81 protein-coding genes, 2 tRNA genes and 10 pseudogenes are annotated in these 103,776 nt (G+C 66.0%); 43 read left to right on the top strand and 50 right to left on the bottom strand.

The window, feature by feature from the left end:
• On the top strand, positions 1–213 hold a 213-nt coding region (locus tag XCSCFBP4642_RS29885), incomplete at its 5' end, for a hypothetical protein (RefSeq protein WP_235048275.1).
• A gap of 529 nt (positions 214–742) precedes the next feature.
• On the opposite strand, the gene aceE is transcribed toward XCSCFBP4642_RS29885, so the two are convergent.
• The 4 genes and pseudogenes from aceE to XCSCFBP4642_RS0104170 all read right to left on the bottom strand — a co-directional run bounded on the left by aceE (position 743) and on the right by XCSCFBP4642_RS0104170 (position 7,276).
• Positions 743–3,430, bottom strand: coding sequence for a pyruvate dehydrogenase (acetyl-transferring), homodimeric type (gene aceE, locus XCSCFBP4642_RS0104185; RefSeq protein ID WP_029218679.1), 2,688 nt, complete (start codon positions 3,428–3,430; stop codon positions 743–745).
• 519 nt (positions 3,431–3,949) lie between these two features.
• Positions 3,950–4,962, bottom strand: a pseudogene (locus tag XCSCFBP4642_RS24040) (arabinogalactan endo-1,4-beta-galactosidase).
• A 395-nt stretch (positions 4,963–5,357) separates the two neighbouring features.
• Positions 5,358–6,680 (bottom strand): XVIPCD domain-containing protein, encoded by a 1,323-nt coding sequence (locus XCSCFBP4642_RS0104175; protein ID WP_029218678.1) that lies wholly within the window; start codon positions 6,678–6,680, stop codon positions 5,358–5,360.
• Positions 6,677–7,276, bottom strand: a complete 600-nt coding sequence (locus XCSCFBP4642_RS0104170) for a hypothetical protein (protein ID WP_029218677.1) — start codon at positions 7,274–7,276, stop codon at positions 6,677–6,679. Before XCSCFBP4642_RS0104170 ends, XCSCFBP4642_RS0104175 begins: the two co-directional genes overlap by 4 nt.
• Before the next feature lie 220 nt (positions 7,277–7,496).
• Between XCSCFBP4642_RS0104170 and XCSCFBP4642_RS24035 the strand changes: the two are divergent.
• The 7 genes and pseudogenes from XCSCFBP4642_RS24035 to XCSCFBP4642_RS0104135 all read left to right on the top strand — a co-directional run bounded on the left by XCSCFBP4642_RS24035 (position 7,497) and on the right by XCSCFBP4642_RS0104135 (position 13,680).
• Positions 7,497–9,532: pseudogene (locus tag XCSCFBP4642_RS24035) on the top strand (SpoIIE family protein phosphatase).
• Positions 9,529–9,960 carry an ATP-binding protein gene (locus XCSCFBP4642_RS0104160; protein ID WP_029218676.1) on the top strand — a complete coding sequence of 144 codons (432 nt, stop codon included), beginning with the start codon at positions 9,529–9,531 and terminating at the stop codon, positions 9,958–9,960. Before XCSCFBP4642_RS24035 ends, XCSCFBP4642_RS0104160 begins: the two are co-directional and overlap by 4 nt.
• Complete coding sequence (locus XCSCFBP4642_RS0104155; protein WP_029218675.1) at positions 9,957–10,376, top strand: STAS domain-containing protein; 420 nt, start codon at positions 9,957–9,959, stop codon at positions 10,374–10,376. The genes XCSCFBP4642_RS0104160 and XCSCFBP4642_RS0104155 overlap by 4 nt, the downstream gene beginning before the upstream one ends.
• Before the next feature lie 96 nt (positions 10,377–10,472).
• Positions 10,473–11,096: an HAD hydrolase-like protein gene (locus XCSCFBP4642_RS0104150; RefSeq protein ID WP_029218674.1), complete on the top strand. Its 624-nt coding sequence runs from the start codon at positions 10,473–10,475 to the stop codon at positions 11,094–11,096.
• Between the two features lie 271 nt (positions 11,097–11,367).
• Positions 11,368–11,850: pseudogene (locus XCSCFBP4642_RS26445) on the top strand (integrase core domain-containing protein); the annotation flags it as partial.
• Between the two features lie 116 nt (positions 11,851–11,966).
• Positions 11,967–12,497: a PadR family transcriptional regulator gene (locus XCSCFBP4642_RS0104140; protein ID WP_053329519.1), complete on the top strand. Its 531-nt coding sequence runs from the start codon at positions 11,967–11,969 to the stop codon at positions 12,495–12,497.
• Positions 12,498–12,891: 394 nt separating this feature from the next.
• Positions 12,892–13,680, top strand: a complete 789-nt coding sequence (locus tag XCSCFBP4642_RS0104135; RefSeq protein WP_029218671.1) for a siderophore-interacting protein — start codon at positions 12,892–12,894, stop codon at positions 13,678–13,680.
• 551 nt (positions 13,681–14,231) lie between these two features.
• On the opposite strand, the gene XCSCFBP4642_RS0104130 is transcribed toward XCSCFBP4642_RS0104135, so the two are convergent.
• Positions 14,232–14,948: a YceI family protein gene (locus XCSCFBP4642_RS0104130; protein ID WP_029218670.1), complete on the bottom strand. Its 717-nt coding sequence runs from the start codon at positions 14,946–14,948 to the stop codon at positions 14,232–14,234.
• Between the two features lie 359 nt (positions 14,949–15,307).
• Positions 15,308–15,898: a malonic semialdehyde reductase gene (locus tag XCSCFBP4642_RS0104125; RefSeq protein WP_029218669.1), complete on the bottom strand. Its 591-nt coding sequence runs from the start codon at positions 15,896–15,898 to the stop codon at positions 15,308–15,310.
• A 134-nt stretch (positions 15,899–16,032) separates the two neighbouring features.
• Here XCSCFBP4642_RS0104125 and XCSCFBP4642_RS0104120 point away from each other — a divergent pair, with 134 nt between their 5' ends.
• The 3 genes from XCSCFBP4642_RS0104120 to XCSCFBP4642_RS0104110 all read left to right on the top strand — a co-directional run bounded on the left by XCSCFBP4642_RS0104120 (position 16,033) and on the right by XCSCFBP4642_RS0104110 (position 19,025).
• Positions 16,033–16,980: a mitochondrial fission ELM1 family protein gene (locus XCSCFBP4642_RS0104120; protein ID WP_029218668.1), complete on the top strand. Its 948-nt coding sequence runs from the start codon at positions 16,033–16,035 to the stop codon at positions 16,978–16,980.
• Positions 16,981–17,655: 675 nt separating this feature from the next.
• Positions 17,656–18,375 (top strand): carbon-nitrogen hydrolase family protein, encoded by a 720-nt coding sequence (locus XCSCFBP4642_RS0104115; protein ID WP_029218667.1) that lies wholly within the window; start codon positions 17,656–17,658, stop codon positions 18,373–18,375.
• 92 nt (positions 18,376–18,467) lie between these two features.
• Entirely contained in the window at positions 18,468–19,025 is a 558-nt protein-coding gene (locus XCSCFBP4642_RS0104110; RefSeq protein ID WP_029218666.1) for a VUT family protein, read from the top strand.
• Positions 19,026–19,187: 162 nt separating this feature from the next.
• On the opposite strand, the gene glnE is transcribed toward XCSCFBP4642_RS0104110, so the two are convergent.
• Positions 19,188–22,013, bottom strand: a complete 2,826-nt coding sequence (glnE, locus tag XCSCFBP4642_RS0104105; protein WP_029218665.1) for a bifunctional [glutamate--ammonia ligase]-adenylyl-L-tyrosine phosphorylase/[glutamate--ammonia-ligase] adenylyltransferase — start codon at positions 22,011–22,013, stop codon at positions 19,188–19,190.
• A gap of 394 nt (positions 22,014–22,407) precedes the next feature.
• Here glnE and XCSCFBP4642_RS0104100 point away from each other — a divergent pair, with 394 nt between their 5' ends.
• Together XCSCFBP4642_RS0104100 and XCSCFBP4642_RS0104095 are read left to right on the top strand one after the other, a co-directional pair.
• Entirely contained in the window at positions 22,408–22,923 is a 516-nt protein-coding gene (locus XCSCFBP4642_RS0104100; RefSeq protein ID WP_029218664.1) for a cupin domain-containing protein, read from the top strand.
• On the top strand, positions 22,923–23,846 hold the full coding sequence (locus XCSCFBP4642_RS0104095; protein WP_029218663.1) for an SMP-30/gluconolactonase/LRE family protein: 924 nt from the start codon (positions 22,923–22,925) through the stop codon (positions 23,844–23,846). Before XCSCFBP4642_RS0104100 ends, XCSCFBP4642_RS0104095 begins: the two co-directional genes overlap by 1 nt.
• A 229-nt stretch (positions 23,847–24,075) precedes the next feature.
• Here the strand turns inward: XCSCFBP4642_RS0104095 and XCSCFBP4642_RS0104090 are convergent, their stop codons facing one another.
• The 3 genes from XCSCFBP4642_RS0104090 to XCSCFBP4642_RS0104080 all read right to left on the bottom strand — a co-directional run bounded on the left by XCSCFBP4642_RS0104090 (position 24,076) and on the right by XCSCFBP4642_RS0104080 (position 30,623).
• On the bottom strand, positions 24,076–26,622 hold the full coding sequence (locus tag XCSCFBP4642_RS0104090) for a hypothetical protein (RefSeq protein WP_425480168.1): 2,547 nt from the start codon (positions 26,620–26,622) through the stop codon (positions 24,076–24,078).
• Positions 26,623–26,872: 250 nt separating this feature from the next.
• On the bottom strand, positions 26,873–29,050 hold the full coding sequence (locus XCSCFBP4642_RS0104085; protein ID WP_029218661.1) for a translocation/assembly module TamB domain-containing protein: 2,178 nt from the start codon (positions 29,048–29,050) through the stop codon (positions 26,873–26,875).
• Positions 29,051–29,549: 499 nt separating this feature from the next.
• Positions 29,550–30,623 (bottom strand): 3-deoxy-7-phosphoheptulonate synthase, encoded by a 1,074-nt coding sequence (locus tag XCSCFBP4642_RS0104080; protein ID WP_029218660.1) that lies wholly within the window; start codon positions 30,621–30,623, stop codon positions 29,550–29,552.
• A gap of 622 nt (positions 30,624–31,245) precedes the next feature.
• On the opposite strand from XCSCFBP4642_RS0104080, the gene yjjJ reads away from it, so the two are divergent.
• Positions 31,246–32,622 (top strand): type II toxin-antitoxin system HipA family toxin YjjJ, encoded by a 1,377-nt coding sequence (gene yjjJ / locus XCSCFBP4642_RS0104075; protein ID WP_084624397.1) that lies wholly within the window; start codon positions 31,246–31,248, stop codon positions 32,620–32,622.
• A 60-nt stretch (positions 32,623–32,682) separates the two neighbouring features.
• On the opposite strand, the gene XCSCFBP4642_RS0104070 is transcribed toward yjjJ, so the two are convergent.
• Complete coding sequence (locus XCSCFBP4642_RS0104070; protein ID WP_029218658.1) at positions 32,683–35,496, bottom strand: TonB-dependent receptor plug domain-containing protein; 2,814 nt, start codon at positions 35,494–35,496, stop codon at positions 32,683–32,685.
• Between the two features lie 501 nt (positions 35,497–35,997).
• On the opposite strand from XCSCFBP4642_RS0104070, the gene xopX (XCSCFBP4642_RS0104065) reads away from it, so the two are divergent.
• The 3 genes and pseudogenes from xopX (XCSCFBP4642_RS0104065) (at position 35,998) to xopX (XCSCFBP4642_RS0104055) (ending at position 41,144) form a co-directional block, all read left to right on the top strand.
• The gene (gene xopX / locus XCSCFBP4642_RS0104065; RefSeq protein ID WP_029218657.1) at positions 35,998–38,049 is read left to right on the top strand and encodes a XopX family type III secretion system effector; all 2,052 of its coding nucleotides are present in this window, start codon (positions 35,998–36,000) and stop codon (positions 38,047–38,049) included.
• A 175-nt stretch (positions 38,050–38,224) separates the two neighbouring features.
• Positions 38,225–38,844, top strand: a pseudogene (locus XCSCFBP4642_RS29880) (XopX family type III secretion system effector); the annotation flags it as partial.
• 170 nt (positions 38,845–39,014) lie between these two features.
• On the top strand, positions 39,015–41,144 hold the full coding sequence (xopX, locus tag XCSCFBP4642_RS0104055; RefSeq protein WP_029218655.1) for a XopX family type III secretion system effector: 2,130 nt from the start codon (positions 39,015–39,017) through the stop codon (positions 41,142–41,144).
• 117 nt (positions 41,145–41,261) lie between these two features.
• Here xopX (XCSCFBP4642_RS0104055) and groL read toward each other — a convergent pair whose 3' ends face one another.
• Entirely contained in the window at positions 41,262–42,902 is a 1,641-nt protein-coding gene (gene groL / locus XCSCFBP4642_RS0104050) for a chaperonin GroEL (protein ID WP_029218654.1), read from the bottom strand.
• 135 nt (positions 42,903–43,037) lie between these two features.
• Positions 43,038–43,325, bottom strand: a complete 288-nt coding sequence (locus XCSCFBP4642_RS0104045) for a co-chaperone GroES (RefSeq protein ID WP_003483210.1) — start codon at positions 43,323–43,325, stop codon at positions 43,038–43,040.
• Between the two features lie 453 nt (positions 43,326–43,778).
• On the opposite strand from XCSCFBP4642_RS0104045, the gene XCSCFBP4642_RS0104040 reads away from it, so the two are divergent.
• The 7 genes from XCSCFBP4642_RS0104040 (at position 43,779) to accC (ending at position 51,880) form a co-directional block, all read left to right on the top strand.
• Entirely contained in the window at positions 43,779–45,557 is a 1,779-nt protein-coding gene (locus XCSCFBP4642_RS0104040) for an endonuclease (protein WP_029218653.1), read from the top strand.
• 245 nt (positions 45,558–45,802) lie between these two features.
• A complete protein-coding gene (gene cutA / locus XCSCFBP4642_RS0104035; protein ID WP_029218652.1) occupies positions 45,803–46,126 on the top strand; it encodes a divalent-cation tolerance protein CutA in 324 nt (107 codons plus the stop codon).
• Between the two features lie 16 nt (positions 46,127–46,142).
• Positions 46,143–48,458 carry a protein-disulfide reductase DsbD family protein gene (locus tag XCSCFBP4642_RS0104030; protein WP_029218651.1) on the top strand — a complete coding sequence of 772 codons (2,316 nt, stop codon included), beginning with the start codon at positions 46,143–46,145 and terminating at the stop codon, positions 48,456–48,458.
• A gap of 574 nt (positions 48,459–49,032) precedes the next feature.
• The gene (aroQ, locus tag XCSCFBP4642_RS0104020) at positions 49,033–49,479 is read left to right on the top strand and encodes a type II 3-dehydroquinate dehydratase (protein ID WP_029218650.1); all 447 of its coding nucleotides are present in this window, start codon (positions 49,033–49,035) and stop codon (positions 49,477–49,479) included.
• Positions 49,480–49,576: 97 nt separating this feature from the next.
• The gene (accB, locus tag XCSCFBP4642_RS0104015; protein ID WP_029218649.1) at positions 49,577–50,068 is read left to right on the top strand and encodes an acetyl-CoA carboxylase biotin carboxyl carrier protein; all 492 of its coding nucleotides are present in this window, start codon (positions 49,577–49,579) and stop codon (positions 50,066–50,068) included.
• A gap of 77 nt (positions 50,069–50,145) precedes the next feature.
• Entirely contained in the window at positions 50,146–50,523 is a 378-nt protein-coding gene (locus XCSCFBP4642_RS0104010; protein ID WP_235048274.1) for a four helix bundle protein, read from the top strand.
• Positions 50,513–51,880, top strand: coding sequence for an acetyl-CoA carboxylase biotin carboxylase subunit (gene accC / locus XCSCFBP4642_RS0104005; protein ID WP_029218647.1), 1,368 nt, complete (start codon positions 50,513–50,515; stop codon positions 51,878–51,880). Before XCSCFBP4642_RS0104010 ends, accC begins: the two co-directional genes overlap by 11 nt.
• Positions 51,881–52,066: 186 nt before the next feature.
• Here the strand turns inward: accC and XCSCFBP4642_RS0104000 are convergent, their stop codons facing one another.
• Positions 52,067–52,432, bottom strand: coding sequence for a hypothetical protein (locus XCSCFBP4642_RS0104000; RefSeq protein ID WP_029218646.1), 366 nt, complete (start codon positions 52,430–52,432; stop codon positions 52,067–52,069).
• Complete coding sequence (locus XCSCFBP4642_RS0103995) at positions 52,429–53,355, bottom strand: hypothetical protein (RefSeq protein ID WP_029218645.1); 927 nt, start codon at positions 53,353–53,355, stop codon at positions 52,429–52,431. The genes XCSCFBP4642_RS0104000 and XCSCFBP4642_RS0103995 overlap by 4 nt, the downstream gene beginning before the upstream one ends.
• 290 nt (positions 53,356–53,645) lie before the next feature.
• On the opposite strand from XCSCFBP4642_RS0103995, the gene prmA reads away from it, so the two are divergent.
• Positions 53,646–54,566, top strand: coding sequence for a 50S ribosomal protein L11 methyltransferase (gene prmA / locus XCSCFBP4642_RS0103990; RefSeq protein WP_029218644.1), 921 nt, complete (start codon positions 53,646–53,648; stop codon positions 54,564–54,566).
• 328 nt (positions 54,567–54,894) lie between these two features.
• Here prmA and XCSCFBP4642_RS0103985 read toward each other — a convergent pair whose 3' ends face one another.
• The gene (locus tag XCSCFBP4642_RS0103985) at positions 54,895–55,392 is read right to left on the bottom strand and encodes a hypothetical protein (protein ID WP_033897964.1); all 498 of its coding nucleotides are present in this window, start codon (positions 55,390–55,392) and stop codon (positions 54,895–54,897) included.
• Positions 55,393–55,536: 144 nt separating this feature from the next.
• Between XCSCFBP4642_RS0103985 and XCSCFBP4642_RS0103980 the strand changes: the two genes are divergently transcribed.
• The 3 genes from XCSCFBP4642_RS0103980 to fis all read left to right on the top strand — a co-directional run bounded on the left by XCSCFBP4642_RS0103980 (position 55,537) and on the right by fis (position 57,725).
• Positions 55,537–55,914 carry a helix-turn-helix domain-containing protein gene (locus tag XCSCFBP4642_RS0103980; protein ID WP_029218642.1) on the top strand — a complete coding sequence of 126 codons (378 nt, stop codon included), beginning with the start codon at positions 55,537–55,539 and terminating at the stop codon, positions 55,912–55,914.
• A 264-nt stretch (positions 55,915–56,178) separates the two neighbouring features.
• On the top strand, positions 56,179–57,336 hold the full coding sequence (locus XCSCFBP4642_RS30680) for a DUF3426 domain-containing protein (RefSeq protein WP_084624395.1): 1,158 nt from the start codon (positions 56,179–56,181) through the stop codon (positions 57,334–57,336).
• Between the two features lie 116 nt (positions 57,337–57,452).
• Complete coding sequence (fis, locus tag XCSCFBP4642_RS0103970) at positions 57,453–57,725, top strand: DNA-binding transcriptional regulator Fis (RefSeq protein WP_011035757.1); 273 nt, start codon at positions 57,453–57,455, stop codon at positions 57,723–57,725.
• 87 nt (positions 57,726–57,812) lie between these two features.
• Here fis and XCSCFBP4642_RS0103965 read toward each other — a convergent pair whose 3' ends face one another.
• From XCSCFBP4642_RS0103965 to XCSCFBP4642_RS0103920, 10 genes and pseudogenes are all read right to left on the bottom strand, one after another.
• Positions 57,813–58,787, bottom strand: a complete 975-nt coding sequence (locus XCSCFBP4642_RS0103965) for a phosphatidate cytidylyltransferase (RefSeq protein WP_029218640.1) — start codon at positions 58,785–58,787, stop codon at positions 57,813–57,815.
• Positions 58,784–59,416 carry a lysophospholipid acyltransferase family protein gene (locus XCSCFBP4642_RS0103960; RefSeq protein ID WP_029218639.1) on the bottom strand — a complete coding sequence of 211 codons (633 nt, stop codon included), beginning with the start codon at positions 59,414–59,416 and terminating at the stop codon, positions 58,784–58,786. Before XCSCFBP4642_RS0103960 ends, XCSCFBP4642_RS0103965 begins: the two co-directional genes overlap by 4 nt.
• Positions 59,413–60,057, bottom strand: a complete 645-nt coding sequence (locus XCSCFBP4642_RS0103955) for a CDP-alcohol phosphatidyltransferase family protein (RefSeq protein WP_029218638.1) — start codon at positions 60,055–60,057, stop codon at positions 59,413–59,415. The genes XCSCFBP4642_RS0103960 and XCSCFBP4642_RS0103955 overlap by 4 nt, the downstream gene beginning before the upstream one ends.
• Positions 60,057–61,205, bottom strand: a pseudogene (locus tag XCSCFBP4642_RS0103950) (TIGR04222 domain-containing membrane protein); the annotation flags it as partial. The pseudogene XCSCFBP4642_RS0103950 and the gene XCSCFBP4642_RS0103955, both read right to left, overlap by 1 nt.
• 7 nt (positions 61,206–61,212) lie before the next feature.
• Positions 61,213–62,229: an IS30 family transposase gene (locus tag XCSCFBP4642_RS0103945; RefSeq protein WP_029218148.1), complete on the bottom strand. Its 1,017-nt coding sequence runs from the start codon at positions 62,227–62,229 to the stop codon at positions 61,213–61,215.
• Positions 62,230–62,280: 51 nt separating this feature from the next.
• Positions 62,281–62,598: pseudogene (locus XCSCFBP4642_RS0103940) on the bottom strand (glycine-rich domain-containing protein); the annotation flags it as partial.
• Positions 62,595–63,038 carry a hypothetical protein gene (locus tag XCSCFBP4642_RS0103935; RefSeq protein WP_029218635.1) on the bottom strand — a complete coding sequence of 148 codons (444 nt, stop codon included), beginning with the start codon at positions 63,036–63,038 and terminating at the stop codon, positions 62,595–62,597. The gene XCSCFBP4642_RS0103935 and the pseudogene XCSCFBP4642_RS0103940, both read right to left, overlap by 4 nt.
• Entirely contained in the window at positions 63,035–64,372 is a 1,338-nt protein-coding gene (locus XCSCFBP4642_RS0103930) for a phosphatase PAP2/dual specificity phosphatase family protein (protein ID WP_029218634.1), read from the bottom strand. Before XCSCFBP4642_RS0103930 ends, XCSCFBP4642_RS0103935 begins: the two co-directional genes overlap by 4 nt.
• Positions 64,369–66,123 carry a bifunctional alpha/beta hydrolase/class I SAM-dependent methyltransferase gene (locus XCSCFBP4642_RS0103925; protein ID WP_029218633.1) on the bottom strand — a complete coding sequence of 585 codons (1,755 nt, stop codon included), beginning with the start codon at positions 66,121–66,123 and terminating at the stop codon, positions 64,369–64,371. The genes XCSCFBP4642_RS0103930 and XCSCFBP4642_RS0103925 overlap by 4 nt, the downstream gene beginning before the upstream one ends.
• Positions 66,124–66,210: 87 nt before the next feature.
• The gene (locus XCSCFBP4642_RS0103920; RefSeq protein WP_029218632.1) at positions 66,211–66,825 is read right to left on the bottom strand and encodes a CDP-alcohol phosphatidyltransferase family protein; all 615 of its coding nucleotides are present in this window, start codon (positions 66,823–66,825) and stop codon (positions 66,211–66,213) included.
• Positions 66,826–66,899: 74 nt separating this feature from the next.
• Between XCSCFBP4642_RS0103920 and purH the strand changes: the two genes are divergently transcribed.
• From purH to yccS, 3 genes are all read left to right on the top strand, one after another.
• The gene (purH, locus tag XCSCFBP4642_RS0103915; RefSeq protein WP_029218631.1) at positions 66,900–68,483 is read left to right on the top strand and encodes a bifunctional phosphoribosylaminoimidazolecarboxamide formyltransferase/IMP cyclohydrolase; all 1,584 of its coding nucleotides are present in this window, start codon (positions 66,900–66,902) and stop codon (positions 68,481–68,483) included.
• A gap of 120 nt (positions 68,484–68,603) precedes the next feature.
• Positions 68,604–69,899, top strand: a complete 1,296-nt coding sequence (gene purD, locus XCSCFBP4642_RS0103910; protein ID WP_029218630.1) for a phosphoribosylamine--glycine ligase — start codon at positions 68,604–68,606, stop codon at positions 69,897–69,899.
• Between the two features lie 303 nt (positions 69,900–70,202).
• Positions 70,203–72,416, top strand: a complete 2,214-nt coding sequence (gene yccS, locus XCSCFBP4642_RS0103905) for a YccS family putative transporter (RefSeq protein ID WP_029218629.1) — start codon at positions 70,203–70,205, stop codon at positions 72,414–72,416.
• A gap of 25 nt (positions 72,417–72,441) precedes the next feature.
• Here yccS and XCSCFBP4642_RS24025 read toward each other — a convergent pair.
• Positions 72,442–72,834: pseudogene (locus XCSCFBP4642_RS24025) on the bottom strand (MFS transporter); the annotation flags it as partial.
• Positions 72,835–73,763: 929 nt separating this feature from the next.
• On the opposite strand from XCSCFBP4642_RS24025, the gene XCSCFBP4642_RS28215 reads away from it, so the two are divergent.
• On the top strand, positions 73,764–74,354 hold the full coding sequence (locus XCSCFBP4642_RS28215) for a hypothetical protein (RefSeq protein WP_160170353.1): 591 nt from the start codon (positions 73,764–73,766) through the stop codon (positions 74,352–74,354).
• A gap of 141 nt (positions 74,355–74,495) precedes the next feature.
• Here the strand turns inward: XCSCFBP4642_RS28215 and XCSCFBP4642_RS26430 are convergent.
• Positions 74,496–74,708: pseudogene (locus tag XCSCFBP4642_RS26430) on the bottom strand (MFS transporter); the annotation flags it as partial.
• Between the two features lie 182 nt (positions 74,709–74,890).
• Here XCSCFBP4642_RS26430 and XCSCFBP4642_RS0103885 point away from each other — a divergent pair.
• The 3 genes from XCSCFBP4642_RS0103885 (at position 74,891) to XCSCFBP4642_RS0103875 (ending at position 78,030) form a co-directional block, all read left to right on the top strand.
• Positions 74,891–76,813 (top strand): MFS transporter, encoded by a 1,923-nt coding sequence (locus XCSCFBP4642_RS0103885; RefSeq protein ID WP_029218626.1) that lies wholly within the window; start codon positions 74,891–74,893, stop codon positions 76,811–76,813.
• A 462-nt stretch (positions 76,814–77,275) separates the two neighbouring features.
• Positions 77,276–77,620 carry a CD225/dispanin family protein gene (locus tag XCSCFBP4642_RS0103880; RefSeq protein ID WP_029218625.1) on the top strand — a complete coding sequence of 115 codons (345 nt, stop codon included), beginning with the start codon at positions 77,276–77,278 and terminating at the stop codon, positions 77,618–77,620.
• Positions 77,620–78,030: a DUF2752 domain-containing protein gene (locus XCSCFBP4642_RS0103875; RefSeq protein WP_029218624.1), complete on the top strand. Its 411-nt coding sequence runs from the start codon at positions 77,620–77,622 to the stop codon at positions 78,028–78,030. The genes XCSCFBP4642_RS0103880 and XCSCFBP4642_RS0103875 overlap by 1 nt, the downstream gene beginning before the upstream one ends.
• Before the next feature lie 41 nt (positions 78,031–78,071).
• Here the strand turns inward: XCSCFBP4642_RS0103875 and XCSCFBP4642_RS0103870 are convergent, their stop codons facing one another.
• The 5 genes from XCSCFBP4642_RS0103870 to XCSCFBP4642_RS0103850 form a co-directional block, all read right to left on the bottom strand.
• Complete coding sequence (locus tag XCSCFBP4642_RS0103870) at positions 78,072–78,965, bottom strand: cobalamin biosynthesis protein (RefSeq protein ID WP_029218623.1); 894 nt, start codon at positions 78,963–78,965, stop codon at positions 78,072–78,074.
• A 139-nt stretch (positions 78,966–79,104) separates the two neighbouring features.
• Positions 79,105–80,004 carry an NAD(+) diphosphatase gene (gene nudC, locus XCSCFBP4642_RS0103865; RefSeq protein ID WP_029218622.1) on the bottom strand — a complete coding sequence of 300 codons (900 nt, stop codon included), beginning with the start codon at positions 80,002–80,004 and terminating at the stop codon, positions 79,105–79,107.
• A 365-nt stretch (positions 80,005–80,369) separates the two neighbouring features.
• Entirely contained in the window at positions 80,370–80,756 is a 387-nt protein-coding gene (gene erpA, locus XCSCFBP4642_RS0103860; protein ID WP_029218621.1) for an iron-sulfur cluster insertion protein ErpA, read from the bottom strand.
• Between the two features lie 80 nt (positions 80,757–80,836).
• The gene (locus XCSCFBP4642_RS0103855; RefSeq protein WP_029218620.1) at positions 80,837–81,286 is read right to left on the bottom strand and encodes a bactofilin family protein; all 450 of its coding nucleotides are present in this window, start codon (positions 81,284–81,286) and stop codon (positions 80,837–80,839) included.
• Positions 81,287–81,289: 3 nt separating this feature from the next.
• Complete coding sequence (locus XCSCFBP4642_RS0103850; protein WP_053329518.1) at positions 81,290–82,027, bottom strand: DUF6776 family protein; 738 nt, start codon at positions 82,025–82,027, stop codon at positions 81,290–81,292.
• A 129-nt stretch (positions 82,028–82,156) separates the two neighbouring features.
• Here XCSCFBP4642_RS0103850 and XCSCFBP4642_RS0103845 point away from each other — a divergent pair, with 129 nt between their 5' ends.
• The 4 genes from XCSCFBP4642_RS0103845 to XCSCFBP4642_RS0103830 all read left to right on the top strand — a co-directional run bounded on the left by XCSCFBP4642_RS0103845 (position 82,157) and on the right by XCSCFBP4642_RS0103830 (position 88,426).
• Positions 82,157–82,783, top strand: coding sequence for a DUF4126 domain-containing protein (locus XCSCFBP4642_RS0103845; RefSeq protein WP_029218618.1), 627 nt, complete (start codon positions 82,157–82,159; stop codon positions 82,781–82,783).
• Positions 82,784–82,821: 38 nt separating this feature from the next.
• Positions 82,822–84,780 (top strand): EAL domain-containing protein, encoded by a 1,959-nt coding sequence (locus XCSCFBP4642_RS0103840; RefSeq protein ID WP_029218617.1) that lies wholly within the window; start codon positions 82,822–82,824, stop codon positions 84,778–84,780.
• A gap of 39 nt (positions 84,781–84,819) precedes the next feature.
• Positions 84,820–87,084, top strand: a complete 2,265-nt coding sequence (locus XCSCFBP4642_RS0103835) for an ATP-binding protein (RefSeq protein WP_029218616.1) — start codon at positions 84,820–84,822, stop codon at positions 87,082–87,084.
• 421 nt (positions 87,085–87,505) lie between these two features.
• Complete coding sequence (locus XCSCFBP4642_RS0103830; RefSeq protein WP_029218350.1) at positions 87,506–88,426, top strand: IS110 family RNA-guided transposase; 921 nt, start codon at positions 87,506–87,508, stop codon at positions 88,424–88,426.
• A 523-nt stretch (positions 88,427–88,949) separates the two neighbouring features.
• Here the strand turns inward: XCSCFBP4642_RS0103830 and bfr are convergent.
• The 3 genes from bfr to XCSCFBP4642_RS0103815 form a co-directional block, all read right to left on the bottom strand.
• A complete protein-coding gene (bfr, locus tag XCSCFBP4642_RS0103825) occupies positions 88,950–89,420 on the bottom strand; it encodes a bacterioferritin (protein WP_005990707.1) in 471 nt (156 codons plus the stop codon).
• A gap of 392 nt (positions 89,421–89,812) precedes the next feature.
• Positions 89,813–90,028: a (2Fe-2S)-binding protein gene (locus tag XCSCFBP4642_RS0103820; protein ID WP_029218615.1), complete on the bottom strand. Its 216-nt coding sequence runs from the start codon at positions 90,026–90,028 to the stop codon at positions 89,813–89,815.
• An 80-nt stretch (positions 90,029–90,108) separates the two neighbouring features.
• Positions 90,109–90,726 carry an RNA pyrophosphohydrolase gene (locus XCSCFBP4642_RS0103815; RefSeq protein WP_029218614.1) on the bottom strand — a complete coding sequence of 206 codons (618 nt, stop codon included), beginning with the start codon at positions 90,724–90,726 and terminating at the stop codon, positions 90,109–90,111.
• 118 nt (positions 90,727–90,844) lie between these two features.
• Here XCSCFBP4642_RS0103815 and XCSCFBP4642_RS0103810 point away from each other — a divergent pair.
• Both XCSCFBP4642_RS0103810 and XCSCFBP4642_RS0103805 read left to right on the top strand, forming a co-directional pair.
• A tRNA-Met gene (locus XCSCFBP4642_RS0103810) sits at positions 90,845–90,921 on the top strand.
• A 52-nt stretch (positions 90,922–90,973) separates the two neighbouring features.
• Positions 90,974–91,048, top strand: a tRNA-Gln gene (locus XCSCFBP4642_RS0103805).
• Positions 91,049–91,490: 442 nt separating this feature from the next.
• On the opposite strand, the gene rpsI is transcribed toward XCSCFBP4642_RS0103805, so the two are convergent.
• Positions 91,491–91,883, bottom strand: coding sequence for a 30S ribosomal protein S9 (rpsI, locus tag XCSCFBP4642_RS0103800; RefSeq protein WP_005990700.1), 393 nt, complete (start codon positions 91,881–91,883; stop codon positions 91,491–91,493).
• A gap of 2 nt (positions 91,884–91,885) precedes the next feature.
• Positions 91,886–92,314 (bottom strand): 50S ribosomal protein L13, encoded by a 429-nt coding sequence (gene rplM / locus XCSCFBP4642_RS0103795; RefSeq protein WP_016902424.1) that lies wholly within the window; start codon positions 92,312–92,314, stop codon positions 91,886–91,888.
• Positions 92,315–92,495: 181 nt separating this feature from the next.
• On the opposite strand from rplM, the gene coq7 reads away from it, so the two are divergent.
• Positions 92,496–93,149 carry a 2-polyprenyl-3-methyl-6-methoxy-1,4-benzoquinone monooxygenase gene (gene coq7 / locus XCSCFBP4642_RS0103790; RefSeq protein ID WP_029218613.1) on the top strand — a complete coding sequence of 218 codons (654 nt, stop codon included), beginning with the start codon at positions 92,496–92,498 and terminating at the stop codon, positions 93,147–93,149.
• Between the two features lie 83 nt (positions 93,150–93,232).
• On the opposite strand, the gene XCSCFBP4642_RS0103785 is transcribed toward coq7, so the two are convergent.
• Together XCSCFBP4642_RS0103785 and speD are read right to left on the bottom strand one after the other, a co-directional pair.
• Positions 93,233–93,547 carry a DMT family transporter gene (locus XCSCFBP4642_RS0103785; protein WP_003483069.1) on the bottom strand — a complete coding sequence of 105 codons (315 nt, stop codon included), beginning with the start codon at positions 93,545–93,547 and terminating at the stop codon, positions 93,233–93,235.
• A gap of 164 nt (positions 93,548–93,711) precedes the next feature.
• Positions 93,712–94,506 carry an adenosylmethionine decarboxylase gene (gene speD, locus XCSCFBP4642_RS0103780; RefSeq protein ID WP_005990692.1) on the bottom strand — a complete coding sequence of 265 codons (795 nt, stop codon included), beginning with the start codon at positions 94,504–94,506 and terminating at the stop codon, positions 93,712–93,714.
• A 137-nt stretch (positions 94,507–94,643) separates the two neighbouring features.
• On the opposite strand from speD, the gene crp reads away from it, so the two are divergent.
• On the top strand, positions 94,644–95,336 hold the full coding sequence (gene crp, locus XCSCFBP4642_RS0103775) for a cAMP-activated global transcriptional regulator CRP (protein ID WP_029218612.1): 693 nt from the start codon (positions 94,644–94,646) through the stop codon (positions 95,334–95,336).
• Between the two features lie 369 nt (positions 95,337–95,705).
• On the opposite strand, the gene XCSCFBP4642_RS0103770 is transcribed toward crp, so the two are convergent.
• The 10 genes and pseudogenes from XCSCFBP4642_RS0103770 to XCSCFBP4642_RS0103730 form a co-directional block, all read right to left on the bottom strand.
• Complete coding sequence (locus tag XCSCFBP4642_RS0103770; RefSeq protein ID WP_029218611.1) at positions 95,706–96,422, bottom strand: haloacid dehalogenase-like hydrolase; 717 nt, start codon at positions 96,420–96,422, stop codon at positions 95,706–95,708.
• The gene (gene trpC, locus XCSCFBP4642_RS0103765; RefSeq protein ID WP_029218610.1) at positions 96,415–97,212 is read right to left on the bottom strand and encodes an indole-3-glycerol phosphate synthase TrpC; all 798 of its coding nucleotides are present in this window, start codon (positions 97,210–97,212) and stop codon (positions 96,415–96,417) included. Before trpC ends, XCSCFBP4642_RS0103770 begins: the two co-directional genes overlap by 8 nt.
• A gap of 102 nt (positions 97,213–97,314) precedes the next feature.
• Complete coding sequence (gene trpD, locus XCSCFBP4642_RS0103760; protein WP_029218609.1) at positions 97,315–98,352, bottom strand: anthranilate phosphoribosyltransferase; 1,038 nt, start codon at positions 98,350–98,352, stop codon at positions 97,315–97,317.
• Between the two features lie 117 nt (positions 98,353–98,469).
• A complete protein-coding gene (locus XCSCFBP4642_RS0103755; protein WP_029218608.1) occupies positions 98,470–99,102 on the bottom strand; it encodes a flavin reductase family protein in 633 nt (210 codons plus the stop codon).
• Between the two features lie 169 nt (positions 99,103–99,271).
• Positions 99,272–99,850, bottom strand: coding sequence for an anthranilate synthase component II (locus XCSCFBP4642_RS0103745; RefSeq protein WP_029218607.1), 579 nt, complete (start codon positions 99,848–99,850; stop codon positions 99,272–99,274).
• A gap of 3 nt (positions 99,851–99,853) precedes the next feature.
• A complete protein-coding gene (locus XCSCFBP4642_RS28210; RefSeq protein ID WP_152527212.1) occupies positions 99,854–100,171 on the bottom strand; it encodes a hypothetical protein in 318 nt (105 codons plus the stop codon).
• Between the two features lie 157 nt (positions 100,172–100,328).
• A pseudogene (locus XCSCFBP4642_RS0103740) lies at positions 100,329–101,018 on the bottom strand (hypothetical protein); the annotation flags it as partial.
• Positions 101,019–101,057: 39 nt separating this feature from the next.
• Positions 101,058–101,303: pseudogene (locus XCSCFBP4642_RS29875) on the bottom strand (AHH domain-containing protein); the annotation flags it as partial.
• A 30-nt stretch (positions 101,304–101,333) separates the two neighbouring features.
• On the bottom strand, positions 101,334–101,990 hold the full coding sequence (locus XCSCFBP4642_RS0103735) for a DUF1629 domain-containing protein (protein WP_029218605.1): 657 nt from the start codon (positions 101,988–101,990) through the stop codon (positions 101,334–101,336).
• Between the two features lie 672 nt (positions 101,991–102,662).
• Positions 102,663–103,685, bottom strand: coding sequence for an IS1595 family transposase (locus tag XCSCFBP4642_RS0103730; RefSeq protein ID WP_029218604.1), 1,023 nt, complete (start codon positions 103,683–103,685; stop codon positions 102,663–102,665).
• Between the last annotated feature and the right edge of the window lie 91 nt (positions 103,686–103,776).

Here is a 103,776-nt window from a genome sequence, read left to right as displayed (position 1 = left end):
TGCCACGGCCATGATGCAATCCACACCATGCCCAGAGCCGGTTTTACGTGCAGCGAGCAATTTTCATGGCTGAGAGTCGGGGCTAATCAGGAAGCCGCTTGGGCATACCAGCGCCCTACAATCGCCAATCAGATTGAAGATCTGCAAACATCTGTCCTTGCAGCAGCAGTTGCGACAAGCGTTACTGCCCGCAGCAGTGGCGTTACGCAGTAACTCGCAAGATCACGTCAACTGATGCTTACAATGAGGCGTGCTCTGCAAATCCCGTGGTCTGCCCACCCTTTAAGAACATTGCCGGCAGATACTATATCAAGAGCCTGCTGCCGGATAACCCGGAGATCTGGAACAACTACTCTGCGGAAAACAAGCGAAACCCCAAAGATCATGAATATGATGACATCCGTTCGCGAGGCTTGTATGCGAATCATGTTCAAGCTGACCAGATGATCACCATCCATACGAATGCAGCATCTAATGCAGGTACTCCCCAGACCACTGCTTCAGGTAGTCGCTTATGGGAACCTCTAAAAACCCCAGGATCCTGTCATCATTGACGTAATGCGATGCTAGCGGAGGGTGCTACAGATGATCAGTTTGTTCGCCGGTGAAGAACGTGNCGAGCTGAGAGCTTGGCCAACCATGTCAGAGTGCTGATGTTTCGAAAGCATCGTCACCTCCATGCACGCGCTACATCGGCTCCGGCATGGTTATTCGAGGTGCCCTATACCGATTTTATCTCGCATCAAACCCCAACAGGATTCGCCTTCTCCGGATCAATCTTGTACTGCTTGATCGCCCGGGCCACATCCTTACCGGTCATCTTGCCATCCTTCGCCAGCGCGGCAATCGCCGCGTGTGCGATGTAGTAACGGTCCACTTCGAAGAAGCGGCGCAGGTTCGCACGCGTATCCGAGCGACCGAAGCCGTCGGTGCCGAGGACGGTGTAGGTCATCGGGACGAAGGCGCGGATCTGGTCGGCGAAGGCGCGCACGTAGTCGGTTGCAGCGACGGCCGGGCCCTGGCGGCCTTCCAGCAGCTGGGTGACGTAGGGCTTGCGCTGTTCGGCTTCCGGGTGCAGGCGGTTCCAGCGTTCGACGGCGTAGCCGTCGCGGCGTACTTCGTTGAGGCTGGGGCAGGACCAGATGTCGGCGGTGACGCCGAAGTCCTTGTCCAGCAGCTCGGCGGCGGCAATGGCCTCGCGCAGGATGGTGCCGCTGCCCAGCAGCTGCACGCGCAGCTCGCCCTTCTTGGGCTTGCCGGCGTCCTTCAGCAGGTACATGCCCTTGATGATGCCCTCGGCTGCGCCGTCCGGCATGCCGGGGTGGGCGTAGTTCTCGTTCATCAGGGTGATGTAGTAGTACTCGTCGATCTGGTCTTCCATCATCGCCTTCATGCCGTGCTGCATGATGACGGTGACTTCGAAGCCAAAGGTCGGGTCGTAGCTACGCACGTTCGGGATGGAGCCGGCAATGACCTGGCTGAAGCCGTCTTCGTGCTGCAGGCCTTCGCCATTGAGCGTGGTGCGGCCGGCGGTGCCGCCGAGCAGGAAGCCCCGCGTGCGCATGTCCGCTGCCTGCCAGGCGATGTCGCCCACGCGCTGGAAGCCGAACATGGAGTAGTAGATGTAGAACGGCAGCATCGGCACATCCGACACCGAGTAGCTGGTGCCTGCGGCCATCCAGGATGCAATCGCGCCCGGCTCGCTGATGCCCTGCTGCAGCACCTGGCCGGTCTGGTCTTCGCGGTAGTACATCAGCTGGTCGGCATCGACCGGCTTGTACTTCTGGCCGAACGGGGCATAGATGCCGATCTGGCGGAACATGCCCTCCATGCCGAAGGTGCGCGCCTCGTCGGCCACGATCGGCACGATGCGCGGGCCCAGTTCCTTGTCGCGCAGGGCGATGTTGAGGCTCTGTACGAAGGACATGGTGGTGGAATAGCTGCGCTCGCCGCTGTCCTTGAGCAGGCGCTCGAACTTGTCGAGCGTGGGCGCGACGAAGGACTTGCTGGCCTTGGGGCGACGCTGCGGCAGGAAGCCGCCCAGGGCGCCGCGGCGTTCCTTGAGGTACTGCACTTCCGGGGAATCGTCGCCGGGGTGGTAGAACGGCACCTGGCCGTCTTCCAGCTGGGCGTCGGTGACCGGGATGTTGAAGCGGTCGCGGAAGTGCTTGACCGCCGCGTCGTCCAGCTTCTTGGTCTGGTGGGTGGGGTTGAGCGCCTCGCCGGCCGAGCCCATGCCGTAGCCCTTGACCGTCTTGGCCAGGATCACGGTGGGCATGCCGGTGGTATGCACGGCCTGGTGGTAGGCGGCGTACACCTTGTGCGGGTCGTGGCCGCCACGGTTCAGGCGCCAGATGTCGTCGTCGGACAGGCCGGCGACCATGGCCGCGGTCTCCGGGTACTTGCCGAAGAAATTCTCGCGGGTGTAGGCGCCGCCGAAGGCCTTGCAGTTCTGGTATTCGCCGTCGACGGTTTCCATCATCAGCTTGGTCAGGACGCCATTGGTGTCCTTGGCCAGCAGTGCGTCCCAGTAGCCGCCCCAGAGCAGCTTGATGACGTTCCAGCCGCCACCACGGAACACGCCTTCCAGTTCCTGGATGATCTTGCCGTTGCCGCGCACCGGACCGTCCAGGCGCTGCAGGTTGCAGTTGACGACGAAGATCAGGTTGTCCAGGCCTTCGCGGCCGGCCAGCGCAATGGCGCCGAGGGTTTCGGGTTCGTCGCTCTCGCCGTCGCCGATGAAGCACCACACCTTGCGGTCGGACTTCTCGATCAGGCCGCGGTTTTCCAGGTAGCGCATGAACTGCGCCTGGTAGATGGCGGCCAGCGGGCCCAGGCCCATCGACACGGTGGGGGTCTGCCAGAACTCCGGCATCAGCCACGGGTGCGGGTAGGACGAGATGCCCTGGCCGTCCACTTCCATGCGGAAGTTGTCCAGCTGGGCTTCGCTGATGCGACCTTCGAGGAAGGCGCGGGCGTAAACGCCCGGCGCGCTGTGGCCCTGGATGAACAGCAGGTCGCCCGGATGGTTGTCCGACGGCGCGCGCCAGAAGTGGTTGAAGCCCACGTCGTACAGTGTGGCGCTGGAGGCGAACGAGGCGATGTGGCCGCCCAGGTCGCCCGGCTTGCGGTTGGCCCGCACGACGGTGGCCATGGCGTTCCAGCGGATGATCGAGCGGATCTTCCGCTCCAGCGCGGAATCGCCGGGGTTCTTGGCCTCGTTGGCCGGGGAAATGGTGTTGACGTACTCGGTGGTGGGCGAGAACGGCAGGTAAGCGCCCGCCCGGCGGGTTTGCTCGACCATGCCTTCCAGCAGCTGATGGGCGCGCTCAGGGCCTTCGACGTCGATGACGGCCTTGATCGATTCGAGCCACTCCTGCGTCTCGAGCGGGTTCGGATCGTTGTGCAGCACTTCGTTCAACCAGTTCATTAGCGCTCCCGGGGGGACACACCCTGCGGGTGTGTCGACATCGTGAATTCGTGAACCCCCAAGTGTACCGCACGCACCTGTTGCCATTCCTCGCTACGGGTGCGTATGGAATGGGACGGCGTCGTGCGTGGGTGAGGTACCGATGCAGGCTGGACGACGATCCGGTGCAGCGGGCGCTGCCGGTATACGACCAAAGGATAAGGGCCACCGGCCGGAATGGACCGACACGCATACCCCGTAGATACCGTCTTGCCCCTCATGTGGCAAGGGCCTTCTGCGGGTCAAACGCGGTGCCGGATTTGAGCACGCCGTAGGCCAGATGCAGCAGCTNCGATCTACGATACAAGCTCGAAGCTTCAGGAGCGCATGGACTTGCCGCATCTGCTCCGATGATCAGTCGGAAGACATACCGCTGTTCGGCGGCCATGTCCAGATACAAGGAGCACACCTGGGCGCGACGGGCTGCACCGGTGAAGCCCGTCGCGCCCGGGTGCGCTCCTACGGTGGTGGGGGGGGTGGTCAGAACGCTTGTAGCGCTTCGGTCAGCTGGCCATTGTTGTTGACCGCGCCCATGGTGTAACCCTGCCAGCCCGGGTAGGCGTTGGGCTCCCAATAGAACACGCCGAGCACCTGCTTGCTGTGGGTCTTGTTGATGGCGTCGCTGCGGCTGAGCAGGTTGGTGAGCATGGCGCGGGTGGTGGCGGCCTGCTGCCAGTCCATGCCGACCTCGGCCACGATCACGTCGCTGCCGTAGCGGGAGATCATGTCGCGCATGTTGGTGTCCAGGCGGTTGTTGTAGTCCTGCCAGCTGCCGACCGGCGGGTAATGCGACATGCCGATGACATCCCACTTGCCGCCGGCCGAGCGCAGGTTGTCGAAGAACCAGCGGAAGTTGGCGTTGTCGTAGCCATTGGCCAGATGCACGACGACCTTGGCATTGGGGTACACCGCCGTGGTGGCGTTGTAGCCGCTGTTGATGAACTGGCCCAGGTTGGCGAAGTTGGGCGTCTTGCCCTCGTTCCACAACATGCCGCTGTTGATCTCGTTGCCCACCTGCACCCAGGTGACGGTGATGCCGTTGTCCTTGAGGTATTTGAGGATGCCCTGGGTGTGGCTGTACACATCGGTATTGAGCTGGGCCACGCTGTGGCCGGACCAGGCGGCCGGCTTGGTCTGCTTGCCCGGGTCGGCCCAGCTGTCGCTGTAGTGGAAGTCGATCATGATGCGCATGCCCTGCGCGCGGCACGCTTGGCTTTATCGAGTGTGTCGCGGCCATCGTTCCAGCCGCCGGAGGGGTTGACCCACACGCGCAGGCGAATGGCGTTGCCGCCCACGTCCTTGAACAGTTTGAAGAAGTCGGTGGTCTTGTTTGAGGCATCGCGAAAGACCTGCGGCGGATTGTTCGCCGCCTGTTGGTTGAGCCAGCTGACATCGGCGCCTTTGGCGATGCCCTGGGCGTAGGCGCCGACACTGAGGACAGACAGCAGCAACACCAACAGTACGCGGCCGTAGCTGGATTGAAAAACGCTCATGAGTGCTCCCTTGATCGATGGATGTCGCGCCAGATGGCGCCCGGTTGGGCCCCCCAGATCCCATTACGCGCCTGCGGCGCTGCAAGCGCTGGATCCTGCCTGCCCTGCCTTGTCGCAAACCGGTGGCGATTCAACCACGTGGCCGCAACGCGCTTGAGGCCGCTATAGGTGAGCCGCTCTTGCGGCATAGCTCGGCACAGGAAAATGCTGGCCGGGCAATCGTTCCGTCACCACGATGTTGTGCGGATGCAGCAGGAAACTCGCGCATGACTGCGCGACAAAATAAAAAAACGCCGGGCTGGCCGGCGTTTCTTTGCAGCACTGATGGACGAGACGGCATGACGAGAATTCGCCAAGGTGAGCTGCAAGAACTGGAGAAGCCCATTGCCCCCAGCTCAGCCCATTGCACGTGCACCCTGCTGCTGTTGCTGGGTCTGTGCCTGCTGTTGCTCCAGAGCCACCGACTGACGTGCAGCATTGTCGGCTACACGCTGGCTGCTCTGCTCGAGCGGGGTATTGATGGCCGTCATGGTGTCCACGCTCACGCGCAGCTGTCCGGGATCTTCGGCGCGCCCCTGCACGGCAAACGTGCGCGCGGCGTCCTGGCTCATCATCACCGCATCGATGCGCTGGCCGCCAGCGGCATGCATTTCCGACGCAAGCGAACCAGAGAGCTGGATGCTGTGCTGATCGGGAGTGCGCCCGGCACGCGCATCCTGCGCATGCACGCCGCGCTGTGCATCCTGGAACAGCGCATTGCCTGGGTGCCCCGGTTGGTCGATGCGCAATGACGTGTGATCGTTGGCATCCGCGCGCGCATCGCGCCTGGCCGGCTCGCCTGGTGCGAGCGGGCCGCGGACGGTATCGATCATATCCTGCCCAAGGCCGGGAGCGCTTCGCGTCAGGATGGTGGTGCCGGTGCGCAGCCCATTCACATCGCTGCGGTATTCGTCGATCATCCGCGCGTTCTGTTCGGCGAGCGGACGCGCGTCGGGATCCTTCAGCGCGGACTGCTCGCCCAGGAAATTGCCCAGCTTGTGCGCTCCCAACGATGCCCCCGCGGCCACGAGCGGATCGTCTGGAATCAGGAAATTGGCCTTACTATTGCTGTACCCGGTCGCACTCAAGGTGGAAATTTCGCTGGGCTTGGCATAAATGCGCACTTGCCCAAAATGAGGCGATGCCGCGCTGACCGGATCGGACGCCATGACGTGATTGATCACGCTGTTGCCGCCTTCCGGAATTCGGTAACTCAGGCTGGCTGCACCATAGGCGTTGAAGGTCTCGCCCTTGAGGTCGTAGTGATGTGCAGAAATCTGCGCGAGCGCGCCGCCGAGAGAATGGCCGGTGACGGAGACTTGCGGCTGATGCCCGGTTCGGTTTCCGACATCCCTGGCGATATCCAGCGCATTTTTCGTCAACGCCAGCGCATCGGCGGCCTGTGGGTTGGTCCGCGAGGTAACCATGGTTGCGTCGGTGAGAATGTCGTTGATCGCACCTTCGGTTCCCCGATGCGCAACCACGATTTCGCCGGTTCCTTCACGCCGATAGATCGTACCCTGGTAGCCATTGGCCTTGTTGTTAACATGATCGAGAACGGCATAACGCTGTCCTTGGATCGTTACGATCTCTTCATGTCCAGGGGCGCGCCGGCCTACTGCACGATCCTTGTAGACGTCATCGGATAGACCGGCATATTGCGGAGACGGGACGGTCATGGCGCAACGTCCTTGGCAGCCAGTGTGATGGTGAACAGCTCATCGCGAATGTCGGGTTTGAATTGCTCGGGGCTGAGTTCGCCCGTGTCCGGAAAACTCTTCGATTCCGAGCGCGGGTAACCCTTGACCCAGTAATACTTTGTCTGCGGCTGCTGCGCAGTCATCGTCTTGGCTTCGATAAACGACAGGAAGCGGGTTTCCTCTTCCGCACCGGTCGCCTTGAGCATTACGCTGGCACCACTGAATTCCCAATGGCAGACGCCCCGACCGTAATAGTCTTCGTCCTGCATCAGGTCCAGGTAGACGGTGCCGCGGTATTCGGTATCGGACACCTTCTTCAGCGCAAAGTCTTCCTGGCTGGTGATGCGGCCCGCAGTGCCGGTCTCCGGCTGGATCTTGCCGCACTCGGCTTCGTTGCTGACGTCGTACTGAGCCGCACCCTGCACAAGGCCGAAGGCGCCCGGTGCGTCCTTCAAGGTAAGGGTGACCTCGAAGGCTTTGCGCGGACTGGGATTCAGCTTGGCCAGGCCGCGGCCGCCGGCATCGACATCGGCTTCTGCGACAGCTTCGGCGGCGGGGGATGCGGTCTGGTTCATGCTGGTCTCCGGGGGGCTGCAGGCCGTGCAAAAAAGGGCCAGCAGGCTCGGAACAAGAATCTGGCGCAAGGCCGGCCTCCGTGGCAGTTGGGCCGCCAATCTAGTGCGGCTGCGCCCGCAGGGTCAATGAGGAACAGGTGAGGACGAGGCCGCTTCCACACCTTGCTGCGCGGGGCAAAAGTGCCATGATCGGCGTACTAGCCGCCAGGGAGCGCGTGTCATCGTCACCTCCGTCACCCGCCCCGAGGCCAGCGTTTCACCAGCATCGGTCACGCCACGCGTGCACTGGCGCAACAGCTTGCGCGTGCGGGTGTTGCTGGCCGCCACCGCGCTGCTGGTGGTGTTGCTGACGGTGCTGGGTACGGTGTTCTACCTGGGTGCGCGCGCGGAGCTGGTGGAGGCGGCACGTACCGAGGTGGACGGGCTGACCGAGCAGACCGCGCGCAGCCTGGCGGCGATGCTGGATTCGGTGCAGGTGAGCGGGCGCACGCTGGCGGCCAGCAGCAGCGCGGTGGGGCTAGAGCCATTCAACTTGCGCGCGCTGCTGCTGGCCACGCTCAGCGGCGACCTGGATGTCGGTGCGGCGCGCCTGATCATCGAACCGCGCACGCAGAAGGCCAGCGACATCGGCTTTGTCTGGAACGTGCACCGCGATGGCACGCGCATCGTGGAGCGCTCTGCGCTGGAGGTGGGCTACGACTACCGCGCGATGCCGTGGTACCAGCGCACCCAGCGCGATGGCCGGGCGTGGTGGTCCGAGCCGTATCTCAACAGCAATGGCGGCAGTGCGCTGTACACCAGCTACAACCTGCCCTTGCGGCGGCCCGGCGATGCGCCGGACGCGGCGCCGGTGGGCATGGTGAGCGTGGACCTGCCGCTGCAGCATCTGCACGAAATCATCGACCAGCTGCCGCGCGATATCGGCATCCAGCCGATGCTGCTGTCGCCGGAAGGCATGCTGGTGTTCAGCCCGGACCCGGCGCTCAACCTGCATCACACGCTGGACAGTTACGTCACGCGCTCGCGGCCGGATCTGCGGCCGTTGCAACGCGCGGTGGCGGCGGGCCAGCCGATTTCGTTTTCGCACACGGCGCCCGATGGCGAGCGCTTTCTGACCCATAGCGCGGCGGTGGGGCACAGTGGCTGGACCTTCGTGCTGTCCGCCTCCGAAGCCTATGTGCTGTCGGGCCTGAACTGGCTGGCGACCTGGGTGGCGGTGGCGGCCTTGCTGGGGCGGTGGTGTGGTGGTGGCTGATGCGGCGGATCACCCGCTCGCTGACACGGCCGATCGAAGAGTTGACCGACACCGCCGAGCATTTCCGGCGCGGCGAATTCGAATACCCGTTGCGGCACATCGAACGCGATGACGAAGTGGGGGTGATGGCGCGCGCCTTCGATAGCGCACGCGATGCGCTCCGCCACCATATTGCCGAGATCGGCGAGATGACCGCTGCGCGCGAGCGCATGCACAGCGAGCTGCAGATTGCGCGCGAGATCCAGCAGGCGATGTTGCCGTCCGGGCGTACCTTCGACCGTGCCAGCTCGCACCTGGAAACCTGCGCCTGGCTGGAGCCAGCCAAGGCGGTGGGCGGCGATTTCTATCACTTCGTCGAGACCGAACCGGGCCTGTTGTGGTTCGTGGTGGGCGATGTCTCCGACAAGGGCGTACCGGCGGCGCTGTTCATGGCGCGCGCGGTGAGCGTGCTGGAAATCGCCGCGCGCCGGCACACGCGTCCGGACGGCATCCTGATCGCCGCTTCCACCCGCCTGGCCGAAAACAACGACACCTGCATGTTCGCCACCGTGCTGTGCGGGCTGATCGATGTGGTGAGCGGCGACTACTGGCTGGCCAGCGCCGGGCACGAGCCGCCGTTGTTGATCGATATCGATGGCAAGGCCTACCCGTTGCCGCTGGAAACCGGCGCCCCGCTGGGTATCGAACCGCAGATGGCCTACCCGGTGCTGCAGGGGCGCATGACCGCCGGGCAGACCCTGCTGGGCTATACCGACGGGGTGACCGAGGCGATGGACGAGCAGGGCGCCAGCTATGGGCTGGAGCGCCTGCTCGGTGCATTGCGGCCACGCCGCAGCGCGGCGGCGCAATGCAAGGCGGTGATCGCCAACATCGCCCACTTCACCGGCAAGGCCGACCCCTACGACGACATCACCCTACTGGCGATCCGGCTGCGGCAGGAGCATGCTGGACGGGTGGCAGAGGCTGGCCGGGAGCGTCCCGGAAAGGCAACGACCTCATGAAGCTCGATCTGGCCATCGCCCCGTCGCTGGCCCAACTGGCCGGCGCCAACGACGCGCTGGAAGATTCGCTGACGCGCGAAGGCCTGCATGCCGAGCGGATCGGCCAGGTGCGGCTGATCGTGGAAGAGCTCGGTTGCAATGCGCTCACCCACGGTCAGTGCGCGGAGCAACCGCTACGCCTGCAGCTGCAGCTCGACCCGCAGGCGCTGGTGCTGGAGATGCACGACCCCGGCACCGCCTTCGACCCCTGCGGCGCCGCCATGCCCAATGTGACCGGCGAGCTCGACGATCGCGCCATCGGCGGGCTGGGGTTGTTTCTGGTGCATCAGTTCGCCGATCACATCGACTACCGCCGCGATGGTGCATACAACATCGTGCGCATCACCCTGCTGCACCCGTACGCCCCTGTTCCCGAGGCTTTGTCATGACCACGCTCGCCATTCAGATCGACCCGCCGCAAGACACCCGTCAACGCGTCATCCTGACCGGGCGGCTGGACACCCATACCTACCAGGACCTGGACGCGGCGCTGTCGCCGTTGCTGGGCACCCGCATCACCACCCTGGTGCTGGACCTGACCGCATTGGAATACATCTCCAGCGCCGGCATCCGCAGCATCTTCAAGGCGCGCAAGGCGCTGGCCACGCGCCACGGCAAGGTGCTGGTGAGCAACCCGCAGCCGCAGATCCGCAAGGTCTTCGACATGGTCAAGGCCGTGCCGCTGAGCGATGTGTTCGCCTCCACCGAGGAGCTGGACGCCTATCTGGCGGCGATGCAGCGCAAGGTGATCGAGCAGAGCGCGCACGGAGACGCGCCGATCGTGCCGCACTTCGCCGAAGCCTAGCGCCTTGCATCGCCTGCGCATACACGTGGGGACGTGTGTGCGTAGGAGCTGCGGGGCGGGTTGGTTAGGCTATGGCGCCCTGCCCTGTGCGTTGCCATGCCTGCATTGATCGTTTTCGATTTCGACGGCACCTTGGCCGATTCGTTCGGCTTCTTCCTGAGCACACAGCGCGACCTGGCTGCGCGGCACGGGTTCCGCGCGGCCGAAACGCATGAAGTGGACGCCGCGCGCAGGTTGAGCACGCGCGCGCTGATCAAGCAGTCTGGATTGCCTGCCTGGAAGGTCCCGCTGGTGGCGGCCGACTTCATCCGCCTGATGCGCGCCGCGCCGCCGGCGGCATTGTTTCCCGGCATTGCGCAGACAGTGAGCGCATTGCACGCTGGGGGGACGCGGCTGGCGGTGGTGTCGTCCAACTCGGCAGAGAACGTGCAACGCGTGCTGGGCGAAGAGCTGAGTACGAAGTTCGCCCTCATCGAAGGCGGCGCGCATCTGCTGGGCAAACAGCGCGCCCTGCGACGCGTGCTGCGCGCCACATCGCACACCCCGGCACAGGCGATCTATGTGGGCGATCAGGTCGCCGATTGGGAAGCGGCCCAGGTGCTGGGCCTGCCATTCGCCGCGGTGGGTTGGGGCTATGCGCATCCGGAGGTGTTTGCCGGATTGGCCGGAACGCAGCTGATCGAGCGCGTGGAAGACTTGCTCGTGCTGGGCATGCGCTAGCTGTGATCTCTCGGTTGGTTGTTCATCCGGGGCCGATCTGGAAGATGGGGGTTACCACACCAATCCAGCCCCCAGGAGCCCCGGCTGAACCTGCATAAACCTGCCCGTTTGACGCCGCGAGGTACGGCCTGCGGGACCGCGCTTCGCGCCCACAGCGCTGCCCGCACGCCACTTCGCCGGAGCTGGTCGAGCAGATCGCCGACAACGCTCCATCGACGGGCAAATTGCCGCTCACCTGCAGGTGGGCCGGAGCACCATCGCGCGCATCGTCCGCCGCGCCGGCCTGCATCGCCTGGCCGAACTGGAACCCAAGCCCCCGGTCGTGCGCTACCAATATCCCCAGCCCGGCAGCATGTTGCATCTGGATATCAAAAAGCTCGGGCGCTTCCGCCAAGCCGGTCATCGTGTCACCGGGGATCGTGCCCAGGCCAGCCGAGGAGCCGGATGGGAGTACGTCCATGTCGCCATCGACGATCACTCCTGCCCCCGCACCATCCGGCGCCTCAACCTCAGGCATTACCGCACCCGCCCCTGCACCCCACGCACCAACGGCAAGGCGGAACGCTTCATCCAGACGGCATTGCGCGAGTAGGCCTACGCCCACCGCTATAACAGCTCCGAGCAACGTGCCGCTTACCTGGGGCACCGGCTCCATCACTACAACTGGCATCGGCCCCATGCCAGCCTCGGACACCGACCTCCCATCTCACGGACCCACATCCCACTGAAAAACGTGGTGGGTTTACACAGCTAGCCGCATTGCAGCATGGGCGGCGCCGATGACTGCAGCCGGTCGGCCAGGCGACAGTGGGCGCTTGCGATGCCCACCACTTCGATATATCGTTTCAACATGCTTCGATATATCGAATAATGGTGCGTTCCCGTCGTCACCGCCCACCTGAGCTGGACGCGCTGGCCGACAGCGCGCCTGGGCGCAGCGGCGCGCGGCCGCTGGAGCACGGCGATCTGCGCCTGTTGTTGCTGGCACTGATCGAACAACAACCGCGCCACGGCTACGAGTTGATGCGGCAGATCGGCGCGCTGTTCAAAGGCCTGTACGCGCCCAGCGCGGGTGCGATCTATCCGGCCCTGGCGCAACTGGAAGCCGACGGATGGGTGCAGGCGGATCTGCAACAGGGCCGCAAGCGCTACCACCTCAGCACTGCCGGCCGCCACTACGCCAGCGAGCACCGCGATGCGCTGGATGCCGCGCTGGCGCGCAGCCAGCAACGTGCGCGCGCGTTGATCAAGGCACAGACACCCGCCCCGATCCGCGAGGCGATCCACCGTATCAAGCATGGCCTGTTCGCACGGCACGGGCAGTGGAACAACGCCGAAGCCACTCGCATCGCCGCCCTGCTCAACGCCGCCGCCGACGCCATGGAACAGGACGATGAGTGAGTGCGTGTGTTTGCCGGTTGTGGCTTTCCAGCTTGCGTTGATCGGGGACGCGGTCGGCTGCTGCTGTGGTTCCCCTGGCATGGAATGCGCGCAGGAGGCGCTCTGGTTTGAAGTGATTGCCGCAAGCGGTAGCGCAGCCAGCAACAGATCACTAGTGAAAGTACGAAGCGACGCCTGTGGATCGATCCAACCGCATGAGGCTTCGCGCTTACCCTGATCCGCCGCTGCGCGGCACCTTCTCCCCCATGAAGAAGGACAACGTCCCGAGCGGAGAAGGGATAGACACTGCCTCGGCTGCTGCACCTGTTACGCCACGGATCTCGATCATCATCGTGCTTCACCCCCAACTCCCCAACGCCGTATCGCGACACGGTACCCACAGGAATCGCACTTCATGGCTGCACATACCAACACCCAAATCCGCCGCGACCCACGCCTGCGTTCCGTGCAGGTGGTGCGCTGCGAGTCGGTCACGCCGCAGATGCGCCGCATCGTCTTCGGCGGTAGCGAACTGGCCGGTTTCCAGAGCGAGGCGCCGGACGATCACGTCAAACTGTTCTTCCCCAATGCCGACGGCGCCTTCGTGCTGCCGACGATGACTGCCGACGGCCCGCGCTATGACGAAGGCGCCCTCCCCTCGCCCGGCCGCGACTACACGCCACGCCTGTTCGACCCGCAAACCGGCGAACTCAGCATCGACTTCGTGCTGCATGGCGACGGCGTGGCCTCCAGCTGGGCGGCACAGGCGCAGCCGGGCGATGCACTATGCATCGGCGGCCCACGCGGCTCGTTTCTGGTGGCCGACGATTTCGATCATTACGTGCTGATCGGCGATGAAACCGCGCTGCCGGCGATCGGCCGCTGGCTGGAAGCCATGCCGGCGGACATGCACGCCGACGTCTTCATCGAAGTGGCCAATGCCAGCGAGCGCCAGGAACTGCTGAGCGCCGCCGACATGGATGTGTACTGGCTCGAGCGCAACGGCTTCGACGCGGCCAGCAGCACACTGCTGGAAGACAGCCTGCGCGACTACGAGCCGCACGACGGCGACACGTTCTACTGGATCGGTGCCGAATCGATGCGCGCCCGTTCCATGCGCAAGTTCATCGAAGAGCACATGGGCGTGGACAAGGAATGGGTGCGTGCGAAGGGGTATTGGAAGGCGAGCCCCAAAGCGGAGTAATGGCTTGCGTGCTCACTGCATCATCGCGTGCTGCTCCCCGTGCAGGAGCGCCCCCGGGCGCGAGGGGCTTTGCCGAGACAGCCGCTTGCGTCGGCGAGCCTGCCGATAACGCGTTCGCGGCCAGGGCCGCTCCTACACAGGCTTGCGTGCTTACTGCCATTCACCCACGTGCTGCTCCCCGTGTAGGAGCGCCCCCGGGCGCGAGGGGCTTTGCCGAGACAGCCGCTTGCGTCGGCGAGCCTGCCGATAACGCGTTCGCGGCCAGGGCCGCTCCTACACAGGCTTGCGTGCTTACTGCCATTCACCCACGTGCTGCTCCCCGTGTAGGAGCGCCCCCGGGCGCGAGGGGCTTTGCCGAGACAGCCGCCTGCCTCGGCGAGCCTGCCGATAACGCGTTCGCGGCCAGGGCCGCTCTTACGTAGCGACGGCCAGGAGTGACAGAGCGTTTTGCGCACGCAAACAAAAGCCCGCCAATCGGCGGGCTCTTGCATTGACGCATTGTATTGACGCACCGGCGCGATCGCTCGCGCCGGCATGTCGACAGCCGGCGCTTACTTCGCCGCAGCAGCCTCACCCGCCTTGGCCTGCAGGGCTTCGGTGGTGATGCGGATCTTCACTTCGTCGCTGACGTTCGGGGCGTACTGGCCCAGGCCGAAATCGCTGCGCTTGATCGTGGTGGTGGCATCGAAACCAGCTGCCGGCACCTTCTTCATCGGGTGCTCGCCGGCACCGTTGAGGGTGACGTCCAGCACCACCGGCTTGGTCTGATCCTTGATGGTCAGATCGCCGGTGACGGTGAGCTTGTTGCTGCCGGCCGCTTCCACCTTGGTGCTCTTGAAGGTGGCGCTCGGGAACTTGGCCGCGTCGAAGAAGTCGCCGCTCTTCAGGTGTTCGTCGAACTTGGCGGTGAAGCTGTTCAAGCCGGACAGCGGCAGAGTGACCTGCACGGTGGACTTGGTCACGTCGGCTGCGTCGTACACCAGGGTGCCGTCGACATTGCCGAAGTGCGCGCTGGGGTTGGAGAAGCCGAAGTGACTCCACTGCGCGATCACGTCGGTGTGGCTCGGGTCCAGGGTGTAGGTGCCGGAGGAAACCTGCACGGCCGGTGCGGTCGAGGCCGTCGATTCGGCAGCCGCCGGCGCCGGCGCAGCAGCGGTGGCGGCCGGCGCGGTGGCGGCCGGGGTGGCGGCGTTGTCGGCCGGCTTGGAGCAGGCGGCAATGGCCAGGGTCAGGGCGAGCGGCAGCAACAGCTTGTGAGTGGTCTTCATTGGAACTCCATGTGATGAGAAACGCGTCGGATCAACGCGGATGGGACAAAACGCAGACGGACGAGGACTGCAGGACACTGGAAACGGCAAACCTATCTTGCACGGCAGTGAGCAGACGGCGAAGGACGGCAGGCCCAGAACGCGCAGTGGGGGTGACATCCCCCGCTTCCGGGCATCGACCGCGCTCACCCGTGGGTGAGCGCAATCGCGTCATCGACGACATACGGCCATGCAGCAACACACATCGCAAACGACACCAGGCGGCTCCCATGACGACGCTCACTCACTTCCGGGCAGACACGCTGCAGCGTTGATGTCAGACCCAATGCGTCACGCGCGGCGCGGCGCACTGCCGACGGTCACTCAAAGCGCGCAGCTTCATCGAAGCTCAGGCGCGGCGAGCGCGGGAACAGCCCGGCCGGGTCCCCGTAGCCGAGGTTGACCAGGAAGTTGGATTTGATCGGCGTGCCGGCAAAAAACGCCGCGTCCACCTTGGCGTTGTCGAAGCCGGACATCGGGCCGGCATCCAGACCCAGCGCACGTGCGGCCAGGATCAGATAGGCGCCCTGCAGCGAGCCGTTGCGGAACGCCGATTCGGCGCGCCCTTCGCGCGGGCCGTCGAACCAGCTCTTGGCGTCGGCGTGCGGGAACAGGTACGGCAGCTTTTCGTGGAAATCTTCGTCGTGCGCCACGATCACCGTCACCGGCGCGGCCAGGGTCTTGGCGGCGTTGCCTTCGGACAGCGCCGGCTTGAGCTTGGCCTTGCCTCCGGCACTGGTCACGAACACGAAGCGCGCCGGGCCGCTATTGGCCGCCGTGGGGCCCCACTTGACCAGCTCATAGAGCTCGCGCAGCACGTCCTGGCTGACCGGCGTGTCGGCAAACGCGTTCTGCGTGCGGGCGGTGCGGAACAGCTGATCCAGTGCGGCGGCGTTGAGCGAGTCGGACATGAGCACTCCAGAAGAAGGGATGGTGCGACGGTAGGCTGCGGCGTCGGCACCAGTGTGAAGACCCGCAGTGTAGAGTGGCGCAATTGCCGCCACACGCGTTCAATCTGAAACAAATCTATGTCGGATCTGAAACGATGGGGCTGACCTGGGCGCTGAGCGACGGCCGCGCCGGCAATGCGCGCCAGGCCGAGGCGCTGGCGCGTGCGTTGCACCCCGATGCCTTTGAGCCGATCCATCTGCATACCCACGCGCCCTGGCGCTGGGCTGCGCCGCGCTTGCTGCCCGGTGCGCAGCAGGCGTTTGGCACGGGGTTCGCCCGGCACCTGCAGCAGCCGCCCGCACTGGCCATTGGCTGCGGGCGGCAGGCAGCGCTGGCCACCCGGCTGCTGCGCGCCGGTGGCAGCCGCAGCGTGCAGATCCTGGATCCGCGCCTGGATCCGCACCATTGGGACCTGCTGATCGTGCCCGAGCACGATGCGCTGCGCGGCGAGAACGTGCTTACCCTGCTCGGCAGCCTGCACCCGGTGGACGATGCCTGGCTGGCGGCCGGGCGGGACGCGTTCCCCGCGCTGGGCCGCCTGCCCGGCCCGCGGCTGGCCCTGCTGGTGGGCGGGCCCACCGCGCCGGTGCCGTGGACGCCACCGGCGCTGGCGGCGCTGTGCGCACGCTTGAGCGCGCGGCTGCGCGCAGTGGGCGGCAGCCTGCTGGTCACTCTCTCGCGTCGCACGCCCGCCGACGCCATCGCCCCGCTGCGCGCGGCCTGCGCCGGCCTGCCGCATCTGTTGTGGTGCGACGGGCGCGATGGCCCCAACCCGTATGCCGGCCTGCTGGGCTGGGCCGACGCGATCGTGGCCACCGCCGATTCGGTCAACCTGCTCTCCGAGGCCTGCGCCACGCGCGTGCCGGTGGCCACGGCATTCGGCGACCTGGCAGACGGGCGCGTGGGCGCCTACCTACACGCGCTGCGGGACCGCCAGCGCTTACACGACGCCGATGAAGTTCTCGGCGCCGGCGCCGATATCCCTCCGGTGCGCGAAACCGTGCGCATCGCCAAACAGGTGCGCGCGCGCCTGTCGCCATGACCCACGCGCCTGACAATGCCGCCGGACACAAGGATGCGGGTCGATGAAGACGCGAAGGAGCAGACCGACAATGGGCAGTGCCTGACGGCCTGACTCATCACGACGTCCGCAGCGAACACAGCCACCGCCCGCGACGTGCAGCCACGCAGAGTGACCACCTGACGTCTTGCCTGTACCACCGCACAGCCTGGGTGTCAGCGCGCGCGCCCGCCGCCAACCGATCGCCAACGGCTCCGCGACGCACCGTGCCAAGACCGCCCGCGTGCAAGCGGTTGCGTAACGGCTGGGGCATGCTGGCCTACCCGCTGTTGTGGGTCACGCTGGATCTGCTGATGGCGCGGCTGCTGCCCGATGGCAACTGGGGCAGCCCTGCCTGTACCCAGGCGGGGGTGCTGCCCTTACTGCAGCTCACCTCACTGGCGGGCCTGTCCGGGCTGCTGTTCGTGCTGTGCCTGCTGCCATCGCTGCTGGCGCTGCTGCTGTGGCGTGGTAACCGGGTGCGTCGCCCGGCGCTGCTGGTCGGAACGGTAATGCTGCTGTTGGTGTCGGCCAGCGGCTACGGCCTGTGGCGCCTGCAGACGCCGGCGACGGGCACGCCGATGAAGATCGGCCTGGCCTCCATCGACAAGGCCATCAACGCATCGGCCACGCCGGCCGATCCGCAACCGCTACGACGTGCTGGTCGGCGCGCTGGCCGGGCAAGGCGCACACCTGGTGGTACTGCCGGAAAAGATCGCGGTGCCGCCATCGGCGGAGCTGGCGCGCTGGCAGGCGCACTTTGCGGCGCTGGCGCGCACGCACCGGCTCTGGCTGGTGGTCGGTGTGGGCGAACACGGCGCACATCCCCGCAACCTGGCCTGGCTGTTCGATCCGCAGGGCAAGCCAGTGTTGACCTCCGACAAGCACATCCTGGCGCCGCCGGAGCGCGCGCAGCACTACGCCACCGGCACGCACTACGCGCTGCAGACCATCGGCGATGCGCGGTCTGGCCTGGCGATCTGCAAGGACATGTTGTTCGCGCCGCTGGCACGTGCCAATGGCCAGTGCAACGCGGCGATGATGCTGGTGCCGGCGTGGGACTTCGGCTATCACGATGCCTGGACATCGGCGCACATGACGGTGCTACGCGGCGTCGAAAACGGCTACGTAGTGGTGCGTAACGCGCGCGAAGGCTGGCTGATCGCCAGCGATGCGCAGGGCCGCGTGCTGCTGCAGGCCGACAGCGCACCGATGCCCGGGGCCAGCGCACTGGTCAGTGTCCCGGTGGGCCCGCAGCGCCCCACTCTGTCTCCCCGGGTGGGCGACCTGTTCGGCGGGTTGTGCGTGCTGGCGGTGCTGCTGGTTGCGGCGGCGTATCGCCGCAGAGCGTCTGCACCATTGGTAGCTGCACGCTGAGCGACGCAGGCAGCGCGATTCACCGCAGCCGCTGCGCTGGCCCGGCGGCAGCGGCACGCGGATAATCGGTGAACCACCTGCACGAAACCAGCATGTCCACTGCCCCCACGCCGCAGTTCGCACCGCTCACCGCCCGCGCTCTGACCTGGGCGGTGCTGGCGATGGGCGCGGTGGTGCTGCTGTCCAACATTCTGGTGCAATACCCGATCAACGACTGGCTGACCTGGGGCGCGTTCTCGTATCCACTGGCATTTCTGGTCAGCAATCTGATCAACCGTCGCTTCGGGCCGCGGGCCGCGCGTACGGTGGCCTGGTGCGGGTTTGCGCTGGCGGTGCTGCTATCGGCTTGGCTGGCGAGCCCGCGCATCGCGGCTGCCTCGTGCACGGCGTTCATCGCGGCGCAATTGCTCGACATCACCGTGTTCGACCGGCTGCGTCACGGCCATTGGTGGCGTGCGCCGATCGTGGCCACCACCTGCAGCGCCACGCTGGATACCACGATTTTCTGGAGTATTGCCTTCGCCGGTGCGTCATTGCCCTGGCTGAGCTGGGCCGCAGGCGATCTGGCGGTGAAGCTGGGCATGGGCGTGTTCCTGCTCGGGCCGTTCCGCGCATTGCTCTGGCGCCGTGCGCCGCGCCCCCATGCCTGATACGCGATACAGCGGCGCTTGCGTGACTGCCGGCGCGCGGCCTCCAACGATCCTTCGCGGCGCTCTGCAAAATCCGCCGTAACCGTTGCCCATTCCTGTCAGCGCATGCTGGAAAAGCTGCCTGAAGATCGGACGGGAACGCCTTCCGACAACAACCCGCTCCTACAACGCAGCCACATCCCTGCCGGCGGGAAATTCCAGCCCCTGCGCGCGCGCTGCGTTGAAGATGCTGCTGCGCGCGTGCTGGATGGCGGCGGTCGGCGCGATCAGGCGCGGGCGCCTGTCCAGCGTGCAGGCCAGCCCGGTCTCCACCAGCGTGGCATGCGCATCGTGCAGCGCTTGCGCGGCGGTGCCGGGCAGCCACTGCGCCTGCACCAGCGCATCGATCAAGGCGGGCGTGTCGCACACCTGCAGCAGTGGCGGATGCTGCGCGGCCTGGCCCAGCACACCGGCCTGCAACAGGAATTCCAGATCGACCAGGCCGCCGGCGCCCTGCTTCAGATCCAGCCGCCCGGCATTGCTGCGATCCAGTTCGGCGCGCATGCGTGCGCGCATCTTGCGCACGTCCTCGTGCAGCAGCGCGACATCGCGGACGCGGGCGAGCGTGTCGCGGCGCACCTGTGCGAACGCATCGCACAGCGCGGCATCGCCGGCGACCGCCCGTGCGCGCACCAGCGCCTGATGCTCCCAGGTCCACGCGCGCTCGCGCTGGTACTCGCGGTAGCTGGCCAGCGACGACACCAACGCGCCCTTGCCGCCGTCCGGACGCAGCCGCACATCGATGTCGTACAAGCGGCCGGCGCCGGTTTCAGCAGCGAGCAATGCCATCACCTTCTGCGCAAACCGCGCGAACCAGCGCCCGGCTTCCAGCGGCCGCTTGCCATCGGAGTGTTCGGCCTCGCGCGGGTGGTCGTAGAGAAACACCAGATCCAGGTCCGAGCCGAAGCCCAGCTCCAGCCCGCCCAGGCTGCCGTAGCCCACGATGGCGAATGTGCCGCCCGGCACCTGCCCGTGCGCGGCCACCAGTTCCCTGCGCGCCAGCTGCAGCACTGTCTGCACCACTGCCTCGGCAAGCCAGGCCAGCTGGCGGGTGCTTTCCACCGCCTGCTGGCGGCCGTCGAGCGTGGCCAGCGCAATGCGGAAGCTCAGCGCCAGCCGGCGTTCGTTGAGCTCGCGCAGGGCCGCTTCGGTGTCCTCGATGTGCACGGTGTCGGCGCAGGCGGCCTGCAGCGCGGCGCGATCGGGCAGCGCGCCGCCGATGCGGGTGTCGAGCAGTTCGTCCAGCAGCAGCGGATAGGCCGCCAGGCGCTCGGCCGGCAGCGCGCTGCGCGAGAGCACATCGACCAGCCGCGCAAGCGCACTGGGCTGTTCGTCCAGCAGCGCCAGATAGCTGGTGCGGCGCAAGGTGGCCTGCAGCAGGCCCGGCATGCGCCGTACCGCCGCATCGGGCTGGCTGCCCCGGGTGGCGGCATGCAGCAACGCCGGCACCACGCGATCCAGCCGCGCACGTGCGGTATCGGACAGGGCACGCACGCCGGAGGACTGCGCAAAATCGCCCAGCACCTGGTGCGCACTGCCCGGATCGTGCAACCCGATACCCAGCAGCGGCGCGGCGTCGCCATCGGGCAGCGCGCGCCAGTAATCGGCCAGCGCATCGGGGGCGGTGGTGCGCACGCGCGGTGCCAGCAGTTCGGCGAATTCGGCGGCCACCTGCGTGCGATGCGGCGCCAGTGCGTCCAGCAATGCCTGCCAATCCGCGTAGCCCAGGCCCAGCGCAATGCGCTCGCAGTCCAGCGGCGCCTGCGGCAGGGCATGGGTCTGTGCATCGCGCAGCATCTGCAGGCGGTTTTCCAGCCGGCGCAGGAACCGATACGCCTCGGCCAGCGCCGCGCCGGTATCGGGTTCGATCTGGCCCGCGGCGACCAGCGCCTCGAGCGCGGGCAACAGCCGACGCTCGCGCAGGGCCGGCTCACGCCCGGCGCGGATCAACTGCAGCGATTGCGCCAGAAATTCGATCTCGCGGATGCCGCCCGGCCCGCGTTTGATGTCGTCCAGCCGGTCATGCCGCGCAACCTCGGCGGTGATGGCGGCCTTCATCTCGCGCACGCCATCGAGCGCGGTGAAATCCAGATAGCGGCGGTAGACGAAGGGCCGCAAGCTCTCCAGCCAGGCCTCGCCGGCGGCGATATCGCCAGCCACCGCGCGCGCCTTGAGCCAGGCATAGCGCTCCCAATCGCGGCCTTCGCGCTGGAAATACTGGTCCATGCCGGTAAACGACAAGGCCACGCGTCCGGCACTGCCGAACGGACGCAGGCGCAGATCCACGCGGTGACTGAAGCCCTCGGCGGTGGTTTCGTCCAGCAGCTTGGCCAGTTGCTGGCCCAACCGCGCGAAATATTCCTCCGCCGCCAACGGGCGCGGTCCGTCGGACTGGCCGCCCTGCGGGTAGGCGTACACCAGGTCCACGTCCGACGAAAAATTCAGCTCACCGCCACCCAGCTTGCCCAGGCCGAAGACCACCAGCCGCTGCACGCTGCCGTCGTCGGCAATCACCTGCCCATGGCGGCTGGCGAACTGCTGCTCCAGCGCCTGCAAACCGATCTGCAGGCAGGTTTCGGCCAAGCCGGTGGTGCCGGCCAGGGTGGCCTCCACGCTGTCCAGGCCAAGCATATCGCGCCACACCAGGCGGGTGGACGCGGCGGCGCGGTAGCGACGCAGCTGCACCGGCCAATCCTGCGGTTGCGCCGGGTCCAGGATGGGCAGCGGCAATGGTGGCGGGTCGGCCTGCGCCAGCTGCACAAGCAGCGCTGGCTGACGCGCCAGGGTCTCCAGCGCGAAGTCGCTGGCGAGCGCGAGCTGCGCCAGCTGCTGGCCGACAGCCTCATCGGGCTGCGGCTGCCCGGCGGGCAGCGCCTGTCGGACACGCGCCACGGCCCGTTCGATCAGGGCGGTCAACGCAGGAGAAGCCGATGCGGTGGAAAGCGACATGTGCCGATTCTGGCATCCCCACCCTGCAGCAGCACGTCTACGCCACTGCGTGGACGTTTGATCGTCTGCAAGCATTGCTCGCAATGGATGGATGCAGGATTGCAACGAGATACCTGAGCGTTAAAGCATGCTCGCCTGCACCGTGCATTGCGCGACACCTGCGGCCGATGCCCGCGCAGGCTGCATATGGCCCTTCCTGCACGCATGCAGCTGCATGCACGGCACACGATAGGGCGTCCCGGCCCCAGAACGCCTTGGCCGCCTGCAACGCAGAATGCACGTAGATCAAACGCAAGGTCGCAACGCCACGCGCGTTTTCGCTGCAGTGAACAGATCGCTTACGCCGCCCTGACGATGCCCGTGCTGCACTGCGGTTTTCGCACGAGGCCCTGCCATGCCCACGCTCCTGCCTGCCGCGTTGCTGCCGTCACAGATCCCGCTGGACAACGACGGCAACGATCTGGATCTGCCGCCCAGCCTGCCGTTCCTGCATCTGTGGACCGGCCCGGACGGCAAGAGCCGGCTCAACCCCTCGCAATTGCCCGGCTTCGGCAGCAAGAGCGTGGGTGGCGGTGCGGCGCCGCAATGGCTGCGGCCCTTTCCCGGCGAGGTGCTCGGCATCCAGTTCGCGGTGCTGCCGGTGGGCTGGGTCGGCGACTGGCATGAGAGCCCGCATCCGCAATGGGTGATTCCGCTGCGCGGCCGTTGGTTCATCGAGACCGGCGACGGCACGCGTGTGGAGATGGGTCCTGGCGATATCCACTTCGGCCAGGACCAGGGCACTGCCGATGCACGCGGCCATCGCTCCGGCCAGCTGGGCGACACCCCTTGCCTGCAGATGCTGGTGCAGTTTGCGCAGGCGCCGGCCGCGGCGGTTGCGCATCCGTTCGGCCACGAGGCACCGCGTTGATGCAGGCTCACTGCCGTGTGCGTGCACCTGGCCCGGCGCAGCCAACGCACTGCGCACCGCCACACGCGCACGATGCGGCACTGGCCGCGCGCCTGGGCGATGCGCGGCTGTACACCTTGTATGACCAGGCCACCTGGTCCGAAGGCCCGGCCTGGTGGGAAGCGCAACGCACCCTGGTCTGGAGCGATGTCGTCGGCCGCCGCGTCCTGGGCTGGCGCGAAGACGGCGCAGTGGACGTGTTGCTGGATGCCACCGCCTTCACCAACGGCAATGCCGTGGATGCGCAGCAGCGGCTGGTGCATTGCGAGCATGGGCGCCGCGCGATCACCCGCAGCGATGCGCACGGCCGCGCGCATCTGCTGGTGGGCCGTTTCGAGGGCAAGCGGCTCAATTCACCGAACGACCTGACCGTGGCGCGCGACGGCGCGCTCTGGTTCACCGACCCACCGTTCGGCCTGCTCAAGCCCAGCCAGGGCTGTCCTGGTGCGCAGGAGCTCGATTTCCACGGCGTGTACCGGCTACCGCCCAATGGCGGACCGTTGCAATGCCTGGCCCGGCTGGACCACCCCAACGGGTTGGCGTTTTCGCCCGACGAGCGGGTGCTCTATGTCTCGCAGACGCCGGAGCACGGCCCCGGCACACCGGAGATCACCGCCTTCGATTGGCACGATGGTGCACTGCACGATCCGCGCCGCTTTGCGGTGGTGCCCGAGGGCATTGCCGATGGTTTCTGCGTAGATGATCAGGGCTGGCTGTGGAGCAGCTCCGCCACCGGCATTTGCATCTTCGATCCCGCCGGGCGCCTGCTCGGGCAGGTGCCCACACCGCAGATTGTCTCCAACTGTACGTTCGACCCACCTCAACAGCGGCTCTTCATCACCGGTGGCGGTTCGCTGTGGATGCTGCAATTGCAGGGAAAATAAGCGGAAACACGCCGCGTGGCCGCTCTGCACAGGCTTGACCTGGCAATCGCCAGGCAATAAAAAAGCCCGCTTGCAGCGAACTGCCAGCGGGCTTTGCTCCCTCCCCCACGTCGGGATGCAGGATCATAGTGCGCGCCCCGAATGCGACTTGCACGCTGCACTGCAAAACAACACCAGACAGTACAGAACTGGCTCAGATTTCTTCACATGGTGCTGGCGCTGCAGGGACTCACTGCAGCAGATCCGGCTGCGCCCGATACCACTCCGGCGCACGCAGCAGATGCCATTCGGGCATGTCGTTGCGCAGGCTCACCGCCGCACTGAGCATGCCCCAGCGTGCAAGCAGGCTGCCGCTGCGCTGGCGGCCCTGCAGGCGCAGGCGCGCATCGACCTGGAAGCGATCGTTGCGCGCCTGCAGCCGATCGACGATGACCGTCTCACCTTGCCAATGCACGCGGCCAGTCACCTGCGCCTGACCTGCATCCACCAGCCGCAACATCCAGTTCGGAATGGAGCGGTCGCGCGCATACAACGCCATCAGAAATGCCAGGTCGCGCACCTGGATGCGCACCTGCCCATCCACACCGATCGGCTGACGCCATTGCATGCGCGTGTCGTCCAGCACGATGCGCGCCCACCATCCATCGCGGCGCTGTCCATCCGGACCGGTGAAGCCGACATTGCGCAGCTGCACGGTACTGGCATCGAGGCGAAAGGTTTCCTCGTTCAGATCGCCGCGCTGCAAGCGCAGATCCGCATCCACATCGCCACGCATCGCAAGCCCTGCCAATTGCAGGCGCGCCGCACGCGTACCGATGCGCAACCCACCTTTGCCGATCCGTCCACCCGGTTCGATCTGCAGGTCGCCACTGAGCACGCCGTTGCCACCATCGAAGCGCAACTGCTGTTGCGGCAGATAGCGGTTGTACGCACGCAGATCCGGTACGCGTGCATTGGCAAAGATCAGGTGCGCGCGCGTGGCATCACGCAGGCTGGCCAGGTTGCGCGCATCGGCATGCGTGCGCAGGTCCAGCCGCAGATCGCGGCCCTGCACGAATGGACGTGTCGGCGCATCGGTATGCGCAATCGAAAACTGCTGCATCTGCAGTGCGAGCGCGGATAGCAACTGGCCGTTGGCGTCGGCGGCCACACGCAGATCGGCATTGGCCTGGCCCGTGATCGCGTGGCCCATCACGCCCACCTGCGCACGCACATGCGGTACCTGCAGGCGGCTGCCGGCACCGAGCCGGCCACGGTCGATCCGCAGATCTGCATCCACCAGGCCATCGCCTTCCAGGGTGAGCCAGTCCACATCGGGAAACAGCGCCGGGATCCAGCTGAGCGAGGCCAGCTGCCAATACAGGCGGGCATGCCCGGACATCCGCGGCAACAACGCGCGCAGACCGCCCAGCGGCACCTGTCTGCCCTGCACGCGCAGATCCGCATCCAGGGTGAGTCCGGCATCGGCGGGCTCGGGCATGGCGATCGTCAGGCGCATGTCTTCGTCCACCTGCAGCTGCGCGGTGAGTTCGCCCAGCAAGGCTGCCGGTGCGCGCGTGCTGTCGTGCAAGGGGGCGCGCCAGTGCAACTGGCTGCCCGGCTGCAGGGCGCCGCGCGCCCAGCGCAGCTCGCCGTCTGCGTGTCCTTTCCCCGGCCGGGTCACGACGCGGTGACGACCCTGCGCATTGCGCGTGACATCCAGCGCCGCGGTGTCGCCGTGCACGGCCAGCAAGGCATCGGTGAGCTGCAGCAACGCCAGCCCACGCGCCTGATCGGGCCTGTGCCGGGCGATGCCGGCTTCCAGGCGGAGCTGCCCGTTGCGCAGCATCTCGCTCTGGCCCCAACGCACACGCGCCTTATCGACGCTGGCGCGCGAGGGAAACAGCTCCATCGGCCCGCCGCGCAGCTGCTTGAACACCCCCAACTGCAACTGCCCCTGCCCTTCGATGTGTAGCTGGTGCAACGACAACGCCTGCACCTGCTCGGCATCGATGCGGTCGAACTGCAGCGTCCATGCGTGAGCCATCGGCCGCTGGACTGCAGGCGGCTGCGTTCCCGGCCGAGGAGTTGTTCTTGGCTGTGAAGCAGCGCGATCTGCCTGATGGGAGGTTGTGCTGCCCGATACCATTGGCGTTGCAGCAGGAGCTGATGCCTGTGGCGCGGCAGTGACGGTGGTGCGCGCTTCCCCAGCGGATCCCTCCGACGTTGCGCCTGCGGTAGCGACGGGCCGCTGTGTGGAGGCTGCGGCGCCGGCAGATGACGGGTTTGCCACAGCTGCTGGCGGCGTTGTGGCCTGCAGCGCCGCGCGCACGCCATGCACCTGCAACTGTGGCACCAGCAGTTGACGGTGCAGCAGCGGCAACAACCGGATCTGCCCGCTCATGCGCCGGGCACTGACAGTCCAGCGGTGACGCGTGGAGCGCCCCTGCAGGGCGACGTCCCACAACACCAGCCGACCCGGCCACCAGGTCAGCGCCGGCCCCCACTGCATGGCGAATGTCTCCGGCCTGCGATTGAGCGCAGCCGGTCCCAATGGGATATTGAGCAGCAGATTGCCCAGCAACAGATAGCTCGCGTACAGCGCGATCACGGCCAGCAATGGCCAGCGCAGGGCGCGCGGCGGGGCGCGCCAGCGGGCGCGAGGCGGCATCGTCATGACGGCAGGCTCCTCAAGGGCCGCGCACGCGGCGCCGCGCAGTGTGGCAAGCGGGCCGTGAGTGCGGTGCGCAGCGGGTTTCCCCTGAGGTGGTCCGGCTTGCATCGCAACCGCGGCCATGGCGCCGGGAGGGTTGCTGGTTGCGGTCGGCGACACAGCGCGTAGCCACCGATGCAACAGGTATTCCCGCGGCGCGCTGCCAGCATCCGCATACACCACGCGCGAGGCGCGGCATGACCTTCGATGTCGCTACGATGCTGCGCCATCGGACCGAACATCGGTTCCACGCCGACCTGCCAGCCAGCCGCCCTACCCAGATCGCGCTTGAGGCGAAGCAGTTATGCGTGCGCCCCTCGGCCGAGCGTATGCCTTACTTGCTCCTGGACACCGCAGGCAGCAGGCCAGGCTGCGACTCATACCACTCGCGCGCGCCAGCCAGATGCCATTGGCGTTGCTTGCCATCGAGTTCGATGCCGGCACCGAGCATGCCCCAGCGCAAATAGAGGTTACCGCGGCGCTGTGCGTCGTCGAGCGCCAGGCGGGCACGCAAGGACAGGCGCTGGTTGTCGGCGTGCAGATCGTCGACGGTGAGTTGCTGCTTGCGCCAGCGCACCCGCCCGGTTGCGTCGAGTTGCCCCGAGTCCAGCAAGCCCACCACCCAGCGCGGATAATCGCTGCGTTGTGCGAATACCGACAACAGCGGTGCGGCATCGCGCATGTGCAACGCGGCATCGGCATCCAATTGGAACGGTGCGCTGGCCTGGATGGTGCCGGCACCGACCTGCAACTCGCCCCACCAGCCGGCATCGGCGCTGTCTTCGCCCACCTGCATGTTGCGCAGGCGCACGCGGGTGCCGCTGAGATCGAAGAACTTGTTCTTGAAGTCGGCACGTTGCAGCTGCGCCTGCAGTTCGGCGTCGCCGCGCATCTGCACGCCGGTCAGCGCCAGATGTGCGCCCTGGCCGCGCAGATGCGCATGACCGCTGCCCACATCGCCGGAGGCGTTGAGCGCGACATCGCCGGTCAGGCTGCCGCGCCCGCCGAGCAGGCGCACGTTGTTGCCCGGCAGATAGCGGTTGTAGACGGTCAGGTCGGGCACCTGCGCATCGCTGAAACGCAGCTGCGCCTTCAGCGTGTCGCGCAGGCGCGCCAGCTCGGCGTCGCCATGCATGGCCAGCTGCAGGTCGCGGCCATCCAGCAACACCTGCCGCGGCGCATCGCGCGGTGCGGCCTTGAAGGTGGGAATGCTCACGTCCAGATGCGCCTGCGGCGTGGCGGCGTCGTCGATGCGCCCACGTGCTTTGGCGACACCCGCCAGACGCGTATCGAACACCTGCGCCACCGCTTGGACCCGCGGAATCTCCAGGCTGCTGCCACTGGTCAGCCGCCCCTGCGCCAGGCGCAGGTCGGCCTCGACCAGCCCGCCGCCTTCCAGCTGGAACCAGGGCTTGCGCACGAACAGCTCGGCGATCCAGTTCAGCGATTCGAACTTCCAGCGCCCCTGTACCTGGCCGGACAGACGCGGCAGCACCTGCGCCGGCTGCTCGAACGGAATGCTGCGGCCGGCGATGCGCAGGTCGGCGTGCAACTCGCTCCCCGTGTCTTCATCGCGCGGCAGCCGCGCCTGCACGCGGATGTCCTGTGCCACGTCCAGTTGCAGCGCAAGCATGCCGCGATCGGTGGCCCCCACCCCGGCCATCAACGGCAACCGCCATACCGCATGGCTGCCCGGCTGCAGTGCACCGTTGGCCAGCGCGATGTCGGCCTCCACCCGCGCTGCCGACGGCCCGCTGCGGATGTCCACGTGCGGTGCGCCGGTGTCGATCTTCAGCGCCACCGTGCTGGCCTTCAGCTGCAGCCGCGCCTGGGTGATGCCGAGCTTGCGCAGGCCCGGGGCCTGGTCGCGGTAATGGCGCGGAAACTGAAACTGTGCATCCAGCTGAGCGCCATTGAAGACCTGTACGCCGTCGTAGCTGACGACCGCATCCTCGAAGCCGGCATCGGAGGCAAACAGCTCCGATGGCCCGCCCTTGAGCTGCTTCAGGAAACCGACCTTGCCATGGCCATTGCCGGCGATCAGCAACTTGCCCAGGCGCGCACTGCGGATGCTGTGGCTGGTGATCGCATCGAAGCGCAGCGTCCAGCCCCGGTTGCCGCGTGGTGGTGGCGGGATGGGGGTGTCGGAGCTGTCCACTTCTGCGCTGACGTTGGTGGCATGCAACCACGGCAGGCGCACCTCGCGCCGGAACAGGGCCAGCAACGCGATACGCGCATGCGCGCGATCGGCGTGAAAGACGTACACGGTACGGTTGGCCTGCCCGCGCATGCGCACGTTCCAGGCCATCACCTCGCCCGGGAACAGCGTCAGTGCCGGGCCGGTCTGCATGGTGAACTTGTGCGGCTGGCGGTTGGTGCTGGCATCGAACAACGGGGTATTGAGATAGAGGTTGCCGGCCAGCAGGTACAGCACGTACAGCGCCAACACCACGACCACTGCAAGACGCCACGGCCGGGGCCAGCGCTGGAAGCGATCGCGAAGAGAGGGCATGGGCACGGGTGCAAGACGAGTCTGCAACCACTATCGCGGGTGCGCCGACGCAGGAGCGTGAATGCGGGCGCAGGCTGGCGGCCGGTACGACTCTCTCCGCAGACGTGTCTGATTGGGCATGCATCTTTGCAGCGATGCGGCATGTCCGATCAATAGGCTTAATCATCGTGCATCCATGCCCGCTGCATCGCGTGTCGAGCTGATCGAGTGCTGCGCGGTTGCCCGCAGAAGATGGTGCCGGATAAGGACACGGGCCAAGCCTGCGAGATCGCCTCTGGGCCCGGTTGCCGCGTCCGGCCATCATCGCGCGCACAGGAATCTGTAAGCCGCGACTCGCACAACGAAATCCGCAGCTTGAAGCGTCCAGCAAGATGCCGGCCTCAACCTGCGACCAGCCACCCGCATTGGATGCAGCAGGCGGGGGCGGCCACCCACCTGCTCAGCCCGTGCATGTCCTCATCGGCGCGTCCCGCATCGTCGACTCACTCGGGACCTTGCCTCACGCAGCCTCACCGATGCGGCGTGCGCGACGCGTGCGAACCGCCGTCGCCAGCCGTTGCAGTACCTGCACCGAGGTGTCCCAGTCGATGCAGCCGTCGGTAATGCTCTGGCCGTAAGTCAGCTCGCACCCGGGAACCAGTTCCTGGCGGCCGCCGACCAGATGGCTTTCGACCATGACGCCGACAATGCGCGTTTCGCCGCCTTCCAGCTGCGCTGCGATGTCCTGGACCACCTTGGGCTGGTTCTCGGGATTCTTGCTGCTGTTGGCGTGGCTGGCATCGATCATCAGACGCGCTGGCAGGCCGGATTTGTTCAACACCTGGCTGGCCGCCTCCACACTGGCCGCATCGAAATTGGGCACCTTGCCGCCGCGCAGGATCACGTGACAATCCGGGTTGCCGGCAGTGGCCGCCACCGCGGTGTGGCCGTCCTTGGTCACGGCCAGGAAATGGTGCGGATGCGAGGCCGCACCCACCGCGTCCACCGCAATCTTGACGTCGCCGCCGGTGCCATTCTTGAAGCCCACCGGGCACGACAGCCCCGAGGCCATTTCGCGGTGCACCTGGCTCTCTGTAGTGCGCGCGCCGATCGCGCCCCAGGCCACCAGGTCGGCGATGTACTGCGGCGAGATGATGTCGAGAAACTCGACACCGGCCGGCAGGCCCAGGTTGTTGATGTCGCGCAGCAATCCACGCGCCACGCGCAGGCCCTTGTTGATCTGGAAGCTGCCGTCCAGGTGCGGATCGTTGATCAGGCCCTTCCAGCCGATGGTGGTGCGCGGCTTTTCAAAGTACACCCGCATCACGATCTCCAGCGCATCGCCGAACTGGTCGCGCAACGGGCGCAGACGTTGCGCGTAGTCCATTGCGGCCACCGGGTCGTGGATCGAGCAGGGCCCGATCACCACGGCCAGGCGGTCGTCGCGGCCGTGCAGGATCTCATGCAGCGCGGCCCGCGATTGGGTCACGGTCTCGGAGGCGCGTTCGTCGCAGGGCAGCAGCGACAGCAGCTGCGAGGGAGGGGCAAGGGCTTCGATCTTGCGGATACGCAGGTCATCGGTCACAGGCGGCATCACGTTGTCTCGGGTCGGCAGTGCATCGGGGAAGCCAGGCAGAGCGGCAACAAAAAAGCCGCCAGTGTGCGCTGGCGGCTTTTCGGGAATGCTGCTGAAGTTTCCTTCAGGGTGAACGCACTCCTTCCTCCGCCAGCGGCATCGGAAAGCCGTAGTACCAAAAATAAAACTGGCTGCGGGGTGCGTTCATGAGGTGCATTGATACCACGCGTTTTTGCGCGATGCCACTGTTTCATCGGCAACGGACCATGTGCATCGAAGCAATCAATGGTCGCTGAGGCAGGAGCCGGAGATGTCGCATCGACGGCTGAGCAGGGCAACGTGACGCAAACCGAGCGCTGCTGCCATGCCGATGGCCTTACGTGCGGGGGCAGGATGACGGAAGGTTGCTGCGCGTGTCCGGCGCGGTGCGATCAAGGCGCTGGCGTGGAGGCGTCGCCGCAGCCTCTGCGAGCTGTGTGTTGCACTCCGCCCCCCCCTTCAGCTCAGGCGCATCGAAAGTATCGTCTCATTCTTTATGCTTGATTCGACCCTGCAGGCGATATTTTCTTTTAAATTCAGTAATTTGATTGATGATTAATCCTACTGTATCGTTTCATTAATCGTTTCACGTGTGATTCGTATGCGCCAGCTCGACGCAGTAGAACGCCTGCTCACCACGCTGCGCGTCAACGGCCCGTTGCGCGGCGCCGATCTTGCCGGGCGATTGGGCGTGAGCAAGGCAACCCTTTCTCGTCTGGTTGCCGCCGCAGGAACTGCGGTGCGGCGCTACGGCAGCGCCCGCGCCACCAGCTATGCCGCCGCGGGCGAGGTGCGGGGCGCGCGCGCATGGCCGCTCTACCGCATCGACAGCCATGCCCGCGTTGTGGCGCTGGGCCAGCTGCATGCACTCCATCACGACCACTTCTTCGTGGAGCTGCTGCAGGAAAACCCGGTGCTCCTGCATCCGCCGATGCAGCTGGGCGTGTTCGAGTCGCTGCCCTGGTTTCTGGATGACCAACGCCCGCAGGGATTTCTCGGGCGCAATCTGGCACGTCGCGTCTCCGGGCCGTTGCGGCTGCCTGAAAATCTCATGCTGTGGTCGCCCAGTGACACACTCGTCGCGCTGCTGTCCGATGGTCACGACCAGCTCGGCGACCTGCTCGTTGGCGAGCATGCGCTGGCTCGCGCGCTGTCGTCGATCGACCAGCCCGAGTGCATCGACATCCAAGCGCGCCCGCAGGCCTATCTCAAGCACGCCGATGCCGCACTGCGCGGCGAGGACGTCGGCTCGTCCGCTGCAGGCGAGCAACCGAAGTTCACTGCCGTACTGCGCGAACATGGCATGTATCGTCCGGTCATTGTGAAGTTCTCCGACCGGATCGATCAGCCGGCCGGGCGGCGCTGGGCGGACCTGCTGCAGATGGAGCACCTGGCCAACCAGGTGCTACTTGCCGGTGGCATCGCAGCCGCAACGACGCAGCGGCTGGAGGCCGGTGAGCGCGTCTTTCTCGAATCCACGCGCTTTGATCGCACCTCGACGCTGGGCCGCCACGGCTTTGTTTCGTTGATGGCGATCTTTGCCGCGTTCTATGGTCAGTCGGAGGTCGGCACATGGCGCGCGCTTGCGCCGCTGCTCAAACGCGATGGTTGGCTGAGCGCGGAAGATGCCGAGCGTCTTGAGGTAATCAGCTGGTTCGGCACGCTCATCGGCAATACCGACATGCATCTCGGTAACGCAGCACTGATTCTTGCCGACACATTGCCGCTGCGGCTCGCACCGGTGTACGACATGTTACCGATGGCGCTGCGGCCGGCATCCAGTGGCGAAATCGTGCCCAGGGACATCGAGAGTCCACTACCCACGGTCGGTCAATTTGCACAATGGCGACGCGCCGCGGAGATGGCCGGACAGTTCTGGCAGCGGTCCATCGACGACGACACCTTGAGCGATCAGATGCGCGACATCGCCACGCGCGCGTTGGCAAGCGTGCGCCGCACTGCATCGCGTCTTGCCTGATCGCCTTGCCACACGCCACGGCAACGGCGCCGTGGCGTGTGGCCGAGCAATGACCCTCACTCAGAACGTGAACACATACTCTGCCGCCACTTCGCGGCCGATCGGGTTGAACAAGGTGGTGTTGTAGAAGCCGTAGCCGTAGAAGCGCTCCTTGTTCTCGTAGCCCACTTCGTTGAAGACGTTGTTGACGTAGACATTGACCTTGGCGTGGTCGGTGATCCGGTAGCCGGTGCTGAGGTTCCAGTAGATCGCCGGGCCCACTCGGCCGAAGTAGCGCTTGCTGGTCTGGCCCAGATTCACGCTGCCGGTGTCGGTGACCAGGCACTCGTCGGAGGCGCTGGGCTGATAGCCGTCGTCGAAGCGGGCGCAGGTGCCCCAGTTGACCGCGCGCATGGAACCGATCCGGCGGAAATACACGGTCCAGTCCCAGGCGCCGCCGTTGTCCCAGTGCACGCTGCCACGCACGCGGCTGCGCACGCGTTCGTCGCGACGGTTCTCGTCGCTGTCGGTGCGGTAGATCTGTTCGCGGTAGGCAATCAGATTGTTGTAGTCCAGCGACAGCTGGAAGTTGCCCCAGCCGGCCGTGCTCAGCCGGTAATTCAACGACGCATCGATGCCGGAGGTTTCCATCTGCGCCAGGTTGATCGGGCCGCGTTCGATGCTGGCGATGGTGCCGTCGGCATTGCGCGTGACGCGCGAGGTGATGGTGTCGCAGTAGCCGGCGCCGCCGGGATTGTTCCAGGCGCCGCCGCTGATGGTGGTGCCGGTGCGGCAGCCGGCTTCGGCCGACAGGATCTCGTCGCGGTCCAGGTCCTTGATCATTTCCTCCAGCTGGATGCGGTAGTAGTCCACGCTCAGCGACAGCCCCTGCACGATGTCCCACACCACCCCGCCGGTGAACGAGCGGCCGGTTTCCGAGCGCAGGTCCGGAGTGCCGCGCCGGTTCACGTCCACGGTGTAGAAGATGTTGCTGTTCTCGTCGTTGCAGCCGCCGGTCTGGTACGCGCCGGAGGTGATGCAGCGGTACTGGTCGATCACGGTCTGGTTGGTGGAACTGGGTTCGCCCAGCACGTAATGCATGTCCGGTGCACGGAAGCTGGTGGCCAGGGTGCTGCGCACCAGCAGGCTCTCTACCGGCCGCCACTCCAGGCCCGCGCTCCAGGTGGTGTCGCTCTGTTGCCCCACTTCGGTCTGGATGGCCGCAGACGAGCGATAGTTGCTGTAGCGGTCGTAGCGGCCGGCGATATTGGCGCTGAGCGTGGACAGCAGCGGGATCTGGAATTCCAGACCGGCCGAACTACGCAGGCGCTCGCCACCCCCACTGTCGACCACATCCACCGGGTAGCACTCGTTGGCGCACGGGTCGGGCGAGAGCTGATAGCCCTGCTTGGCGACTTCGGCCACGGTGGCGAAGCGGATCGGCCCGGCCCAGCCCTGCACCACGTCGCCACTGAGGCTGAAAGCGACCTGGTTCACCCACGAATAGGCCGCGTTATGCGACTTGGCCACCAGGTCGTCGTACTCGTTACCGGACAACGGCGTGTACCAGCGCGCCTCGTTGACCGCGTAGATCGGATTGCCATCGGCACCGGTACCGAGCGGGCTGCCGAGAAAGTAATCGGTGGCGCGCGCGGTATCCACGGTGCGGATGTATTCGTCCACGGTGTAGCGCGAACGGCCCACGCTCAGTTCCCAGTCGAAGCGGTCGGCCCACATCCCGCGCAGGCCGGCGCCCAGATCCCAGGACTGCTCCTTGTTGTAGTTGGCCAGCCGGTCCCAGCCACCGGCTTCGCGGCGGGTGAGCTGGCGGATCGCATACAGCGAGCGGCCGGTGTCGGCGTCCTGGAACGGGCCCAGATACACGTACGGCGGGTCGTAGGTCCAGCGGCCGATGCTGCGGTTGGCCGACAGCGTGGCCCAGGCCTCGGTGGCCTCGCCGAACTTCCAGGTACCGTAGAGATACGCCGAATAATCCTCGCTGCCGGTGACCAGGCCCCAGTCGCCGTAATCGCGGGCCACGCCGCAGTAATCGCCGGCGTTGGTGACCACCCCGGTGTTCTGGTTGTAGCTCAGGCGCTGGCCGTCGATGAACTCGCCGCCGAAGCGTGCGCAGCTGCCGGCGGGCGGTGCCAGGCGTTCGTTGGTGTTGACGTCGACCAGGCTCAGGCCGGTGAACGGATTGAAGCCGTAGCGGCGGTTCTGCCCGGTCCAGTTGGAATAGGACATGTCGTCCGAATCGTCCATCTGCGGGCGATCGCGCCCGCTCAACGGATCGCGCCGGGTGGCCTGCAACGCATAGGTCAGGCTCCAGTTCTCGCCAGTGCGCCCGCCGGCCCAGGACACGTCGAAACTGTCGCGGCCACCTTCGGTGGCGGTGCCGCCGCGCAGGCGTAGCTGGTCGCCCTGGTAGTCGCGCTTGAGGATCACGTTGATCACGCCGGCCACCGCGTCCGAGCCGTAGATCGCCGAGGCGCCGCCAGTGAGAATGTCGATGCGCTCCACCGCGGCGGCAGGAATATTGCTGTAATTGGAGAAATTGCTCTCGCCGCCATAAGGCAGCGGGTAATCGGCCACGCGGCGGCTGTTGACCAGTAGCAGCGTGCGGCCCGGCCCCAGGTCGCGCAGGTTGATCGGCGAAGCGTTGGGCGTGTGCGAGCCCCACTGCGTGTCGGCTTCCACCGAGCCCTGCTGATTCATGCTGTTGAGCACGTCGTAGACGGTGGCGAAGCCTTCCTGCTGGATCTGCTGCGCGGAGATGGTGACCACCGGTTGCGCGCCTTCGACCTGTGCGCGTTTGATGCGCGAGCCGGTCACGCTGACCGCATCCAGGGTAGACGTGGCACGCGCTGCGTCCGGTTCGGTTTGCTGGGCCATGAGCGGCGGCGCGAACGCGGCGGTCATGGCAAGGGACACGGAAATCGACAAGGCAAGGCGATGACTGCGGCAGTTCATAAGATCCCCGGGAGAAGCCGGACGCGGCCGGCGTGGCAGTGCACTGCAACGACGCCTGCCAGCGATGCATGCATCGCTGCCCCTTGTCCGATGGCCACCCGACCGCTCGGCGCAAACGCCTGCCCAGCGACGCTAAGGCTGTGATGACATCGGTGTCAACAGGTGGTCACGGAGTGTGACGGCGATTGACTATCCGGAAGGGTGGGGCTGCCCCCACCGCGATTTCTGCGCTCCCAGCGCACTCGACCCTGCGCAGCTGGCCACAGGTCATGCGATCACAAGTTGCCATCGTCCTGCCTGGTTGGTTCTTCCTGCAACGCAGTAGTTCGCATCGCGTTATGCCGGCAGGGCAGGCTTGTTCGAATGATGCATGCGCGCCAGCCAGTACGCGCTGGCCGCTCCCCCCCATCAAGGAAACCCACCATGGAGATCAAGAAACAGCAAACCGCAGGCCCCTCTTCTCTGGCGCCATTGCACGACATCCATACCGACAACGCTCCCGTCACCGACGCCACATCGCCGGCGCAAACGCCGATGCACCCCAGCCTGTCGGCGCTCACTCCCCGCAACAGTTCGCGCGCGTCCACCGCCGACTCCGAGCACGGCGCTTCGCCGGTGCCCTCGCACGACGCCGAACCGCCAGCCCATTCACCCGAACGCGCCGCCGGCCCGTCCACCGCCCCCTCGCTTGCCGCCCGCGCAAACGCTGCATTGGCAAGCGGCGTTCAGCAGGCTTACGCTGCGGTATCGAAGGGGGCGTCCGATCTCTGGTCGCTGGCGGATCTGCGCACCATGCTGCAGATCCATGCGGACGATCCTGCGTTTCTGGCAATCCTACGGGGCGCCGATCCGGAACACGTGACGCCGCATACGTTGGCCTCCTGCCGCGAGCAGATACAGGAGCTAGGCCGGATCATCGAGACAGCAGACGGACTCGGAGCGCGTCAACGCAATCAGCTGCTGGGCGACGTTAAGCAGGTACTGGACGCCCTGCAGCCGTTCGATCACACCGCACCGGTCGCCTCACGAGTACTGAAATCGATTGGCAACCTCATCAATTTCTGGCCGATCGTGATTCCCAGCCCGCTGATGGGCAATCAGGCCAAAACCTTCGCCTTCACTATGTCCACCGCCACCAAGGGGGTACTTAGTATGTCGGCCTCGGCGTTACGCCCCACTGCTGACGGCTTGCCCTTTCCGCTCGCCGGGGGTCAGCTAGGCCGCGACGCGAACGAAATGCATCTCTACAATGCGCTGATCAACACCTTGTTCCTCACTACCGAACTTCCAAAGAAATTCGGCGATCCGGGTATGCGCAGAAACGCCGAGGCAGTCAGCAAAAACATCGGCTACGCCGCGGGCGTTTCGGTGAGCTTCACGGCCATGATGCTGACCCCATTCCTTTGGAACAGCCTCAGTAAGCTCGGCAACAGACTGCTGGATAAAACGACACACCTGGGCGCCGCCGCAGCGCAGGCAACGGGTCTGAACAACCAGGCGCAGCAACTGCGCGCCCGCCTGACGCCTGCCCGCATTAACGAAGAGGTCCGCTCGCAGTTGCAGCTAATCCGCGAACAGCTGGACGCCTCCTGCGAGGCGTTTCAGCAGGCGCGCCGCGACTTTATCAATCAGGATGGAGGGCGCGAACTCACCAGGACGGTAAATGCGCAATGCACGCATCTGTTGGAAACGCTGGACAGGTGCAGCAAACGGCTCGCAAGCGTATTGCATCTAGATAGCGAACAGACGCCAAGTCTTCCGCGCCAAATGCCCAACCAGGATGTGTCCTCCAAGGTGGCATTGATGATACTGGCAACTGCGGTGACCGGCTCGACCGTCTACTTTATCCAACCGGATCGGTTGGGCACGATCAATCTGCTCAGCGACACCTGCATCGTCACAGCGGTGATGGCGCAGTCGACATGGAATAAACAGGCCACGCGGCAAGACGCAATGGACCGCTTCAAGGCAATGTGTGGCGGCAGCATGGTCATCGCCCTTGCGCTGGGCGCAGAGAAGTTGTCCAAGGTGCTCACCGACAAAAGCTTGATCGAATCCTCGCCGAACGCTCAGTTTTATGCCGGGGTCATCATGTCACTGATGGCGGTGACGATGCCAGGCCCAATCGCACGCGGTGCGGAGCTGGCGATGAACTGGGGCGGACGCCAGCTTGGCCGCAGGTTCACCGGACCGGATGGCGCACCGCTGGAAACCCGTGTTCCCTCCTCTGCGGAAGAACTGCAGCAAATATCGCACCGCACGTTGGGGTATCTGCTGAGCCTGAGAGATGAACAGCAGCTAGAGGAGTACGCGGAGAACGTGGGAGATTCGATCCTGCAAGCCATCCAGGAAGTCGGCGAAGCGGCGCAAGCCCGCCCCAGCAGCAGCGTCACCCTTACCGAGATCGATGACAGCCAACCCGCTGCGTCCGAGCGTGCGCCGGGGGGCGCTGACAGGCCGCGCTCAGATTATTAAGCGCCGCTGCGCCAACGGTGCATTCGCAGCGAGTCCAGCGACGTCCACGGCCCGCGATGCCATGACATCCACCTCCGTCGCCACAGGACTCAACCGCTGCCCAACGAATGCGCCGTTCCGATGACTCTGCTAGTGCCCAAATCCTGCCGTCTCCCATCACGCCAAGGAATATCCCATGCACATCAAGCAAACGAATCAAGCGGAGGCAGCCATCCAGCCGCATACGCAACTCCCCAGGAAACCGCACCGGCGACATCGCAGCCGACACATGAGGGTGCGCCCCCCCAACCCCAACTCGATCCGAGATTGAGCGGGCTCAGCCAGCGCACACGCAGGCCCTCGTCGCCGGCCGGAAGCTCCGACACCGAGATCACCGACGCAGACACCGCCAGCGTTGGCACAGATGCAGCACCGCCCCAGGACACCATGCTGCAGTCTAGGCCGCCTACGGTGGATGGACACAGTTCCGTGTTTCGCAAAGCAACCGCCGGCTTGACCGAGGGGGCGCTGCAACTCTCCGGGACGCTCAGAAACGCCGCTTCCAATCTCTGGTCGCTGGCAGACCTGCGCACCATGCTGCAGATCCATGCAGACGATCCTGCATTACTGCAGATGGTGCGTCACACCGACCCGGAACAGCACGCGCCGCACAGTCCGGCCGCGCGCCGCCAGCAGATCACGCAGCTGCGCGATGCCATCGAAGCGGCACCCGATCTTGAAGCACGCTTCCGTCAGCAATTGCTCGGCGACATCAAGGCCGTGGAAGACGCGCTGCAGCCACTGGAGCACGGCACAGGTGGCGAGGCGTCACGCGATCACAAGTTGCCATCGTGTTGCTTCGTCAATTCTTCCTGCAGTGCAGCACTTCGCACAGCGCTACATCGGCCGGGCACGTTTGTTCTCGAATGATGCATGTGCGCCAGCCAGTACCCGCTGGCCGCTCCCTCCCATCAAGGAAACCCACCATGGAGATCAAGAAACAGCAAACCGCAGGCCCCTCTTCTCTGGCGCCATTGCACGACATCCATACCGACAACGCTCCCGTCACCGACGCCACATCGCCGGCGCAAACGCCGATGCACCCCAGCCTGTCGGCGCTCACTCCCCGCAACAGTTCGCGCGCGTCCACCGCCGACTCCGAGCACGGCGCTTCGCCGGTGCCCTCGCACGACGCCGAACCGCCAGCCCATTCACCCGAACGCGCCGCCGGCCCGTCCACCGCCCCCTCGCTTGCCGCCCGCGCAAACGCTGCATTGGCAAGCGGCGTTCAGCAGGCTTACGCTGCGGTATCGAAGGGGGCGTCCGATCTCTGGTCGCTGGCGGATCTGCGCACCATGCTGCAGATCCATGCGGACGATCCTGCATTCCTGCAGATGGTGCGTCACACCGACCCGGAACAGCACGCGCCGCACAGTCTGGCCGCGTGCCGCCAGCAGATCACCCAGCTGCGCGATGTCATCGAAGCGGCAACCGGTCTGGAAGCACGCTTCCGTCAGCAATTGCTCGGCGACATCAAGGCCGTGGAAGACGCGCTGCAGCCGCTGGAGCACGGCACACCTGCGGCCGGACGGGCGCTGAAGTCGCTCGCCAACCTGGTCAATCTCTGGCCGCTGGTGGTCCCCAGTCCGTTGCTGGGCAACCAGGTCAAGACCTTCGCCTATTCCATCGCCGGGGCATCCAAGGGCGTGATGACGCTCTCGGCCTCTGCGCTGCGCCCCACCGCCGACGGGCTTCCGTTCCCGCTGATGGGCGGGCAGCTGGGGCGCGACGCCAACGAAATGCACTTCTACGCCATTTTGCTCAACGGATTGTTTCTCACCACCGAACTGCCCAAGAAATTCGGCAACCCGTCCATGCGGCACCAGGCCGAAGCAGTGGAAAACAACCCGGGATTTGCCGCGGCCGCATCGACAGCGTGTGCGGCGATGGTGCTCACGCCCTTCCTCTGGAACAGCCTTAACGTGCTCGGCAATCGACTGCAACGCAAGGTGTCGCATCTGGGCGCCGGCATTGCAGAAAGCGCCGGTTTTCAGAGCCAGGCGCAGCGGTTGCGTGCACGCCTGACGCCCGGCCAGATCAGCACGCAACTGCGCGCGCAACTCAACGAGATCTGCGCCGCTCTGGAGAACGGCCGAGAAGCGTTTCAACAGGCACGTCGCGACTTCACCGACCCAAGCCAGGGGCGCGAGCTCACCCGCACGCTCAATGCCCAGTGCACGCAGCTGCTGGAGACGCTGGACCGATGCAGCAAGCGACTGAGCGCTGCGCTACAAGTGGACCAGAACCGGGACCAGGGCCTGCCAGCCGCCATCCCGCGCCAGGTGACCAACCACGACATCGCACCCAAGCTGGCATTGGCGTTGCTGGGGGCCGGCGTGACCGGGCTGACGGTCTACCTGATCCAGCCCGATCGCATCGGTACAGTCGACCTGGTCGCCGACACGATCGTTGTTACCGCGGTGATGATGCAGTCGGCGGTCAACGCACATGCGACCCGTCAGGACGCCATGGAACGCTTCAAGGCCATGTGCTCCGGCAGCTTGGTCATGGCGCTGGCACTGGGCGTGGAGAAACTGTCCAAGACCTTCGCAGACAAGAGCCTGATCGAAGCCTCGTCGGCATCGCCCTACTACGCCGGCGCGATCATGTCGCTGATGTCGATGACCATGCCGGGCCCGATGGCGCGTGGCGCAGAGCTGGCGATGAACTGGGGCGGGGCGCAGGTCATGCGGGTGTTCAAAGGGCCCGACGGCACCACGCTCGCAACCCGCATGCCCTCCTCGCCCGAGGAGCTCATCCAGAACGTGGAAGACACGGCCAGATATGTGCAGAGCCTGTCGCCGGACCAGGCACAGGAGTACGCGCAGCGGGTCGGCGAAATCGCCCTGCAGGTGATCGAGGACGCCGGTGCGCAGGCGCAGGCCAGGCCCAGCAGCAGCGTCACGATCACCGAGATCGACGACATCGCCGATATCGAGGAGACGAACGACGGCGCTGCGTTGGCCGCAGCCAGTGCATCGCCTGAGCAACGCTCGCCTGCGCACGCGCATCGGTCGCCGGATCAGGCCGCAACCAGCACAGCGCCTTCGTCCTGACGGGACGAGCGCCGGTCATCGGCAACTGCCATGTGCATGCGCAAGCGTGAGTGACGCGCATAAAAAACCCCGCCGTTCGGCGGGGTTTTTTTAACGCAACAGCCTAAGTGGCGTGGATCAGAAATCCATGCCGCCCATGCCGCCCATGCCGCCGCCGGCCGGCATCGCCGGCTCGTCCTTCTTCGGCGCATCGGCCACCATGGCTTCGGTGGTGATCATCAGGCCGGCGATCGAGGCGGCGTTCTGCAGTGCCGAACGGGTCACCTTGGTCGGGTCCAGGATGCCGAATTCGACCATGTCGCCGAACTCGCCATTGGCGGCGTTGTAGCCGTAGTTGCCGCTGCCTTCCTTGACCTTGTTCAGGATCACGGACGGCTCTTCGCCGGCATTGGCCACGATCTCGCGCAGCGGGGCTTCCATGGCGCGCAGGGCGATCTGGATGCCGTGGGTCTGGTCTTCGTTGGCGCCCTTGAGCTCGCCCACGGCCACCAGCGCACGCACCAGGGCCACGCCGCCGCCCGGGACCACGCCTTCTTCGACGGCTGCACGGGTGGCGTGCAGGGCGTCTTCGACGCGTGCCTTCTTTTCCTTCATTTCGATTTCGGTCGAGGCGCCGACCTTGATCACTGCAACGCCACCGGCCAGCTTGGCCACGCGCTCCTGCAGCTTCTCACGGTCGTAATCGGACGAGGTGTCTTCGATCTGGGTCTTGATCTGGCCCACGCGCGATTCGATCGCCGCGGTGTCGCCGGCGCCGTCGATGATGGTGGTGTTTTCCTTGGAGACCTGCACCTTCTTGGCGCGGCCCAGGTCCTTGATGGTCGCCTTCTCAAGCGCCAGGCCCACTTCCTCGGAGATCACGGTACCGCCGGTCAGCACGGCCATGTCTTCCAGCATCGCCTTGCGACGGTCGCCGAAGCCCGGTGCCTTGACGGCCACGACCTTGACGATGCCGCGGATGGTGTTGACCACCAGGGTCGCCAGCGCTTCGCCTTCGACTTCTTCGGCGACGATCAGCAGCGGCTTGCCGGCCTTGGCCACGCCTTCCAGCACGGGCAGCAGGTCACGCACGTTGGAGATCTTCTTGTCGTGCAGCAGGATGAACGGGTCGTCCAGATCGGCCGACTGGCTCTGCTGGTTGTTGATGAAGTACGGGGAGAGGTAGCCGCGATCGAACTGCATGCCCTCGACCACGTCCAGCTCGTTTTCCAGGCCCGAGCCTTCTTCAACGGTGATCACGCCTTCCTTGCCGACCTTCTGCATCGCTTCGGCAATGATGTTGCCGATCGACTCGTCCGAGTTGGCCGAGATGGTGCCGACCTGGGCAATCGCCTTGTCGTCGGTGGTGGGCTTGGAGATGTTCTTCAGCTCGACGACGGCGGCCTTGACGGCCTGGTCGATACCGCGCTTGAGGTCCATCGGGTTCATGCCGGCGGCCACGGCCTTGGCGCCTTCGCGGATCAGGGCCTGCGCGAGCACGGTGGCGGTGGTGGTGCCGTCGCCGGCGTTGTCGTTGGTCTTGGAAGCGACTTCCTTGACCATCTGCGCGCCCATGTTCTCGAACTTGTCAGCCAGTTCGATTTCCTTGGCGACGGAGACGCCGTCCTTGGTGATGGTCGGCGCGCCGAAGCTCTTTTCGAGCACGACGTTGCGGCCCTTCGGGCCCAGGGTGGCCTTGACGGCATTGGCAAGCACGTTGACGCCACGAACCATGCGGGTACGTGCGTCTTCACCGAAACGAATGTCTTTAGCAGCCATTGTCTGAAACTCCGGGATTTGAGATTGGGGATTGGGGATTGGCTAGAGCGGGTTCCGGGGGAGATGCGGGATCAGCTGCGCGACGCGCACTGACCAATCCCGAATCTCGACTCCCGAATCCCGCCGTCAACGGCTTTAGCCGATGACGGCCAGGATGTCGTCTTCGCGCAGCACCTTGTACTCGACGCCTTCGGACTTGTAGCTGCTGCCGGCGTACTGGCCGTAGATGACCTTGTCGCCCACCTTGACCACCGGCGCGCGCAGGCTGCCGTTGTCCAGCGGCTTGCCGGCGCCGATGGCGACGACTTCACCCTTGGTGGACTTTTCCTTGGCGGAGTCCGGGATCACGATGCCGCCGGCGGAAACTTCGTCGGCTTCGATCGGCTTGACTACAACGCGGTCGTGAAGCGGCTTGATGCTCATAGAGAAAGACCCTCTTAAGTAATTGATTGGCCTGGAAATTATCGGCGATGTTAGCACTCGTATATGACGACTGCCAGCACAGCGCGCGGAAAAAACCCGACAGAGCGGGTGCCGGCCAGAGATTGTGCTGGGCGGGCGGGTTTCAAGGGCCGGGCGCAAAAAATTTTCATCCGCTCGACACGCGGGGGCCACCGTGCAGCCAGGCAAGGCGTGAAGGATCGGGCCGGGGGCATGCGCCGCGACGTTCTGGGCACAGCCACGCGCGGGCGCTCGCCTGCAGCGCAGCCGGCGCCGGGGATTGCAGCGGCTAGGCGCGCTGCGCCGGGATCGCGCCACGCCACGGCACCCTACCCTCCCGAATGACCATTGCCCTGAAGTGGAACCAGGTTCCATCGGCTGTCATGCACAGGCTCTACAGTCGCGAACGCATTCCCCGATCACAAGGAGCTGTCGATGAGATTGCCGTTCCGTCGTCTTCCGCTGGCCTGCGCCGTAGCCCTGGCCGTCCCCACCGCCCACGCCGCGGTGTTCATCAACGAACTGCATTACGACGACGCGGGCGCCTCCGGCGACACCGGCGAAGGCGTGGAAGTGGTGGCCACTGCCGGCGAATCGCTGAGCGGCTACCGCATCCAGCTCTACAACGGCAGTACCCCGGGTGCGGCCACGGTCTACGCCACCACCGCGGTACCGGCCGGCAACCTGGTCAGCTGCGGCAGCCAGGTACGCATCGCCACGGTGAGCTACGCCAGCAACGGCGTACAGAACGGCCCCAACGACGGTGTGGCGCTGGTCGACCCCAACGGCCAGCTGGTGCAGTTCCTCAGCTACGAAGGCGCCATCACCGGCAGCGGCAGCGGCGGCGCCGCGGCCGGGGTCACCAGCCAGAACCTGCCGGTCAGCGAGAGCAACAGCAGTGCGGTCGGCAGCTCCCTGCAGCTCACCGGTACCGGCAGCAGCGCGGCCAACTTCAGCTGGGCCGGCTCGGCGGCGCAGACCTTCGGCGCGTGCAACCGCGGCCAGAGCTTCAACGGCAGCGGCGGTGGCGGAACCACCGGTGCCCCCAGCATCACCAGCACCACGCCTAGCCAGGGCGCGACCGGCTTTCCCGCCGCCGGCGACCTGAGCGTGGGTTTCAGCGAGGCGGTGACGCTGAGCAGCGGCGCCTTTGCGCTCAGCTGCGCCAGCTCCGGCACGGTGGCGCTCAGCCATCCAACCAGCGGCACCCGCTTCACCCTGTCCACCAATACCGCCTTGGTCGGTAGTGAGCGTTGCACCCTGGCGATCACCGCCAGCGCCATCCGCGATGCCAGCGGGCTGAGCCCGGCGGCCAATCAATCCATCGCCTTCACCGTGGCGACCGCCAGCGGCGGCGGCACCGGCTACTACGCGCGGGTGAACACCACCAGCCCCAGCCAGCTGCGCTGCTCGCTCAACGCCACCATCCGCGGCCACACGGTGTACCCGTACAGCGGCACCGGCACCAGTACCTGGACCATCCTGGAGATGGCCGACGAAGACCCCAACAACAGCGGCCGCATCCTGGACGCCTACCGCAACCGCAGCTACGCCAAGGTCAGCGACCGGGCCGGCACCGGCAGCGGGCTCACCTACAACCGCGAGCACACCTGGCCCAACTCGCTGGGCTTCGGCAGCGCCACCGGCGACCGCGGCCTGCCGTATGCGCCCTACACCGACACCCACATGCTGTACCTGACCAACACCACCTTCAACGCCGACCGTGGCAACAAGCCCTACGCCACCTGCACCAGCAGCTGCGGCGAGCGGGTGACCGAGGTCAACGACGGCAGCGGCGGCGGCAGCGGGCGCTATCCGGGCAATTCCAACTGGGTCCGCACGCCGGACGGCAACGGCGGCACCTTCGAGGTGTGGGGCCGGCGCAAGGGCGATATGGCGCGCGCGGTGATGTACATGGCGATCCGCTACGAAGGCGGCCTTGATGCGGCCACCGGCCAGTCCGAGCCGGACCTGGAGCTCACCGACGACCGCAGCCGGATCGTGCAGACCGCGTCCTCGCCCGCCTACATGGGCCTGCTGTCCACGCTGCTGGCCTGGCACCAGGCCGACCCGCCGGACGATGCCGAGCGGGCGCGCAACCAGGTGATCTTCAGCTTCCAGGGCAACCGCAACCCGTTCGTGGATCACCCCGAATGGGCCACCGCCGGCCTGTTCAATTCGGCCAAGCCGGCCAGTTGCCAGCTGGCCAACTGAGCGATACCGGCCCGGCGCCGGATGCGTCGGGCCGGTGCGCTGTGTGTGCGGAGCCGTTCTTGCGATGACCACGGTGCTGCTACGCCACCAGTGCGGGCACCGGAGTCAACCACCGCAGGGGGATCCCCTTGATCCGTGCTGATCCTTCGCCCCCCACTGGCACGCCAGCCGGGGGCGAACTGGATGCCGCGTTCCGGAACCCCCGGTCGATCCCCCGCAGGCAGGGGATTACACTGCCGGGTCCGATGACTGCCTCTTCCCTCCATTTGTTGCTCAGCACCTGCCCGGATGCCGACAGCGCCGAGCGCATCGCCCATGCCTTGCTGGACGAACGCCTTGCCGCCTGCGTCACCCAGCTGCCTGGCGTGCAGTCGCTGTATCGCTGGAACGGGGCGATCGAGCGCAGCAGCGAAGTGCAGTTGCTGATCAAGACCTGGGAAGACCGCCTGCCGGACGCCATCGCGCGGCTGCAGGCGCTGCATCCGTATGAACTGCCGGAGGCGGTAGCGGTCCACGCCAGCGCCGGGCTGCCGGCCTATCTCGATTGGGTCCGGGCCGAAACCCGCTAAGGAATCCTCAACCTCCATGAAGTCCCTGTCCCGCTGGATCGCCCGCCGCATGCTGTTGGCCGCCCCCCTGTTCGCCGCCTCGCTGGCGCTGGTGGCGCCCGCCGCGCAGGCGGTCAGCGAAGCCGACCTGCTGCCGGTGGACCAGGCCTTCGCGCTGAGTGCGCAGGCCGACAGCCGCGACAGCATTGCGCTGCAATGGAAGATCGCGCCGGGCTATTACCTTTATCGCCACCGCATCGGCGTCAAATCCGGCCAGGGCTTTGCCGCCGGCGAACTGACCCTGCCGGAAGGCGAGAGCAAGCACGACGCGTTCTTCGGCCAGGTGCAGACCTACCGCAAACTGCTGCAGGCCACCCTGGCCGGCAAGGCCGAGCCGTCGCTGCAGACCGCGGTGCTGCAGGTGCAGTACCAGGGCTGCGCCGACGCCGGCGTGTGCTACCCGCCGCAGCGCCGCGAGATCCGCGTCACCCTGCCCGGCGCACCGGCCGCCAATGCCGCCCCGCCGCGCGAGAACCTGGGCGCACTGGTGCCGCGCAACGCCTCCGGCCCACGGCTGTTCGGCGCCACCGGCCAGGCGGCCGGCATGGAGGCGCTGCCGCTGCCGGCCGAGCAGGCGTTCACTTTCGAAGCCATCGTCGGCGACGGCAACAGCCTGCTGCTGCGCTTCACCCCGGCGCCGGGCTACTACCTCTACCGCGACCGCACCTCGCTGGCACTGGAAGGCAGCAGCGGCGTGCGTACCGGCCTGCCGCGCTGGCCGCAGGGCAAGACCCACCGCGACGAGCACTTCGGCGATGTGGTGGTGTATTTCGACCAGGCCGAAGTCACCCTGCCGCTGCTGCGCGAGCGCGCCGACCCGGCTCGGGTGACCCTGGTGGCCACCTTCCAGGGCTGCCAGACCGATGGCATCTGCTATCCACCGATGACCCGCCGCGTGGCGCTGGACCTGCCCGCCGGCACGGTGTCGCCGCAGAACCAGGCGCAGGCCGCGCCGCTGATGATTTCGCCGCTGGCCGCCGGGCAGACGCCCGCCGAACCGGCCCCGCCCCAAGCCGCGCAGGGCGCGAGGCGTGCGACTGTCGACGCCTCGGCCGACAACCCGCAGCGCACCCAGCCGCCGCATACCGACAAGGGCCTGTTGGCGATGCTGGCGCTGGCGCTGTTGGGCGGGCTGGTGCTGAACCTGATGCCCTGCGTGCTGCCGATCCTGTCGCTGAAGGTGCTGGGCCTGGCGCACAGCGGCGAGAGCCGCAGCCACGCGCGCAGCCATGCCATCTGGTATTCGCTGGGCGTGCTGGTGTCCTTCGCTGCCATCGGCGGGCTGGTGATCGCGCTGCGCGCGGCCGGTCAGGCGGCCGGCTGGGGTTTCCAGCTGCAGCAGCCGTGGTTCGTGGCCGCGCTGGCCTACCTGATGTTTGCGGTCGGCCTGAGCCTGTCGGGCGTGTTCACCCTGGGCAGCAACCTGGGCGGCATCGGCCAGTCGCTGGCCGCGCGCAACGGCCCGCTGGGCGATTTCTTCACCGGCGTGCTGGCCTGCGTGGTCGCCAGCCCCTGCATCGCCCCGTTCATGGGCACCGCACTGGCGTATGCGTTCACCGCGCCGGCACTGCTGGCGATGCTGGTGTTCCTGGCGCTGGGCCTGGGCCTGGCGCTGCCATTCCTGCTGATCGGCTTCATCCCCTCGCTGGCCTGCCGCCTGCCCACGCCCGGCGCGTGGATGGAAACGCTCAAGCAGGTGCTGGCGTTCCCGATGTACCTCACCGCGATCTGGCTGCTGTGGGTGCTGGGCAAGCAGCGCGGCGTGGACGCAGTGGCGCTGATGCTGGTGGGCGCCACCTTGCTGGCGCTGGGCCTGTGGTGCTTCGAGCGCAGCCGCTGGAGCAGCCATCGCCCCGGCATGCGTCTGGCCGCGGTGATGCTGCTGCTGGCCATCGTGCCGGTGGTCGGCGTCACCCGCCTGCGCCTGCCGGCCGCCACCGCCGCCAGCGAAGGCGTGGTGGCGTTCTCGCCGCAGTTGCTGGACCGCCTGCGCGCGGACAACCGCGTGGTGTTCGTCAACATGACCGCCGACTGGTGCGTGACCTGCAAGGCCAACGAAAAGAACGTGCTGGGCAGCGCCGAATTCCGCGACGCCCTGCGCCGCGTGGATGCGGTGTACATGAAAGGCGACTGGACCAATGTCGACCCGGCCATCAGCACCTTCCTGGACCAGCACCAGGCCGTGGGCGTGCCGCTGTACGTGGTCTATGGCCCCGGCGCCCCGCCGGCGATCCTGCCCACCGTGCTGACCGGCGCGATCACCGAGGATGCGCTGCTGCGCGCGGCGCGCTGACGCAGCGGGTGAAGTAGCCGCGCATCCGGCGCGCCGCAGCGCCTGCGCAGTAGTGCGGGATGTTATGCGTGATCTGCGCTGGAGGGTGGGCGCCTGAATGCCGGCGCGCCCGTGCGTTGGCTGACAGCCGACTGTGATCCGTGTTGCCTCCGCCCTGCTGGCACCTCCGGCCTGCAGCGTGCAGGCGTAGTCGACGCATCTGCACTCCGGCATGGACGGCGATGCACGCCATCACCGGGCGACACCCGAACTGCCGCCGCGCGCACAGCGCGCCGACACGCAGCAGTGGACCATCCACTGACGGCACATCGATATCATTCAGTCGCCGGATGCATGCATCGGCGTGCAACGACGCGGTACTGCTGAACACACGCCCCGATCGGCGGCCGCAACCCGGCGCGGCCGTCAGGCCCGTCAAACCCGACCAGTCATGTCGCAATGCCCGCCGCGCCTGACGCCGCCGGCAACCACCGCAAGGATTCAATCAAACGTTTAAAACAGCTATAACTTCTGCTATCTGGACAGCATCGCCAGCATCGCGCAGACTTCCGGCCTTTCCGCTCCGCTGGATGTCATGGCCCACCTGCTGCTGCTGCATGGCCCCAACCTCAACCTGCTCGGCACCCGCGAGCCGGAGGTCTACGGACGTACCACGCTGGCGCAGATCGACGCCGCCCTGGTGGACCGCGCGCAGGCGGCCGGGCATGCGCTGAGCTGCCTGCAGTCCAATGCCGAACACATGCTGGTGGAGCGCATCCACGCCGCCCGCGAGGACGGCACCGCCTACATCCTGATCAACCCGGCTGCCTTTACCCATACCTCGGTGGCGCTGCGCGATGCACTGCTGGGCGTGGGCCTGCCGTTCGTGGAGATCCACCTGTCCAATCCGCATGCGCGCGAGCCGTTCCGCCACCGCAGCTATCTCAGCGACAAGGCCGACGGGGTGATCTGCGGCTTCGGTGCCGACAGCTACCGGCTGGCACTGGAAGCGGTGATCGCGCGCCTGGAGCGCGACGCATGACCCCTGCCATCCCGACGCCGCCCATCGCGCCGACGGGCCGACCCCATTCCGCCGGCACCCGCCGGCACTCTCCACCGATTCACCTCAAGAGGCCCTCATGGATCTCCGCAAAATCAAGAAACTGATCGACCTGCTCGAAGAATCCAATCTCGCCGAAATCGAGATCAAGGAAGGCGAAGAAAGCGTGCGCCTGGCCCGCGTGCCCAAGGGCACCCAAGTACTGAGCGCACCGGTGCAGCAGTACGCGCCTGCGCCGGCCGTGCAGGCGCAGGCACCGGCGGCGGCCAGCATGCCGATGCATTCGCCCACCGAGGCCTCCACCGGTGGCGCAAAGCACGCCGCCGCGCTGCCGGAAGGCCACGTGCTGCGCGCCCCCATGGTCGGCACCTTCTACACCTCCCCGTCCCCGGACAAGCCGGCCTTCGTCAGCGTGGGCCAGGCGGTCAAGGCCGGCGACACCCTGGCGATCATCGAGGCGATGAAGATGTTCAACCCGATCGAAGCCGACGTCTCCGGCACCATCGTCGCCATCCTCGGCGAAACCGGCCAGCCGGTGGAATTCGATCAGCCGTTGTTTGTGATTGGCTGAAGCGCCGGGATTCGGGAATCGTGATTCGGGATTCGCAAGAGCGACCACACGAGCGCCTGACAGTGTGGCGCGATGCGATGTCGCTCGTCGAAGCGATCTACCGCCTGAGCCACGACTTTCCTGATTCCGAACGCTTTGGGCTGACAGCACAGATGCGCCGCGCCGCGATCAGCATTCCATCCAACATTGCCGAAGGAGCTGCACATCGCTCCACGGCCGAGTACCTGCGCTATCTCTCGATGGCGCGCGGCTCATTGGCGGAGCTGGACACGCAATTGCAGATTGCAACGCGACTGCAGTTCGCGTCGCCCGATGCGGCAATTGCCGACCTGCTGAATCGCACGTTTGCCAAGCTCAACGCATTGATCCGCACGCTGGACGAGTCGCGACATCTCCGCGAACCCAGCGCCTTCTACGAATCTCCAATCCCGAATCCCCAATCCCATGCTAGATAAAGTCGTCATCGCCAACCGAGGTGAAATCGCGCTGCGCATCCTGCGCGCGTGCCACACGCTCGGCATCCGCACGGTCGCGGTGCATTCCACGGTCGACCGCAACCTCAAGCACGTGGCCATGGCCGACGAGTCGGTGTGCATCGGCCCGGCCGCCTCCAGCGACAGCTACCTCAACATCCCGGCGTTGATCGCCGCGGCCGAGGTGACCGATGCGCAGGCCATCCATCCCGGCTACGGCTTTTTGTCGGAAAACGCCGACTTTGCCGAGCGCGTGGAAGAATCCGGCTTCATCTTCATCGGCCCCAAGGCCGACACCATCCGCCTGATGGGCGACAAGGTCGAGGCGATCCGCGCGATGAAGGCCGCCGGCGTGCCGTGCGTGCCCGGTTCGGGCGGCCCGCTGGGCGATGACATCGTCGCCAACACCAAGGTGGCGCGCGAAATCGGCTACCCGGTGATCATCAAGGCCGCCGGCGGCGGCGGCGGACGCGGCATGCGCGTGGTGCATTCGGAAGCGGCGTTGAAGGCTGCGATCGAAACCACCAAGTCCGAAGCCAAGGCCGCTTTCAGCAACGATCAGGTCTACATGGAGAAGTTCCTGGAAAATCCGCGTCACGTGGAAATCCAGGTGCTGGCCGATGGCCAGGGCGGTGCGATCCATCTGGGCGAACGCGATTGCTCGATGCAGCGCCGCCACCAGAAAGTGGTGGAAGAAGCGCCGGCACCGGGCATCACCGAAGCACTGCGCAACGAGATCGGCCAGGTCTGCGTGGATGCCTGCATCCGCATCGGCTACCGCGGCGCCGGCACCTTCGAATTCCTGTTCGAAGGCGGGCGCTTCTACTTCATCGAAATGAACACCCGCATCCAGGTGGAGCACCCGGTCACCGAGCGCATCACCGGCATCGACCTGGTCTGCGAGCAGCTGCGCATTGCCGCCGGCCACAAGCTCAGCATCAAGCAGAGCGACATCGTGCTGCGCGGGCATGCGATCGAATGCCGCATCAATGCCGAAGACCCTGAAACCTTCATGCCCAACCCGGGCCTGATCACCGCCTTCCACCCGCCGGGTGGTCCGGGCGTGCGCGTGGATACGCACATCTACGCCGGCTACAAGGTGCCACCGAACTACGACTCGATGATCGGCAAGCTGATCGTGCACGGCCCGGACCGCGAGACCGCCATCGCACGCATGCGCGTGGCGCTGAGCGAGATGGTGGTGGACGGCATCAAGACCAACATCCCGTTGCAGCAGCGCATCATGCGCGACAAGGGCTTCCAGGCCGGTGGGCAGAACATCCACTACCTGGAGAAGCGCCTGGCCGAGCGCAAGAACAAGTCGATCGCGCTGGTCTGATCGCACCGGCCAGTGCACCGCGCAACAAGCCCGGGAAACCGGGCTTGTTGCGTTGTTGCCCGGTGCATCGCGGCGGCAGTGCCTCATGCAGGCCAGCCGACCTGTGCGTAGGAGCGCACCCGGGCGCGACGGGCTTCACCGGTGCAGCCCGTCGCGCCCGGGTGCGCTCCTACGGGATCCTGGGTGCTACCGGATCCGCGGTGCCGGCTGCTGGCTGCCCCGCACCGGCACGATGCCGCTGGAGGAGGCCGGGTCGACCACGGTCATGGTTTCGGTGGAGCCATCCGGCCACACCACCTGGAAGGTGGAGCCGGCCGGCAATGTCGAAAACGGCATCGCGCTGCTGGCGCGGTACACCGCGGCCACCTGGCTGGCGCCATGCCGTCGCTGCTGTTCATCGGCGGCAACCGTGGTCGACTTGACCGACAGCGGCTGGTAGCGGTGATCGGCGGTATCGATCATCACGATGCCCACGGCCGCAGCCGAATACGCCACAAACAGCGCCACCCACAACCAGAACTTGGCGCCGTGCGCCCATCGACGGTAATTCATGACTGCGCTCCCGACTCGGATACCAGTGTATCGACCATCTCATCCACCCTGTCTGCTCCCTGCCGCGGTACCGCGGCATCGAATACGAACGACACAAAATCCTGCGCGCCTTCGCGCGAGCAGATGCCCGCGTTGGCGCAGTAACTGGTGACCAGCGTGCTGTCGGCGCTGCAGTCCAGGCCCAGCCGGCATGCGGCCACCTGCCAGGCGAGCTCGGCGAACTGGTCGCCAGCCACATACCCTTCCAGGCTGTCGTCGCCGCTGGCGCGTGCGCCCATTGCAGGCGACAGCGCCAGATACGCCTCCGGGTCGCGCGAGGCCAGCACGCGCTGCACCAGCGCGCGCTTGTAGGTCGGCGTTGCCTGCAGCGGCTCGCCCAGGGCCAGCAGGGCTGCCTCGGCGGCCAGGCTGCCGCCGCGCGCGGCGCGCAGGCGCTGCTGCGCAAGCAGGCGCGGGCTGAGCCCATCGCCGGGCGCGAAGCCGGCACAACGCTGCGCCACCCGATCACGTGCGGCGTGCATGGCTGCCACGCCCGGCGTGGCGTGCGCGGCGATCCACTCGCTATCGGCGGCATAACCGGCAGGGCTGGCGGCGTAGGGCGCGCAATAGTCGTAAACCCGGCTCAAACGCCACCCGGCCTGCGCATCGCCGGCGCGCACCTGCTGCCGCAACTGCTGCGCGTAGCGGTACAGATCCGGCTGCGCATCCACTGCATCGCGATACGGCAGATGCAGGGCGTTGCCGCGTTCAAGCTGCGCGCCAGATGCAGGCGCGACAGCTGCGACGTGCATGACGCCGTTGCCGAGCGGCGCAGCGTCGGTGGCCACCGCGGTAGGTTGCGCGCGCAGATGCCACCACCCTGCCGCCGCGAGCGCGACGGGAGCGAGCAACAGCCAGAGATGGCGGGCACGAGCAAGCGGCATGACAGCGGCAACCCAGCTGCGGACGCACCCGCAGCGACGGCGCGGAGTCTAGCACTCGGCTGTGCAGCCAGCCGCGGCCAGCGAGCACTGCCGCACAGGCCTGTAAGGGTGGGACATCCATGCGGTGACGATCTGCGCGAGATGGCTGTGAGTGGCGCGCCACGCATGTTTGGTTGCACGGCAACGCAACCAGCACTCTGGGCGGGCATGCGCGCACCTGTGCCTTCACGCGGCAGCGGGCCGGCGCGAATGGTCTACGATGCACGCCTTCACTGTTACCGATCGCCACGATGCCGTTTCTTGAACTGACCCTGCCCTGCTCCGAAGCCGCCCAGCCCCGCTTTCAGACCGCACTCGAAGAGGTCGGCGCGCTGGCGGTGACCCTGCTCGACGCCAATACCGATGGCAGCAACGACCACGCCATCCTGGAACCGGGCGTGGGCGAAACGCCGCTATGGCAGGAACTGGAGATGACCGCGCTGTTCGATGGCGAGAGCGATCCGCTGCAGGTGCTGGTTGCGCTGGAAGGGTTCGACCCGGAGCTGGACTGGGGCCAGGTGTCGTTTCGCATGGTCGAAGACAGCGACTGGATCCGCGCCTGGATGGATCTGTTCAAGCCAATGCAATTTGGCACGCGCACCTTCGTCGTGCCCTGGGATCAGGCCCTGCCCGAAGCCGCCAACACGCCCGATGCCGCCGTAGTGCGGCTGGACCCGGGCCTGGCGTTCGGCTCGGGCACACACCAGACCACCGCGTTGTGCCTGCGTTGGTTGGACAGCCTGGCCGGCAGCGGCGAACTGCAGAGCCGCCAGGTGCTCGATTTCGGGTGTGGCTCGGGCATTCTTGCGGTCGCCGCGCTGAAGCTGGGCGCCATCCACGCCGTCGGCGTGGACAATGACCCGCAGGCGCTGCTGGCCACCACCGAAAACGCGCAACGCAACGGCGTGGACGCACAGTTGGCCGTGTACATGCCGGAGGACGAGCCGGTGCAGACCTACCCGGTGGTGGTCGCCAACATCCTCGCGAAGTCGCTGGATGCGCTGGCCGAGCTGCTGGCCGCGCGCGTGGCTCCGGGTGGCCGCCTGGCGATGTCGGGCATCCTGCACGGGCAGGAAGACGAACTGATGGAGCGTTACGCCCCCTGGTTCGAGCAATTGCGTTGCGAACGCGAGGAAGACTGGATGCGCATCGATGGCGTTCGCCGCCACTGAGCCGACCAGGGCACGTCAGCTGCCTTGAGGTGAGTGCCTTGAGCAGAGTGCGCAGCGACCTGTGGCCGGCGACGCCAAGCCTACGCTGGCGGCCCCGGCTCCCCCCCCCGGCAGGTCGCGCAGCGCAGGCTCGGCATGTTACGGCCCACGCCCGGGGGGATGTTGCCGGATGGGTGGGCCGTCAACGGCCCGGGACGGCTCCGAACGCGCCCGACAAGGCGCTGTGGCGACAGCCACGCCGACGCCACGCAGCCCTGCTCCACTGCGCCTATGGCGGCATCTGCTTCGATGGCAGCGCATCCCGACCTGTCTGGCGTGCGCCAGGCGGTTACCGCTGCGGGCGGGCGGCGCGGATCTGCGCCGTGGTCACCGCATCGGCCACGCTGATCGCACGCAGCCGGGTCACCGGCTGCCAGCCATCGCGCTGCAGCGCGTCGCTGCGCCAGCGCCCGGCGTGCCGGCCCGCCCGCACACGCAACACCAGCTCGGCCACCAACAGCACCGCCCAGCCGCTCAGCGACCATGCCTGGGCACCGGCGAGCGCCATGCCGGCAGCCAACACCGCCAGCAGGCCCCCCTTTCCCAGCAGCGGCCACTGCCGATACCGCAGCGCCCAGCCACGCGGCGCCAGCGCCGCTGACCAGTGCGCCCCCTCGGCAACCGCGGTCCAGTGCTGGCCGCGTTGCCAGACCTGGTAGCAGGCGGCGCCCCGGAACCGCTGTACCGCCGGATCCAGCGGCGAATCGGCTCGCCACCGCAGCTGCGCCGGCGGCGTGTCTGCCGCTATGCGGTCAGTCCTGGAAGCGACAGGCTCGACCATGAACACTCTCCTTGAGTTCGCTGTGATCTCGTCGTCAGTGACATCTCGACAGTATCGCAAACATATACTTATATGAAAGACATACGAACTATCCCCAAGCGCTGCTAGGGCTATATCTCCCGGCCCTGTCCGTCTCCCATCCGGTGCCGTGTGAGCAAGCTGTACGAACGAGTACGCGAGGCCCGCAGCTTCACCAAGCTGACCCAGGAAGCCCTGGCCGGCGAGCTGGGCGTGACCCGCAGTGCGGTGGCGCAATGGGAGATGGCCGAAGGCACCGCGCCCTCGGTGGAAAACCTGATCGGCCTGGCCAAGCGCAGCGGCATGGCCTTCGAATACCTGGCCACCGGCCGCGGTGAACGCGTGTTCGGCCCGCCGGTGTTGGCCATTGCCGAAGAGCCGGCCCAGTACCGCCGCCTGGACGACCAGCAACGCGTGCTGCTGGCGCGCTTCGACACCCTGGCGCCGCGGCAACGCAGCGGGCTGCTGGATCTGTTGCAGGCCAAGGGGAAGACGCGGCGGCGGCGGTGAGATTCGGGATTCGGGATTCGTTAGGAGCCTGCGCCTGCGTGTTTTCGGGTGTGCGGCATTTCTGAAGTTGGCATGCGGGGTTGCAGTGCTCTCTGCCGTATCGGCGCGAGGCAGCCTCTCCAGGCGATGCTGCGCTACGCACCAACGTGACCTGCAGCTGGTAGTCGAAGTACTGGATGCGATGAGGCGCCGTGCCGGGACGTGGACGTTCGCACCCGAAGGCGCGCGTGGTTGAATAGGGTCTTCTCCGCTGCACGCCTGCCGATGTCCGAGACTCCGCCACCGCGCCGCCCCCTGGCCACGTTCCTGCATGCCACGCCCGCCGCCCCTGCGCTGATTCCGACGCCGGCAGTGCCGCCGGAACAGGCGCCACCCGCGCCGATGACCGAGCTGCCGCCGGCACCTGCCCAGGAACCGATACCGGCACCGCTTGCACCACGGGTCCCAGCACCCGGCAGCGACGTACCTGACACCGCGCGCGGTGGTGGCACGCAGGGTGCGCCGGTAGCCGGCGTCGCCGCCGGTCCAGTCGCAGCGCAGCAGGCGATGGCCAACCAGCACCTCACGACCACACCGCCGGCCGCCCAGGCGCCCCCTGTGGCGCCAGCCATCAAGGCGTCGGCTCCGACTGCGGACGCGTCTGTGGCACCTGTCTCGCCTCTGGCTTCTGCTTCATCCCCTGCCTCGCCGTCGGCGTCTGCCGCACCGCTGGCGTCTGCATCGCCAGCGGTGTCGGCCCAACCACCCGCATCGGCCGAAGACGCCTCTACCGCAGACCTGCACGCCCCTCCGACGACACCTGCCACCGGACGTGCCGACGCTGATGCAACATGGGGGCCGGATGCCACCGCCGTCCATCCGGGCACGCAAGCGCCTGGCGCCACGCCGCTGCTGCCGCTGCCCACGCCCAGTGCCCCGGCGTTTGCACGACGTGGTCTCGGCCGGCCGCGGCTGCGCGCCAGCGGCCGGCAATGGGCACTGCTGGTCGGCCTGGTGGGCGTGCTGGCCCTGCAGATCGTCATCGCCGACCGCGCGCACCTGGCCGGCGACGCACGCTGGCGGCCGGTGGTGAGCGCCGCCTGCACGGTGCTGCGCTGCAGCCTGCCGGCATGGCGCGAACCGGCCGCGCTGACCCTGCTCAACCGCGAGGTGCGGCCGATGCCCGGGATGCCCGGCGTGCTGCAGATCCAGGCCAGTTTCCGCAACGATGCGCGCTGGGCGCAGGCCTGGCCCTGGCTGCAGCTGTCGCTGTCCGACGCCGATGGCCGGGTGATCGGCACGCGCGTGCTGGCCCCGCAGGAGTATCTGGGGCAGGCGCCGGTCGAGCAGGACACGCTCGCACCCGGCCAGGCGGTGCAGGTGGCGTTTCGGGTGCGCGAACCGGCCGCAAGCACGGCTGCCTTCAGCTTCGATTTCCGCTAAGCGGCCGCAACCTGCAACCGATGGCCACATGGGCGTGGCGAGCGGAGAGGCCACGCGCTAGACTCACTTCCCCTCGCCGGCCACGCGCTCCGGCTTCGTGACACCGGGAACTTCTTTTGAACGCAGCCCCTTCTCGTCCTGACAGCAGTCGTGGCGCCCCCAAGTCGCCGCTGCGCGAACACGTGGCGCAGTCCGTGCGCCGTTATCTGCGCGACCTGGACGGCAGCGATGCGGACGACGTGTACGAGATCGTGCTGCGCGAAATGGAAATCCCGTTGTTCGTCGAAGTGCTCAACCACTGCGAAGGCAACCAGAGCCGCGCCGCGGCGATGCTGGGCATCCATCGGGCGACATTGCGCAAGAAGCTCAAAGAGTATGGGCTGACGTAAGCCGGGAATCGGGATTGGGGAATCGGGAATCGTAAGAGCGGCGCTGCAGCGCTGATGGGCGACGTGCGCGATGGTGTGCTCCGGCCTCTACGCCCAGCCATAGCGGATCAGATGGAAGAACACCGGGGCGGCGAAGCACACCGAGTCCAGGCGATCGAGTACGCCGCCGTGGCCTTCGATCATGTGGCCCCAGTCCTTGATGCCGCGATCGCGCTTGATCGCCGACATCACCAGCCCGCCGAAGAAGCCCATCAGGTTGGCCACCAGCGCCAGCCCGAATGCATGCCAGGGCGCGAACGGGGTGATCCACCACAGCGCCATGCCGAGCAGGCTGGCCGACAGCACGCCGCCGATAAAACCCTCCACCGTCTTGGACGGCGACAGCTTCGGCGCGATCAGGTGCCGGCCGGCCAGCTTGCCCCACACATACTGCAACACGTCAGAGGACTGCACCACGATCACCAGGAACGCGATCAGCAGCAGGTTGCGCCCGGCATAGCCGGGGATCTCAAGGTTCAACAAGGCCGGCACGTGCGAGATGCAGAACACGCAGATCATCAGGCCCCATTGTACCTTGGCGGTGCGCTCCAGATAGCGCGTGGTATCGCCGCCGATGGTGGCCAGGATCGGCAGCACTAGGAACGCGTAGACCGGAATCAGCAGCGTGTACATGCCGTACCAGCCGGTCCACACCAGCCCGTACTGCCAGGGCAGCACGATGTAGAACGCCGCCAGCAGCGCATAGTAATCGCCGCGCCGGGTGGGCGTGAGCGTGATGAACTCGCGCAGCGCAAACAGCGACACTAATGCAAACAAGCCGATCACCCCGGCGCGCCCGAAGACGAACGCGATACCGACCACTCCTGCCATGACCCACCACGCGCGAATGCGTGCGACCAGGTTGTCCAGCACTGCGCTCGGGCGTTCGCGTGCGCGCCAACGCAGCGTTTCGGAAATCAGCGTGGCAACGATCAAAACCAGCGCGATGCCGCTGAACAACCACAGCGTCTGCTGATGCATCGAAGACTGCTGCAACTGCCCGCTGTACGGATACAGGCTCATGCGCGCGCCTCCAGCTGGTCCGGTGACAACGCCAGCAGCGCCTCACGCGCACGCGCCAGAAACGCGTCCCTGTCTTCGTCGGCATCCAGCCGCAACGGTGCACCGAAGGTGGTGGTGCACAACAGCGGCAGCGGCAGCCACTTGCCCTTGGGCATCACCCGCTTGAGGTTGTCGATCCACACCGGCACGAACTCCAGTTCCGGGCGTTGCCGCGCCAGGTGATACAGCCCGCTCTTGAACGGCAGCACGCCTTCGTCGGGATTGCGCGTGCCCTCTGGAAACAGGATCAACGAATCGCCGGCATCCACTGCATCGCACAGGCATTCGATCGGGTCGCGGGTGCGCCGCGCCGCATCGCGTTCGATCAGCACGCCATTGAACACCGCATGGATCAGATAGCGCCGCAGCGCAGTGCGTTGCCAGTAGTCGGCCGCGGCCACCGGGCGCACTTCATGCCGCAGGCTGGCCGGCAACGACGACCAGATCAGCACGAAATCGCCGTGGCTGGCATGGTTGCCGTAATACACCCGGCGCTCGTTGGATGGCGCGCAGCCGCGCCACAACGCGCGTGCGCCGGTGAGCGTGCGGATGGCGCCGCTGCAGGCGCGTGCGATCAAGCGGGCAATCATGTCTGCTCCAATGTGCGCACGATCGTGCGCAGCCGTAACACCACCGTCAGCAATGCACCGGCGATCAGCACCGCCAGCGCTCCGATCAGCACCCAGGCCGCGCTGCGCGGCTGGCCCATCCATTGCAGCGGCAGCGCCAGCAGCGCCGCCAGCGACAACCATTGCATGCGCTGCACGCGGCTCATCGGCCCCTGCCGCGGCTCCGGCGTGCCACAGGCCAGGCCCGGCATGCGCACATAGGCGGTGGCCACGCAGCACAGCGCTGCGGCCCATCCCAGCTGCGCGGCCCACGGCAGGCCCGCCTGCAGCCCATACCCCAGGCCCACGCACACCAGCACGTCGGACAGGCGATCCGGCGCGTCGTTATAGACCTCGCCCGCACGCGAGATCATGTGCGCCTGACGCGCCAGCACACCATCCATGCGATTGCACCACAGCCGCCCCTGCAGACCGAGCACCGCCAACAGCAATGGCATCACCCCTTCGCGTGCGGGAGCATTCAAGCCAACGTAGAACATCAGCCCTGCCATGGCGGCAAAGGCGATACCCACCCACGACACGCCATTGGGCGTGGCCCCACGCCCGCGCAAGGCGCGTGCCCAGCGTCGCCGCCATTGCTGCTGTTGCCGTCCGCGTTGCATCAGTCGCCTCCTCCGCCGCAGCCACCGCAGCCGCCACCACCGTCGCCGCCCCCATCACCGCCGTTGTCGCCCCCACCTCCACCACCGCAACTGCCGCTGCCACTGTCACCACCGTGGCCATGCGGCGCACGCAGGCTGTGGTAGTCCGCCCAGGGCGTGCCGATCAGCACCACCGTGCCGTACAGCGCCAATATGTCGCCAGGATCGCCGCCGGTACTCGCGGCATCGCGCGGCTGTGCCTGACGCAGCGCCTCCAGGCGCGCGTCGCCGGTCAGGGTGCGCCGCACGCGCACCAGCGCAAATCCCAGCACCAGCAGCGTGACCAGCACCATCAGGCAGAGCAGATACCCGACCGGGTGATGGTCCTGCACGCCAATGATCAGCTTGCATAGGCCCAGCAGCCACACCAGCGCCACCGGCACGGTGCACGCCAGGCGCACCATGTACGACGCCCAATGGCTCAGCCACAGGCCCTTGTCGATCAGGCGCTGCTGCAGCGGTGCGGCCAGCGCGCGTAACTCGCGCAGGGCCAGCACCGGGTCCTGCGTGCTGCGCAGGATCTGCAGCGCCGGTTCCAGCGCAGGCGGCACCGCCACCTGCGGATGACAGCGCACCCGTTGACGGGCCGGTCGCGCTTCATCGCGATCCAGAGACACGGCATTGCGCACCAACAACGCGGTGAACCACAGGTCGGCCACGCGATCGGCACCGCCGCTCAGATAGGCCAGCTCGCCGGGCTCCAATGCTCCGGCGGTGCGACCGCGCCGCAGCACCCGCCGCAACCCCGCCGCCATTGACCAGGCCAGGCCAATCAGCGTGATGAACACCGGCAGGAAATAGGCGCCGCGCCAGTGCAGCAGTGACACGGCATTGCCATTGGCCGAGCGGCAGACCATCGCCACGATCGCCGCGGCGATTGCCCACCCGATCACCGCACGCGGCGAGCCGCGCCCGGACCGCCGCGGTGTGCCGCGCAAGGCCTGCAAGGTGGTTTCGGCGCTGTCGCCGCGCGCTGGCGGCCACCACCGCGCCGGTGGCTCGCCGAAGTGCAGGCGATAACGTGCCAGCGTCCGCTGGTATTGCGCCCGAAACTGCGCCTGGTCGCCCGCGTCCCCGCGACCGGGTTGATGATGCAGGGTGGTCTGCAGGGCGGTCTCAACTTGCAAGTGCAACACGTGAGTTGAATTGAGCGATCTCTTCTTCCAGCGCCTGGTTCGGCGTCTTCCAGCCAAGCGTCTGCCGTGGCCGGGCGTTCATCAGGTCGGCGACGTTGTTGAGATACTCCTGGCTCGCCTTGGACAAGTCCGCGCCTTTTGGCATGAACTGGCGCAGCAGGCCGTTGGTGTTCTCATTGCTGCCGCGCTGCCAGGGCGCATGTGGATCGGCGAACCAAAGATCGATGTTGAGCCGCTTCATCAGCTCTGGATAACACGTCATCTCGGTTCCGCGGTCATAGGTGAGGCTTCCCAGTAGGAAACGCGGCAGCTTCTTCATCTGTCGCGTGAAGCCCTCCAGCGCATCCTGTGCAGTACAGCCATCCATCTTGCACAGCACCACAAAGCGCGTCTTTCGCTCCACCAGCGTGCCTACGCACGAGCGGTTGAAAGCCCCTTTGATCAGGTCGCCTTCCCAGTGCCCAGGAATCAAGCGCTGCGCCACCTCTTCAGGCCGATGGACGATACGCAGCTCCTCCGGCACCCACGTGCGCTTGGCAGCGGTTGTACGGCGCAAGCCTCGCGTCGGCTTGTGCTGACGAAGCGCCTCCACAAGCTCTTTCTTCAAACCACCACGCGGATGCGCGTAGATAGCGGCGTAGATTGTTTCGTGACTCACGCGTTGACTTGGATCATCCGGATGCATGGCCTTGAGCTTGGCAGCAATTTGCTGGGGCGACCAACGATACAGAACCAAGTCGTCACGCACCTGCTGAAAGAGCGCACTGCCTTCAACAAGCCGGCGCCTTCGAACGCACGCTCTGCGGCGCAGCCGATAGTTGCTGGCTGCGCTGGTTGCCGCATAGACAGGTTCGCCCTGTCGCCTTATCTCGCGCGACAGGGTGGACGCACTGCGATTGAGTCGCCTTGCAATGGAGTTGATGCTCATTCCATTACCGAGTTCAATTTGAAGCAAAGCGCGTTCTTCGGAACCCAGGTGCCTGTACTGTGTGCCCATGCCGCTACCCTACGTCAAAGCGGGGTGTTGCACTTGGAAGTTGAGTCTAAGCAGCACCTGCGGGCAGAACCGCTGCCAGTACTCGCGGGTGTCGGTCAGATGCGTGTGCCAGACCTGATCGACCAGCGGGCTGGGCGTGACATCGCGGGTGTCGGTGCAGGCCAGAAAGCAGAACCGCCGGTACTCTTCCACCAGTTCCTGCGCCTGGGCCACGCTGCAATGCGCCTGCCTGGCCACGCGCTGGATGAAGGCCGGCAGCGCCTGTTCGTCCTCGCCAAAGCGGTCACTGCGCAGCCGTTGCCAGAGCGCCAGCTGCGCCGGCGTGGCCTGCAGCGGCTCGCGCTGCCCGGGGTCTTGCGTGCTGCTCATCGGAGGATCCTCAAGGCCAATGCCGCCGCGAACACCAGCAATTGCGCCATCACGCTTGCCAGCTGCCAGCGCAGCAGGCCACGCATGCCGTTCCAGCGCGCTGCCCAGTCGCGGCTGGATGGCGGTGTCGCCACCAGGCCAACGGCGTGCATCGCTGCATCGAGCTGCTGCGCGGCGTCCTGCTCGCTGCCGCCTTGCCCGAGATGCGCGATCGTGCCCTCCAGCAGATCCGCATCCAGGCCCACCCGAAACGCCCAGTAGCGTTGCACCACGCCAGCAATGGCGCTCAATGCATAGCTGACCTGGATCAACGGCGGCGCGTCGGCGACGCCGAGCAGGGCGATCGCCGCCGCCAGCAGCACCAGCGAAAAGCGATCCAGCGTTGCGCCCTGGCGCAGCACGGCGCGCATGGTGGCCAGCGTCATCAGGGAGGTGGTCATCGCGGTCTCCGGTCGGGCATATCCTCGAAACTGTCGTCGCCACTGCAGGCCGCCACGATGGCCGTGCGATGGGCGCGCCCAAGCACGATCGTCGGGCGCACCGCGTGCAGCTGCGCAATGGCCGCATCCACGTCCCGGGCGCGGCCGCTGCGCACCAGCCAGCTTGCAACGCTGGCCGCACTGCGCGAATAGCCCAGCGCGCAACACACCAGCACCGCCCCCTGGGCGCGGGCGGCTTCGATGGCATCTGCGGCTGCCGCCAGGCTGGCCGGCGCAGGCGGTACCAGATCCAGCATCGGAAGGACCTGGTCGTGCGGGCGTGCCGCGTGCAGCGACAGTTCGGCGCTGAGATCCACCACCGCGGCAAACCCGGCGCGCTGCGCGGGCAGCGGAATGCGGCCTAGCCACACGTCATCGCAGACCTTGCGCGGCAGCGGGTCGCAGCGCGTCCACACCCGCGAGTTGCACCAGGCGGCCAGCAGATACGGCGCGAACAACCAGTGCGCAGCAAGACTCAGCCGCCCATCGCTGCGTTTTTGAAAACCGAGCGGGCCAAGCAAAGCATAGTTCAATGCAACCAGGCCCAGCGACAGGCTCAGCCACAGCGCCCACCAGCCGGCGCCACCGCTCCATCGCGCAAGCGCCATGCTGATGAGCGCGCCCGTCAGGTACGCCGCAGCCAGCTGCCAACGGCGTGCCTCGCGCGCCGGCCGCGCCTGTGCCAAGGGCGCGGCACTGCGCTCGGGCCACAGCCACACGCACAACCAGCCCACCGCCAGTCCGGTAGGGATATCCACGAAGTGATGCTGATAGGTCGTCAGCACCGACACCCCGATCAGCGCGAACCAGCCATGCAGCAGCCAGAGCCATGCGCCGTGCAGATGCTGCCCATAGCGCACCCACAACACCACCAGCAACACGATGTGCAGCGATGGCGCCTGGTTGAAGGGTTTATCGAAGCCCAGCAACACCGCGAACAACCAACCGAATACGCCGTCGGCTTCCGGCCGCACGAAGCTGTAGCGCAACGGCCACAGCAAAAAGCAGGCGACGCAGAGCAGCTGTGCACCGAGCAGGCGCAGCGCATGCGTATCCAGTTCGCGCCGGGTACGGCAGACGAAGAACGAGGCGGCATAGAACAGGTCGATCGACCAATACGGCACGATGGTCCACGGCCAGAACGGCATGCCGTGTTCCCAGTCGAACACCACCGAAGGCACGCTGTCCGCGCACCCGGCCAGGGCATTGGCCAGGCCGTAGCTGAGGAAGAAGAACGGCCCCAGCACTGCCAGCCACAGCGCGGCACGGCCGGTCGGACGCGTGCCTGGCGTCATGCCTGGATCCGCTGCGCCAGCGACACGGTGAAGATGCCGAATGCATCGATACGCTGCGCCAGCTTGCGAAACCCGGCCGCTTCCACCAGGCCATCCATCTCCTGCTGGCTGCGCCGGCGCATCACCCAGGCCACGCCATCGCGGTGACTGGTCAGCGCGCGCGCAATGAACTCCAGTTGCGGATGCCACGGCTGGCCGGTGTAGAGCAGATAGCCACCCGGCTGCACTGCGGCGGCCAGGCCGGCGAGCGAGCGCGCCACCTGATCGTTATCGGCAAACAGCTCGTACAGGCCCGACACCACCGCCAGGGTCGGCGCCGGCTGCACCGCCGCCAATGCCGCCGGGTCGAAGGCATCGCCGTGTTCGAAGCGGGCGATATCACCTGCGCCCAGGGTGCGGATCAACGCACTGCCCTGGGTCACGTTGAGCGGGCTGAAGTCGCGCAGCACGATCGCATCGGCACGGTGCGCACCGCTGCCCAACGCTTCCAGCACGTAGCGGCCATGGCCGGCAGCCACGTCCAGCACGCGCACCGGCTGGTCGGCCTGGCGCAGACGGCTGGCCGCATCGCACAGCAACTCGCCCAGGTGCGCGCCGCGGATACGGATGCCACGCCAGCCGATCGCATCGAGATAATTGCGATCGATCAGGCGACCCAGCAGACCGCGTCCGCGTGCCTGATTGCGATAGATGTAGTCGAGGGTGCTGCCGGAATCGAACCCGGTCTGCAGGCCCAGCGCGATGCCCTCGGAGAGCGTGCCGCCCACGCGCAGGCCGGCACGCACGCCGCGCCAACGCAGATCCTGCAGGCTGTTGCGTTGCGGCGGCCAGGCCAGCCGCTCGGCTTCATCGAAACTGGGCCCGGCACGATGCGCATCGCACAGGTCGGCGCGCATGGGCGGCTGTTCAAAGCGTGCCTGCACGAACGCGCGAATCGGCGCGATCGCCAGCGCGCGGTCGCGCTCGCCCAGGGTGTCGTGGAAGAACCCGGGCAACCAGTGGCGTTGCTTGATCGGCGAGCGCAGGTTTTCGTAAAAGCGGTCCTGCGGGCCGCGATGCACCACGACGTCCGCGCCGGAGACCAGCAACTGGGTCGGCACGGTGATCGCCTGCGCATCGGCCACCACGCGATCTGCCGCCGCGTACAGGCCCAGCAGCACGCGTACCGAGATCGGGCGGGTGATCAACGGGTCGCTGCGGTAGCTTTCCACGCGCTGCGCGTCATGCGTCAACCACTGCGGCTTGACGTAGCTGTTGACGAAGAAATTGCCGCGCAGCGCATGCATGAGCGTCAGCCCTGCGCGTGCGAACGGCACGTACAGCTTGACCTTGAACGCCGGCGAGGCCAGCACCAGCGCGCGCAGTGGTGGCGCGTAGTCGTGCACCCAGGTAGCCGCGACCACCGCGCCCACGCTTTGCGCGATCACCGCGATGTCCTGCACCGCGATGCCGTACACGCTGCCGATGTGCGCGATGAAACTGTCCAGATCGCGCACCAGCGCCTCGAAGCCGGGCGCATCGCCGCGCGCGCCCGGCGAGCGGCCATTGCCGCGCGCATCCCAGGCGAAGAACTGCACATCGGGCAGATCCAGCTCCTCGGCAAGATGCATCACCCGGCCGGAATGCTCATGCCCGCGATGCAGCAGCACTACCGCCTTGGGCGCCGCGCCTGCCGCCGCTGCCGGCCAATGCCGATAAAACAGCGAGGCACCGTCGAAACTGGCGAACTGCCGCTCTACAACCTCACGCATGGGATCATCCTGAAAGAGAACAGTGGTGATGCAGCGGTCGTGCCGATGACGGCGCGGCCGGAGATTTTCTGGGCGACCGCGGCGCGCTCAGCCGGCCGGCGCCTCTGCCAGCCCGGCATGCACCCGCCGCCCTACCGTGGCCAGGCAGGCAATGCACAGCGCCATGGCGACCCAGGTGACGCCACGCGGCCCCAGCAGGCCGCAGGCCAGGCCCAGCCCCACCACGCCGATGACGAAGGCACGGTCGCTCTTGCCCATCGGCCCGTCGTAGCGGCGGCTGGCACCGACCATCAGCCCGAGCACGCCGGCGTATTCGGTCAGCGCCGCCAGCAGCGCAAACAGCCACAGCCAGTGCGTGCCCACGCCCGGCACACCGAGCAGGCTCAAGTACAGCGCTGCATCGGCCACCACGTCGCACACCTCGTTGAGGTAGGCGCCCAGCCGCGACTGCTGGCCGAACTCGCGCGCCAGCATGCCGTCGATGGCATTGAGGCCCATGCGCAGCAGCATCCACACCGGCAGCAGCAGATAGAGCCAGGGCCAGCTGGCGCCGGAGCGGTAGACCACTGCTGCCACCAGCAGCGATACCGCTGCCGCGGTGAGTGTCACCTGGTTGGCGGTGATGCCGCCGCGGTGGAGCGCGCCCACCATGGGCCGCAGCAGCGCCTGGAAGCGTCCCTTCAATGCATAGATCGAGGCCATACGGGGGTGTTGAGTCCATTCGTGCGCTTGCGCAGCCTACAATATCGGCTGCTCCGCTTCGACATCCCCCACCGATGGCCACTGATTTCCTGCCCGTGCGCCGGGCCCTGCTCTCCGTTTCCGACAAGACCGGCCTGATCGACCTGGCCCGCGCGCTGGTGGCGCGCAACGTCGAGCTGCTGTCCACCGGCGGCACCGCCAGGGCGATCCGCGAGGCCGGCCTGCCGGTCAACGATGTGGCCGATCTCACCGGCTTCCCGGAAATGATGGACGGCCGGGTCAAGACCCTGCACCCGCTGGTGCACGGCGGCCTGCTGGGGCGTGCCGGCATCGATGAAGCAGTGATGGCCGAGCACGGCATCGTGCCGATCGACCTGCTGGTGCTGAACCTGTATCCGTTCGAGTCGGTGACGGTGAAGGCCGATTGCACCCTGGCCGACGCGGTGGAAAACATCGACATCGGCGGCCCGGCGATGCTGCGCAGCGCGGCCAAGAATTTCGCGCGCGTGGCCGTGGCCACCGATCCGGCGCAGTACGCCGACCTGCTGGCCGAGCTGGAGGCCAACAACGGCCAGCTGTCGGCGGCCAAGCGCTTTGCGCTGTCGGTGGCCGCGTTCAACCGCGTGGCGCAGTACGACGCGGCGATCAGCAACTATCTGTCGGCGGTGGCCGACAGCGCCGAACCCGTGCCCACGCGCAGCCCGTTCCCGGCGCAGATCAATTCCAACTTCATCAAGGTCATGGACCTGCGCTACGGCGAAAACCCGCACCAGTCCGGCGCGTTCTACCGCGACCTGTATCCGGTGCAGGGCACGCTGGCGACCTTCCAGCAGTTGCAGGGCAAGGAACTGAGCTACAACAACCTGGCCGATGCCGATGCGGCGTGGGAATGCGTGCGCCAATTCGACGCGCCGGCCTGCGTGATCGTCAAGCACGCCAATCCCTGCGGCGTGGCAGTCGGCGTGGCCTGCGGCGATGCCTACGAGCTGGCCTATGCCACCGACCCCACCAGCGCCTTCGGCGGCATCCTGGCCTTCAACAAGACCCTCGATGCAGCCACGGCCAAGGCCATTCTCGATCGCCAGTTCGTCGAAGTGCTGATCGCGCCCGACTACGAGGCCGGCGCGCTGGAATACGCCACCAAGAAAGCCAACGTGCGCGTGCTCAAGATTCCGCACGGTAATGGCCTCAACAACTACGACACCAAGCGGATCGGCTCGGGCCTGTTGATGCAATCGGCCGACAACCGCGGCATGTCGCTGGGCGAATTGAGCGTGGTCACCCAGCGCGCGCCCAGCGAGGCGGAACTGGGCGATCTGCTGTTCGCCTGGCGCGTGGCCAAATACGTCAAGTCCAACGCGATTGTCTACGCCAAGGACAGCCGCACCATTGGCGTGGGCGCCGGGCAGATGAGCCGCGTGGTCAGCGCCAAGATCGCCGCGCTCAAGGCCGAAGAAGCCAAGCTCACGGTGGCCGGCTCGGTGATGGCATCGGATGCGTTCTTCCCGTTCCGCGATGGCATTGATGCTGCGGCCGCGGCCGGCATCAAGGCGGTGATCCAGCCGGGCGGTTCGATGCGCGATGGCGAAGTGATCGCCGCCGCCGACGAACACGGCATCGCGATGGTGTTCACCGGCGTACGGCATTTCAGGCACTGACGTGCCGGGATTCGGGAGTGGGGATTCGGGAGTGGCAACGTCGCTCTGGTCTCTCCTGTTTCCGGTCTCTGCCTTGCTTCAAGCAATCTTCAATCACGACTCCCCAATCTCGGCACTTACATGAAAATTCTCGTCATCGGCTCCGGCGGCCGCGAACACGCCCTGGCCTGGAAGATCGCCCAATCCGCACGCGTCAGCGAGGTGCTGGTGGCGCCGGGCAATGCCGGCACCGCCCGCGAGGCCAAGTGCCGCAACGTCGCGATCAAGGTGGATGACCTGGATGGCCTGCTGGCGCTGGCGCAGCGCGAGGCCGTCGCGCTCACCGTGGTCGGGCCGGAAGTGCCGCTGGTGCTGGGCGTGGTCGACCGCTTCCACGCGCTGGGCCTGCGCATCTTCGGGCCCACCGCCAAGGCCGCGCGGCTGGAAGGCAGCAAGGCCTTTGCCAAGGACTTTCTCGCCCGCCACAGCATTCCCACCGCGTATTACGCCGTGCACACCGAGGTGGACGCGGCACTGGCCTACGTGCGCGACAAAGGCGCGCCCATCGTGGTCAAGGCCGATGGTCTGGCCGCCGGCAAGGGCGTGATCGTGGCGATGACCTTGGCCGAAGCCGAAGACGCGGTACGCGACATGCTCTCGGGCAATGCGTTCGGCGACGCCGGTGCACGCGTGGTGATTGAGGAATTCCTCGATGGTGAAGAAGCCAGCTTCATTTCCATGATCGATGGCAGACACGCCTTGCCGATGGCCACCAGCCAGGACCACAAGCGCGTCGGCGATGGCGACACCGGTCCCAACACCGGTGGCATGGGTGCCTACTCACCGGCGCCGGTGGTGACGCCGCAGGTGCATGCGCGGGTGATGCGCGAAGTGGTCGAGCCCACCGTGCAGGGCATGATCGCCGACGGCGTGCCGTTCACCGGGTTTCTCTATGCCGGGTTGATGATCGATGCGCACGGCGCACCCAAGGTGATCGAATTCAACGTGCGCTTCGGCGACCCGGAGACCCAGCCGGTGATGCTGCGCCTGCAGTCGGACCTGGTGGATCTGGTCGAAGCGGCCATCGACGGCACGCTCGACCGCACGCAAGCGCAGTGGGATCCGCGTCCGTCGCTGGGCGTGGTGATCGCGGCCAGGCCGTATCCGGAGACGCCGGTCACCGGCGAGGTCATCCATGGCCTGGACGCGGTGCCCGCCAGCGCCAAGGTCTTCCACGCCGGCACCGTCTTGAATGGCGACGGCCAGGTGGTCAGCGCCGGGGGCCGCGTGCTGTGCGTGGCCGCGCTCGGCGACAGCGTGCAGGATGCGCAGCGCACCGCCTATGCCGGCCTGCAACCGATCCATTGGCCCAACGCCTTTCAGCGCAGCGACATCGGCTGGCGTGCGATTGCGCGCGAGCGCGACGCGCAGGGCTGAGCCGCGTCCTTCCCCCGCCGGCGGGGGAAGGTGCCCGAAGGGCGGATGGGGGCAAGCACGGACATCCGCTGGTTGTCGGCCGAATAGAGCAACAGCTCGCTGGTGGTCGTCGAGAAGGCAGTGTTCAACAGGTTGCAAGGTCACCAAGCGCGGTAAGCGGCCGTGCAGCGGGGCTGCGGCGCAATCGCGCACGCCGCTCCAGTCCGCACCCATGCCGGCTACTGACAAAGGACTAGCCCCTGTCCACACCGGCAGCGTGCGCGTGCGGCAATAATGCCGGTCACGCCTGCCCTTGCCGAGACCGTGGCCACCACTTCCTTCGAATCCCGCCTCAGCCGCTTGTGGGCCCATGAAAAGGCCAGCTACGGCCTGCGTGTGTTCATCGCACTGGCGGTGGCCCTGGGCGTGTGCTGGCACCGGCAGGAACTGACCGCGGTGCCGGCGCTGTTCCTGGGCATCATCGCCAGCGCCATCGCCGAGACCGACGACAACTGGCTGGGCCGCATCAAGTCGGTGCTGCTGTCGTTGCTGTGTTTTGCCGCTGCCGCAACGGCCGTGACGCTGCTGTTCGCCTACCCGCTGCCATTCGTGACCGGCATGGCGCTGGCCACCTTCTCGCTGACCCTGCTCGGCGCGCTGGGCGAGCGCTATGCCTCGATCGCGCAGGCCACGGTGGCCTTGTCGATCTACGCCATGATCGGCATGGATCAACATGGCAGCCACGATCCGCGCATCGCCTGGCAGGGCGCAGCGTTGTTGATGATCGGGGCCGGCTGGTACGGCGTGCTGTCGATCCTGTGGACCATCCTGTTGGCCAACCGCCCGGTGCGCGAGCGGCTGTCGCGGCTGTTCTTCGAGCTGGGCCTGTATCTCAGGCGCAAGGCCGATCTGTTCGAACCGGTGCGGCAAAGCGACCTGCATGCGCGCCGGCTCGCACTGGCCGAGCAGAACGCCCGCGTGGTGGCCGCGCTCAACGCTGCCAAGACCGCCATCATCAGCCGCTTCGGCCGTTCCGGCCGGCCGGGCGTGCAGTCGGGCCTGTATTTCCGGCTGTATTACATGGCGCAGGAATTCCACGAGCGCGCCAGTTCCTCGCATTATCCGTACGAGGCGCTGACCGACGCGTTCTTCCATAGCGATGTGCTGTACCGCTGCCAGCGCCTGCTCGCGCTGCAGGGCAAGGCCTGCGCGGCGCTGGGCGAAGCGATCCGCCTGCGCCAGCCATTCGACTACGGCGACAACAGCCGCCTGGCCACCGAAGACCTGCGCCAGTCGCTGGAATACCTGCACGCGCGCGCCGATCCGGCGCTGACGCGCCTGCTGGGCGCACTGGAGCTGCTGGTGACCAACCTGCAGACCATCGAACGACGCCTGTCCGAAGCGGCGCAGTCCGATTCCACCAGCAACCAGATCGATACCCGCCTGCGCGATTCTTCGCCGCACACCCTGCGCGAAATGGCCGCGCGCCTGGGCCAGCAACTCACCCCGGGCTCGGTGCTGTTCCGCCACGGCCTGCGCATGGCCATCGCATTGGTGGTGGGCTATGCGGTGATGCAGTCCATCCATGCCGACAACGGTTACTGGATCCTGCTCACCACCGCATTTGTCTGTCGTCCCAACTACGGCGCCACCCGCCTGCGGCTGGTGCAGCGCATTGCCGGCACCCTGGTCGGCCTGGTCGCCACCTGGGCACTGATGCAGCTGTTCCCCAGCACGCAGGTGCAGCTGCTGCTCGCATTGGTGGCCACGCTGGTGTTCTTCATCGCGCGTACCGACCGCTACATGCTGGCCACCGCCGGCATCACGGTGATGGCGTTGTTCTGCTTCAACCTGCTCGGCAATGGGTTCGTGCTGATCTGGCCACGCCTGATCGACACGCTGATCGGTTGCGTAATCGCCGCGGCCGCCTCGTTCCTGATCCTGCCGGACTGGCAGGGGCGCCGCCTCAACCAGGTGATGGCCACGGTACTGGCCAGCTGCGCGCGCTATCTGGCCCAGGTGCTGGAGCAATACGCCAGCGGCATGCGCGACGACCTGCCCTACCGCATCGCGCGCCGCGACATGCACAACGCCGATGCCGCGTTGTCGGTGGCCTTGTCCAACATGCTGCGCGAGCCGGGCCGCTACCGGCGCAACCTGGAAGCAGGGTTCCGCTTCCTGGCGCTGTCCAACACCTTGCTTGGCTATCTCTCCGCGCTGGGCGCGCACCGCGCCGCGCTGGAGGGCGAACACGATACCGCCATCGCCCGGGCCGGCGACTATCTGCAGCGCGCGCTCGGCTCGCTTGCTACCGCATTGGGCCAGCGCCAACCGCTGCCGCTGCACGACGAAAGCGAAGACCTGGCCATGGCCGAAGCGCTCGAACTGCACGCAGTGCAGCTGCCGCCCAAGCAGCGCCTGGTGCGCGACCAACTGGCGCTGACCCTGCGCCTGCTGCCCAAGCTGCGCGCTGCAGCGCTGGCGGTCACCGAGGCACCGGCCGACAACGCCGCTCCCAAGGCGTTGCAGCGCGCGTAGCCCGCGGCCCGAATGCCGCCAGCGCCAGCAGCACGCCAACGATCAGCATCGCCATCGACTGCGGCGCGAACGCCCGCAGCCCCCACGACAGCAGCAGCATCACCAGCCCGCCCCAACTGACGCGGTCGCCGTGGCCGTGATCGGACCAGTGGCCGGAGCGGTTGGCGGCCAGCGCACCGGCCGCACCGATCAGGCCGAACAAGCCGATCACCACCGTGCCATAGCCGTACGCCGGCCCGGACAGCAGGAACGCCAGCGTGGTCCAGAACAAGCTGAAGCCGGCAAAGATCAGCCCACCCAGCACCGAGCGCGAACGCAGCACCGCATCGTCGCGCAGTAGCGTCAGCACCGAGCCCACCAGATGCGAGTAGGACCGTCGCGCATTGTCCGGGTGCCGCGGCAAGCCGCGCCACAGCAGTCAGGCGGTGATGGGCAAATCGATTTCCGGCGGTCTCAGACCAGATAATCCGGAATTATCCAGCCTTGGGGTACGGCTCTGCCCCCCCGCCGCACATGGTGTTATGCATCACCCGATACGTCATGTGCTACGAAACCAATTGGCTGCATTCGCGTGAGTCCCTGCGACCATCAAGCCGCGGTGGCCGCTGCGTGGCTTCGTTTTCTCGGCAAAATGCTCGTAATTGCAGGGCACCGCGCACGTAAGCAGCCGAAGGATATGGAGCAGTTCAAAACTGACTACATTGCACCCATCAAGCGAGCGAATGCCTCCCACACTTTAATTTTTCCAATCCAAGTATTCCGCCCCGGCGGTCAAGCAACTTCCTACGCATACCGTCACGCGGCGATCAGACACTCGACCACAGGTGAACAGATATGGGACTTTGCGCTTCCAAATCCTCCACATTGAATGCAAGCACCTCATCTGGCACGCATTCCTCATATGACAGCGAAGGGTCGTCGCGAGCAACCACTGCGCCCGTCGTTGAAAGCAACTCGCTACCGCAATCGCCCCAGCTGTCCGCGCTGAGGGTCGCCTTGGGTACGCGCCCCGAGAGGTTGCGCACAGGCGGAGATGCGCCTCTGGAGCAACATCAGATTCAACAGGCCGCTTACCATATGGGGGCGTATGTCGTAGGTGACGAGGTCACGAGTCCGACAAGACTCGCGACAGCCGGGCAGACCGTTCACGACGTCCGCCTGCTGCTCAAGCATGGCCGGGGAAATGTGAAGGCGGACGACATTCCCTCGCACAGCCACAACGGGATCGGATCGTCGGTCGCAAGGATGGCACCCCACGAAACCGTTAACGTTGCAACGGCTGTAGTGATGGGAGCGGCGCTCTGCGATCAGTCCGCTCCCCTCAGCGCTATCGTCCACGCTCCACACATGGCTACCGACGAGTTGAGTGAGACCGTTGTCGCTTACGTGCCAATGAAGCAGGTAACCAACGAAGGTCATGAGATCCCGGTCCAAGCAGGGCACACTTGGAACGAACTACGGCGAGGAGGTCGCGACCCTAGTTCGACCGTGGTCATGGATGCCTGGGCCAACGGTCCAGCTGTTCGGTTGAAAGACAGCGCATGGAGCGGAGCGACTCTTCAGAAAAATCCTTGGTCAATGGACAAAGGCGGCGCCGAGTCCCTGAAAGAAAGCCTTGAGCAATGGATTCCGTTGCTGCATCCGGACAGGAGCCAGTCCACTGCCGCGAATCTGAGTGAGAAACAAAAGGAACCCACATCGTGGATAAAATATGAAGAACCACAAGTTATCTCACCCGAATTCGCTAGCCGAGTACGCGAGGTCTTGTCCCGTTGGCCTGAAGAGCAACGACGGAAAATCGCATCACAGATGATTCAGGAAACTTACGGAATGGATACCGATGCTTCCACGCACCAGTCCGCAGTGGAATCAGTTCTGGCAGCAGCTGCCCAGCTGGACGCACTGCCCCGGCCTCCTGTAGTGCCGCCGGAGCACTGAACTATCGAGAGGACCCCGTCTTCCCGCCGCTGGATCACGGGGCGCCGGTATCGATGACGATACCGGCGCCCCGCCAGAGCAGACGAGCAACGGCCCTGTAAGAGGGTTTGGCGGGATTCATGCGGTTCGGTAGAGACCTCCTGACTGCATAAACAGTCCGACAATCAGCCCGGGCCGCTCCAGCCGGTCGCCCGGCGGTACCAGCAACAGCAGCCCCGCCGCATAGGCCAGCTGAGCAGCAGTCACCACTTACCCGGCACTGCGCACCTGGGTCCCGAACGCCTGCGCCAACGTCTCCAGCAACGGCTGCGCGCAATAGTTGCTCGCCGCCGCCAGCCCGGTAGCCGCCGTCATCTGCAGCACCAGCCGGCGCGGCAATGGTGGATGCGCAGCGGATTGGACGGTGATGACAGGAGTCCGGTTAGGAGAGACCCGCAGTGCGGGCGGTGATGCGGCATGTTCCAAGCGCGCCTAGCACCATCCACCAACCCGCCGTGGAAGCCTGCTAGGCTGCGCGCGTTCGCAAAGGAAACTGCATGTCCGGTCACAGTCAGTTCGCCCTGCTCAGGCAGCGCCGCTTCTTGCCGTTCTTCGCCGTCCAGGCGTTGGGCGCGTTCAACGACAACGTCTATCGGCAGGCCATCATCGGCCTGCTGTTCTATCTGGGCATCGACGCGGCGCAGCGCACGCTGTATACGAACCTGGCGCCGGCACTGTTCATCCTGCCGTACTTCCTGTTCTCCGCGCTGGCCGGGCAGATCGCCGAGAAACTGGAAAAACAGAAGCTCATCGTGATCACCACCACGATGGAGATCGCCATCATGTCGCTGGCCGCGGTGGGCTTCATCACCGAGAACATGGTGATCCTGCTGATTGCGCTGTTCTGCACCGGGCTGCAGTCCACGCTGTTCGGGCCGGTGAAGTATTCGATCCTGCCCTCGGTGCTCAAGCCGGAGGAACTCACCGGCGGTAACGGCCTGGTCGAGATGGGCACCTCGATCTCGATCCTGTGCGGCATGATCTTCGGCGGGCTGATCTTCCAGATCGCCGGCAGCCATGGTCCGGAGGCGGCGGCCACTGCGGTGATCGTCATCGCCGTCACCGGCAACCTGGTGGCGCGCCTGGTCCCCAAGGTCGATGCCGGCGCGCCGGACTTGCAGATCAACTGGAACCCCATCCCCGAATCGCGCGCCATCATGCGCCTGACCCGGCGCACGCCGGCAGTGCGCAACGCGGTGCTGGGCGTGTCATGGTTCTGGTTCGTCGGCACCGTGCTCACCGCGCAGTTGCCCAGCTATGCGCAGCTCAATCTCGGCGGCCAGCAGGAGCTGTACGTGTTCGCGCTGGCGCTGTTTTCGATCGGCACCGGCGTGGGCTCGTTGCTGTGCGAACGGCTGTCCGGGCGTACCGTGGAGATCGGCCTGGTGCCACTGGGCGCATTCGGCATCAGCGCCTTCCTGCTGGACCTGTACTTCGCCCGTCCCGGCGCGGCGCCGGTGAGCGATCTGTCGATCGGACACTTCGTGCGGCAGGCCGGCAGCGTGCGGTTGATCGTCGATCTGGTCGGCATCGGCCTGTTCACTGGCCTGTTCGTGGTGCCGTTGTTCGCGCTGATCCAGAGCCGCACGCCCAAGGCCGAACTCTCGCGCGTGATCGCCGGGCTCAACATCCAGAACTCGTTGTTCATCGTGGCCGCGGCGGTGATCGGCATCGCGCTGCAGCTGCCGCAGGTGGTGCTGTTCGGGCACCGCATTCCGATGCCGGGCCTGAGCATCCCGCAGGTGTTCCTGGCGCTGGCGATCGCCAACACGCTGGTGGCGGTGTGGATCTTCACCCTGGTGCCCGAGTTCCTGATGCGCTTTCTCAGCTGGGTGCTGGTGAGCGTGCTGTACCGGCTGCGCGCGCGCGACATCGACACCCACATGCCCGACGAAGGCGCCGCGCTGCTGGTCTGCAACCACGTCAGCTACATGGACGCGTTGATCCTGTCGGCGGTGATCCCGCGCCCGGTGCGCTTTATCATGTACTACAAGATCTTCCGCATCCCGGTGATGCGGTGGATCTTCCGAACCGCCAAGGCCATCCCGATCGCCGGCGCACGCGAAGACCCGGCGTTGATGCAACAGGCCTTCGACCGCATCGATGCGGCGCTGGCCGATGGCGAGCTGGTGTGCATCTTCCCCGAAGGTGCGTTGACCAAGGATGGCGAGATTGCCGCGTTCAAATTCGGTGTCGAAAAGATCCTGCAGCGGCGCAACGTGCAGGTGATTCCGATGGCGCTACGGGGCATGTGGTCGAGCATGTGGAGCCGGCGCGACACACGCCTGGGCCGCATGCGAGTGCCGCGCCGGATGCGCGCGCGGATCGAGGTGGCCGCCGGCCCGGCCAGCGCCGGCGACCAGGCCAGCGCCGCGCTGCTCGAACAACAGGTGCGCACGCTGCGCCAGGACCATCCCTGAGCCGCCAGATGCGGTCTTTGCGTCCATCGCACACCCCGAGTAGCCTGTGCGCCACTGCACGCTTTACCGCCGCGTTCGCCAAGCGGGCGCGGCAGGTCGTACCGGGGACGTCGTTGTGCTCAACATCATCGCGCCTGAGGCGTCTGCCGTGATCGGCGTGCGTCACTCCTTCCAGCGGCTGGCTGTCATGCCGGCAGCGGCAGGCATGCCAATGCGCGCGCTTGCTGCGCGGCTGCGGAACGCCAGGTCGATGGCGCGCGCAAACGTTCGGCCCGGTGCTGCGCGACCGGCGTCCGCGAATGCCTACAGCTCAATCGCAGCGCACGCTCACCGCACTTCCGCGTCAGGCCCCTGCGGCCATCGCCAGCATGCGCCGTGCACGTCGCCGCTGCGTCCGGCACCCGATGACTCACCCCACTCACCCATCAGTTCGCTGTTGTTTACCACCCAAGGAGCTTTACCATGAATGCCATCCCGCCGCCGATCCACCCCTCGTCCAGCGCCGCGCCCGGCCCGGTGCCGAACCACCTGATCTGGGCGATCGTCTCCACCGTGCTCGGCTTTTGCCTGTGCTGCCCGGCCCTGATCACCGGCATCGTGGCGATCGTGTTCTCCAGCAAGGTCAACGGCCTGCTCAACATGGGCGATATCGACGGCGCGCGCCGCGCCTCCAATACCGCCAAGACCTGGTGCATCGTGACCAGCGTGCTGGCCGTGATCGGCCTGCTGATCAACATCGGCATGGTCGCCACCGGCGGAATGCAGGGCTACATGGACTACATGCAGCAGTTGCAGCACATGCAGTAATGGAACTGCGTCCACGCCACTGGCTTGGACTCGGGGCGGCCACCAGCGTGGCCGCCTTTGGCGTGTCGCTGCTGTACCGCTTCGATCCGAATGCAAGCAACAGCCCGTTCCCGCCCTGCGTTTTCCGCGCCGTTACCGGCTGCTATTGCCCCGGCTGCGGCATGACCCGCGCACTCTACGCGCTGGTGCATTTTGACCTGCCCGGCGCCTTCGCGATGAATCCGGCAGCGGTACTCGGCCTGTTCACCCTGCCCGGCCTGATCGCCTGGAAAGCCTGCTGGCGCGCGCGCTGGTTCGCACCGGTGGTGGCCGTCATGTCCGAGCCGAAGTTCTGGTTATGGGCGTTGCCGACGTATTGGGTTGCCAGGAATTTGCCTTGGTACCCGTTTACCTTGCTGGCACCGGGTTAGCAGGTCGCGAACAGCCGCGCGATCGAAATCAGGCTGCGCGCCTACCGCACCCACCCCGCAATCACCAGCAACGCCAGCACCATCATCCACAGCAGCAGCACGCGCCAGACCAGGCTCATTGCATCGCGCACTTCCGGCAGCCGGCGCCACACCGGCACCAGCCCCGAATCGGTGTAGTCGTGCGCCTCCTCGCGCAGCTCGGCGCTGACGCTGGCACGCGCCACCGCACCCAGGAAATGCGGCTCCAGCGTCCAGCGGTTACCGTGCGCCTGCCGCCAGGCCCGGAACACGGTGTCGAAATTGCCCACCAGCGCCATCGACACCGTGATCAACTGCGCCACCGGCCATTCCAGCGCGGCCAGCAGCCAGTGCGCGCCGGCCAGGTTACGTGGTGGCAGCAGCACCGCCAGCGGGCTTTCCACCGTCAGGGCGATCAGCCGATACAGCACCGCGCCGAACGGCCCCAGCAGCAGGAACCACCACAGCACGGCGAACCAGCGGCGCAGGCCGTTGACCACCACCGCCTCCACCAGCGACGGCGCATCGGCATGCACGCTGCCGCCGGCCGCCTGCAGGTGCGAAATCGCCTCGCGTCGCGCGCCAGGCGCATCGGCGTCGATCACCGCTTCGACATCGCGATCCAGATCGCGCGGGCCCCAGGTCCAGGCCAGCACCGCCACGCCGAACAGCAGCGACAAGAAGCCGTGCCACATATCGTCCAGCGCCCATTGCAGCAGCGCGACCACGACCAACACCGGCAATAGCGCCAGCAACACGCCATAGCAGCCTTGCCACGCACCGCGACCGGCGGCGTAGCTGTCCAGCCGGCGCAGCCAGTGGCCCAACCATTCGAAACGCCGCAGCCGCGCCACCTGCGCCGGCACCAGATGGCCCAACGTGAGTGCGACGACGACAGCAACCAGGGCGGTGAACATGGGTGTCCCTCCTCAACCGAGTCTAGCCGAGCAGACGCAACCGGGCTGCAACGGCGCCTTTGCGCCGTTTGCAGGCGCAGCAGCGCACTGCACAGCGACCGCTACCAGGAGCGGGCCGCAAGGGGCGACGACCAGGCACTCAGCCATAGGTGCGATACCAGTGCTCGATCAGCGCGCGTGCGATCGAGATAGCCGGCGGCAAGCCGATGCCATCGTCTCCTCCCTGCCCGGCCAGCGCTGCACCGACCTCGGCATGGCTGACCCAGCGCGCGTCTTCCAGCTCGCCGGTCACCTGCGGCACCTCGCTGGCAGCCGCCTGCGCACTGAAGCCCAGCATCAACGCGCCGGGAAATGGCCACGGCTGCGCGCCCAGATAGCGGCAGTGCTGGATCCGCACGCGGGTCTCCTCGTGCACTTCGCGCGCAACGGTCTGCTCCAGCGATTCGCCTGGCTCGACGAAGCCGGCAATCACCGAATAGCGCCGTGGCGCCCAGCTGGCCTGGCGGCCCAGCAGCAGCCGGTGCCCATCACTGACCGCAACGATGATGGCCGGATCCACGCGCGGGTAGAACTCGGTCTGGCATTGCGTGCAATGCGCGATGAAGCCGGCACGGCGGAACACGATCGCCCCGCCGCAGACGCCGCAAAACCGCGTGCGCGCCTGCCAATGCAACATCGCCCGCGCATACGACACTGCAGTGGCAATGTCTGCCGGCCATTCGGCCGCTGCCTGGCGCAGGTCCACCCGTTGCGGCGCCTTCAGATCGAGCGGGTCGGCCGACAGGCAGAACCAGCCCTGGCCATCGCGCACCCCCAGAAAGATCGCCGCCTCCGGCCCGTCGGCAAGCGCGGCGCCCTGCAGCAACAGCGGCTGCCCCTGCGCATCGGCCAGGGCGGTACCCTTGGCATCGATCAACAGCACATGGCCCTGCGTCCACAGCTGCGCCAGGGCAGCCGCATCGTCACGCAGCGCATCGCCGCGATCCAGTGGCGCGTGGGTGAAGGCAAAACCGGACAACGCAAGAGTGGATTCTGACATCGGCGCAAGCCTGCCGATAATCGGCGACACCCGCAACCATGCCGCGCACGGTCGTCGCACACTCCAGGCTGCACGTTCAGACGCCGACGCGATGGCTGCGAGCGATCAGTGCAATGCAAACGGTTGCGGACATCGCGGCCTACCGCGCACTGGTACAGCAGCGCGCACCCAGCCAACGCAAGCGTCCATCAGCGCAGCGCAGGCGGCGGCTGGCAGCGCGGCCCTGCCGTAGCGCGCTTGTGCAGCGGCACCCAGTCGGCCACCGCAAGACCGCATCGGCCAGCAGGCTTGCCGAGTGAACTCAGCCACTGGATCGATCGCCACCGTGAACACCTGCTACATGCGTCCACGCCAGCACGCATGCCTCACACGCTGAAGCTGCTCCCGCACCCGCAAGTGGTCTTGGCATTGGGGTTGCGGATTACGAACTGCGCACCGGTCAGCCTTTCGGTGTAGTCCACCTCGGCGCCCATCAGGTACTGCAGGCTCAGCGGGTCGACCAGCAGCGTCACTCCGTCGGTGGCCACGGCCAGATCGTCTTCGGCGCGGTTCTCGTCGAACTCGAACCCGTACTGGAAGCCGGAACACCCGCCGCCCTGGATGTACACGCGCAACGCCAGGTCGGCGTTGCCTTCTTCCTGGATCAGCTCGCGCACCTTGGCGGCGGCGGCGGCGGAGAAGTTCAACGGCCGATCGATGGACTGGTAGTCCGGCGCCGGGGCGGCAGTGGGAAGCGAAACGAGCGTACTCATTCCGCCAGCATGGGGGCCGGGCGGCTTTACTTCAAGCCGAATGTACCGGCCACACGGTCGCGCGTCAGCCGCCGCGGGGCTCAGGCGTCGGCAGTTTCAGGCTGCGCGGCCTTGGCCGGCTCGGCGCGATGGCCTTCCGGGGCCGGCAGCGCCGCGGTGGCGCCTGCGGCGGCGGCATGGATCAGGCGTCCGGTGAGCTGCGCGCCGGCGCTCATCTCCACCAGCTGGTAATGCACATTACCCTGCACGCGCGCATTGGCGGCCAGTTCGACCCGCTCGGCGGCATGCACGTCGCCGGTCAACTGGCCGTTGATGATCACCACCGGCGCGCGCACTTCGCCCTCGATGCTGCCCTGCTCGGCCACCGTCAAGGTGGCGCTGGCGCCGTCTTCGGCAATCACCTTGCCCAGGATGCGGCCTTCCACATACAGCCCGCCGCTGAACATCAGGTCGCCGCGGATCACCACCTGCGGCCCGATCAAGGTATCGACCACGGTCTGCGCACCGCGGTTGGACTTGTTTCCGAACATGAGCTACTCCCCCGCGCCATTGCCGGCGACTTTCCAATCGAATGTCTGATTGACCGGCGGCCCATCGCCGCTCAGGGAGATTTTGACACGTTGCGGGGTGAAATCCTTCGGCAGGATCACGCTGCCGTCCAGCTGCTGGAAATAGCGGAACGAATACGGCTGACCGGCGGCATCGGGCTTCTGGTGCAGCTCGTTCCAGCTCACCGTCACCAGCTTGCCGGCGCGCACGCCTTCCACCGCAAAGCGCAGCTGGCCCTGGCTGATCGCGCCACGGTTGAGGTTCTGGGTCAGCACCACGCTGTAATTCCAGGTGCCGCCGGCCTCGGCGGTGAACTGCACCGAGTGCGCGTTGAGTCCCTTGCGCTGCGCGGTGGAGCCCACCAGGCGCTCGTAGAAGGCCACGTCGGCGCGCAGCGCGGCGATCTGCTCGTCGCGTTCGGCCAGCGACGCCTGCACTTCGGTATTGGCGGCGCGGCTGATCTTGTCGGACATCGCCAGGTTGACCTGGCGCTGCTGCAACTGCTCGATCTGCCGCCGCTGCTGGGCCTGGCTGCGCTGCGCCTGCTGCAACGCTGCCTCGGCCTGGACCAGGCGGGGCGCTGCCGTCCGGGTGGCCATCCACCACACGCCGCCCAGCGATGCCAGCCACAGCAGGGCGACCACGCCCCACAGCCAGCGGCCGCTGGTCCGGCCGCCGCCCGGCTCCCGTTGGACGATCTGAACGCGTGCGGCTGGTCTCATGGGCATCGGGTCCGGACGGGCCGGCGCAATCATGGGCGGCGTAGTGTGCCAGAGCTCCGACAACCGTCGCGCTGGCGCTGGACCGGCGGTTATCCCATAGTTCTGCAATTGTTTGCAGGGAACCGCGCCATGAGCGAAGCGCATCTGTTCGTGATCGGCATCCTGCTGGCCTGGCTGGCCGGCATCCGTGTCTATCTCACCGTGTTCGGCGTCGGCCTGGCCGGCCTGCTCGGCTGGATCGCGCTGCCGCCTGCGCTGCATCCGGCGCAGTCGTGGTGGGTGCTGGGCACCTCCGGCGCGCTGGCGGTGGCCGAATTCTTCGCCGACAAGATCCCCGGCGTGGATTCGGGCTGGGATCTGTTGCAGACCCTGGCGCGGGTGCCGGCCGGCGCATTCCTGGCTGCGGCCACGCTGTCGCCGGACGGCGACCTGAGTACCGGCGCGCTGGCTGCCGGTGCAGGGGTGGCGCTGACCAGCCATACGCTCAAGGCCGGCACCCGTGCCTTGCTCAATACCTCGCCGGAACCTGCCAGCAACTGGGTCGCATCGCTGGCCGAGGACACCATCGCCACCACCGCATTGGCCTTGGCGCTGGCACACCCATGGCTGGCGTTGAGCCTGGCGGTGGGTTCCAGCGTGCTGGCCGCGCTGCTGGTGTGGTGGGTCTGGCGATTGCTGTGGCGGGGCATGCGCCGGCTCGTCGCGCCGATGCGCGCGGCAAGCACGCCGGCTGCACGCCGCTCCCCGCTATCGTGAAGTTCATCGCATAATCATCGCGACTGCAGGGAGTATCGATGGCCGCCCGAGATCCGGTTCCTTTCACCACCCGTGACGACACCGCCACGCGTAATCGCCCGTTGCGCGCCGAGACGCCGCCGGCCGACTACTGGCGTCGCTGGGCCGACGAGGCCGCCAGCGCCGCCGAGAGCGCCGTGCCGGTGAGCGCGGCGATCATTCCCGCGCCTGCCGCGGCCGCCGCGCCCAGCCAGGCGACGCCGCTTACGCCGGTGCAGGCTGCGGCCGCCGTCGCCAACCCGCGCACGTCCGCGGCGCCGCCTGCTGCGGCGCCTGCGACGACGTCCGACGGCGGCGACACCATCGCAGCCGATGCGCCGTATCGCGTACTGATCGTCGAAGACGACCGCTCGCAGGCCCTGTTCGCGCAGAGCGTGCTGCATGGCGCCGGCATGCATGCGCAAGTCGAAATGACTGCCGCCAGCGTGCCGCAGGCGATCCAGGACTACCACCCGGACCTGATCCTGATGGATCTGCACATGCCCGAGCTGGACGGCATCCGCCTGACTACCCTGATTCGTCAGCAACCCGGCCAGCAGCTGCTGCCGATCGTGTTCCTGACCGGCGACCCGGACCCGGAGCGCCAGTTCGAAGTGCTCGACAGCGGCGCCGACGACTTCCTGACCAAACCGATCCGCCCGCGCCATCTCATCGCGGCGGTCTCCAACCGTATCCGCCGTGCGCGCCAGCAGGCATTGCAACAGGCCGGCGAGCAGATCAGCGCGCGCAGCAATCCGGAAACCGGCCTGCCCACGCGCGGCCACGTGATGGACCTGCTCGGCGAAGCGCTGGAGCGCAAGCAGGCCGGCGGCCTGTTCTTCATCGAGATCGCCAGCGCGCTCGGCCTGCGCGAGCGTTACGGCTACGCCGCCTACGAGCGGTTGATGACCCAGGCCGGGCATCGTCTGGCCACCGCCGCACAGCCCTACCCGCTGGCCCGCCTGAACGACAACAGCTTCCTGCTGCTGGCCGTGGAGATGGACGAAGCCAGCCTGGAGCAGCGCGCGCTGGACATCCGCGAGCGGCTTTCCGCCAATGCCTTTGCGGTCCGCGAGGAAGAATCGGTGCACGTGCGCTGCGCCATCGGCGCCGCGCCGTTGAGCCTGGGCTTCGACGATACCGGCAGCGCGCTGGAGGCGGTCGAACGCACTGCGCTGCAGGCGCGCCTGCGCAGCGACGGTGTGCAGACCTATCTGGCCCCCAGCCAGGCCGAGCAACAGGAACAACTGCGTCTGGTCGAAGGCCAGCTGGAACTGGCCTATCAGCCCATCGTGGCGGTGGCCGGCGGCGATACCGCGCAGTACCAGGTGCTGCTGCGGCTGCGCCAGGCCGATGGCACGCTGCTGTCGGCTGGCCAGGTCATCCCCGCCGCCGAAGCGGCCGGGCGCATCGCCGATCTCGACCAGCAGGTCATGGACCACGCGCTCGGGCTGCTGCACCTGTACCAGCACGCCAGCCCGCCGCTGCGGCTGTTCGTGTCGCAATCCCCGCGCACCCTGGCGCGCGACGCGTTCGCCGACTGGCTGCTCAAGGCGCTGGCCGAACGCGGCGTGGCTGGGCGATCGTTGATCGTGGACCTGCGCCTGGACGATGCCTTGATCCACGCGGTCACGGTGCAGCAGTTCTGCGCTAAGCTGATGCCGGCCGGCGTGCAGTTCTGCCTCAGCCAGTTCGAGCCGGGCGACGAGGCCAATGCCCTGCTCAGCCAGTTGCCGCTGAGTTTCGTGCGCATGGCCAACCGCTTCGCCGATGCGCATGGCAATGCCGCAGTGCGCGACGAGCTGCGCGGCGTGATCGACATCGCCCACCAGCGCGGCTTGTTGATCATCGGCCAACGCATCGAAGATCCGCAGGCCGCCGCGGCCATGTGGATGAGCGGCGTGGATTTCATCCAGGGCAATCTGGTGCAGACCGTCGGCAAGGAACTGGACTTCGACTTCACGAACGCGGTGCTCTAAGTGACGGCGCAGGCAGGAGGCTTTCGCGCCTGGAGCAGTCTGGCCATCGTGGCGGCCATCGCCACCGCCACCGGCGCAGCCCTGCAGTGGAGCGCCGTGCAGGGGCCCTGGCGCAGCGTCATCGCCGCTGCCGCCACAGTGACCGTTGTGCTGGCAGTGTGCGCCGCCATCGCCGCGCACCGCAGTCTCCGCGCCCAGCGGCAGCTGTCGCAGCGCCTGGACGAGACCGAACTGGCCCGCGAGCGCCTGCAACAGGAACTGCAACGTCACGGCGAGCTCGAACAGGAACTGTTGCGCGCCAAGCAGGCCGCCGAAGCCGCCGCGCTGGCCAAGGGCGAGTTCCTGGCCACCATGAGCCACGAGATCCGCACTCCGCTCAACGGCATCATTCCGATGCTCGAGCTGATCTCGCGCGGCCAGCTCAGCCTGGACCAGCGCGACATGCTGCAGACCGCCACCGGCAGCTCGCTGCAGCTGCTGCGCATCGTCGACGACATCCTCGACTACTCCAAGCTCGAGGCCAACAAGCTCGAACTGGAAATCACCACCTTCAACCTGCGCGAGCTGCTCGATGGCGTGGTGCAGCTGCTGCAACGTACTGCCGAAAGCCGCCAGCTGCGCCTGGGCCTGGACATCGAGCCCTCGGTGCGGCTGCTGGTGCGCGGCGACCCGATCCGTCTGCGCCAGGTGCTGGGCAACCTGATCGGCAACGCGATCAAGTTCACCGAGCGCGGCAGCATCGATATCCAGCTGCGCCGCCTGGGCGAGACCCGCGCCCAGCACCTGCTGCGTTTCCAGGTGCGCGACACCGGCATCGGCATCGCGCCCGACCAGCAGGCCCGCCTGTTCCGTTCCTTCGCCCAGGCCGATGCCTCCACCACGCGCCTGTACGGCGGCACCGGGCTGGGGCTGGCCATCTGCAAGCGCATCATCGACCTGATGGGCGGACGCATCGGCGTGGAGTCCGAACCTGGGCGCGGTGCCACGTTCTGGTTCGAGATCCCGCTGCTCAAGGTCATCGGCGACCTGCAGCAGGCCACCGGCGTCGACGCCGCGCGGGTGATGGTCATCAGCTCCGATGCGCGCCTGCAGCAGCGTCTCAAGCGCCTGCTCGACGGCTGGGGCATGGCGCATGTGATGATGGAGACCACCCAGGAAGCGCTGGAGCGCGTGCGCCGCCACAGCGAGACCGATGGCTTGCGCTGCGTCATCGCCGACCACGACACGCTGCGCTACAGCGCGCGCGCGGTGCATCGCGCACTGGCCCGTCCCGAGGATATGGGCGGTTCCCGGCTGGTCTGGCTCTACGGCGACGAACCGGTGCCCGGCGAGCTGCAGGAACACGCCACCCTGGTGCCGCGCCAGAGCCCGGACGAGGTCTTGCGCACGCTGGTACTGCCGCCGGACACCCGGCCCGTGCATGCGCCGGCGCCTGCGTCGGCGATGATTCCCGAGCCGCTGCCGCCGCCGATGGCCAACGCACGCGAAGTGCGCATCCTGTTGGTCGAGGACAACCCGGTCAACCTGCTGGTCGCGCAGAAGCTGCTGGCAGTACTGGGCTTTGACGCCGACACCGCCACCGACGGCGAAGCGGCGCTCAGCCGCATGGAATCCACCCGCTACGACATGGTCTTCATGGATTGCCAGATGCCGGTGCTGGACGGCTACGCCACCACCCGGCGCTGGCGTGCGATGGAAACCGAAAGCGGCGGCCGCCCGATCCCGATCGTGGCGATGACCGCCAACGCCATGGCCGGCGACCGCGAACGCTGTCTGGCCGCCGGCATGGACGACTACCTCTCCAAGCCGGTCGCCCGCGAACAACTCGATGCTTGCCTGCAGCGCTGGCTACCGCGGCAGCCGTTGCTGCCCGGCTCGACCAGCGGCGCGACCCTGGCCGACCCAGAGAGCGCCAGCGCCGGCGCCCAGGCCCGCGCGCTGCCGATCCTGGACAGCAGCGTCATCGACGAGCTGTACGAGGTCGCTGGCGCAGACACCATTACCATCCTGCAGCTGTTCCTGGACGATGCCCCGGGCATCATCGAGCAACTGGAAGCGGCAGCGGCCAACCGCGACAGCATGCAGCTGCGCGACCTGGCCCACACCCTCAAATCCTCCAGCGCCAACGTCGGCGCCCAAGCCGTTTCCAACGCCGCACGCCGGATCGAACTGGCCGCCCGCACCGGCACCATCGAGCGCCCCTCGGTGATGGTGGCGCTGGTGATCGCCGAATATGCCCGCGCCCGCCTGGCCTTGCTGGGCCAAGTGGCCCGCCTACAGGCCGCCACCCGCGCAACCGGCTGAGCGAGCACCGACCACTGCCGCAGGCAATCTCGGATCGGATCGGATCGACGCTCGAAGCTCGGATCTAGGAGCGGAAGCGGAAACGAAACATATAAGCCCCTTATCTCTTGGCGATCTGCCAGATTAGGCGTCGAGAGGCGGCGTGGTCGACCGATAACCCATAGGTCTGAGCGACCGCGGGAGAGCGAGGTCGCCACGCCGCAATCTCCNCCCCTTATCTCTTGGCGATCTGCCAGATTAGGCGTCGAGAGGCGGCGTGGTCGACCGATAACCCATAGGTCTGAGCGACCGCGGGAGAGCGAGGTCGCCACGCCGCAATCTCCTGGCAAACGCCCGAACAGTTGCTCGAGTAGGCGCTCGTAACGATAAGGCTGGGCTGCCCAGGAGAGCTCTCGACCCGTCGAGCATAGCGGAGTTGATCATGAACGAGAGTGTCGGAATCGATGTCTGCAGGCAGTGGTTGGACGTGCATGTGCATGGCTTGCAGCAGGCGCGGCGATTTGCCAATCAGGCCACGGGCCTGCGTCAGTTGCGTGACTGGCTGGCGCCGCTGACGTTGTACCAAGTGGTGGTGGAAGCAACCGGGGGTGCTGAGCAATTGGCGCTGGACACGCTGCATGCTGCCGGCCTGCCGATGGTGCGGATCAATCCGCGCCAGGCGCGCGATTTTGCCAAGGCCACCGGTCAGCTGGCCAAGACCGATCGGCTGGATGCGCGTGCGTTGGCACACATGGCGGCGGTACTGCCGCTGACACGCTATCAGCCGTTGGAGGACTGGCGCCGGCAACTGCGCGCCTATCAGCAGCGGCGGATGCAGGTGGTGACCGTCGTGCAGCAGCAGCGCCAGCAGCTGTCTACGCTTACCGATGCCTGGCTCAAGCGGCAGGCGCACAGCGCAGTGCGGCAGTTGCAGCAGCAGGTGGCGCAGCTGGACGCACGCATCGCCCAGCAATTGGCCGCGCGTGCAGAGTTGCAGGTGCTGCGTCAGGTCAAAGGTGTCGGCCCGGTGCTGCTGGCGAGCCTGGCGGCACAGCTGCCGGAACTGGGCCAGCTGAGCGGCAAGGCCATTGCCAAGCTGGTCGGGGTCGCACCGCTGGCGCGCGACAGCGGCGCGATGCGTGGGGTGCGGCGCATCTGGGGCGGGCGGGCCGGCATCGGCCAGGTGCTGTACATGGCCACCCTGGTGGCCGTGCGCTTCAACCCGCCACTGCGCGATTTTTATCAACGGCTGCGTGACAAGGGCAAGGCCGGCAAAGTGGCCCTGGTGGCGGCCATACGCAAGTTGCTGGTCATCCTCAACGCCAAAATGCGGGATCAACTGGCGGCTGCCGCCGCCAGTTGATCAAGACAGTTGCTCTCCCGNCTGGTGGCGGCCATACGCAAGTTGCTGGTCATCCTCAACGCCAAAATGCGGGATCAACTGGCGGCTGCCGCCGCCAGTTGATCAAGACAGTTGCTCTCCCGGCGGGAGAGGGGTTGGGGTGAGGGTACGGAGCGAAGCGATAAACAGCGCGCCCCGCGCAGCGCCATCTGCATCCAGCACGCACCATCAAACCGCAGGTCTGGAAGCGCGTCAGGTCACCACCACCTCATTGCCCCACGCGCGTGCAGCTCACCGAGCATCCATGCCCAACGCGCCGGGCATCGAACGGCGCAGCAGCGTCACACGGCAAAGGAATCACAAGCCCTGCCTCCATCGCAATGGAGATTGAAACGACGCTACCGGCAAATCCACCTGCGCCGCGCACGTCTCGCTGGATAGCTACGGCCACGCCAAGCACCCGCAGCCCATCGCCCTTCCCCATCCCAACCTGCCGTCACCAACCTAGCCCGCTGCACCGGCAGCAGCACAGCGCTTGCCGGACTCAGTCGTCCAGCTTGGTCAGCAGGTAATTCGGTTCGCCGATGCGCGCGACCAGATCCAGCTGGGTTTCCAGCCAGTCGATGTGCTCTTCTTCCGACTCCAGGATGTCCACCAGCAACTGGCGGCTGACGTAGTCGTTGACGGTCTCCGCATAGGCCACCGCCTCGCGCAGCACCGCCACCGCCTCGCGCTCCAGCGCCAGATCGCAGCGGAACATTTCGGTGGGGTTTTCGCCGATGCGCAGCTTGCCCAGCGCCTGGAAATTCGGCAGCCCTTCGAGAAACAGGATGCGGTCGGACAACTTGTCCGCATGCTTCATTTCGTCGATGGATTCCTTGTACTCATGCTCGGCCAGTTCTTTCAGGCCCCAGTTCTTCAGCATCTTGGCGTGCAGGAAGTACTGGTTGATCGCAGTGAGTTCGTTGTAGAGCACCTTGTTGAGGTACTCGATGACCTTGGTATCGCCCTTCATGCGATGTCTCCGAGACAGTGAGCCGGCCGCACTCTAACGCGTTGGCGCGGCACATGAAGGAACGCGAATCGTGATCAGTTACATGATGCCTGGCGAGGCGACCCTGGCCGCAACCACGACAGATTGAACCGATCCACGATCTGCCGCAGTTAAAGGCCTGGCAGGATCGGCAGCGCGCGCCGATCGACAACCGCCCAAGGCGCCAAGGCACCAGTCGAGAAAGATGAAAGGCGCCCGCGCACAGGCAGCATCTCCTCCAGGGATGGTCTCCAGCGGCGACCCACAAGCCAACGAGGGTCCCGGTCAACAAAGCCTCAGAACGTTGTAGCAGGACGTTGTAACAGGCGACACCACGCCCATCGAACGGGCATTGCGCCGTGCGCAGCAACGCCTCAGGCGGCGCTGGCCAACCCCAGCAACGGCAACGGCAGCGGCAAAGCGCGCATCGCGTGTGCCTGGCTCAGCAGGTCGGCCGCCATGTCCAGGCAGGACCCGCAGTTGGACCCGCAGCCGGTCCGCATGGTCAGCTCGGCCAGACTGACACAGCCGTTGTCGGCCGCTTCGCGGATCTGGTGGTCGGTGACCCCATTACAGATGCAGACGTACACGGTATTGGTCGGGTGCTGGCGATCCGGAGAGGACCGATACTGATTGCACCGCAAACGAGAATGGGTGTCAATTCTAAACGTTAATCATTATTAATTCGAGCCTGCCGAGGCCCGCCTCGCTTGCGTGGGCGCTTGCGCGGGCTGTCGTGACCCGCCGCGCTGCTGCCCGGCAGCCATGCTTCCAGCGCACGCTGCGGCATCACGCCGACCGCAGCCGGCCCCGCCAGATTCTGCGCCAGCGGTGCCAGATGGCGGAGCGCACGCGCGTAGACGCCGCGCTTGAACATCACCACGTGCTCGACCGGATACCAGAAATCCACCCAGCGCCAGTGATCGAACTCCGGGGTATCGGTGTGGTCGAGCCTGAGATGGGATTCGTCGCCAGTGAACTGCAGCAGAAACCATACCTGCTTCTGACCGATGCACACCTGCCGCTCGTTGCGGCGCACCGCACGGCTCGGCAGGCGATAGCGCAGCCAGCCAGGGGTGGCGCCGAGCAATTCCACATGCTCGGGCAACAACCCGGTTTCTTCGCGCAGCTCGCGGTACATGGCTTCAACGGGGGTCTCGTCGGTGTTCATGCCACCTTGCGGGAACTGCCAGCCGTCCCTGCGCACGCGACGTGCCCAGAACACCTGACCGTCCTTGCGCATCAGCACGATGCCGACGTTAGGCCGGAAACCGTCCGGATCGATCACGATGCGGACTCCTGAAAATCTACTGTCACCGACTCTGCCACGGCGACGCCCGGCTCACAAGCTGAAAACGAAATGCTTGACAACACGCGACCGCATCGCGAGAATTGCCGGCTCCCTAGGCTATGTAGCTCAGCCGGTTAGAGCACAGCACTCATAATGCTGGGGTCGGTGGTTCGAGTCCACCCATAGCCACCAAGGTATCCAGGCCCGCGCAGGCATGCGATACTCTGGGACAACACGTTTCTATTGCCCCGTCGCCAAGCGGTAAGGCACCTGACTCTGACTCAGGCATTCGGTGGTTCGAATCCATCCGGGGCAGCCAAACACACAAAAAGGCCGATCGAAAGATCGGCCTTTTTGTGTGTTTGGCTGCGGGTTCGCGCAGGCGCCATGCGCCTGCGCCCCGCACCTTGCTGCGCAAGGTGCGGGCACCGGCCCTTCCGCTTCCACATCCCCGCGCCTGTCGGCGCACCCCCTTGGACTCCAAGGGGGCTTTTTTCACCAGGCAGTTGATGCAGAACTGACGCAGTGAAGCCTTGAACTGCGGGCGGGCCGTGATCGCCTTCCGAGCCCGCTGAATGCCGCATTGAGTGACGGGATCGCGAACGATCCAACGCGACAACCACCACCCAACCCTGCCATCCAAATCGAGCCCGGGCCAACACGGCGCGGGCCGAGACTCCAAACGACAAAAGCCCGGCCGAAGCCGGGCTTTTGCTTGGTCCCAGTGGGCGCCCGAAGGACCCCACGCCAGACGCGATGGATCAGCGCTTGGAGAACTGGGTCGCACGACGGGCCTTGTGCAGACCGACCTTCTTACGCTCGACTTCACGGGCGTCACGGGTCATGAAGCCGGCCTTGCGCAGTTCGGACTTCAGGGTTTCGTCGTACTCGACCAGCGCACGCGCGATGCCCAAACGGATCGCACCGGCCTGGCCGGTGGTGCCGCCGCCGGAAGCGGTGACCAGGATGTCGAAGCTCTCGGTGTTCTTGGTGAGCTCCAGCGGCTGACGCACGATCATCCGCGCGGTTTCACGGCCGAAGAACTCGTCCAGCGGACGGTCGTTGACGGTGATCTTGCCAGTGCCCTTGCGCAGGAACACGCGAGCGGTGGAGGACTTGCGGCGGCCAGTGCCGTAGTTTTGCGTGATAGCCATGATTAGATATCCAGAACTTGCGGCTGCTGGGCGGCGTGCGGATGCTCGGCACCCGAATAGACCTTGAGCTTGCGGTACATGGTGCGGCCCAGGGGGCCCTTCGGCAGCATGCCCTTGACGGCGATTTCGATCACGCGCTCCGGGTGGCGCTCCAGCGCCTGCTCCAGGCTCTCGGTCTTCAAGTTACCGATGTAGCCGGTGAAGCGGTGATACTTCTTGTCTTTGAGCTTATTGCCCGTGACGACGATCTTCTCGGCGTTGATCACCACCAGGTAATCGCCGGTATCGACGTGAGGGGTATAAACCGGCTTGTGCTTGCCGCGCAGGCGACGGGCCAGTTCGGTGGACAGACGGCCGAGCGTCTTGCCGGCGGCGTCGACGAGATACCAGTCGCGCTGGACGGTCTCGGACTTGGCGGTGAACGTAGTCATGAGAAAACTCTTGAGTGGTCGGGCGGATTGCAGCGGCAATGACCGCTGGAACTTTGCCACGCGTTGTGAAGGCGAAACAGAAGAGGCGGGATTGTACGGGACAGCCCGGGGCGGCGCAAGTTGCCCAACCAGGCAGCGGCTGGCGGTTGGCAGCGGCGCGGCCGAAGGCCAGAATCCGGGCATGACCCAGACCTCCCCTATCCGACTGCAGAACCCGCTCGACCGGCTGCTGATCGAAGCCCAGCGCGCGCTGGAAACGGTGTTCGGCAACCCGCCCGCGCAGCGCCCCAACCCCGCTGCCGACACCCCGGACGCCGAATTGACGGCCCCGCAGCGTGAGCATGCCGCCGGGCTGATGCGCATCAACCACGTCGGCGAGGTCTGCGCGCAGGGCCTGTACTTCGGCCAGGCCGCGGTCGCCCGTGATGCCCATACCCAGCAGCACCTGCTCGAAGCGGCGCAGGAAGAGACCGACCACCTGGCCTGGTGCGCCGACCGCCTGCACGAGCTGGACAGCCGCCCCAGCCTGTTCAACCCGCTCTGGTACGCCGGCAGCTACGCGCTCGGCGCACTGGCCGGACTGCGCGGCGACGACTGGAGCCTGGGCTTCGTGGTCGAAACCGAGCGCCAGGTGGAAGCCCACCTGGACGAGCACCTGGAAACCCTGCCGCAGATCGACCAACGCAGCCGCGCCATCCTTCGCGTGATGAAGATCGACGAAGCCCGCCACGCCGACCACGCAGAACATGCCGGCGCCCGCATCCTCCCCCCACCGATCCCCAGCGCCATGGCCCTGGCCTCCAAGCTGATGAAGACGGTGGCGTACCGGCTCTAGGTCGGGAATCGGGTACGGGCTGCAGCCGCTCAAGCGCTGCAGCTAACCCGCACACATCGGGCAGGCCCGCGCAGCGGGGCTGACTAACCGACCAGCTTCAATCCAATCACACCCGCCACGATCAGCCCGATGCAGGCCAGGCGCGACCACGAGGCGCTGTCGCCGAACAGGGCGATGCCGGCGATGGTCACGCCCAGCGCACCGATGCCGGTCCAGATCGCATAGCCGGTGCCGACTGGAATGGTCTTCAGTGCCTGGGTCAGAAACCACAGGCTGATACCGGCCAGGCCGATCGTCAGCACGGTGGGCCACAGCCGCGTAAAGCCGTCGCTGTATTTCAGGCCCATGGCGAAGCCGATTTCGAACAGGCCGGCCAGCAAGAGATAGATCCAGGGCATTGCGGTACTCCTCACAGAAAAAACGGACAAAAAAAAAGCGACCCAGTGTCTGCACACTGGGCCGCCGTCGGCTATGGAACGCGAGGTCATCGCGTGGCGGGCCGTCCCGCCTTGCATCTTGAGCCCACCTGCACGCAGCCAGGCCGGCACGTCGTTCGCTGCGCTTATTCGCTCAGGTTACGTCCGTGGAACAGCTCTTCGATCTCGCGCTTGAGCAGCGTCTCGATCTTCATGCGCTCCTTGAACGACAGGTTCTTGGCGCGCTCTTCGAACAGATATTGGTCCAGATCGAAGTCCTTCAAGTGCATCTTGGTGTGGAAGATGTTTTCCTGATAGACGTTCACGTCGAACATCTCGTAGCGCGACTTCACGTTCTTGGCGAGGAAATGCTGGATCGAGTTGATCTTGTGATCGATGTAGTGCTTCTTGCCCTTCACATCACGCGTGAAGCCGCGGACACGGTAGTCCATGATCACGATGTCCGACTCCAGACTCTCGATCAGGTAGTTCAGCGCCTTCAGCGGCGAGATGACGCCGCAGGTGGCAACGTCGATGTCGGCACGGAAGGTGGCGATGCCTTCCTGCGGATGCGTCTCCGGATATGTATGGACAGTGATGTGACTCTTGTCCATATGAGCAACCACGGCATCGGAGATCAGTTCCTTGCCGGCCTGCTTCTTGTCGATCACCGGCTCTTCGGAGATCAGGATCGTCACCGATGCACCCTGCGGATCGTAGTCCTGGCGTGCGATATTGAGGATGTTGGCGCCAATGATCTCGGCCACATCGGTCAGGATCTGCGTCAGACGATCGGCGTCGTACTGCTCATCGATATACTCGATGTAGCGCTGACGCTCCTCTTCGGTACGCGCGTAACAGACGTCGTAGATGTTGAAGCTCAACGCCTTGGTTAGGTTGTTGAACCCCTGTAGCCTCAGGCGAGGCAACGGCTTGACCACGTCGGTCTGTCCTTTTGGAAGGCGGGAAAGGAGTCAATTATGAGCCAAAGATCCCAGCAACGAAATGCCGTCACCGAGAATGGTTTACCTTGCATGACTCATGCCGTTAAGCTTTAGGAATTACACGCGGAACTACCATGAGCCCAGGAAACACGACGGTTGTGACTACGACGGTACGTAACGCTACCCCTTCTCTGGCGCTGGACGCGGGCACCATCGAGCGTTTTCTGGCCCATAGCCACCGCAGGCGCTATCCGACCCGGACCGATGTGTTCCGGCCCGGAGACCCGGCCGGCACCCTCTACTACGTGATCAGTGGCTCGGTGAGCATCATTGCCGAGGAAGATGACGATCGTGAGTTGGTGCTGGGCTACTTCGGCAGCGGCGAGTTCGTCGGCGAGATGGGGTTGTTCATCGAATCCGATACCCGCGAAGTGATCCTGCGCACCCGCACCCAGTGCGAGCTGGCGGAGATCAGCTATGAGCGCCTGCAACAGCTGTTTCAGACCAGCTTGTCGCCGGATGCCCCGCGGATCCTCTACGCACTAGGTGTTCAGCTTTCAAAACGGCTGCTCGATACCACAAGGAAAGCCAGCCGCCTGGCCTTCCTGGACGTGACCGACCGCATCGTGCGCACCCTGCACGATCTGTCCAAGGAGCCCGAGGCGATGAGCCACCCGCAGGGCACCCAGCTGCGCGTGTCGCGGCAGGAGCTGGCACGCCTGGTCGGTTGCTCGCGCGAAATGGCCGGACGCGTGCTCAAGAAGCTGCAGGCCGACGGCCTGCTGCACGCACGCGGCAAGACCGTCGTGTTGTACGGCACGCGCTAAGCGGTTGAAGACCAACGGTCGATGCGAACGCCGCATCGACCGTTTGTTTGATCGCGGTCATCTTTTGATCGCGATCATCTCTGGAACGCGCCACTGCAATTCATGCGTGGTCATTGCCAGCGGCAACTCCAAAGCCGGTGACCTGGCCTTGGGCTTCAAATACGCACCGGCAGACACCCCTTTGCGAAACCGCCCAGTCCGGCTCGCTGCCTGGGACCACGGCGCGTGGCCAGCCGGTCTGCAGGCACGCGCTGGCCGCTGGGCAGCTGATGTGTCGCCACTTGCACCAGCCTGCCGATCTCGGCATTTACACCCGTTCTGACGCTGATCTGCTTGTCGTCGCTACTTCCGCATCTGCGCCAGTGCGGCCTAGAGCGCCTTGCCACCGCGGTCGCGGCAACCCCAGTTGAGGATCGGCGTGCCCGCCGGCAGCAGCTGGCGGAACAGGTCTTCGCGATTGGCCTTGGGATTGACCACCACCGGTGCGCGCGCCGCCTTCAACAGCGGCAGGTCTGCGGTGCTGTCCGAATAGGCGATGGCGATATCGGCATAGCCGCGCTCGCGCAGCATGCGCATCTTTTCTTCGTTATGGCAGTGACGCCGTGCGGTGACCGCGCCCAGGCGCGGGCCGACCAGGCTGCCGATCACCGGCACGTCCTGATGCGCCACGAAGCCAAGAATGGCGCGCGCCAGCTCGGGCGGTGCGCCGGTGGCGACCACCACGCGGTCGCCTGCGGCCCGATGTTCGGTGAACACCTTCAGCGCATGCGGCAGCAGGCGCTGCCGGATCTGCACCTCATGCTTGAGCACGTAGGCATCGATGAAGCGGTTGAACTCACGCGCGCGATGCAGGCCGAAGGTGGCAATCCAGACATAGCCGGACACACCGCGGCGACGGGTGGGCAGCATGGCCACCATCGGGCCCAGGATCGGCGAGGCCAGCAGCGCCACCAACAGGCGCAACGGGTTGCGCTTGATCAACCAGGCAAACAGGTGGCTGCCGGAGTCGCCGTCGTACAGGGTGTGATCGAAGTCGAAGACCACCAGCGGTGCGTCTTCGCGCGGGGCAGGAAACGAGTCAGTCATGCGCAAAGAATAGCTGACGCAAGGACTCGCCCGGCTCGGCCGCGCGCATGAAGGTCTCGCCGACCAGAAACGCGTTCACACCATTGCAGCGCATCAATTGCACGTCGTCAGGGGTGACGATGCCACTTTCGGTGACCAGGATGCGGTCGCGCGGCACCGCCGCGCGCATGTCCAGCGTGGTCTGCAGCGAGACCTCGAAGGTGCGCAGGTTGCGGTTGTTGATGCCGACCAGCGGCACCGGCACCTGCACTGCGCGCTCGAGCTCGTCGATATCGTGCACTTCCACCAGCACATCCAGCTCCAGCTGCATGGCCAGGCCGGACAGCTCGGCCAACTGCGCATCTTCCAGTGCCGAGACGATCAGCAGGATACAGTCGGCCCCCAGCACGCGCGCTTCGTAGACCTGGTACGGATCCACGGTGAAATCCTTGCGCAGCACCGGCAGCGTGCAGGCATCGCGCGCCTGCCGCAGATAGGCATCGGCGCCCTGGAAGAAGTCCACGTCGGTCAGCACCGACAGGCAGCTGGCGCCGCCGAATTCATAGCTGACCGCAATGTCGGCCGGGTGGAAGTCGGGCCGGATCACACCCTTGGACGGGCTGGCCTTCTTCACTTCGGCAATGACTGCTGCATCGCCGGCCGCGATGCTGGCCTGCATGGCTGCGGCAAAGCCGCGGGTGGGCGGCAGGTCGGCACACCGCGCGACCAGTTCGGCCAACGGCACGCGCGCACTGCGCTCGGCGACTTCTTCGGCCTTGCGGGCAAGGATGGTATTGAGGATGTCGCTCATCGTATGGGGTCCTGGCGGGCGGGCATTATCGGTCAAGAGGGCCACACCGCGCTGGGACGGTGCGCCGCCGCGCGATTGCCGTGGCATTGCGGCAGTGTGCGATTACGCCTGCGTGGCGACCTGACGGGTGAAGGCCACATAAGCCTCCAGCCTGGCGCGCGCCGAGCCATCGGCCAGCACGGCACGCGCACGCGCGACACCATCGGCAATGCTGTCGGCCACACCGGCCACATACAGCGCGGCGCCGGCGTTGAGTGCGACGATGTCCAGTGCCGGGCCGGGGGTGTTGTCCAGCACCTGCAGCAGCATCGTGCGCGATTCGGCTGCATCGGCCACCTTCAGGTTGCGGCTGGCCGACATCGCAATGCCGAAGTCTTCCGGATGCACCTCGTACTCGCGCACCTGGCCATCGCGCAGTTCGCCAACCAACGTGCCGGCGCCGAGCGAGAGCTCGTCCATGCCGTCGCGCCCCCACACCACCAATGCGCGCTCGGCGCCCAGCTCCTGCAGCACGCGCGCCTGGATGCCGACCAGATCCGGGTGGAACACGCCCATCAGGATATTGGGCGAGCCGGCCGGGTTGGTCAGCGGGCCGAGGATGTTGAAGATGGTGCGCACGCCCATTTCGCGGCGTACCGGCGCCACCACCTTCATGGCCGGGTGATGCACCGGCGCGTACATGAAACCGATGCCGGTCTGCGCGAGCGAAGCGGCGACCTGCTCGGGCTGCAGCTCGATCACTGCGCCCAGCGCCTCCAGCGCATCGGCACTGCCGGACTTGGACGAGACGCTGCGATTGCCGTGCTTGGCCACCTTGGCGCCGGCAGCGGCAGCCACGAACATCGCGCAGGTGGAGATGTTGAAGGTGTGCGAGCCATCGCCGCCGGTGCCGACGATATCGACCATGTGCTGGCAATCGCTCATCTCCACGCGGCGCGAGAACTCGCGCATCACGGTGGCCGCGCCGGCGATCTCGCCGATGGTCTCCTTCTTGACCCGTAACCCGGTGAGGATGGCGGCGACCATCATGTCCGAGACCTCTCCACGCATGATCTGCCGCATCAGCGCGACCATTTCGTCGTGGAAGATTTCGCGGTGTTCGATGGTGCGCTGCAGGGCTTCTTGCGGGGTAATGGGCATGGGACGGCCGTGGGAGTGAAGGAGGAAAGGCGCGTGCAGCAGTGGATCAGCTCGCGCCGGTGACCCGCATGCGCCGTGCGCTGCAGACATGGACACATGCGAACCCTGCCAACGGATTCATTGACCCGGGCGCTGCATCCGGAAGCGCGCCTGCGGCAGCACTTCGAAATAATCGGCCGGACCACCGGCACGCAGGATGGTCTGCACGGCGGCCGGATCGTAGATGCCGTCCTGCAGCGCCGCGCGCGCCAGATGCACGCCGATCACCTCGCCCAGCACCAACCAGGTCTGGATCGATTCGCCGGCTGCGGTCTGCAGCGGCACCAGCTGGCTCAGCCGGCATTCGAAACTGACCGGGCTCGCGGCCACGCGCGGCACGTCGATCAACCGCGAAGGTGCCGCGTCCAGACCTGCCAGCACGAATTCGTCGACCTCCGCCGGCACCACCGCCGCGCTGGCATTCATCGCCTCGGCCAGCGGGCGGGTGGCCAGGTTCCAGGTGAATTCGCCGGTGGCCTCGATGTTGCGCAGGCTGTCCTTGCGGCCGATGCTGGCGAACCCCACGATCGGCAGGGTGTAGTTGAACGCGTTGAAGAAGCTGTAGGGCGCCAGGTTGACCACGCCGTCGGCGCTGCGCGAACCGATCCAGCCGATCGGACGGGGGCCGACGATGGCATTGAAGGGATCGTGCGGCAACCCGTGGCCCTGAGCCGGCTCGTAGAAATGGATGCTGTCGTCGAAGGTGCTCATGTGCGTGCGGATCCAGGCAACAGCATTTGAGACGGTAGCGGCAAGGTCATTCGCCGACGGCGCAGCATTCGGCGCAGCGATGCACCGGCAGCATGGTCACCGGTCTGCTGTGCATCGACACGACCGGACGCTGCATCGCCGCGGCTGGCAAGCGCGTACACCATCGCGATCAGCGCTCCAGGAAGTTTTTCAGCAGGGCATGACCGTGCTGGGTGAGGATCGACTCGGGATGGAACTGCACGCCTTCCACCGGGAACTGGCGGTGGCGCAGGCCCATGATCTCTTCCATCGAGCCATCCGGGTTTTCGGTCCAGGCAGTGACTTCCAATGCCTCCGGCAGCGTGGTCTTGTCCACCACCAGCGAGTGGTAGCGCGTGGCCTCGTAGCTGTCCGGCAGGCCGGCGAACACTCCCTTGCCTTCGTGGCGGATCGGCGAGGTCTTGCCATGCATGATGTTGCCGGCACGGATCACATCGCCGCCGTAGACCTGGCCGATGCTCTGATGCCCCAGGCACACGCCCAGGATCGGCGTGGTCTGGCCCAGCCGTTCGATCAGCTGCAACGAGATACCGGCCTCGTTGGGCGTGCACGGGCCGGGCGAGATCACGATACGCTCGGGCTTGAGCGCAGCGATCTCATCGACGCTCATCGCATCGTTGCGCACCACCGTGACCTCGGCGCCCAGCGCCTGCAGGTACTGCACGAGGTTGTAGGTGAAGCTGTCGTAGTTATCGAGCATCAGTAACATTTATTAAACCTTCCTGCCCAAAACTTTCGAAATTTGGCGAACGAATTCATGAGTATCTAGAAAATAATTTGGATATGCTTTTCTTAAGGCGTCGACTGGGCCAGCTGCTACCAAAACTGCTTCGACGCTCTCCCCTGCTTTTGCTCGAAGTTCAATCTGCGCATACTCGATGTTTGCCTGCTCAAGACGAGACACAGGGAAAGGCTTCAGGGTGACTGTTCTTCTTCCAGAGTCCAAAATGATAAGATGATATGCCCCCTGCCCTCGCTCTTGAGTGATTTGAACGGTAACAATTGCAAAATTGCGAAGCTTTTCCAGCACATGCAGCCTCGCTTCGATATCCCGAAGCTCTTCAGCAATTTCTTGGACTGTAAAATTCTCCCTGATTAGCCCCGACTCTCAGCCATGAAAATTGCTCGCTGCACGTAAAACCTGCTCTGGGCATGGTGTGGATTGCATCATGGCCGTGGCAAGTNAAATGCGCGAGCTCCGATTGTGCGGCGAGCGGGTTGTCCTGGCCCAGAAGCTGCGTGGCGCGTTGGCCGGTCATTACCGTGTCGGCGGCGGTGGCGAGCAGGCCGGCAGTGCGCAGTGCCTGGCCGGCGGAGAGCTCGCCGGCCAGCAGCTCGGCGGTGGTGAAGCCGCGTTGGGAGACTGGTGTGTACGGCGCATGCGGTGTAGCGGCTGCGCCTTGGCGAATGCTGCGCGCAGCAGTGCCGATGGCTGTCGGCGTGTCATCCAGGACCTGCTGGACCAACGCCGCATTGGACTCGGATAGCCTCACTCGGCCGGCATCTTCGGCGTGCGCAATGGCCATGCGGAATTCCTCGCGGCCGGCGATCTCGCGTACTAGGACGTCGGGTTCACGCGGGACGCCGACGAGATTGCGCCCCGTCGTCCGTGCGACATCGATCACTTCTGTGATTCGCCTCTCGGAGTGGGTGATCGCGGCCCATTCGGATTCGACATCGCTCATGGAGCGCAGCGTTCTCAACTGGTCTTCATGGGCAGCGCGGTATTGATCAATCTCGGAGAGGGTGCTGCGGTTTTGCGCGTTCGTTTCGGCCTTGGTCAAGCGATCTGGGGTAGTTGCAAATGCATCGCCATTGATGAGCGCGACTTTGAGTGTGTCTCGAAAATCGTGAACTTGAGCGGCAATTTTTCTCAGTGCTACTTGATCGTCATCCAGCGCTGCCTGACCAACATCATTTTTCTCAAGTCGATTCAGAAAGTCTGTGACTCCATCTGTATAAGAACCTCGCGTCCGTCCCCGATGAGGCGATGTTTCAATTGCGTCGGCTAGTTTGCCGTCTACCGGCAAATACAATCGATTTGCGGACGCATGCTCATCGATGAGGCCATGCTCAGTTAGCTTCTGGAGCAAAAGATGATCGCGAAAAACATCTTGTTCAATTACATGATGACTATGAAGGATGACTTGATTGGCAGGCATGCTTGTTGGCTCTTTGGTCGCGATAGACAGTCAGTAAGCCGAAGCGTCGATAAGTCTGACTCCACGTGTTTTTGGTGATCTGCCGAAACCGTTTTCGATCAGCGCATCACGTAATAAGCGATCGCAGAAAGCGTCTGCCGTGTACGGCGTCCGAAAGACGTGGGCCGATGCAACGACTTCCTTATCGAAAGCCAAGCTCGCGCCGCCAGTCAGATCGAAGTACTTGCCTTTCGAATATCCCTCCGTCAGAACCTTGACCGTTGACGCACCCTCGTCGATCGCATCAATCACTCTGGTGACGTCACACAAGTAATATTGAGGGCCTTGCGATCCGTCTTCCAGAAGAAAATCGCAGCGCACGAACTCGAATCCTTTGGGATCAATGGATTCGAGCACTCTCTTTAATGGGTCTGAGGTTAGCCAGTATCCGCTGAAGCCGCCTTGCAGATCATTCGGCATCTGTCCTCGACTTTGGTTATATCGAAGGCGCGGAGCTTCTTTCAGCGGCGGGAACCCTCCGTCCGGTGGTCGAATGATGCCCCTGCCTTCTGGGCGGAGTGCCTTCTCGTTTTCAAACACCACGCCATGTCCAGACCCACCACTGCGCATATCAGGTCTGAAGATGTAGAACGCACCTTTTTGAGGTGTGCTGTCGAGTGTTGCGCGGGCTTCTTTTGCTTCATTCATAGGTACTTTCTCTCAACAATCCAGCATGCGTCGAACAGGTGCCCACAAGTGAGTCGCTTCGCTGCCTCCCCATCAGACGCCCACCTCTGCGCTTGATCGCCAGTAATGGAGGCAGGGCCGGCGGCGGATGCTGGCATGTTGTAGGCCCTGTTGGGACGGGATACGGCCCCCTATGTTGCACGTCTTCAGCGACCGACGCAGTAGGAAAACCCCGACGCCTACGGACAGCGCTGGCCCTGGCGCGCGCAATCGTCGCCCCGCCACGCCTGCGGTCTTCATGCATGGCTTTCGCTGCACCCCCGCAGGGTGGGCCTAGACCGCGCTGCTGTTACCGATCCGTGCGATTCAAGGAGGCCTTTCTTCCCTGCAGATCGCTGCGCGCCTGGGGGGCTTCGCGGGGGCGACCGGCTGCGATCCGTTGCTAGGCCTCCCGGCGCATTTCGGTAAATGACCATCGGAACGAGGTAATCGGTAATCCGGAGCCTGAAACAAGGCCTAAGCAATTGATGCCAATGGGAATTTCCGGATTACCTTTTGGGGTGATTTAAGGTAATCCGGCTTCCATAGAAAAGTTATGTGATTGAAATTTAAGGGTATTTTTTGGGGGCGTGATTACCTCCCCGAAAGGTAATCCCATTACCTCTCAATTACCCTCCTGATTAGCCCCGACTCTCAGCCATGAAAATTGCTCGCTGCACGTAAAACCTGCTCTGGGCATGGTGTGGATTGCATCATGGCCGTGGCAAGTCGTGGCAGCATNAAAACCGGCTCTGGGCATGGTGTGGATTGCATCATGGCCGTGGCAAGTCGTGGCAGCATCTCGCGCAAGCGGAATCGACGATTAAAACGATAGGCCGCTTCTCCCAGGTAACGCCTTGCGTATTTGCCTTGCGCGATGGCGTGATACACGCCACTGATGGCGCGTTTGAGATTGCCCAGCACCACGTTGAGCCAACGTGCACCGGCCGTTTCGGTCGCGGCACGACCACCGCCAGTGTCCAGCGTGGTGTGCGCGTGGCCGGCGTCTTCTAGCCGGCGGAAGCAGGCCAGCCCATCGGTGTAGACCTCGCATTCGGGCGCCAAGCGACGGGCAATCCAGTCCTGCAGCGAGGTGTTGTCGAAGCTGCGCACCGGCTCGATCACCACAAAGCGCGGCGCGGTGAAGGTGGCATCGGTCTGCACCGCAATCAGGAACGCTTGTTTGTTCTCCGATCCGCGTCCGGCCTTGCCACCGTTACGCTCGCCGCCGAGATAGGCATCGTCGATCTGCACGAAACCCGCCAGTTTCCGCATGGATTCGCGCTCGGCCATAACCTGCATGATCTTGTGTTTCATCCGCCAGGCCGTCTTGTAGTTGACGCCCAGATGCCGCATCAACTCCAGCGCGGCCATGTTGGTTTTGGTCGAGGTCAGCAGGTGCAACGCCAGCATCCAGGTGCGCAGCGGCAGCTTGGTGCCTTCGAACATCGTGCCTGCAATCAGGCTGGTCTGATGCCGGCACGCGCTGCATTGGTAGTAGATCGCAGCACCCCGCTTGAAACGCGAGCGCACGCGTCCGGCACAAACAGGGCAACGAAAGCCTTGCGGCCAGCGCCACTTGTAAAGCGCGCGATAGCACTTGGCTTCGGTGCCGTAGGACGCGAAGAACTCAGGCATCGACAATCCCGCTTGGAACTGCACGGCATTGATACTCATCACGCCACCTCGTTGGCTTCAGGTGACAGCAGCATCCACCCAGCGCGGCGCAGATCCTGCGACAGGCGGCTGATGGTCAGGGCTAATCAGG

The organism is Xanthomonas cassavae CFBP 4642 (assembly GCF_000454545.1).
Lineage (GTDB): Bacteria > Pseudomonadota > Gammaproteobacteria > Xanthomonadales > Xanthomonadaceae > Xanthomonas > Xanthomonas cassavae.
Note: the sequence above shows the minus strand (reverse complement) of the source record. Positions and strands in the feature narration are given on the sequence as shown.

What these genes read in the sequence shown, in the direction of transcription:
- coq7 (WP_029218613.1), top strand. Translation starts at nt 92,496, where the DNA reads ATGACCCAGACCTCCCCTATCCGACTGCAGAACCCGCTCGACCGGCTG.
- XCSCFBP4642_RS0103845 (WP_029218618.1), top strand. Translation starts at nt 82,157, where the DNA reads ATGAGCGAAGCGCATCTGTTCGTGATCGGCATCCTGCTGGCCTGGCTG.
- XCSCFBP4642_RS0103885 (WP_029218626.1), top strand. Translation starts at nt 74,891, where the DNA reads ATGTCCGGTCACAGTCAGTTCGCCCTGCTCAGGCAGCGCCGCTTCTTG.
- XCSCFBP4642_RS0104000 (WP_029218646.1), bottom strand. Translation starts at nt 52,432, where the DNA reads ATGAATTACCGTCGATGGGCGCACGGCGCCAAGTTCTGGTTGTGGGTG.
- XCSCFBP4642_RS0104120 (WP_029218668.1), top strand. Translation starts at nt 16,033, where the DNA reads ATGGGGCTGACCTGGGCGCTGAGCGACGGCCGCGCCGGCAATGCGCGC.
- XCSCFBP4642_RS0104095 (WP_029218663.1), top strand. Translation starts at nt 22,923, where the DNA reads ATGCAGGCTCACTGCCGTGTGCGTGCACCTGGCCCGGCGCAGCCAACG.
- XCSCFBP4642_RS0104160 (WP_029218676.1), top strand. Translation starts at nt 9,529, where the DNA reads ATGAAGCTCGATCTGGCCATCGCCCCGTCGCTGGCCCAACTGGCCGGC.
- nudC (WP_029218622.1), bottom strand. Translation starts at nt 80,004, where the DNA reads ATGTCAGAATCCACTCTTGCGTTGTCCGGTTTTGCCTTCACCCACGCG.
- XCSCFBP4642_RS0104125 (WP_029218669.1), bottom strand. Translation starts at nt 15,898, where the DNA reads ATGTCCGACTCGCTCAACGCCGCCGCACTGGATCAGCTGTTCCGCACC.
- xopX (WP_029218657.1), top strand. Translation starts at nt 35,998, where the DNA reads ATGGAGATCAAGAAACAGCAAACCGCAGGCCCCTCTTCTCTGGCGCCA.
- XCSCFBP4642_RS0104085 (WP_029218661.1), bottom strand. Translation starts at nt 29,050, where the DNA reads ATGCCCTCTCTTCGCGATCGCTTCCAGCGCTGGCCCCGGCCGTGGCGT.
- aceE (WP_029218679.1), bottom strand. Translation starts at nt 3,430, where the DNA reads ATGAACTGGTTGAACGAAGTGCTGCACAACGATCCGAACCCGCTCGAG.
- XCSCFBP4642_RS0103925 (WP_029218633.1), bottom strand. Translation starts at nt 66,123, where the DNA reads ATGCGTGAGGTTGTAGAGCGGCAGTTCGCCAGTTTCGACGGTGCCTCG.
- XCSCFBP4642_RS0103920 (WP_029218632.1), bottom strand. Translation starts at nt 66,825, where the DNA reads ATGGCCTCGATCTATGCATTGAAGGGACGCTTCCAGGCGCTGCTGCGG.
- XCSCFBP4642_RS0103755 (WP_029218608.1), bottom strand. Translation starts at nt 99,102, where the DNA reads ATGAGCACCTTCGACGACAGCATCCATTTCTACGAGCCGGCTCAGGGC.
- groL (WP_029218654.1), bottom strand. Translation starts at nt 42,902, where the DNA reads ATGGCTGCTAAAGACATTCGTTTCGGTGAAGACGCACGTACCCGCATG.
- XCSCFBP4642_RS0103945 (WP_029218148.1), bottom strand. Translation starts at nt 62,229, where the DNA reads ATGGGCACACAGTACAGGCACCTGGGTTCCGAAGAACGCGCTTTGCTT.
- XCSCFBP4642_RS0103870 (WP_029218623.1), bottom strand. Translation starts at nt 78,965, where the DNA reads ATGTTCACCGCCCTGGTTGCTGTCGTCGTCGCACTCACGTTGGGCCAT.
- XCSCFBP4642_RS0103735 (WP_029218605.1), bottom strand. Translation starts at nt 101,990, where the DNA reads ATGAATGAAGCAAAAGAAGCCCGCGCAACACTCGACAGCACACCTCAA.
- XCSCFBP4642_RS0103960 (WP_029218639.1), bottom strand. Translation starts at nt 59,416, where the DNA reads ATGATTGCCCGCTTGATCGCACGCGCCTGCAGCGGCGCCATCCGCACG.
- purH (WP_029218631.1), top strand. Translation starts at nt 66,900, where the DNA reads ATGGCCACTGATTTCCTGCCCGTGCGCCGGGCCCTGCTCTCCGTTTCC.
- XCSCFBP4642_RS0104100 (WP_029218664.1), top strand. Translation starts at nt 22,408, where the DNA reads ATGCCCACGCTCCTGCCTGCCGCGTTGCTGCCGTCACAGATCCCGCTG.
- XCSCFBP4642_RS0103875 (WP_029218624.1), top strand. Translation starts at nt 77,620, where the DNA reads ATGGAACTGCGTCCACGCCACTGGCTTGGACTCGGGGCGGCCACCAGC.
- XCSCFBP4642_RS0103850 (WP_053329518.1), bottom strand. Translation starts at nt 82,027, where the DNA reads ATGAGACCAGCCGCACGCGTTCAGATCGTCCAACGGGAGCCGGGCGGC.
- XCSCFBP4642_RS0104110 (WP_029218666.1), top strand. Translation starts at nt 18,468, where the DNA reads ATGTCCACTGCCCCCACGCCGCAGTTCGCACCGCTCACCGCCCGCGCT.
- XCSCFBP4642_RS0104170 (WP_029218677.1), bottom strand. Translation starts at nt 7,276, where the DNA reads ATGAACCAGACCGCATCCCCCGCCGCCGAAGCTGTCGCAGAAGCCGAT.
- accB (WP_029218649.1), top strand. Translation starts at nt 49,577, where the DNA reads ATGGATCTCCGCAAAATCAAGAAACTGATCGACCTGCTCGAAGAATCC.
- XCSCFBP4642_RS0104155 (WP_029218675.1), top strand. Translation starts at nt 9,957, where the DNA reads ATGACCACGCTCGCCATTCAGATCGACCCGCCGCAAGACACCCGTCAA.
- cutA (WP_029218652.1), top strand. Translation starts at nt 45,803, where the DNA reads ATGACTGCCTCTTCCCTCCATTTGTTGCTCAGCACCTGCCCGGATGCC.
- XCSCFBP4642_RS0104070 (WP_029218658.1), bottom strand. Translation starts at nt 35,496, where the DNA reads ATGGCCCAGCAAACCGAACCGGACGCAGCGCGTGCCACGTCTACCCTG.
- trpC (WP_029218610.1), bottom strand. Translation starts at nt 97,212, where the DNA reads ATGAGCGACATCCTCAATACCATCCTTGCCCGCAAGGCCGAAGAAGTC.
- XCSCFBP4642_RS0104030 (WP_029218651.1), top strand. Translation starts at nt 46,143, where the DNA reads ATGAAGTCCCTGTCCCGCTGGATCGCCCGCCGCATGCTGTTGGCCGCC.
- XCSCFBP4642_RS28215 (WP_160170353.1), top strand. Translation starts at nt 73,764, where the DNA reads ATGGCTACCGACGAGTTGAGTGAGACCGTTGTCGCTTACGTGCCAATG.
- yjjJ (WP_084624397.1), top strand. Translation starts at nt 31,246, where the DNA reads ATGCGCCAGCTCGACGCAGTAGAACGCCTGCTCACCACGCTGCGCGTC.
- XCSCFBP4642_RS0104080 (WP_029218660.1), bottom strand. Translation starts at nt 30,623, where the DNA reads ATGCCGCCTGTGACCGATGACCTGCGTATCCGCAAGATCGAAGCCCTT.
- trpD (WP_029218609.1), bottom strand. Translation starts at nt 98,352, where the DNA reads ATGCCCATTACCCCGCAAGAAGCCCTGCAGCGCACCATCGAACACCGC.
- XCSCFBP4642_RS0103830 (WP_029218350.1), top strand. Translation starts at nt 87,506, where the DNA reads ATGAACGAGAGTGTCGGAATCGATGTCTGCAGGCAGTGGTTGGACGTG.
- XCSCFBP4642_RS0103995 (WP_029218645.1), bottom strand. Translation starts at nt 53,355, where the DNA reads ATGCCGCTTGCTCGTGCCCGCCATCTCTGGCTGTTGCTCGCTCCCGTC.
- XCSCFBP4642_RS0103855 (WP_029218620.1), bottom strand. Translation starts at nt 81,286, where the DNA reads ATGTTCGGAAACAAGTCCAACCGCGGTGCGCAGACCGTGGTCGATACC.
- XCSCFBP4642_RS0104135 (WP_029218671.1), top strand. Translation starts at nt 12,892, where the DNA reads ATGGCTGCACATACCAACACCCAAATCCGCCGCGACCCACGCCTGCGT.
- prmA (WP_029218644.1), top strand. Translation starts at nt 53,646, where the DNA reads ATGCCGTTTCTTGAACTGACCCTGCCCTGCTCCGAAGCCGCCCAGCCC.
- XCSCFBP4642_RS0104140 (WP_053329519.1), top strand. Translation starts at nt 11,967, where the DNA reads ATGGTGCGTTCCCGTCGTCACCGCCCACCTGAGCTGGACGCGCTGGCC.
- XCSCFBP4642_RS0104150 (WP_029218674.1), top strand. Translation starts at nt 10,473, where the DNA reads ATGCCTGCATTGATCGTTTTCGATTTCGACGGCACCTTGGCCGATTCG.
- crp (WP_029218612.1), top strand. Translation starts at nt 94,644, where the DNA reads ATGAGCCCAGGAAACACGACGGTTGTGACTACGACGGTACGTAACGCT.
- XCSCFBP4642_RS0103785 (WP_003483069.1), bottom strand. Translation starts at nt 93,547, where the DNA reads ATGCCCTGGATCTATCTCTTGCTGGCCGGCCTGTTCGAAATCGGCTTC.
- XCSCFBP4642_RS0104040 (WP_029218653.1), top strand. Translation starts at nt 43,779, where the DNA reads ATGAGATTGCCGTTCCGTCGTCTTCCGCTGGCCTGCGCCGTAGCCCTG.
- XCSCFBP4642_RS0103965 (WP_029218640.1), bottom strand. Translation starts at nt 58,787, where the DNA reads ATGAGCCTGTATCCGTACAGCGGGCAGTTGCAGCAGTCTTCGATGCAT.
- XCSCFBP4642_RS30680 (WP_084624395.1), top strand. Translation starts at nt 56,179, where the DNA reads ATGTCCGAGACTCCGCCACCGCGCCGCCCCCTGGCCACGTTCCTGCAT.
- glnE (WP_029218665.1), bottom strand. Translation starts at nt 22,013, where the DNA reads ATGTCGCTTTCCACCGCATCGGCTTCTCCTGCGTTGACCGCCCTGATC.
- XCSCFBP4642_RS0104090 (WP_425480168.1), bottom strand. Translation starts at nt 26,622, where the DNA reads ATGGCCGCGGTTGCGATGCAAGCCGGACCACCTCAGGGGAAACCCGCT.
- XCSCFBP4642_RS0103955 (WP_029218638.1), bottom strand. Translation starts at nt 60,057, where the DNA reads ATGCAACGCGGACGGCAACAGCAGCAATGGCGGCGACGCTGGGCACGC.
- XCSCFBP4642_RS0103840 (WP_029218617.1), top strand. Translation starts at nt 82,822, where the DNA reads ATGGCCGCCCGAGATCCGGTTCCTTTCACCACCCGTGACGACACCGCC.
- XCSCFBP4642_RS0104010 (WP_235048274.1), top strand. Translation starts at nt 50,146, where the DNA reads ATGTCGCTCGTCGAAGCGATCTACCGCCTGAGCCACGACTTTCCTGAT.
- purD (WP_029218630.1), top strand. Translation starts at nt 68,604, where the DNA reads ATGAAAATTCTCGTCATCGGCTCCGGCGGCCGCGAACACGCCCTGGCC.
- XCSCFBP4642_RS0104130 (WP_029218670.1), bottom strand. Translation starts at nt 14,948, where the DNA reads ATGAAGACCACTCACAAGCTGTTGCTGCCGCTCGCCCTGACCCTGGCC.
- aroQ (WP_029218650.1), top strand. Translation starts at nt 49,033, where the DNA reads ATGGCCCACCTGCTGCTGCTGCATGGCCCCAACCTCAACCTGCTCGGC.
- xopX (WP_029218655.1), top strand. Translation starts at nt 39,015, where the DNA reads ATGGAGATCAAGAAACAGCAAACCGCAGGCCCCTCTTCTCTGGCGCCA.
- XCSCFBP4642_RS0103880 (WP_029218625.1), top strand. Translation starts at nt 77,276, where the DNA reads ATGAATGCCATCCCGCCGCCGATCCACCCCTCGTCCAGCGCCGCGCCC.
- XCSCFBP4642_RS0103930 (WP_029218634.1), bottom strand. Translation starts at nt 64,372, where the DNA reads ATGACGCCAGGCACGCGTCCGACCGGCCGTGCCGCGCTGTGGCTGGCA.
- bfr (WP_005990707.1), bottom strand. Translation starts at nt 89,420, where the DNA reads ATGAAGGGCGATACCAAGGTCATCGAGTACCTCAACAAGGTGCTCTAC.
- XCSCFBP4642_RS0103745 (WP_029218607.1), bottom strand. Translation starts at nt 99,850, where the DNA reads ATGTTACTGATGCTCGATAACTACGACAGCTTCACCTACAACCTCGTG.
- accC (WP_029218647.1), top strand. Translation starts at nt 50,513, where the DNA reads ATGCTAGATAAAGTCGTCATCGCCAACCGAGGTGAAATCGCGCTGCGC.
- erpA (WP_029218621.1), bottom strand. Translation starts at nt 80,756, where the DNA reads ATGAGTACGCTCGTTTCGCTTCCCACTGCCGCCCCGGCGCCGGACTAC.
- XCSCFBP4642_RS0104175 (WP_029218678.1), bottom strand. Translation starts at nt 6,680, where the DNA reads ATGACCGTCCCGTCTCCGCAATATGCCGGTCTATCCGATGACGTCTAC.
- rpsI (WP_005990700.1), bottom strand. Translation starts at nt 91,883, where the DNA reads ATGGCTATCACGCAAAACTACGGCACTGGCCGCCGCAAGTCCTCCACC.
- XCSCFBP4642_RS0103935 (WP_029218635.1), bottom strand. Translation starts at nt 63,038, where the DNA reads ATGACCACCTCCCTGATGACGCTGGCCACCATGCGCGCCGTGCTGCGC.
- XCSCFBP4642_RS0104045 (WP_003483210.1), bottom strand. Translation starts at nt 43,325, where the DNA reads ATGAGCATCAAGCCGCTTCACGACCGCGTTGTAGTCAAGCCGATCGAA.
- XCSCFBP4642_RS0103770 (WP_029218611.1), bottom strand. Translation starts at nt 96,422, where the DNA reads ATGACTGACTCGTTTCCTGCCCCGCGCGAAGACGCACCGCTGGTGGTC.
- rplM (WP_016902424.1), bottom strand. Translation starts at nt 92,314, where the DNA reads ATGACTACGTTCACCGCCAAGTCCGAGACCGTCCAGCGCGACTGGTAT.